This is a genomic window from Pseudomonas sp. PAMC25584 (genome assembly GCF_058135675.1).
Window position 1 is genome coordinate 4644544 of sequence record NZ_CM176870.1, and the last position, 113090, is coordinate 4757633.

Annotated in this window: 108 protein-coding genes, 5 tRNA genes, 1 pseudogene and 1 riboswitch (1 of these 115 running past the window's edge); of the genes and pseudogenes, 28 read left to right on the forward strand and 86 right to left on the reverse strand. The window is 60.3% G+C overall.

The annotated features are described in order from the left end of the window. Nucleotides 1-466: 466 nt before the first annotated feature. From ACS5Q8_RS21530 to ACS5Q8_RS21540, 3 genes and pseudogenes are all read right to left on the reverse strand, one after another. Complete coding sequence (locus tag ACS5Q8_RS21530) at nucleotides 467-1330, reverse strand: methyl-accepting chemotaxis protein (RefSeq protein WP_426100115.1); 864 nt, start codon at nucleotides 1328-1330, stop codon at nucleotides 467-469. Further along, nucleotides 1322-2107, reverse strand: a pseudogene (locus ACS5Q8_RS21535) (MCP four helix bundle domain-containing protein); the annotation flags it as partial. The gene ACS5Q8_RS21530 and the pseudogene ACS5Q8_RS21535, both read right to left, overlap by 9 nt. 428 nt (nucleotides 2108-2535) lie before the next feature. Further along, nucleotides 2536-2625: transfer RNA gene (locus tag ACS5Q8_RS21540), tRNA-Ser, on the reverse strand. Between the two features lie 319 nt (nucleotides 2626-2944). On the opposite strand from ACS5Q8_RS21540, the gene ACS5Q8_RS21545 reads away from it, so the two are divergent. The 3 genes from ACS5Q8_RS21545 to ACS5Q8_RS21555 all read left to right on the forward strand — a co-directional run bounded on the left by ACS5Q8_RS21545 (nucleotide 2945) and on the right by ACS5Q8_RS21555 (nucleotide 5610). Beyond that, nucleotides 2945-3637 carry a crotonase/enoyl-CoA hydratase family protein gene (locus ACS5Q8_RS21545; RefSeq protein ID WP_247405379.1) on the forward strand — a complete coding sequence of 231 codons (693 nt, stop codon included), beginning with the start codon at nucleotides 2945-2947 and terminating at the stop codon, nucleotides 3635-3637. Between the two features lie 212 nt (nucleotides 3638-3849). Then, nucleotides 3850-4596, forward strand: a complete 747-nt coding sequence (locus tag ACS5Q8_RS21550; RefSeq protein ID WP_276194366.1) for a lysophospholipid acyltransferase family protein — start codon at nucleotides 3850-3852, stop codon at nucleotides 4594-4596. 42 nt (nucleotides 4597-4638) lie between these two features. Then, complete coding sequence (locus tag ACS5Q8_RS21555; RefSeq protein WP_276194367.1) at nucleotides 4639-5610, forward strand: magnesium and cobalt transport protein CorA; 972 nt, start codon at nucleotides 4639-4641, stop codon at nucleotides 5608-5610. Here the strand turns inward: ACS5Q8_RS21555 and ACS5Q8_RS21560 are convergent. The 3 genes from ACS5Q8_RS21560 to ACS5Q8_RS21570 form a co-directional block, all read right to left on the reverse strand. Further along, complete coding sequence (locus ACS5Q8_RS21560) at nucleotides 5607-6338, reverse strand: amidotransferase (RefSeq protein WP_276194368.1); 732 nt, start codon at nucleotides 6336-6338, stop codon at nucleotides 5607-5609. The two genes, ACS5Q8_RS21555 and ACS5Q8_RS21560, sit on opposite strands and share 4 nt — an antisense overlap. Nucleotides 6339-6456: 118 nt before the next feature. Further along, complete coding sequence (locus ACS5Q8_RS21565; protein ID WP_465159391.1) at nucleotides 6457-8604, reverse strand: 3-hydroxyacyl-CoA dehydrogenase NAD-binding domain-containing protein; 2148 nt, start codon at nucleotides 8602-8604, stop codon at nucleotides 6457-6459. Nucleotides 8605-8619: 15 nt separating this feature from the next. Beyond that, the gene (locus ACS5Q8_RS21570; RefSeq protein WP_443697155.1) at nucleotides 8620-9825 is read right to left on the reverse strand and encodes an acetyl-CoA C-acetyltransferase; all 1206 of its coding nucleotides are present in this window, start codon (nucleotides 9823-9825) and stop codon (nucleotides 8620-8622) included. A gap of 640 nt (nucleotides 9826-10465) precedes the next feature. Between ACS5Q8_RS21570 and ACS5Q8_RS21575 the strand changes: the two genes are divergently transcribed. Further along, nucleotides 10466-11272 (forward strand): c-type cytochrome, encoded by an 807-nt coding sequence (locus tag ACS5Q8_RS21575; protein WP_443697156.1) that lies wholly within the window; start codon nucleotides 10466-10468, stop codon nucleotides 11270-11272. A gap of 1 nt (nucleotide 11273) precedes the next feature. On the opposite strand, the gene ACS5Q8_RS21580 is transcribed toward ACS5Q8_RS21575, so the two are convergent. The 14 genes from ACS5Q8_RS21580 to ACS5Q8_RS21645 form a co-directional block, all read right to left on the reverse strand. Continuing rightward, on the reverse strand, nucleotides 11274-12077 hold the full coding sequence (locus ACS5Q8_RS21580) for a transglutaminase family protein (RefSeq protein ID WP_276194372.1): 804 nt from the start codon (nucleotides 12075-12077) through the stop codon (nucleotides 11274-11276). After that, entirely contained in the window at nucleotides 12074-13024 is a 951-nt protein-coding gene (locus tag ACS5Q8_RS21585) for an alpha-E domain-containing protein (protein WP_276194373.1), read from the reverse strand. The genes ACS5Q8_RS21580 and ACS5Q8_RS21585 overlap by 4 nt, the downstream gene beginning before the upstream one ends. A gap of 4 nt (nucleotides 13025-13028) precedes the next feature. Next, entirely contained in the window at nucleotides 13029-14438 is a 1410-nt protein-coding gene (locus ACS5Q8_RS21590) for a circularly permuted type 2 ATP-grasp protein (RefSeq protein ID WP_276194374.1), read from the reverse strand. Nucleotides 14439-14887: 449 nt separating this feature from the next. Then, complete coding sequence (locus ACS5Q8_RS21595) at nucleotides 14888-15229, reverse strand: ribonuclease E inhibitor RraB (RefSeq protein WP_003193463.1); 342 nt, start codon at nucleotides 15227-15229, stop codon at nucleotides 14888-14890. A gap of 212 nt (nucleotides 15230-15441) precedes the next feature. After that, nucleotides 15442-15678: a hypothetical protein gene (locus ACS5Q8_RS21600; RefSeq protein ID WP_247402633.1), complete on the reverse strand. Its 237-nt coding sequence runs from the start codon at nucleotides 15676-15678 to the stop codon at nucleotides 15442-15444. Nucleotides 15679-15781: 103 nt separating this feature from the next. After that, a complete protein-coding gene (locus ACS5Q8_RS21605) occupies nucleotides 15782-16387 on the reverse strand; it encodes an START domain-containing protein (protein ID WP_276194375.1) in 606 nt (201 codons plus the stop codon). Between the two features lie 41 nt (nucleotides 16388-16428). Then, entirely contained in the window at nucleotides 16429-16683 is a 255-nt protein-coding gene (locus ACS5Q8_RS21610) for a YkgJ family cysteine cluster protein (RefSeq protein ID WP_276194376.1), read from the reverse strand. Between the two features lie 162 nt (nucleotides 16684-16845). Continuing rightward, complete coding sequence (locus tag ACS5Q8_RS21615; RefSeq protein WP_426100105.1) at nucleotides 16846-17337, reverse strand: translation initiation factor 2; 492 nt, start codon at nucleotides 17335-17337, stop codon at nucleotides 16846-16848. 104 nt (nucleotides 17338-17441) lie between these two features. Further along, complete coding sequence (locus ACS5Q8_RS21620; protein WP_276194378.1) at nucleotides 17442-18881, reverse strand: aminotransferase-like domain-containing protein; 1440 nt, start codon at nucleotides 18879-18881, stop codon at nucleotides 17442-17444. Between the two features lie 203 nt (nucleotides 18882-19084). Beyond that, complete coding sequence (locus ACS5Q8_RS21625; protein ID WP_247402644.1) at nucleotides 19085-19900, reverse strand: OmpA family protein; 816 nt, start codon at nucleotides 19898-19900, stop codon at nucleotides 19085-19087. Further along, entirely contained in the window at nucleotides 19897-20259 is a 363-nt protein-coding gene (locus ACS5Q8_RS21630) for a DUF4398 domain-containing protein (RefSeq protein WP_253398117.1), read from the reverse strand. Before ACS5Q8_RS21630 ends, ACS5Q8_RS21625 begins: the two co-directional genes overlap by 4 nt. Before the next feature lie 9 nt (nucleotides 20260-20268). Continuing rightward, nucleotides 20269-21087: a substrate-binding periplasmic protein gene (locus ACS5Q8_RS21635; RefSeq protein ID WP_465159392.1), complete on the reverse strand. Its 819-nt coding sequence runs from the start codon at nucleotides 21085-21087 to the stop codon at nucleotides 20269-20271. A gap of 68 nt (nucleotides 21088-21155) precedes the next feature. After that, entirely contained in the window at nucleotides 21156-22100 is a 945-nt protein-coding gene (locus tag ACS5Q8_RS21640; protein WP_465159393.1) for an electron transfer flavoprotein subunit alpha/FixB family protein, read from the reverse strand. Nucleotides 22101-22102: 2 nt separating this feature from the next. Further along, a complete protein-coding gene (locus ACS5Q8_RS21645; protein ID WP_253398123.1) occupies nucleotides 22103-22852 on the reverse strand; it encodes an electron transfer flavoprotein subunit beta/FixA family protein in 750 nt (249 codons plus the stop codon). A 530-nt stretch (nucleotides 22853-23382) separates the two neighbouring features. On the opposite strand from ACS5Q8_RS21645, the gene ACS5Q8_RS21650 reads away from it, so the two are divergent. Next, complete coding sequence (locus ACS5Q8_RS21650; RefSeq protein ID WP_247406486.1) at nucleotides 23383-25047, forward strand: electron transfer flavoprotein-ubiquinone oxidoreductase; 1665 nt, start codon at nucleotides 23383-23385, stop codon at nucleotides 25045-25047. 180 nt (nucleotides 25048-25227) lie between these two features. On the opposite strand, the gene ACS5Q8_RS21655 is transcribed toward ACS5Q8_RS21650, so the two are convergent. After that, nucleotides 25228-26121 (reverse strand): AraC family transcriptional regulator, encoded by an 894-nt coding sequence (locus tag ACS5Q8_RS21655; protein WP_276194381.1) that lies wholly within the window; start codon nucleotides 26119-26121, stop codon nucleotides 25228-25230. A gap of 181 nt (nucleotides 26122-26302) precedes the next feature. Between ACS5Q8_RS21655 and ACS5Q8_RS21660 the strand changes: the two genes are divergently transcribed. Then, nucleotides 26303-27355 carry an NAD(P)-dependent alcohol dehydrogenase gene (locus tag ACS5Q8_RS21660; protein WP_276194382.1) on the forward strand — a complete coding sequence of 351 codons (1053 nt, stop codon included), beginning with the start codon at nucleotides 26303-26305 and terminating at the stop codon, nucleotides 27353-27355. On the opposite strand, the gene ACS5Q8_RS21665 is transcribed toward ACS5Q8_RS21660, so the two are convergent. The 6 genes from ACS5Q8_RS21665 to ACS5Q8_RS21690 form a co-directional block, all read right to left on the reverse strand. Then, nucleotides 27356-28159 carry an IclR family transcriptional regulator gene (locus ACS5Q8_RS21665; protein WP_276194383.1) on the reverse strand — a complete coding sequence of 268 codons (804 nt, stop codon included), beginning with the start codon at nucleotides 28157-28159 and terminating at the stop codon, nucleotides 27356-27358. 202 nt (nucleotides 28160-28361) lie between these two features. Continuing rightward, nucleotides 28362-29327 (reverse strand): L-arabinose ABC transporter permease AraH, encoded by a 966-nt coding sequence (gene araH, locus ACS5Q8_RS21670; RefSeq protein WP_465159394.1) that lies wholly within the window; start codon nucleotides 29325-29327, stop codon nucleotides 28362-28364. Between the two features lie 19 nt (nucleotides 29328-29346). After that, nucleotides 29347-30846: an L-arabinose ABC transporter ATP-binding protein AraG gene (gene araG / locus ACS5Q8_RS21675; RefSeq protein WP_465159395.1), complete on the reverse strand. Its 1500-nt coding sequence runs from the start codon at nucleotides 30844-30846 to the stop codon at nucleotides 29347-29349. Continuing rightward, nucleotides 30843-31829 carry a substrate-binding domain-containing protein gene (locus ACS5Q8_RS21680; protein WP_247407380.1) on the reverse strand — a complete coding sequence of 329 codons (987 nt, stop codon included), beginning with the start codon at nucleotides 31827-31829 and terminating at the stop codon, nucleotides 30843-30845. Before ACS5Q8_RS21680 ends, araG begins: the two co-directional genes overlap by 4 nt. A 38-nt stretch (nucleotides 31830-31867) precedes the next feature. After that, nucleotides 31868-32689 carry an SDR family oxidoreductase gene (locus tag ACS5Q8_RS21685; protein WP_247407383.1) on the reverse strand — a complete coding sequence of 274 codons (822 nt, stop codon included), beginning with the start codon at nucleotides 32687-32689 and terminating at the stop codon, nucleotides 31868-31870. A gap of 154 nt (nucleotides 32690-32843) precedes the next feature. Continuing rightward, the gene (locus ACS5Q8_RS21690) at nucleotides 32844-33323 is read right to left on the reverse strand and encodes a GNAT family N-acetyltransferase (protein ID WP_253398135.1); all 480 of its coding nucleotides are present in this window, start codon (nucleotides 33321-33323) and stop codon (nucleotides 32844-32846) included. A gap of 190 nt (nucleotides 33324-33513) precedes the next feature. On the opposite strand from ACS5Q8_RS21690, the gene ACS5Q8_RS21695 reads away from it, so the two are divergent. Then, nucleotides 33514-34710, forward strand: a complete 1197-nt coding sequence (locus ACS5Q8_RS21695) for an MFS transporter (RefSeq protein WP_426102619.1) — start codon at nucleotides 33514-33516, stop codon at nucleotides 34708-34710. 86 nt (nucleotides 34711-34796) lie between these two features. Then, a complete protein-coding gene (locus tag ACS5Q8_RS21700; protein WP_276194387.1) occupies nucleotides 34797-35141 on the forward strand; it encodes a hypothetical protein in 345 nt (114 codons plus the stop codon). A 16-nt stretch (nucleotides 35142-35157) separates the two neighbouring features. Here ACS5Q8_RS21700 and ACS5Q8_RS21705 read toward each other — a convergent pair whose 3' ends face one another. The 20 genes from ACS5Q8_RS21705 to ACS5Q8_RS21800 all read right to left on the reverse strand — a co-directional run bounded on the left by ACS5Q8_RS21705 (nucleotide 35158) and on the right by ACS5Q8_RS21800 (nucleotide 52804). Beyond that, nucleotides 35158-36075, reverse strand: a complete 918-nt coding sequence (locus tag ACS5Q8_RS21705) for a PfkB family carbohydrate kinase (RefSeq protein WP_276194388.1) — start codon at nucleotides 36073-36075, stop codon at nucleotides 35158-35160. Next, nucleotides 36068-37534, reverse strand: a complete 1467-nt coding sequence (locus ACS5Q8_RS21710; RefSeq protein ID WP_276194389.1) for a purine-cytosine permease family protein — start codon at nucleotides 37532-37534, stop codon at nucleotides 36068-36070. The genes ACS5Q8_RS21705 and ACS5Q8_RS21710 overlap by 8 nt, the downstream gene beginning before the upstream one ends. Nucleotides 37535-37602: 68 nt before the next feature. After that, nucleotides 37603-38634: an ADP-ribosylglycohydrolase family protein gene (locus tag ACS5Q8_RS21715; protein ID WP_276194390.1), complete on the reverse strand. Its 1032-nt coding sequence runs from the start codon at nucleotides 38632-38634 to the stop codon at nucleotides 37603-37605. After that, nucleotides 38631-39344, reverse strand: a complete 714-nt coding sequence (locus tag ACS5Q8_RS21720) for a GntR family transcriptional regulator (protein WP_276194391.1) — start codon at nucleotides 39342-39344, stop codon at nucleotides 38631-38633. The genes ACS5Q8_RS21715 and ACS5Q8_RS21720 overlap by 4 nt, the downstream gene beginning before the upstream one ends. Nucleotides 39345-39414: 70 nt before the next feature. After that, entirely contained in the window at nucleotides 39415-39975 is a 561-nt protein-coding gene (locus tag ACS5Q8_RS21725) for a DUF1285 domain-containing protein (RefSeq protein WP_276194392.1), read from the reverse strand. A gap of 16 nt (nucleotides 39976-39991) precedes the next feature. Continuing rightward, nucleotides 39992-40597 carry a DUF4823 domain-containing protein gene (locus ACS5Q8_RS21730; RefSeq protein ID WP_276194393.1) on the reverse strand — a complete coding sequence of 202 codons (606 nt, stop codon included), beginning with the start codon at nucleotides 40595-40597 and terminating at the stop codon, nucleotides 39992-39994. Nucleotides 40598-40803: 206 nt separating this feature from the next. Next, nucleotides 40804-41772: a GTP 3',8-cyclase MoaA gene (locus ACS5Q8_RS21735; protein ID WP_276194394.1), complete on the reverse strand. Its 969-nt coding sequence runs from the start codon at nucleotides 41770-41772 to the stop codon at nucleotides 40804-40806. A gap of 114 nt (nucleotides 41773-41886) precedes the next feature. Further along, nucleotides 41887-42555, reverse strand: coding sequence for a TetR/AcrR family transcriptional regulator (locus ACS5Q8_RS21740; RefSeq protein ID WP_276194395.1), 669 nt, complete (start codon nucleotides 42553-42555; stop codon nucleotides 41887-41889). Nucleotides 42556-43000: 445 nt separating this feature from the next. Beyond that, nucleotides 43001-43786, reverse strand: coding sequence for a TatD family hydrolase (locus tag ACS5Q8_RS21745; RefSeq protein WP_443695873.1), 786 nt, complete (start codon nucleotides 43784-43786; stop codon nucleotides 43001-43003). A gap of 63 nt (nucleotides 43787-43849) precedes the next feature. Continuing rightward, complete coding sequence (locus tag ACS5Q8_RS21750) at nucleotides 43850-44839, reverse strand: DNA polymerase III subunit delta' (RefSeq protein ID WP_253398150.1); 990 nt, start codon at nucleotides 44837-44839, stop codon at nucleotides 43850-43852. Next, nucleotides 44832-45464, reverse strand: coding sequence for a dTMP kinase (gene tmk / locus ACS5Q8_RS21755; RefSeq protein WP_253398153.1), 633 nt, complete (start codon nucleotides 45462-45464; stop codon nucleotides 44832-44834). Before tmk ends, ACS5Q8_RS21750 begins: the two co-directional genes overlap by 8 nt. Before the next feature lie 19 nt (nucleotides 45465-45483). Continuing rightward, nucleotides 45484-46614, reverse strand: a complete 1131-nt coding sequence (gene mltG / locus ACS5Q8_RS21760; protein ID WP_465159396.1) for an endolytic transglycosylase MltG — start codon at nucleotides 46612-46614, stop codon at nucleotides 45484-45486. Between the two features lies 1 nt (nucleotide 46615). Then, nucleotides 46616-47431 (reverse strand): aminodeoxychorismate lyase, encoded by an 816-nt coding sequence (gene pabC, locus ACS5Q8_RS21765; protein WP_247408289.1) that lies wholly within the window; start codon nucleotides 47429-47431, stop codon nucleotides 46616-46618. Continuing rightward, nucleotides 47431-48675 carry a beta-ketoacyl-ACP synthase II gene (gene fabF, locus ACS5Q8_RS21770; RefSeq protein ID WP_276194398.1) on the reverse strand — a complete coding sequence of 415 codons (1245 nt, stop codon included), beginning with the start codon at nucleotides 48673-48675 and terminating at the stop codon, nucleotides 47431-47433. Before fabF ends, pabC begins: the two co-directional genes overlap by 1 nt. Before the next feature lie 125 nt (nucleotides 48676-48800). Next, nucleotides 48801-49037 (reverse strand): acyl carrier protein, encoded by a 237-nt coding sequence (acpP, locus tag ACS5Q8_RS21775; RefSeq protein WP_003442511.1) that lies wholly within the window; start codon nucleotides 49035-49037, stop codon nucleotides 48801-48803. A gap of 192 nt (nucleotides 49038-49229) precedes the next feature. After that, entirely contained in the window at nucleotides 49230-49973 is a 744-nt protein-coding gene (fabG, locus tag ACS5Q8_RS21780) for a 3-oxoacyl-ACP reductase FabG (protein WP_276194401.1), read from the reverse strand. A gap of 24 nt (nucleotides 49974-49997) precedes the next feature. Then, nucleotides 49998-50936, reverse strand: a complete 939-nt coding sequence (gene fabD, locus ACS5Q8_RS21785; protein WP_276194402.1) for an ACP S-malonyltransferase — start codon at nucleotides 50934-50936, stop codon at nucleotides 49998-50000. Between the two features lie 126 nt (nucleotides 50937-51062). Continuing rightward, entirely contained in the window at nucleotides 51063-52073 is a 1011-nt protein-coding gene (gene plsX, locus ACS5Q8_RS21790; protein WP_276194403.1) for a phosphate acyltransferase PlsX, read from the reverse strand. Between the two features lie 4 nt (nucleotides 52074-52077). Then, nucleotides 52078-52260, reverse strand: a complete 183-nt coding sequence (gene rpmF, locus ACS5Q8_RS21795; RefSeq protein WP_008152339.1) for a 50S ribosomal protein L32 — start codon at nucleotides 52258-52260, stop codon at nucleotides 52078-52080. A 13-nt stretch (nucleotides 52261-52273) separates the two neighbouring features. Then, a complete protein-coding gene (locus tag ACS5Q8_RS21800; protein WP_465159397.1) occupies nucleotides 52274-52804 on the reverse strand; it encodes a YceD family protein in 531 nt (176 codons plus the stop codon). A 105-nt stretch (nucleotides 52805-52909) separates the two neighbouring features. On the opposite strand from ACS5Q8_RS21800, the gene ACS5Q8_RS21805 reads away from it, so the two are divergent. After that, nucleotides 52910-53488, forward strand: a complete 579-nt coding sequence (locus ACS5Q8_RS21805; protein ID WP_443698092.1) for a Maf family protein — start codon at nucleotides 52910-52912, stop codon at nucleotides 53486-53488. Nucleotides 53489-53618: 130 nt separating this feature from the next. Here ACS5Q8_RS21805 and ACS5Q8_RS21810 read toward each other — a convergent pair whose 3' ends face one another. The 3 genes from ACS5Q8_RS21810 to rluC are packed head-to-tail and all read right to left on the reverse strand — an operon-like array spanning nucleotide 53619 to nucleotide 56232. Next, nucleotides 53619-54602, reverse strand: coding sequence for a S49 family peptidase (locus ACS5Q8_RS21810; RefSeq protein WP_276194406.1), 984 nt, complete (start codon nucleotides 54600-54602; stop codon nucleotides 53619-53621). Nucleotides 54603-54623: 21 nt separating this feature from the next. Next, nucleotides 54624-55286: an HAD-IA family hydrolase gene (locus ACS5Q8_RS21815; protein WP_276194408.1), complete on the reverse strand. Its 663-nt coding sequence runs from the start codon at nucleotides 55284-55286 to the stop codon at nucleotides 54624-54626. Continuing rightward, a complete protein-coding gene (gene rluC, locus ACS5Q8_RS21820; RefSeq protein ID WP_276194410.1) occupies nucleotides 55273-56232 on the reverse strand; it encodes a 23S rRNA pseudouridine(955/2504/2580) synthase RluC in 960 nt (319 codons plus the stop codon). Before rluC ends, ACS5Q8_RS21815 begins: the two co-directional genes overlap by 14 nt. 768 nt (nucleotides 56233-57000) lie before the next feature. On the opposite strand from rluC, the gene rne reads away from it, so the two are divergent. Next, nucleotides 57001-60219, forward strand: a complete 3219-nt coding sequence (gene rne / locus ACS5Q8_RS21825; RefSeq protein WP_465159398.1) for a ribonuclease E — start codon at nucleotides 57001-57003, stop codon at nucleotides 60217-60219. Between the two features lie 173 nt (nucleotides 60220-60392). Here the strand turns inward: rne and ACS5Q8_RS21830 are convergent, their stop codons facing one another. The 5 genes from ACS5Q8_RS21830 to ACS5Q8_RS21850 form a co-directional block, all read right to left on the reverse strand. Continuing rightward, nucleotides 60393-60977 (reverse strand): nucleotidyltransferase family protein, encoded by a 585-nt coding sequence (locus ACS5Q8_RS21830; RefSeq protein ID WP_443697801.1) that lies wholly within the window; start codon nucleotides 60975-60977, stop codon nucleotides 60393-60395. After that, on the reverse strand, nucleotides 60974-61960 hold the full coding sequence (locus ACS5Q8_RS21835) for an XdhC family protein (protein WP_276194414.1): 987 nt from the start codon (nucleotides 61958-61960) through the stop codon (nucleotides 60974-60976). Before ACS5Q8_RS21835 ends, ACS5Q8_RS21830 begins: the two co-directional genes overlap by 4 nt. Then, complete coding sequence (locus tag ACS5Q8_RS21840) at nucleotides 61960-64281, reverse strand: xanthine dehydrogenase family protein molybdopterin-binding subunit (RefSeq protein WP_276194415.1); 2322 nt, start codon at nucleotides 64279-64281, stop codon at nucleotides 61960-61962. Before ACS5Q8_RS21840 ends, ACS5Q8_RS21835 begins: the two co-directional genes overlap by 1 nt. After that, nucleotides 64278-64748: a (2Fe-2S)-binding protein gene (locus ACS5Q8_RS21845; protein ID WP_247395888.1), complete on the reverse strand. Its 471-nt coding sequence runs from the start codon at nucleotides 64746-64748 to the stop codon at nucleotides 64278-64280. Before ACS5Q8_RS21845 ends, ACS5Q8_RS21840 begins: the two co-directional genes overlap by 4 nt. Before the next feature lie 254 nt (nucleotides 64749-65002). After that, a complete protein-coding gene (locus ACS5Q8_RS21850; protein ID WP_276194416.1) occupies nucleotides 65003-66334 on the reverse strand; it encodes a dicarboxylate/amino acid:cation symporter in 1332 nt (443 codons plus the stop codon). Between the two features lie 339 nt (nucleotides 66335-66673). Here ACS5Q8_RS21850 and ACS5Q8_RS21855 point away from each other — a divergent pair, with 339 nt between their 5' ends. After that, nucleotides 66674-67672 (forward strand): AraC family transcriptional regulator, encoded by a 999-nt coding sequence (locus tag ACS5Q8_RS21855; protein ID WP_276194417.1) that lies wholly within the window; start codon nucleotides 66674-66676, stop codon nucleotides 67670-67672. Nucleotides 67673-67693: 21 nt separating this feature from the next. Here the strand turns inward: ACS5Q8_RS21855 and ACS5Q8_RS21860 are convergent, their stop codons facing one another. Genes ACS5Q8_RS21860 through ACS5Q8_RS21870 form a run of 3 tightly spaced genes read right to left on the reverse strand, consistent with a single transcriptional unit; the run spans nucleotide 67694 to nucleotide 70041 of the window. After that, nucleotides 67694-69040: an ATP-binding protein gene (locus ACS5Q8_RS21860; RefSeq protein WP_276194418.1), complete on the reverse strand. Its 1347-nt coding sequence runs from the start codon at nucleotides 69038-69040 to the stop codon at nucleotides 67694-67696. Next, nucleotides 69037-69714 (reverse strand): response regulator, encoded by a 678-nt coding sequence (locus ACS5Q8_RS21865; protein WP_276194419.1) that lies wholly within the window; start codon nucleotides 69712-69714, stop codon nucleotides 69037-69039. The genes ACS5Q8_RS21860 and ACS5Q8_RS21865 overlap by 4 nt, the downstream gene beginning before the upstream one ends. Nucleotides 69715-69732: 18 nt before the next feature. After that, entirely contained in the window at nucleotides 69733-70041 is a 309-nt protein-coding gene (locus ACS5Q8_RS21870; RefSeq protein WP_276194420.1) for a hypothetical protein, read from the reverse strand. A gap of 136 nt (nucleotides 70042-70177) precedes the next feature. Between ACS5Q8_RS21870 and ACS5Q8_RS21875 the strand changes: the two genes are divergently transcribed. After that, nucleotides 70178-70894, forward strand: coding sequence for a 4'-phosphopantetheinyl transferase family protein (locus tag ACS5Q8_RS21875; RefSeq protein WP_276194421.1), 717 nt, complete (start codon nucleotides 70178-70180; stop codon nucleotides 70892-70894). A gap of 82 nt (nucleotides 70895-70976) precedes the next feature. On the opposite strand, the gene ACS5Q8_RS21880 is transcribed toward ACS5Q8_RS21875, so the two are convergent. Both ACS5Q8_RS21880 and ACS5Q8_RS21885 read right to left on the reverse strand, forming a co-directional pair. Beyond that, nucleotides 70977-72587, reverse strand: a complete 1611-nt coding sequence (locus ACS5Q8_RS21880; RefSeq protein WP_276194422.1) for an ATP-binding protein — start codon at nucleotides 72585-72587, stop codon at nucleotides 70977-70979. Continuing rightward, the gene (locus ACS5Q8_RS21885) at nucleotides 72584-73309 is read right to left on the reverse strand and encodes a response regulator (protein WP_426102607.1); all 726 of its coding nucleotides are present in this window, start codon (nucleotides 73307-73309) and stop codon (nucleotides 72584-72586) included. Before ACS5Q8_RS21885 ends, ACS5Q8_RS21880 begins: the two co-directional genes overlap by 4 nt. Nucleotides 73310-74093: 784 nt before the next feature. Between ACS5Q8_RS21885 and ACS5Q8_RS21890 the strand changes: the two genes are divergently transcribed. Continuing rightward, a complete protein-coding gene (locus tag ACS5Q8_RS21890; protein WP_276194424.1) occupies nucleotides 74094-76988 on the forward strand; it encodes a ribonucleoside-diphosphate reductase subunit alpha in 2895 nt (964 codons plus the stop codon). Between the two features lie 103 nt (nucleotides 76989-77091). On the opposite strand, the gene ACS5Q8_RS21895 is transcribed toward ACS5Q8_RS21890, so the two are convergent. The 7 genes from ACS5Q8_RS21895 to ACS5Q8_RS21925 form a co-directional block, all read right to left on the reverse strand. Beyond that, a complete protein-coding gene (locus ACS5Q8_RS21895; RefSeq protein ID WP_276194425.1) occupies nucleotides 77092-78180 on the reverse strand; it encodes a hypothetical protein in 1089 nt (362 codons plus the stop codon). Between the two features lie 188 nt (nucleotides 78181-78368). Next, nucleotides 78369-79685 (reverse strand): flagellar hook protein FlgE, encoded by a 1317-nt coding sequence (flgE, locus tag ACS5Q8_RS21900; protein WP_276194426.1) that lies wholly within the window; start codon nucleotides 79683-79685, stop codon nucleotides 78369-78371. A gap of 31 nt (nucleotides 79686-79716) precedes the next feature. Then, nucleotides 79717-80442, reverse strand: a complete 726-nt coding sequence (gene flgD / locus ACS5Q8_RS21905) for a flagellar hook assembly protein FlgD (protein ID WP_426102603.1) — start codon at nucleotides 80440-80442, stop codon at nucleotides 79717-79719. A gap of 16 nt (nucleotides 80443-80458) precedes the next feature. Then, a complete protein-coding gene (gene flgC / locus ACS5Q8_RS21910; protein ID WP_016973698.1) occupies nucleotides 80459-80902 on the reverse strand; it encodes a flagellar basal body rod protein FlgC in 444 nt (147 codons plus the stop codon). 3 nt (nucleotides 80903-80905) lie between these two features. After that, nucleotides 80906-81313, reverse strand: a complete 408-nt coding sequence (gene flgB, locus ACS5Q8_RS21915; RefSeq protein WP_003175633.1) for a flagellar basal body rod protein FlgB — start codon at nucleotides 81311-81313, stop codon at nucleotides 80906-80908. Between the two features lie 304 nt (nucleotides 81314-81617). Then, nucleotides 81618-82445: a protein-glutamate O-methyltransferase CheR gene (gene cheR, locus ACS5Q8_RS21920; protein ID WP_276194429.1), complete on the reverse strand. Its 828-nt coding sequence runs from the start codon at nucleotides 82443-82445 to the stop codon at nucleotides 81618-81620. Nucleotides 82446-82487: 42 nt separating this feature from the next. Beyond that, the gene (locus tag ACS5Q8_RS21925; RefSeq protein WP_026140310.1) at nucleotides 82488-83420 is read right to left on the reverse strand and encodes a chemotaxis protein CheV; all 933 of its coding nucleotides are present in this window, start codon (nucleotides 83418-83420) and stop codon (nucleotides 82488-82490) included. A gap of 82 nt (nucleotides 83421-83502) precedes the next feature. Here ACS5Q8_RS21925 and flgA point away from each other — a divergent pair, with 82 nt between their 5' ends. The 4 genes from flgA to ACS5Q8_RS21945 all read left to right on the forward strand — a co-directional run bounded on the left by flgA (nucleotide 83503) and on the right by ACS5Q8_RS21945 (nucleotide 86097). Further along, nucleotides 83503-84267 carry a flagellar basal body P-ring formation chaperone FlgA gene (gene flgA, locus ACS5Q8_RS21930; protein WP_426102601.1) on the forward strand — a complete coding sequence of 255 codons (765 nt, stop codon included), beginning with the start codon at nucleotides 83503-83505 and terminating at the stop codon, nucleotides 84265-84267. 141 nt (nucleotides 84268-84408) lie between these two features. Further along, nucleotides 84409-84732 carry a flagellar biosynthesis anti-sigma factor FlgM gene (flgM, locus tag ACS5Q8_RS21935; protein ID WP_276194432.1) on the forward strand — a complete coding sequence of 108 codons (324 nt, stop codon included), beginning with the start codon at nucleotides 84409-84411 and terminating at the stop codon, nucleotides 84730-84732. A gap of 48 nt (nucleotides 84733-84780) precedes the next feature. Then, entirely contained in the window at nucleotides 84781-85251 is a 471-nt protein-coding gene (locus ACS5Q8_RS21940) for a flagella synthesis protein FlgN (protein WP_276194433.1), read from the forward strand. Between the two features lie 96 nt (nucleotides 85252-85347). Further along, the gene (locus ACS5Q8_RS21945) at nucleotides 85348-86097 is read left to right on the forward strand and encodes a flagellar brake protein (RefSeq protein ID WP_276194434.1); all 750 of its coding nucleotides are present in this window, start codon (nucleotides 85348-85350) and stop codon (nucleotides 86095-86097) included. 59 nt (nucleotides 86098-86156) lie between these two features. Here the strand turns inward: ACS5Q8_RS21945 and ACS5Q8_RS21950 are convergent, their stop codons facing one another. Next, nucleotides 86157-87536: an MFS transporter gene (locus ACS5Q8_RS21950; protein ID WP_276194435.1), complete on the reverse strand. Its 1380-nt coding sequence runs from the start codon at nucleotides 87534-87536 to the stop codon at nucleotides 86157-86159. Nucleotides 87537-88398: 862 nt separating this feature from the next. Between ACS5Q8_RS21950 and ACS5Q8_RS21955 the strand changes: the two genes are divergently transcribed. Continuing rightward, nucleotides 88399-90795, forward strand: coding sequence for a membrane-bound PQQ-dependent dehydrogenase, glucose/quinate/shikimate family (locus ACS5Q8_RS21955; protein ID WP_426102599.1), 2397 nt, complete (start codon nucleotides 88399-88401; stop codon nucleotides 90793-90795). A gap of 140 nt (nucleotides 90796-90935) precedes the next feature. Next, a complete protein-coding gene (locus ACS5Q8_RS21960; RefSeq protein ID WP_276194437.1) occupies nucleotides 90936-92222 on the forward strand; it encodes a carbohydrate porin in 1287 nt (428 codons plus the stop codon). 63 nt (nucleotides 92223-92285) lie between these two features. Here the strand turns inward: ACS5Q8_RS21960 and ACS5Q8_RS21965 are convergent, their stop codons facing one another. After that, entirely contained in the window at nucleotides 92286-93158 is an 873-nt protein-coding gene (locus tag ACS5Q8_RS21965) for a NotI family restriction endonuclease (RefSeq protein WP_017849182.1), read from the reverse strand. After that, nucleotides 93155-94285, reverse strand: coding sequence for a DNA-methyltransferase (locus ACS5Q8_RS21970; RefSeq protein WP_276194438.1), 1131 nt, complete (start codon nucleotides 94283-94285; stop codon nucleotides 93155-93157). The genes ACS5Q8_RS21965 and ACS5Q8_RS21970 overlap by 4 nt, the downstream gene beginning before the upstream one ends. 346 nt (nucleotides 94286-94631) lie before the next feature. Here ACS5Q8_RS21970 and ACS5Q8_RS21975 point away from each other — a divergent pair, with 346 nt between their 5' ends. From ACS5Q8_RS21975 to ACS5Q8_RS21995, 5 genes are all read left to right on the forward strand, one after another. Then, nucleotides 94632-94946 carry an ArsR/SmtB family transcription factor gene (locus tag ACS5Q8_RS21975; RefSeq protein ID WP_276194439.1) on the forward strand — a complete coding sequence of 105 codons (315 nt, stop codon included), beginning with the start codon at nucleotides 94632-94634 and terminating at the stop codon, nucleotides 94944-94946. Continuing rightward, entirely contained in the window at nucleotides 94943-95377 is a 435-nt protein-coding gene (locus ACS5Q8_RS21980) for a YeeE/YedE family protein (RefSeq protein WP_276194441.1), read from the forward strand. The genes ACS5Q8_RS21975 and ACS5Q8_RS21980 overlap by 4 nt, the downstream gene beginning before the upstream one ends. A 2-nt stretch (nucleotides 95378-95379) precedes the next feature. After that, on the forward strand, nucleotides 95380-95799 hold the full coding sequence (locus ACS5Q8_RS21985) for a DUF6691 family protein (RefSeq protein WP_276194442.1): 420 nt from the start codon (nucleotides 95380-95382) through the stop codon (nucleotides 95797-95799). Between the two features lie 13 nt (nucleotides 95800-95812). Then, the gene (locus ACS5Q8_RS21990; RefSeq protein ID WP_276194443.1) at nucleotides 95813-96001 is read left to right on the forward strand and encodes a YgaP family membrane protein; all 189 of its coding nucleotides are present in this window, start codon (nucleotides 95813-95815) and stop codon (nucleotides 95999-96001) included. 199 nt (nucleotides 96002-96200) lie between these two features. After that, nucleotides 96201-96566 carry a YidH family protein gene (locus ACS5Q8_RS21995; protein WP_276194445.1) on the forward strand — a complete coding sequence of 122 codons (366 nt, stop codon included), beginning with the start codon at nucleotides 96201-96203 and terminating at the stop codon, nucleotides 96564-96566. Between the two features lie 358 nt (nucleotides 96567-96924). On the opposite strand, the gene ACS5Q8_RS22000 is transcribed toward ACS5Q8_RS21995, so the two are convergent. Then, nucleotides 96925-97001 (reverse strand) — tRNA-Arg (locus ACS5Q8_RS22000). 324 nt (nucleotides 97002-97325) lie between these two features. Here ACS5Q8_RS22000 and ACS5Q8_RS22005 point away from each other — a divergent pair. After that, on the forward strand, nucleotides 97326-97553 hold the full coding sequence (locus ACS5Q8_RS22005; RefSeq protein WP_276194486.1) for a hypothetical protein: 228 nt from the start codon (nucleotides 97326-97328) through the stop codon (nucleotides 97551-97553). Between the two features lie 11 nt (nucleotides 97554-97564). Next, nucleotides 97565-97744: a PA3371 family protein gene (locus ACS5Q8_RS22010; protein WP_276194488.1), complete on the forward strand. Its 180-nt coding sequence runs from the start codon at nucleotides 97565-97567 to the stop codon at nucleotides 97742-97744. A gap of 66 nt (nucleotides 97745-97810) precedes the next feature. On the opposite strand, the gene ACS5Q8_RS22015 is transcribed toward ACS5Q8_RS22010, so the two are convergent. Next, entirely contained in the window at nucleotides 97811-98101 is a 291-nt protein-coding gene (locus ACS5Q8_RS22015; protein ID WP_276194489.1) for a hypothetical protein, read from the reverse strand. Nucleotides 98102-98132: 31 nt separating this feature from the next. Between ACS5Q8_RS22015 and ACS5Q8_RS22020 the strand changes: the two genes are divergently transcribed. Then, a complete protein-coding gene (locus ACS5Q8_RS22020; protein ID WP_003193592.1) occupies nucleotides 98133-98459 on the forward strand; it encodes an Arc family DNA-binding protein in 327 nt (108 codons plus the stop codon). A 102-nt stretch (nucleotides 98460-98561) separates the two neighbouring features. Here the strand turns inward: ACS5Q8_RS22020 and mgtE are convergent, their stop codons facing one another. The 8 genes from mgtE to ltaE all read right to left on the reverse strand — a co-directional run bounded on the left by mgtE (nucleotide 98562) and on the right by ltaE (nucleotide 106299). Continuing rightward, complete coding sequence (gene mgtE, locus ACS5Q8_RS22025) at nucleotides 98562-100004, reverse strand: magnesium transporter (RefSeq protein ID WP_276194493.1); 1443 nt, start codon at nucleotides 100002-100004, stop codon at nucleotides 98562-98564. A 338-nt stretch (nucleotides 100005-100342) separates the two neighbouring features. Next, a tRNA-Arg gene (locus tag ACS5Q8_RS22030) sits at nucleotides 100343-100419 on the reverse strand. Nucleotides 100420-100491: 72 nt separating this feature from the next. Continuing rightward, nucleotides 100492-100568: transfer RNA gene (locus tag ACS5Q8_RS22035), tRNA-Arg, on the reverse strand. Nucleotides 100569-100676: 108 nt separating this feature from the next. Then, nucleotides 100677-100767, reverse strand: a tRNA-Ser gene (locus ACS5Q8_RS22040). A gap of 62 nt (nucleotides 100768-100829) precedes the next feature. After that, complete coding sequence (gene csrA, locus ACS5Q8_RS22045) at nucleotides 100830-101018, reverse strand: carbon storage regulator CsrA (protein WP_003175645.1); 189 nt, start codon at nucleotides 101016-101018, stop codon at nucleotides 100830-100832. 172 nt (nucleotides 101019-101190) lie between these two features. Then, nucleotides 101191-102432 carry an aspartate kinase gene (locus ACS5Q8_RS22050; protein ID WP_253398261.1) on the reverse strand — a complete coding sequence of 414 codons (1242 nt, stop codon included), beginning with the start codon at nucleotides 102430-102432 and terminating at the stop codon, nucleotides 101191-101193. Between the two features lie 97 nt (nucleotides 102433-102529). Continuing rightward, nucleotides 102530-105148 (reverse strand): alanine--tRNA ligase, encoded by a 2619-nt coding sequence (gene alaS / locus ACS5Q8_RS22055; protein WP_276194496.1) that lies wholly within the window; start codon nucleotides 105146-105148, stop codon nucleotides 102530-102532. Nucleotides 105149-105294: 146 nt separating this feature from the next. Beyond that, nucleotides 105295-106299 (reverse strand): low-specificity L-threonine aldolase, encoded by a 1005-nt coding sequence (ltaE, locus tag ACS5Q8_RS22060; RefSeq protein ID WP_247395946.1) that lies wholly within the window; start codon nucleotides 106297-106299, stop codon nucleotides 105295-105297. Between the two features lie 190 nt (nucleotides 106300-106489). Beyond that, nucleotides 106490-106659: riboswitch (FMN riboswitch) on the forward strand. Between the two features lie 113 nt (nucleotides 106660-106772). Between ltaE and ACS5Q8_RS22065 the strand changes: the two genes are divergently transcribed. Then, on the forward strand, nucleotides 106773-107282 hold the full coding sequence (locus ACS5Q8_RS22065; RefSeq protein ID WP_276194497.1) for a 6,7-dimethyl-8-ribityllumazine synthase: 510 nt from the start codon (nucleotides 106773-106775) through the stop codon (nucleotides 107280-107282). Nucleotides 107283-107413: 131 nt separating this feature from the next. On the opposite strand, the gene astE is transcribed toward ACS5Q8_RS22065, so the two are convergent. From astE to aruF, 6 genes are all read right to left on the reverse strand, one after another. Further along, complete coding sequence (astE, locus tag ACS5Q8_RS22070) at nucleotides 107414-108418, reverse strand: succinylglutamate desuccinylase (RefSeq protein WP_443695562.1); 1005 nt, start codon at nucleotides 108416-108418, stop codon at nucleotides 107414-107416. Between the two features lie 11 nt (nucleotides 108419-108429). Further along, complete coding sequence (locus ACS5Q8_RS22075; protein ID WP_247395951.1) at nucleotides 108430-108720, reverse strand: topoisomerase II; 291 nt, start codon at nucleotides 108718-108720, stop codon at nucleotides 108430-108432. A gap of 23 nt (nucleotides 108721-108743) precedes the next feature. Beyond that, nucleotides 108744-110090: an N-succinylarginine dihydrolase gene (gene astB / locus ACS5Q8_RS22080; RefSeq protein WP_465159399.1), complete on the reverse strand. Its 1347-nt coding sequence runs from the start codon at nucleotides 110088-110090 to the stop codon at nucleotides 108744-108746. Between the two features lie 155 nt (nucleotides 110091-110245). Next, nucleotides 110246-111715, reverse strand: coding sequence for a succinylglutamate-semialdehyde dehydrogenase (gene astD / locus ACS5Q8_RS22085; protein ID WP_276197984.1), 1470 nt, complete (start codon nucleotides 111713-111715; stop codon nucleotides 110246-110248). Next, on the reverse strand, nucleotides 111712-112737 hold the full coding sequence (astA, locus tag ACS5Q8_RS22090; protein ID WP_276194500.1) for an arginine N-succinyltransferase: 1026 nt from the start codon (nucleotides 112735-112737) through the stop codon (nucleotides 111712-111714). The genes astD and astA overlap by 4 nt, the downstream gene beginning before the upstream one ends. Nucleotides 112738-112787: 50 nt before the next feature. Further along, a protein-coding gene (gene aruF, locus ACS5Q8_RS22095) for an arginine/ornithine succinyltransferase subunit alpha (RefSeq protein ID WP_426102589.1) crosses the window boundary here: on the reverse strand, nucleotides 112788-113090 show its 3' portion. It continues 717 nt past the right edge of the window; only the last 303 of its 1020 coding nucleotides appear in the window; its start codon lies beyond the right edge, outside the window; its stop codon occupies nucleotides 112788-112790.

Consider the following 113090-nt stretch of genomic DNA (forward strand, 5'->3'; position numbering starts at 1 on the left):
GAACCCGCCAAACAGTTGTGTCTGAAGGCAGACGGCAAAAAACACCGTCAGTCCCACATTGGGCCTATATGGCCTTTTTCAGCCAAAAAAACCACAAACCCCCGATTTTCTCTAGGAAAATCAGGGGTTTGTGTTTGTAGAATGTGGCGGTAAAGAAGAGACTCGAAACTACCCGCGAGCGCATTTTAGAGACAAGCCCCACGGCTTACAAGGGCCGCAGCCTGGTGGCATGTGTAGAAGTAGTCCCAAGGGTTAAACGCACCGGGTTGCAGAACACGGCCACTCTGGTTTCCGGAGCCCGAAAAAAGGCCCCCGCACCTGGCTTAGATGTGGGGGCCCGTTGAACATAAACGGCGTTATGCGAATTCGGCGTTCGATCTACCGTCAACCGCCGCAATATGCGTTCAGTCCAACGCTGCGGATCACCATCACCGCTGATACCAAGTACGCCCAGCAACCATAGTGCTCAAACTTTGAATCGACTGATCAGTACGCCAAACGACGCCGCCAGTCGCGAAAGTTCGGCGCTCGACGCATTGGTTTGATGTGCGCCCGCCGCTGTTTGCGTGGAAAGATCCTGAATATTGACCAGATTACGATCAACCTCACGAGCAACCTGAGCCTGCTCTTCAGCGGCACTTGCGATCACTAGGTTCTTTTCATTGATGATTGAAACACCCTCGGTGATTCGGTCAAGGGCCTGGCCAGCCTCAATGGACTGCGCCCGCGTATCGACTGCCAGCTCTTTACTCTTATTCATCGCGAGGACGGCTTCTTCAGCTCCCGAACGAACCTGTTGCATCATCGACTCGATGTCCGCCGTCGACGCCTGGGTCCGATGGGCAAGTGCGCGCACTTCATCTGCTACAACAGCGAACCCGCGACCCTGCTCACCCGCCCTGGCTGCTTCGATGGCGGCGTTCAGTGCCAGGAGATTGGTCTGCTCCGCAATGGCCCTGATCACCTCAAGTACTTTTGTGATCTCGCTGACACGGGTTGCAAGCACCTCAACCTTGCCGGTTGAGTTTGAAATCTCATCCGCCATCGCCCCCACAGAGTTAACGGCTCTGCGCACTTGATCACGCCCTTGCACAGCACTAAGGCTGGTTTGCTCAGAGGCTTCAGCGGCGCCTGCCGCATTTCGGGCAACTTCATCCACGGCCGCAGTCATTTCGTTCACTGCCGTTGCCGCTTGCTGAATCTCATCATTCTGCCGCGTCAGGCCGCGTGAGCTTTCCTCCGTGACAGCGTTCAGCTCTTCAGATGCAGAGGCCAGTTGGTCAGCAGCACTGCCAATCTCTTTTACAGTGGTCCGCAGATTTTCCTGCATTTTACCCAGCGCACTCAGCAGTACACTGACGTCGTCTCGCCCACTGATTTCAATATGTTGAGAAAGGTCACCCTCCGCCACTTCCTCAGCGCTGCGTATAGCGATAGAAAGCGGTCGCGTAATCGAGCGTGTGATGATCATTCCCAAAGCGATGGCAGCCAAAAAAGCGACCATTACCCCTACACCCAATATCCAGTAAGCACTCGTAGTGGCGGCCTCTGCCGCGTCTGCAGTCTCACCGCTTTGGCGATAGTTGGATGCAACAATGACTTGAAGGTCATCAATAGCGCCCTTGAAGGTCGGCGAAACCTGCTGCTGGAATAGCTGCGTAGCACCATCAAGGTCGCCCGCCGTCGCCAACGCGATTACTTTATTTGACCCCTGAACATAGGCGGGCCAGTCTTTTTCGAACTGATCACCGGCGACGCGCTCGTCATCGGCAAGAGGCGTTTGGCGGTATTCCTTGAAGAGTCGTTCAACGTCCTTCTGACTCTCGGACATGGATTGCACTGCGGCGTCAAATTTAACCGGATCTGCCTTGGAGTACTTAAATAGCAGAGCAGCATGCACAGCCCTGGAATATGCATAAGCACTCGCGCGCGCATTACCGGTGTTGTAAACAGACACCAGATTGTTGCTTACGATTTCGTTCATTGTTGCTTTTAGTGTTGTGATGCCCGAGCGCCCTAAAAGCCCCACTCCCAATGTGATGATGGCACACACCACAAATGCAGAGATCAATCGTGTGGAAAGCTTGATGCTACGTAATGCGTCCATAGGACCCCCGACGAACTCTTAGTTGGCTGCCCCAAGAAGGCTTGGGCATTAACTATATTCGGCAAGATATCCGCTAACTTTAATCGTGGTCTCATTTTTATGAGCCAATACGTTAGCTAGCTAACTAAAGGCTTTAGCCACAATCGGCCACGTGGTGAGCTAAGCATGACCAGTCTGTGGAATAAGAACGCCGCCTGCGTATCCTGCCAGTGTCATCAGCAGGATCTATGGAACGACAATGGAAGCGCTTTTGGTGTTGTTAAGACATAGACCAGTAGTTTTGGGTCGAACTCAACCACTGACTCTACTTTCCGCACCAGAATAGAACGCCAGTCCCATATTGCTCCCATGACGTTACTTTTTGGACGCCAGAAACCACAAACCCCCGACTTTCACTAGGAAAATCAGGGGTTTGTGTTTGCAGAATGTGGCGGTGAAGGAGAGATTCGAACTCTCGATACAATTTCTTGTATACACACTTTCCAGGCGTGCTCCTTAAGCCACTCGGACACTTCACCGTATCTCGTCAAACCAGTTCAGTCTGTCGAGGCGCGCTAATGTAGTCGAAAGCCTTTCTGATGGCAAAGGTTTTTTTCAGAATTTTCATGCGGTTAGACCGGTATTCCGTGACGGGCCATGTGAGGGCGATGATTCTGCCATTCTCAGGCATAGGCAACACGCGTCTGGGACGGTTGCTGCGCCCTGCCTAGGCGGTTTACCGCCGGGTATCGAGGGAAAGCCTGACCGGCCAGTCAGTCACGGCGCTTTACCAGGGCGGGCGTGGTGGGTAACGTCTGCGCATGCACCTCTATAACAAGTCCTACAAGGAACCGCGTCATGAGTGAGTTGATCTCCTACCACCTGGAAGACGGTATCGCGACCCTGACCTTGAGCAACGGCAAGGTAAATGCCATTTCTCCGGCGGTGGTCAGTGCGTTTAATGAAGCACTGGATCAGGCCGAGAAGGATCGGGCGGTGGTGATCATCACCGGGACGCCGGGGATTCTGTCGGGTGGCTATGATTTGAAAGTGATGACCGCTGGCCCTAAAGAGGCCATCGGCCTGGTGACGTCGGGCTCGACGCTGGCGCGGCGCCTGTTGGCGCATCCGTTCCCGGTGATCGTCGCGTGCCCTGGGCATGCGGTGGCCAAGGGCGCTTTCCTGCTGTTGTCGGCGGATTATCGGATCGGGGTCGAGGGCCCGTTCAGCATTGGCCTGAATGAAGTGGCGATCGGCATGACCATGCACCACGCCGGTATCGAATTGGCGCGGGATCGTCTGCGCAAGTCGGCGTTTCACCGCTCGGTGATCAATGCCGAGATGTTCGACCCGCAAGGCGCCTTGCAAGCCGGCTTCCTCGATAAGGTGGTGGCGCCGGACGCATTGCACACGGCGGCGCTGGAGGCGGCCCGGCAGTTGAAGAAGCTCAATATGAATGCCCACAAGCAGACCAAACTGAAAGTGCGCAAGGCACTGTTGGAAGCCCTGGATGAGGCAATCATCCAGGACCAGGGCCATATCCTTAGCTAAGTCCCCACACCTGTTGCGCCAGAGCCCGACCTTGAGTCGGGCTTTTTCTTACAAATAAATTCGAATCCTCCTTAGCCGCTCTAGTCAGCCTCTGCTGGCAATTGTTGAAACATGTACTTAAACATCGCCTATCTCCTACCTCTACCGGGCAATTGCCGAATACAGTGCACATCCGTACACTGCGCCACCTTTTCTCTCGATGGGCCGCGTCGATGCTGTTTATGTTGCGTATGTTATTGATGGGGCTGCACTTTATGCTCGCCGGTGGATTGGGCGTGTTGCTGGGGATCTGTCGGCCGTTCAACCCGGACAACAGCCGTCTGTGCGCGCGCCTGTATGCACTGCCCGCGATGCGGATACTCGGATTGCGAGTCGAGACCGATGTGGATTCGCTGCGCAACAAGCCCGGCAGTTGCCTGATCATTGCCAACCACCAGTCCAACTATGACCTGTTTGTGCTGGGTACCGTGGTGCCGCACCGCACTGTGTGTATCGCCAAGAAAAGCCTGAAATGGGTGCCTTTGTTCGGCCAGTTGTTCTGGCTGGCTGGCAACGTGCTGATCGACCGCAGCAATGCGCAAAAGGCTCGCAGTGCGATGCTCACCACCACCAAGACGTTGCAGCATAAGGACACGTCGATCTGGGTATTCCCGGAAGGCACGCGTAACTTGGGCAAGGGCCTGCTGCCGTTCAAGAAAGGCGCGTTCCACATGGCGATTGCCGCCGGCGTGCCCATCGTGCAGGTGTGTGTAAGCAATTACGTCACGCATATGCGGCTCAATCGCTGGAACAGTGGTGATGTGCTCATACGCTCGCTGCCGCCGATTCCTACCACCGGCCTGACGGTTGATGACATCCCGGCGTTGATGCAAGCCTGCTACGCGCAGATGGATGAATGCATCCAGGCGATGGACCAGCAATTGCAAAGTGCCGTAACAATAGAACTCGCTTCCAGCTAAGCTGCCCAACATCTGTCCCCCTGATAAGAAGTGATAGGCACCATGGGTAGAGTTGTTGCGGCCGCTGTTTACAACGCGGGAAAGAAAGTTACCGATATCACCCTCGACGAAGGCGCGGCCTGGGCCGCCAAACCTGGGCATTTTGTCTGGATCGGCCTGGAAGAGCCCGACGCCCGCGAGCTGGCCAACCTGCAACGTCAGTTCAACCTGCATGAACTGGCCATCGAAGACGCCCTGGAAAAACACAGCCGCCCCAAGCTGGAAACCTTCGGCGACGCGCTGTTTATCGTCACTTATTCACCGGTGCGCGAAAACGGCAAGCTGGTGTTTATCGAGACCCATATCTTTGCCGGCAACGGCTACATCATCACTGCGCGCAACGGGCACTCAGCGTCCTACGGCTTTGTACGCCAGCGCTGTGAGGCGCGGCCACTGCTGCTAGAGCATGGGGAAGATTTCGTACTCTATGCGCTGCTGGATTTCGTCACCGAAAATTACCAGCCGGTAAGCGAGGCCATCCACGCCGAGATCGATGAACTGGAGCGCAACGTGCTGTGCAGCTCACTCAATGAGCACGATATCCAGAACCTCCACGGCCTGCGCCGTGACGTGCTGCGCCTGCGCCGCTACGTGGCACCGATGGTGGAGATCAGCGAGGAACTGCAGAAACTGAGTTTCCCGTTTATCGACAAGAACATGCGGCCGTATTTTCGTGATGTACAAATCCACGTCACACGACAGATGGAAGACCTGGCCACCCTGCGCGACATCGCCAGCCAGACCATCGAGATCGGTGTGTTGCTGGAGGCCTCGCGCCAGAGTGTGGTGCAGCGCAAGTTCGCCGCGTGGGCGGCGATCCTGGCGTTCCCCACGGCCGTGGCGGGGATTTACGGGATGAACTTCCAGAACATGCCCGAGCTGCAATGGCACTACGGCTATTTTGCCGTGCTGGGGTTCATCGCCGTCGGCTGTAGCGGGTTGTGGGCCAGCTTCAAGCGTTCGGGCTGGCTTTAGGCATTAACCTTGGCTTCGGGCTTATGCGTGACAAAGCGCATCATCCACTCCGCCACGGTCACACCGTGGTGGTCGCGCTCCAGGCTGGCGACGCCATTCTTGTAGACTTTCTCGCCCAAGGTTGTCTGAAGAATCTCCAACAACTCGCGGGAATAGTCGTGAATGAACTCCGGGTGCCCCTGGAAACACAGCACCTGGTCGCCGATATGGTACGCAGCGAACGGGCAAAACTCGCTGGAAGCGATGACCGTGGCATTTTCCGGCAAGGTGGTCACCTGATCCTGATGACTGATCAACAACGTCAGCTCTGGCACCTCAGGGCTCATCCACGGCGCTTTGGCACCGATTTTGTAATCGTGGATGCCCATGCCCCAGCCCTGGCCGGCGCGCTCGGTCTTGCCGCCTAGCAGCAGCGCCAGCAATTGGTGGCCGAAACAGATGCCCAACAACTTGTCGCCGCGCTCATAGCGCTCGAGCAGGTAGGTTTTGAGCGTCTGAATCCAAGGGTCGGTGCCAAACGAGTCGGCCTTGCTGCCGGTCACCAGGTACGCGTCAAACACCTCATCATCCGAGGGGTATTCACCCTGCACCACGTTGTACACGACAAACTCGGCGGGGATCGGCTGCTTGGAGAACAGGCGCTTGAACATCTGCCCGTAACCTTGGTACTGATCAATCAAGCCTGGACGCAGGATATCGGTTTCCAGGATGCAGACGCGTAGCGACATAAAAAATACCTGACACGGCGATGGGAATATTGAACACCCACAGAGCCTGCCTTGAAATACCCCCGCAACGCAAGCCCGCGCACAGTGGATAGCTGTGGTTCAGCGGGCAGGGTTGTGGTCAGGCAAATACTTCACCCTGTGCGGCTTTTCGCAGCAACAACGCCGGCGGCGCGAAGCGTTCGCCATACTGCTCGGCCAGGTAGCGCGCGCGCGCAATAAAGTCATTCAAGCCGTACTGGTTGATAAATTGCAACGCGCCACCCGTCCACGCAGCAAAGCCGATGCCGAAGATCGAGCCGACGTTGGCATCCGCCGTGGACATCAACACGCCCTCCTCCACGCAGCGCACGGTTTCGATGGCCTGGATAAACAACAAACGGTCGCGCACATCCTGTGCTGAAATGCGTTGGTCGGGGCGCTCGAATCGGCTTTTCAGTTCCGGCCACAAATACTTCTGCCCACCTGCGGGGTATTCATAGAAGCCGCCCCCCGCCGCCTTGCCCGTGCGTTTGTACTCGTTGACCAACAGATCAATCACCTGCGTCGCCGGATGGGTCGTCGGCGCTTTACCTTCGGCCTGCAGATCCTTAGCCGTCTGCTGTCGGATATGGCTCATCAGGCTGAGGGACACTTCGTCGGACACCGCCAGCGGCCCCACCGGCATACCGGCCTTGCGCGCTTCGGTCTCGATCATAGGCGCAGCCACGCCTTCGCCGAGCATGGCGATGCCTTCGTTGGTGAACGTGCCGAACACCCGAGAGGTGAAGAAGCCGCGACTGTCGTTGACCACAATCGGGGTTTTGTGGATTTGCAGGACGAAGTCGAAACCACGCGCCAGGGTTTCGTCCGAGGTCTGTGTGCCCTTGATGATTTCCACCAGCGGCATCTTTTCCACCGGGCTGAAGAAGTGCAGGCCAATGAACTTGGTTTGATCCGACACCGCCGTGGCCAGGCCGCTGATGGGCAAGGTGGAGGTGTTGGAAGCGATTACCGCCTCGGTGCCGACCACGTTTTGCGCGGCGGCATTGACCTTGGCTTTGAGCTCACGGTCTTCGAAGACGGCTTCGATGATCAGGTCGCAGCCGGCCAGGTCGGCGTCAGACTGCGTAGGATAAATACGCGCCAAGGTGGCTTCGCGCTGCTCGGCGGTCATTTGCCCACGGCTGACCTTCTTGTCCAACAGCGTAGCCGAGTGCGCCTTGCCTTTCTCGGCGGCCGCAAGGTCGATGTCCTTGAGCACCACCTCAACGCCTGCGCAGGCGCTGACGTAGGCAATCCCCGCGCCCATCATCCCGGCACCGAGCACACCGACTTTACGCGTTACGTAAGGCGCAAAGCCCTGGGGACGCGAACGCCCGGCGTTGATCTCATTGCGCTGGAACCAGAAGGTGCCGATCATGTTTTTCGCCACCTGCCCGGTGACCAATTCGGTGAAGTAGCGGGTTTCGATCAGGTGTGCGGTGTCGAAATCCACCTGGGCGCCTTCCACCGCGGCGCAGAGAATTTTCTCCGGAGCCGGGAAGCAGCCATGGGTTTTGCTGCGCAGGATCGATGGCGCGATGGCGAGCATCTGCGCGACTTTCGGGCTAGACGGCGTGCCTCCGGGGATCTGGTAGGTCTTGTTGTCCCAAGGTTGCGCGGCCTCAGGGTGGGCGAGAATCCAGACGCGGGCCTTGGCCAGCAGTTCGTCGCGATCCGCCGCCAATGCGTCGATCAAGCCGGCTTGCAGGGCCTGCTGCGGTCGGATTTTTTTACCCTCCAGCAAATAGGGCAGGGCTTTTTCCAAGCCCAACAGGCGCACCATCCGCACCACGCCACCGCCGCCCGGCAACAGGCCCAGGGTGACTTCCGGCAGACCGAGCTGTACCGACTGGTCGTCCAGCGCGACCCGGTAATGACACGCCAGGCAAATCTCCCAGCCGCCGCCGAGGGCTGCGCCATTGATTGCGGCAACCACCGGCTTGCCAAGGGTTTCCAGGCTGCGCAGTTGCGCCTTCAATACCCGCACACTGTCGGAGAATGCCTTGGCGTGAGCCTTGTCGACCTTGATCAATTCATTGAGGTCGCCGCCGGCAAAGAACGTCTTCTTCGCCGAGGTGATGACCACGCCGGCGATCCCGTGCTTTTCCGCTTGCAGACGCGTCACGGTGGCCGCCATGGCCTCGCGGTACGCGGCGTTCATGGTGTTGGCGCTCTGGCCAGGCATGTCGAGGGTCAGCACCACGATCTGGTCCTGGCCCTTTTCGTAACGAATGGCTTCGGTCATGACAATTCCTTGGGCTCAGAGGCGTTCGATAATGGTAGCGATGCCCATACCACCGCCGACACACAGGGTGGCCAGGCCGTAGCGTTGTTGGCGCACTTCCAGCTCGTCGAGCAAGGTGCCGAGGATCGCGCAACCCGTGGCACCCAGCGGGTGGCCCATGGCGATCGAGCCGCCGTTGACGTTGACCCGGGCGGCGTCGATGCGCATGTCCTTGATGAACTTGAGTACCACCGAGGCGAAGGCCTCGTTGACCTCGAACAGGTCGATGTCTTCGACGCGCAGCCCAGCCTTGGCCAACGCCTTGCGTGTGGCCGGCGCCGGGCCGGTGAGCATGATCGTAGGGTCGGTGCTGGTGAGCGCCGTGGCGACAATCCGCGCCCGCGGTTGCAGGCCCAACTCGCGGCCCTTGGCCTCCGAGCCGATCAACATCAACGCGGCACCGTCGACGATACCGGAGCTGTTGCCGGGGGTGTGGACATGGTCGATCCGCTCGACATGGCTGTAGACCCGCAGCGCTGTGGCGTCAAAGCCCATCTGCCCGATCATCTCGAAGCTGGGCTTGAGCTTGCCCAGGCCTTCGAGCGTGGAGTCGGCACGGACAAATTCATCGTGGTCCAACAGCACAATGCCGTTCTGGTCCTGCACCGCGATCAGCGACTTATTGAAGGAACCGTCTGAGCGCGCCCTGGCTGCTTTCTGCTGGGAATGCAGGGCAAAGGCGTCAACGTCCTGACGACTGAAGCCTTCCAGGGTTGCGATCAAGTCCGCGCCAATGCCTTGGGGCGTGAAGTGACTGTGCAGGTTGGTTTGTGGGTCGAGCACCCAGGCGCCGCCATCGCTGCCCATGGGTACGCGGGACATCGACTCGACGCCACCGACTACCACCAGGTCCTCGAAGCCGGAGCGCACTTTCATCGCCCCCAGGTTCACCGCCTCAAGGCCCGAGGCGCAGAAGCGGTTGACCTGGAGACCGGCGACGCTGACGTCCCAGTCCGCCACCAGCGCGGCGGTCTTGGCGATGTCGGCGCCCTGGTCTCCCACGGGGGTGACGCAGCCGAGGACGATGTCATCCACCTGGCGGGTGTCGAGGTCGCTGCGCCGGGCCAGCGCGGTCAACAAACCCGCCACCAGGTTTACCGGCTTGACGCTGTACAAGGCACCGTCGGCCTTGCCTTTGCCCCGGGGCGTGCGTATCGCATCAAAGATCAAAGCTTGGGTCATGACGTCCTCGAACCGCTGTGCAGGTGTGCCCTTACCTTAGGCCCGATTGACACGGTTTCAATGACGGATGCGCTCATTGCTTTTGACCCCCTCGCTCGGACGAACGGTAGCGGGCGAGTGCAATCCTTTGATTAATCGTTTTAGCGGTCTAGCCAAGGCATTGGCGCCAAGATGGCGATAGGCCTCATACCTATTTAACTAAAATATACGGCAAGGTGATATGAAATGGATCTAAGCCAGGCAGAACGAGGGCTCTAAGGTTCACTCAGTAGGAAGTTGCTGCCGGGTTTTGCTGGAGCAACTGTAAGAAAAGTGACACGTCACGTTGCGATACTGAAATAAACCGGCACGCATTTGACGCTCAGGAATAACAACAAAAGGCAGTCAGCCATGTTCAAGCATTCGAAAGTACGTCAGGCGGGACTTATTCTGTTCGCCACCACACTGATTCTGATCCTGCCCAACCTGACCAAGGTTCTTGGCTGACGAATCACACACCCCATTCTGTGCATCAGGATTAGCGTTTTTGGCAGCGCCTGCCGGGACATTGCGAATAGCGGTCCTGTTGCAGGGGCTGCCGTTTTGCCTGCGAAATTTCCGCTATCTTAGGCGCCATTCCCTCTCGCACCGGGCCTCCCTCTTGAAATCGATCCTCGCCCTCCTCGCCGTGTTCCTCGCCCTGCCCGCTACCGCCGCGCAGTTGAGCATTGAGTTGGACCACGCCAGCAAGACCTGGCAGACCGCCGACCTGCTCAAGCACCCCGCTGCACAGACGGTGCATATCGTTGATGACGTTTCCTACAAGCGCAACATGACGTATCGCGCAGTCCCGCTGGCGGCACTCTTACCGGGTCTGCAGGCAGAAAACCATCTGCAGGCCGTTGCTCTCGATGGGTTCGCCGCCGAACTGAGCGCCGCGCCTTTGCTGGAAACACACGGCGCCCGCGCCTGGCTGGCGGTGGAAGATCCCACCCAGCCGTGGCCCGCGCTGGCCGAGGGCAAACCGAGTGCCGGGCCGTTCTACCTGGTGTGGACGAACCCTCAGGCCGGGCACATCAGCCCCGAGCAATGGCCGTTCCAGATCGCAGGGATCAAGCAGTTGCAGACGGTCGCCGAGCGCTTTCCGGCGTTGTTGCCCGACCCGAAGCTGAGTGCGGATGATCCGGTCAACCGAGGCTTTGCGCTGTTCCAGAAAAACTGCATGGCCTGTCACCGCCTCAATGGGGCTGGCGATGCACAGGTGGGGCCGGACCTGAACATTCCCTATAACCCCACCGAATACTTCAGCGGCGATTTCCTCAAGCGCTATATCCGCGACCCGCAAAGCCTGCGCCGCTGGCCCCAGGCGAAAATGCCGGCCTTCGCCGCCGGGGTGTTGCCCGACAGCGAGCTAGCGTTGTTGGTGGGGTATTTGAAGCATATGGCCGGACGTAAGCAGCAGCCCTGAGTTATTGCTGCTGCACCAAAACCAGCGGCGTCGGCGCCACAAACACCTTGGCATGCATCTGCTCATGCCCGCCGCCGCGACGCATGCCGCGCACCGGGCAAGCGTCCAGATAATCCAGGCCCACGGCCAGTTTCAGGTGGCGCTCCGGCCGCGCCAGTTGGTTGGTCACGTCAAAGCTGTACCAGGCGTCGTCCAGCCAGGCTTCGGCCCAGGCGTGACTGGCCAGGTGCGTGCTGTCCTCGGTGTACAAATACCCCGACACATACCGCGCTGGAATCCCGAGGCTGCGCGCACAGGCCAGGAACGCGTGGGTGTGGTCCTGGCAGACACCCGCACGCCCCGCGAAGGCCTCGGCGGCGCTGGTGTCGACCTCGGTGGCGCCAGGTGTGTAGACCATCGAATGGTTGAGCGCGTGCATCAGGTCGATCAGGGCGCTGCGGTCGCGGCGCTGATGGCAATGCTGCTCGGCAAAGCGACGCAAGGCTTCGTCAGGCTCGGTCAGGCGCGTGCTGCGCAGAAACGGGAAGGCTGACTGGCTCTCGTGCTCAGCCTCGCGCAACTCGTCGATATCGACCTGGCCACGGGCGCCAATGATGATGGCGTCGTGGGGCTCGTCCATGGTCAGCACATGCAGGATATTGCCGAACGGGTCGACCTGGGCGCGCACCGGACGCGGCAGGTCCAATTGCCAACTGATTACGCGCTGGCGCTCGCTGTCGTGGGGCGTAAGGCGCAGGTACTGGATGCTTGCGCGCACCTGATCGTCGTAGTGGTAGGTGGTTTCGTGGCTGATGGAGAGTCTCATGCCGCCTCCAGGTAGGAACTGTAGATGGCGTCGCCCAACTGGCGGACCAAGGGGATAAAGTCGGTCAGCCAGGCGTGCAGGCCTTCCTCGAGGATTTCGTCGATCGCGGTAAAGCGCAGGCGTGCGTCCATTTCGGCGGCCAGGCGCTGGGCCGGGCGGCCGTTGAGGCCGGGCAGGCTGGCGAGGATCTGGTCGATCTCTTCGCTGCAGGCCCGCAACGAGCGCGGCACATCGGCACGCAACAGCAACAGCTCCGCCACTTGCCGGGCGCCGGGGGCGTCGCGGTAGATCTCGGTGTAGGCCTCGAACGACGACAACGCACGCAACAAGGCACTCCACTGGTAGTACGCGTGGGCCGTGCCATCGCTGACCGCGTCGGCCTGGTCGCCGGCCATTTCGTAGCGCGCGTCCAGCAGGCGCAGGGTGTTGTCGGCGCGCTCGATGAACGTGCCCAGGCGGATAAAGCGGAAGGCATCGTTACGCATGATGGTGCCGTAGGTCGCTCCACGAAACAGGTGCGAACGCTCCTTGACCCACTCACAGAACCGACTCATGCCGTAGCGGCTCAAGCCTTGCTGAGCGATATCGCGGATATCCAGCCAGGTGGCATTGATGTTTTCCCACATGTCGGCGGTGATTCGCCCACGCACCGCATGGGCACTCGCCCGTGCAGCGCCGAGGCAACTGTAGATGCTGGCCGGGTTGGCCGCGTCCAGCGCGAAAAAGTGCAGCAGGCGCTCGGCATGCAGTTCGCCGTGGCGTGCGTGGTAGTCCTCCAGGGTGCCGGTGATCAACAACGGCATGGCCAACTCATGCAAACCGTCGCCGCGTCCGTCCTGGGGCATCAGCGACAGCGAATAGCTGACGTCGAGCATGCGCGCGAGGTTTTCCGCACGTTCCAGGTAGCGCGACATCCAGTACAAATCCGAGGCAGTTCTACTCAACATGGCATCAGTCCTCAACCACCCAAGTGTCTTTGGTGCCGCCGCCCTGGGACGAGTTGACCACCAGCGAGCCTTCGCGCAAGGCCACGCGGGTCAGGCCGCCGGGCACCACACGGGTTTCCTTGCCGGACAGCACGAACGGGCGCAGGTCGATATGGCGCGGGGCGATACCGTTTTCGACAAAGGTCGGGCAGGTGGATAAACACAGGGTCGGCTGTGCGATATAGGCATGGGGCTTGGCCTTGATACGCGCGCGGAAGGCTTCGATTTCCGCCGCGGTGGAGGCCGGACCGACGAGCATGCCGTAGCCGCCGGAGCCTTGGGTTTCCTTGACCACCAGGTGCGGCAGGTTAGCCAGTACGTGGGACAATTCGTCGGGCTTACGGCATTGGAAGGTCGGAACATTCTTCAGGATCGGTTCTTCATCCAGGTAAAAACGGATCATCTCGGTGACAAAGGGATACACCGACTTGTCATCCGCCACCCCGGTGCCGATCGCGTTGGCCAACACCACGTTGCCCGAACGATAGGCGGCAAGCAGGCCGGGGACGCCGAGCATGGAGTCCGGGTTGAAGGCCAACGGGTCGAGAAATGCATCGTCGAGGCGCCGATAAATCACGTCCACAGCCTTGGGACCGTCGGTGGTGCGCATGAAGACGCGGTCATCGCGCACGAACAGGTCGGCGCCCTCCACCAACTCCACGCCCATTTCCCGGGCGAGGAAGGCATGCTCAAAAAACGCACTGTTGAAACGCCCGGGAGTCAGCACCACCACACTTGGGTTATCCAGGGGGCTCGAGCTTTTCAGGGTGTCGAGCAGCAAGTTGGGGTAATGGTCGATCGGCGCGATACGCTGGGCCGCGAACAGCTCGGGGAACAGGCGCATCATCATCTTGCGGTCTTCGAGCATGTAGCTGACGCCGCTCGGGGTCCGCAGGTTGTCCTCCAGCACGTAGTAGGTGCCGTCGCCATCGCGAACGAGATCGACGCCGGAGACGTGGGAATACAGATCGCGGTGCAGATTCAGCCCCTGCATTGCCAACTGATATTGCTCGTTGGCCAGCACCTGTTCGGCGGGGATGATTCCGGCCTTGATGATGCGTTGTTCATGGTAGAGGTCGGCGAGAAACATATTCAGCGCCTTGACCCGCTGAATGCAGCCACGTTCGACAATCCGCCATTCACTGGCCGGAATGCTGCGCGGGATGGTGTCGAAGGGAATCAAGCGCTCGGTGCCCTGTTCATCTCCGTAAAGGGTGAAGGTGATCCCGGCGCGGTGAAACAGCAAATCGGCTTCGCGCCGGCGCTGGGCCAGCAATTCAGCAGGGGTTTCAGCCAACCAGCGGGCGAACTCGCGGTAATGGGGGCGAACCTGCCCTGCCCCATCGTACATTTCGTCGTAATAAGTGCGGATCATGCCGTACTCCTTGTCACCCGGACGCGAGAATCATCGCAAGGCCCGTGCCAGCGGCATAAACACTTAAAAATCAGTGAGTTAAATAATAACGGAGAGCTAAGAGCACCATCCTGGTGCGTAGAATGCCCAGCGTCCGGCCGCACGCTTCATCACAATGCGGGCTTTGACTATCAACAGCATAGCCAGAGTTGATTTCAATGCCCGGCCAGCGTTGCGGATAATCACCACCATCTGCTGAACAGGACCCGTCCTACAGCCCAATCCATCGCGCAATCGGTACCGTGTGCCCTCGTGTACCGACCGACTCCTTCGGTCTTCCCTTTCGGCCACCCTGCTCGGGTGGCTTTTTTTTTGTCTGAAAATACAGCGCAAGTTTCGCCCGCTTTCAGACGCCACAAACAAAATCGGCCGACCCAAAGGTCAGCCGATACGCTGTGTTTCTCATACTGCTACATGGGTAACCCACGCACCTCCTGCTTGACGCCCCATCCTTCGATGATCCCGCCCAGCGGCTCGACCACCGCTTCAAAGTCTTGCTCGAAGTCTCCTATGCCGTCGTAGGTTGCAAACATGATCTTGCTCAGTTCCAAGTACCAGGCGCCATCGTCGCGCGCGCTGACCTGGGCATTCAGGGACTCGCCACGAAATCGACCCGCAGCCCTGCGCGCCCGTTCCTCGTCCGGGAAAATGGCGTAGAACTCGATGGGGTGGAACCGTGAAAAATCGAAGCCGCCCTCTTTCATGCGGCGCAGAACGTTGGTGCTGATGTCTTCTTGATAGGCTGTGCTCATGAAACGTCCTCCTCAAACCGATGGATAGACTTTCCGTGCTTCCCTAGCCGGCGCCGTACTGGCGCGGGGGCTACGACAATGACATCACCGCTGGAAAACAAGCATGTAGCTGACAAGACCAGACCTTAGCGATTCATTCGCTGATCTCACTTGCAGAGTAGCGCGAAGCTATCACCTCCACCAGAGGCGCTTGAATGGCATACAGGGAATGTTCAGGCGGCGGGAGAGATGTCGAGGATCTGGATACTGTTCTGGTCTTTGAGGATCTTGACCGTCGGCTCGGGTTTGCGGCCGTCCAGGTCATTGAGGTCCAGTTCGGCGGCCACCGGCACCAGCTTGTTGCGAATCATATGTGCCGCATCCTCGAGGCTCGGCTTGCGGTCGCAGGCGAACCGCTCCACGGACTGCACGCCGTGATCATCAACGAAGGTAATCTGCCAATTTTGCATCGGTGCCTCCTCGATAAAACCCGTGTGTGGGCTTACTTCTATCTGGACCTTGAGGGTTCGGCAAACGTTCCACTCAAGGTCGCAGGCACCGGATCAACTGCGCTTACTTCTCAGCGCGTTCCTTCAGGGCTTTCAAGGTGTTGAACGGGGCGTCCACCACGAACTTGTTGGCCAACCATGAAGGCACGCTGCCGCCTGGCTCGGTGTGTACCTGGTAGGTCACTTCGGTTTCATTGGCACCTTTAGGCACCAGTTTCCAGTAGCCTTCGACCTGGGCCACGCGCACGTAGCCCTTCACTTCCGGCTGATAGGTCGGCACTTCCAGCAGGGTGCGGGTCACGCTGCCGTCGGCAGCCTTGGACGTGGTGATTTCCAGGATAGAATCGCGGTCGGTCACCGGGAACGGTGCCTTGAACTGGGTGTAGGTCCAGCTCTTGTTGCCTTCCTGCTTGAGCAGTTTTTGCGATTTGCATTCATGAATCCAGGTGCAGGCACCGACAGCGTCCTCCTGCAAGGCCTCGATCTTGGCCACGGGTGCCTTGATCACTGTCACACCGCGATATGCCTTGTACTTGGAACCGGCGACTTCGCTCAGCGACACCTTGATCCCGTCTTCATCCTTGGCGACTTGCCAATCCTCAGCCTGAGCAGTGGCAGCAAATAACACTGTAAAACCGCACAACACAGCCATTCGTTTCAGCGAACCCATTGTTGTATTCCTTATTGTTGAAGTTCCGATAGTAAAGCCCATCAAGCCGCCGTCATCTGCTCCCACCAGCCGATCAACCTGATCGCATCGGCCTGGTCGATGCCGCAGACCTCGATATCCGCCTTGAAAGCACTGCACACCGCAGGCCGTTCCGGTTGCCCGAACAACTGGCATAAGTGTTCGACCGACAGGTGCAGACAGCGTTCGCCCGCAGGTTTGCCCTGGGGCATTCCCGGCAGCGGTGAACTGATGGAGGGGGCGATGCAGCAAGCGCCACAGCCTTCACGGCATTTCATGACCAGCAGGTCCTCGACGGCTCAATAGGGATGGCCGGGCTAGAGTACGCCCTTAAACAGCCGTTTTAAAATGGTCTAACAGGGGTTTTTCGCAGAAAAAAAAAGTGACTGACCAGTCTGCGACAGATGGTCGAGTGTCGACGTCACCTGCGTAGGAAAAGTTTATTGCTTGAATTCGAAATCCAGCGCCGCGCCTTCCACGTCTCGCCGTTCTTCGTTGCGCAGTTGCAGCCTCATCTCATTGCTGAGCAGGCGGCCGTTGATCTGGAATGCACTGTTGTCAGACGGCTTCTCGCCAAACATTGGCGGCAGCAACGGTACGTTTTTGGGCGCGGGCATGCTGCCGATGGGCTGCAAGTGCCTGACCATGTCGGAGGGCAGGGACAAATCCAACTGTGCCGGTGGCAGTTGGGTCTGGGCCACTTCGCGGGCGGACTTGGACTTGCTCGCAACCGGCGCGCGTTTTTTTACCGGCGTGTTTTTTTTGTTCGTGGCCGAGGCTTTTTTGGCCGGGGTCGTTTTTTTTGCGGGCGTTTTCTGCTCGGTGCTCGCGGCGGGGGCTGGGTTGACCACAGGCGTTGCGGCCAGCGTGGCGCCGACATTACTCAGGCCGAACAGGCTAATCACTAAAACAGCGCGAAAAATAGAAGTCATATTGCCAACAGCATTAACGGCAGAGGGCCATATGCTCGCTTGTTGAGGGCAGCATGACAAGCGCGGTGATCAGCCAGCTATCCGCGTTGTCTGCTTGGCGAACCTCAAAAACCGACAGCGGTCTCCTGGCATAACTGACTGGCGAGCATCCCCAAGGTCATCAGCGCCCGCTCTGCTTCGCGGTTCCACGGCGTGCCGCAGTTAAGACGAATACAGTGGTTGAACTGTTCCGTATTACTGAAGATCAACCCCGGTGCGATGCTGATGCCCTGTTGCAATGCACGCACATGCAGTTCCTGGGTATTGACCCGCCCCGGCAAACTGACCCACAGGATAAAACCGCCGGTCGGACGGGTCATCTGGGTGCCTTCGGGGAAATACTGCTGAACCGCCAGTTGGAAAGCACTGAGGTTCTTGCGATATTCCTGGCGGATGTAACGCAGGTGCCGATCGTAACCGCCGTTCTCCAGGTACGCGGCGACGCCCATTTGGGTGACGCTGCACGCCGAATGCGTGCTGAACATCTGCAAGCGCTGGATTTCCTGCTGATACTTACCGGCAATCATCCAGCCAATGCGCACGCCGGGTGACAAGGTTTTGGAAAAGCTCGAGCAATAAATCACGCGATCAAGGCGATCGTAGGCTTTCAGGGCTTTGGTGCGACCCAGCTCGAACATCAGTTCGCCGTAGATGTCGTCTTCGACGATCTGGATATCGAAATCCGACGCCAGGCGCAGCAATTGTTTCTGCCGTTCCTCGGGCATGGTGCCGCCCAAAGGGTTGCTCAGGCGCGTGGTCAGCACCAGGGCCTTGATCGACCACTGATTGGCGGCCAATTGCAGGGCTTCGAGGCTCATGCCGGTGGCGGGGTCACTGGGGATCTCTATGACCTTGAGGCCCAACAGGTCCGCCAACTGCAGTAAGCCGTAATAGGTGGGTGACTCGGCGGCGATCAGGTCGCCCGGCCGCGTCAGCACCCGCAGCGACATCTGCAACGCATCAACGCAGCCGTGGGTGATCACCACTTCGGAAGGGTCCACCACCACGCCGGCATCGCGCATGCGGATCGCCACCTGGCGGCGCAACGGCTCGAAGCCGGGGCTGAACATGTAGCTGAACGCCCGTGGGCTCTGGAAGCGCGTGACCTTGGCCAACTGCTGGTGCAGTGCACGTACCGGCAAGTAATCCACACTCGGCACGGCCGCGCCCAGTGGGAATACGCCTTCACGACGCGACTCCACCAACACTTGCTGAATGATGCTGCTGCGGGTCACCAACCCTGGGCGCTCGACCCGGGCGATATCCGGCGTCGGTGCCGTCAGCGCCGGTGTCTGGTGTACGTAATACCCGGACTGTGGCCGCGCACGAATCAAGCCCTGATCTTCCAGATTGGCGTAGGCCTGCAACACCGTGGCATGGCTGACGTTGAGCTGGGAGCTCATCTTGCGCACCGAGGGCACGCGTTCGCCCGGTTGATAGACACCGCGCCGGATATCCTCAGCCAGTTGCTGGGCGATACGTTGGTAAAGCAACAGATTGGTCATGACGCAGCACTCGATTTCACGGGTATTTTATTTTTGTGTGAAACATACCGGCACAGTTTAGAAGTGTACGGGGACAGTTGCCACAATAGTCGAGCGCGGGCGGCAGTGATAGAAAAAACTGTAAGGGTGGCCTGCGGCGTTTCGGGTACATCCAAAAAAATGTGGGAGCAAGCCACCTCCCACATTTTGCTTGCGCCAGGCTCCTAGCGGGCCGCGCCGAGTTGGCCTTTTGCGTCAGAGAACACGATCTCTACCCGCCGGTTCTGCGCACGGCCGCGCTCGGAGGCGTTGGCCTCCACGGGGTACTGGTCGCCATAGCCTTCGACCTGGATGCGTTTTTCGTCGATCCCCAGGTCCACCAGCACATCGGCCACCGATTGCGCGCGGTCGCGGGACAGTTGGAGGTTTTCCTGCTCGCCGCCGGTGCTGTCGGTGTAACCCTCGATACGCACTATGCGTTTGGGGTTCAGTTGCAGGAACTGGACGATTTTCAGCACGGTGCGGTTGGCCGAGTTTTTCAATTCGGCTTCGCCGGTGTCGAACAACACGTCGCCCAGGGTCATCACCAAGCCGCGATCGGTCTGGGTGGTGGCCAGGCTGGCGATCTGTTCTTCGAGCCATTTGCCTTGCTGCTGCACGCTGATCAGCTTGCTTTCACGCAGGGCCAGTTGCAGTCGCTGGCGTTCCAGTTCGAGTTTGGCACCGTGTTCCTGGTTGAGTGCCTGCTCGGTGTGTTCGCGGGCGATCGCGCTGTAGCGCCGGCTGAGGTAGGCGTAATGCACCACGTCGGCGCCGCTGCCCCAGTAGCTGGACAAGCGATCGGCACGGGCCAGGGACTCTCCGGCGCGGATCACGTCCTTGGGCGCGAAGCGCAGCACATTGGCGTCTTCCTTGACCTTCTGGAAGTCGCTGCCCGCCTGTTGCAGGGCCTGCTCGCCATTCGGATGGCTGGCGCAACCGCCCAGGGCCGCGCTGCCCAGCAGCACGATACAACTCAAACCACGGATCATCGGGCTCATTGGGCTTCTCCCAACTGCAATTGCTTACGCAGGCGGGTGATACGGGTATTGAGCACGTTCAGTTGTTCCTGGCTCTTGCGGGTCAACACTTGGGCTTCGGCGAGACGTGCATCCAGTTCGGCCTGTTCGGCCTGCATGCGCGCGTCCTTGTAGGACCGGTCGGCCATGTCGGCCTGGGCCTGGGTGAGTTTGCCTTCGGCCAGTTTCAGCTCAGGCGATTCATCGGGGTTGGCACCCACGGCATTGGCTTGTTCCAAGGCTTGCTGGGTGAGGCGTATTTGTTCATTCGGCGCAGGATCGGCTGCACATCCCGCCAGAGCAACGACGGCGAGGGCCGCTAAAAGAGGTCGAAAAGTCACTGAAAATCCCTACTTTGTTGGGGTGCCGACAGGTTGTTGCAATTGCGCTTTCCAGCGCTCTAGATTGCGCTGCAGCGCAGCTTGCGCCACACCAGACCCGGACAATTCTGTCATCTTTTTCGCCAGCTGTCCGCGCAGCCATGGATCATTGCACGCGGAGTTGTGGGAAATCGCCAGGTACAGGCCAGGCTGATCGACGGGTATGTCGTGGGCAATCAGGTCTTTGCTCATGCCCAAGGTCTCGGCCATGGCCATGCCGGAGTAACGCCCGGCAAGTACGTAATCCACTTCCCCCAGCAGCAGTTTCTGGAACGCAGGAGTCAAGGCAGGCAGGCGTTGCAGAGTCAATTGCTGGGCGGCGAAGGTTTCAAAGTCGTGGCTCAACCGCGCCCGTTCGGACACCGCGCCCTTGTGGCCGGGCAGGTCAGTGGCCGTGGTATAGGCCAGCGCCGAATCCTTGCGGGTCCAGACCAGATAGTCGATCTGCACCAGCGCCGGGTGGATGTAGTCGAGGGTTTCCAGCTCGCCGAGATTCAACGGCGCATCGGCCAGCAGATCCATGCGCCCGCTGCGCACTTCATCCAAGGCCTGGGAGCGCTTGCCGCCGTAAAGCAGGTCGATTTTCAGCCCAAGGTCCTGGGCCACTTGCTGCAGCATGTCGGCGGTGGCGCCGATCAGGTGCGTGGGGTCCTGGGGGTCGCGCCAGAGCAGAGGCGGAGCATCCGGGCTGCCGGTGACCACCAGGCGCTCGCATTTGCCGGCGGCCAGCGACAAGGTCGGCAGCAACAGTGTGAAACCCAGCAGTACGGCCCAGGGGCGCAATTCCATGGCGAGGTGCTCCGATAAATAAAAAGCCCGGTCACAAGACCGGGCTCTTTATAAGTGAAGCGACTGGATTAGACCAGCTTCTCCAACTCAGGTACGGCTTCGAACAAGTCCGCCACCAGGCCGTAATCAGCCACCTGGAAGATCGGTGCTTCTTCATCCTTGTTGATCGCCACGATCACCTTGGAGTCTTTCATGCCGGCCAAATGCTGGATCGCGCCGGAGATACCGACCGCGATGTACAGCTGTGGCGCAACGATCTTGCCGGTCTGGCCGACCTGCATGTCGTTGGGCACGAAACCGGCGTCGACGGCCGCGCGGGAAGCGCCGACCGCAGCGCCCAGCTTGTCGGCCAGGGCGTACAGGTGCTTGAAGTTGTCACCGTTCTGCATGCCACGCCCGCCCGAAACGACGATCTTGGCAGCGGTCAGCTCAGGACGATCCGACTTGGCCAGCTCTTCGCCAACAAAGCTGGAAAGGCCAGCGTCGTGGGCAGCGGAGACGGCTTCAACGGCAGCCGAACCACCTTCGGCTGCAACCGGGTCGAAACCGGTGGCACGCACGGTGATGACCTTGACCGCAGCGCTCGATTGCACGGTGGCAATGGCGTTACCGGCGTAGATCGGGCGCTTGAAGGTGTCGGCGCTTTCGACCGAGATGATCTCGGAGATCTGGTCAACGTCCAGTTGCGCGGCAACGCGCGGCAGGATGTTTTTGCCGTTGGAGGTGGCGGCGGCCAGGATGTGGCTGTAGCCAGCACCACCCGCCTCTAAACAAAGAGCAGCTACCAGAGGCGCGACGTTTTCCGGCAACTGGTGAGCATAAGCGGCGTTGTCGGCCAGCAGTACTTTGCTCACGCCGGCGATTTTCGCAGCGGCTTCAGCCACGGCGCCAGCGCCCTGACCGGCAACCAGCACGTGGATGTCGCCACCGATTTTCGCAGCGGCAGCCACGGTGTTCAGGGTGGCCGGAGCCAGTACCTTGTTGTCGTGTTCTGCGATTACCAAGATAGTCATGATTAGATTACCTTCGCTTCGTTTTTCAGTTTCTCAACCAGTTCAGCCACCGACTTGACCTTGATGCCCGCGCTGCGTGCAGCCGGCGCTTCAACTTTGACGGTCTTGTTGGTAGAGGCGGTGGAAACGCCCAAAGCGTCCGGGGTCAGCACTTCGAGAGGCTTCTTCTTGGCTTTCATGATGTTTGGCAGGGACGCGTAGCGCGGCTCGTTCAAACGCAGGTCGGTGGTGATGATGGCCGGCAGTTTCAGCGAAACTGTTTGCGCGCCGCCGTCGATTTCGCGGGTCACGGCAACGCTGTCGCCGCTCACTTCGACTTTCGAGGCGAAGGTGCCCTGGCCGTAACCGGTCAGTGCAGCCAGCATCTGGCCAGTCTGGTTGTTGTCGCTGTCGATGGCCTGTTTGCCGAGGATCACCAGCGATGGCTGTTCCTTGTCGACAACGGCTTTGAGCAACTTGGCAACGGCCAGGGAGGTCAGTTCTTCAGCCGACTCAACCAGGATGGCGCGATCAGCGCCCAGTGCCAGGGCGGTACGCAGCTGCTCTTGAGCAGTGGTCGGGCCGATGGAAACCACGACGATTTCAGTCACCACGCCTTTCTCTTTCAGGCGTACAGCTTCTTCCACGGCGATTTCGCAGAAAGGGTTCATCGACATCTTGACGTTAGCGAGGTCGACGCCGGAATTGTCCGCCTTGACGCGAACTTTCACGTTGTAATCGACAACGCGTTTGACAGCTACAAGAACCTTCATGGATTCCTCGTTACTCTCCGGTGAAAAGAAAGTCGCCTAGGCGAACCTGGCGGTTGATGCTCATCGGCACACAAGGGCACCTTCAAAACCTTCGGCAAGTGACGCAGCGATAGAGAGTGATGACCGTTCGTCAGAGGTGACTGGGAGGTCATTCATGATCGCGACGTGTAAACTGCGCGCCAGCATTGGGCACGCGCCAGCCTTTTTCGCCTTCGCCTGTCTTTAAAGGTGCTCTTGAAACCTACAGTCAGCCTACGGCTAGCGCAAAACCGACCGTATATTGACCGGAACGCCTATTCTGGTCAATACGGCAAAATGGCCAGTCATAAGCCCCGTTGCTTTGATTTACCTAGCTTCCAAGCAATTCAAACAAACGTTTGTATTGGACGCTGAGAGTGGTGTAGATATAATGCGCCACCTAGAGAGAAAGGTGGTCATCCGCCTGCCCAGTGAGCGCAGCGATGACGGTGACGACACCCAACCTCCACCCATTAGAAAAAAAGCCTGTGAGCCTGAGTAGGAGATAGCCTGTGGAACGCGAATACATGGAATTCGACGTGGTCATCGTCGGCGCTGGCCCGGCGGGCCTGTCTGCCGCCTGCCGACTGAAGCAGAAGGCCGCCGAAGCCGGTAAGGAAATCAGCGTCTGCGTGGTCGAGAAAGGCTCCGAGGTCGGCGCACATATCCTTTCCGGTGCCGTGTTCGAACCACGCGCCCTGAACGAACTGTTCCCGGACTGGAAAGAACTCGGCGCTCCGCTCAACACCCCCGTGGTGCGCGATGACATCTATGTACTGCGCAGCAGCAACACCGCCACCAAGGTGCCTGACTTCTTTGTGCCCAAGACCATGCACAACGAAGGCAACTACATTATCTCCCTGGGCAACCTGTGCCGCTGGCTGGCCCAGCAGGCCGAGAACCTGGGCGTGGAAATCTACCCAGGCTTCGCCGCCCAGGAAGCGCTGTTCGACGAAAACGGCGTGGTGCGCGGGATCATCACCGGCGACCTCGGCGTCGACCGCGAAGGCAACCCGAAAGAAGGCCTGTACACCCCCGGCATGGAACTGCGTGGCAAGTACACGCTGTTCGCCGAAGGCTGCCGTGGCCATATCGGCAAGCAACTGATCCAGCGCTTCAAGCTGGACAGCGACGCCGACGCCCAGCATTACGGCATCGGCCTGAAGGAAATCTGGGAAATCGACCCAGCCAAGCACCAACCAGGCCTGGTGGTCCACACCGCCGGCTGGCCGCTGGATATCATGAGCAACGAGAACACCGGTGGCTCGTTCCTCTATCACTTGGAAAACAACCAGGTGGTCGTCGGCCTGATCGTCGACTTGTCCTACAGCAACACCTTCCTGTCACCGTTCGATGAGTTTCAGCGCCTCAAGCATCACCCGGTGCTGGCGCAGTACCTGGAAGGCGGCAAGCGCATCAGCTACGGCGCCCGCGCGCTGGCCAAGGGCGGCATCAACTCGTTGCCGAAGATGGTGTTCAAGGGCGGCGCATTGATCGGCTGTGACCTGGGCACCATGAACGTGGCCAAGATCAAGGGCAGCCACACCGCGATGAAATCCGGCATGCTCGCCGCCGAAGCCGTGGCCGAGCGCCTGCTGGCGGACGCCGAAGGCGGCGACGAGCTGACCAACTACGTTGACAGTTTCAAGGCAAGCTGGCTCTACGAAGAACTGTTTGCCACGCGTAACTTCGGCCCGGCGATGCACAAGTTCGGCCCGATCATCGGTGCTGGCTTCAACTGGTTCGACCAAAATATCCTCGGCGGCAAGATGCCGTTGACCCTGCACGACACCAAGCCGGACTATGCCTGCCTCAAGCTGGCCAAGGACTGCCAGAAGATCGACTACCCCAAACCCGACGGCAAGCTGAGCTTTGACAAACTGAGCTCGGTGTTCATCTCCGGCACCAACCACGAAGAAGAACAGCCGTGCCACTTGAAACTCAAAGACCCGAGCATCCCGATCGGCACCAACCTGCCGCTCTACGATGAACCGGCGCAGCGCTATTGCCCGGCCGGCGTGTATGAAGTGGTGACCAAGGAAGACGGCGAGAAGCGCTTCCAGATCAACGCCCAGAACTGCGTACACTGCAAGACCTGTGACATCAAGGACCCTTCGCAGAACATCACCTGGGTGACGCCGGAAGGCGCGGGCGGGCCGACTTACCCGAATATGTAAGAGGGTTGCATGACCCAGGAGGCTCCCAGATCGGGAGCCTTTTTTGTGGCTGGCATCAACTCAATGTGGGAGGGGGCTTGCCCCCGATGACGGTGGTTCAGCCATAGATGTGCTGACTGTTCCACCGCTATCGGGGGCAAGCCCCCTCCCACATTTTTAATCCCGTTGATCCAGGGAGAATCAGGCCGCGCGCTCTTCGCCGGGATTGCGCTCAAAGTAGCGCTTATATTCGCGACTGAACTGCGACGTACTCTGATACCCCACGCTATGCGCCGCCTGCGCCACGCCCATGCCTTCCACCAGCAACAACTGCTGCGCCTTGAGCAACCGCAAACGCTTCAGATACTGCACCGGCGACAACAAAGTGCAGCGCTTGAAGTGTTCATGAAAGGTCGACGCACTCATGTGCGCATAACCTGCCAACGTCTCGATATTCAGCGGCTCGGCGTAATGGGCGTGCAGGTGATTCAACGAGGTGGCGATTCGTGAAAACTGCCCCTGCTGTTCCACCAACGCGCGCAACACATCCGCCTGGGGCCCACGCAACGCGGTGAACAACAATTCACGCACCCGCGCCGGGCCCATGATCCGGCTTTCCAGCGGATCGTGCAGGCATTGCAACAGCCGCTCGACGCAGCCACGCATGGCGTCATCCAATACCACCGAACTCATCGACTCCAAGGTCTGCGCGGTCGGCGGCGGCCCGGCCTGCATGCCCATGGCCATCACCAATTCGCCCAGCACCACCCGATCAATCCCCACCGTTACCCCCAACAGCGGTGCGCCGGGCGCCCGGGCGAACGTCTCGCATTCGAACGGCACCGGCATCGCCTGGATCAGGTAGTGCCCCGCGCCGTACTCCAGGGTACGCGGGCCCAGGTACGCGACTTTGCTGCCTTGGGCGACGAACATCAGGCTCGGCTCATAGATCTGCGGCCCGCGCGCGACGTCGCAACTGGCGCGCAACACTTGCACACCCGGCAGGTGGGTCGGGGAGAAACCGTCGCGGGGCGTCAGCCTCTCGATCAAGGAAACCAGGGTGGCGTTGGCGTCGAGATGGCGGGTCAACAACATGGCAAAAAACTTCGCTAATAAGGGATGAGAGCATCATCGCAGGTCGAGCGCCCCGTGCATCCAAACCAGAGGCACTCCCGGACGAATAGGCATGAGACTCGGAGCAATCGCCATGGTCGCCTGCGGGGTCGGCGCGGAAAATGGCCCACCTCACTTGTCACTGCTTTTGCGAGGTTTGCCCATGTACACCGCTATCGGTTATGCCGCCCAGTCGGCCACCACTCCCCTCGCCCCCCTGTCGTTTGAACGCCGCAGCCCGCGCGCCGATGACGTGGCGATCGAAATTCTGTACTGCGGCGTCTGCCATTCCGACATCCACCAGGCCCGCAACGAATGGGGCATCGCCGTGTACCCGCTGATGCCGGGCCATGAGATTGTCGGCAAAGTCAGCGCCGTCGGCGCCAACGTCACCGCGCATAAAGTCGGCGACCTGGTCGGCGTCGGCTGCATGGTCGACTCGTGCCGCCACTGCGCCGCCTGCCAATCGAACCTGGAGCAATACTGCCTCGAAGGCCCGACCATGACCTACGCCACCCCGGACCGTGTCGATGGCAGCAACACCATGGGCGGCTACTCCGACAGCATCGTGGTCAGCGAACACTTTGTGGTGAAGATCCCGGCCAAGCTCGATCTGGCCAGCGCCGCACCGATCCTCTGTGCAGGCGTCACCACCTACTCGCCGCTCAAGCACTACGGTGTGAAGGCCGGCGATAAAGTCGGGATTCTCGGCATGGGCGGCCTGGGGCATATGGGCATCAAGTTCGCCAAGGCCATGGGCGCCGAAGTCACGCTGTTCACCCGTTCTGCGAGCAAGGCCGAGGAAGGCCGGCGCCAGGGCGCGGATCATGTGATCGTGTCCACCGACGCCGCGCAAATGAAAGCCGCCGCCGGGCACTTCGACTTCCTGCTGGACACCATCCCGGTGCAGCACGACCTGAACCCCTACCTCGATGTGCTGCGCTTTGACGGCGTGCATATCTTGGTCGGTCTAATCGAGCCGGTAGACCCGCCCGTCAACGCCGCCAAGCTGGTGCTCGGCCGTAAAATGCTGGCCGGTTCGCTGATTGGCGGCATCGCAGAAACCCAGGAAGTCCTGGATTTCTGCGCCGAGCATGGCATCACCTGCGACATCGAAATGCTCGACATCCGCCAGATCAACGAGGCTTTCACGCGCATGATCGCCGGCGATGTGAAGTACCGCTTTGTCATCGACATGGCGACCTTGAAGGCCTGATCAGGCCTTCGCGCCCAACTGCGCAGATAGCCGCGCCGCGACCTGTTTGATCACGGGAATCAGCTCGGCCATTTTCTCCAGCGGCATGTAGGGCACGGTACTGGCGATGCTGATGCCGGCGACGATTCGCCGGCTGGCATCGCGCACCGGTGCCGCCACGCAGCGGATCGACGGCTCGTTGTCTTCCAGGTCGAACGCATAACCGCCCACCACATACTCACGCATGCGCTGCTCGAATTGCGCCCAGGATTGCTCCGGGTGTTGCGGCCACTGCAGGTTTTTCCCTGCCGTCGGATGGCTGACTTCGTACAGGCGCTGCCACTCTTCGACGCTGTCATCCAACAGCAACGCCTTGCCGATACCAGTCCGCGCCAGCGGCATGCGATGGCCGACCCGCGAGCGCATTTCCGGACCGTTGCGACCGGGGTTCTTGTGCAGATAGAGCACGTCGTCGTCTTCACGAATCGCCAGGTGGATGGTGTCGCCGGTCAGCGCCGACAACTCGTCCAGATACGGCACCGCCAGGGTCACCAACGGCAACTCTTCGCGCGCCTGAAACCCCAGCTCGATCAGCTTCGGCCCCAGCAGGTAGCCGACTTGCGGCACCACGCGCAGGTAGCGCTCCTCCACCAGGCAACTGGCCAGGCGATGCGTGGTGCTGCGGGTGGTGCCGATGCGCCGGGCGATCTCTTTCAGATCCCGCGCACCGGCCGCCACCGCCTGCACCACGCCCAAGCCACGCAGCAAGGTCTGGGTGCCGGTGGGAGCGGCGTCTTTGACGGGGGTGTGGGCGGTTTCCTGCATATCGGGCCTATGTGGTGGTACGAAAACGAGCAGCATTATGGCAAATACCGAACCTCAATACAGTTGAGATCCAAATGTGGGAGGGGCGGTGCGACGACTCGACTTGCCCCCGATAGCGGCGTGCCAGTCTGCACATCTGTTACTGATAGACCGCTATCGGGGGCAAGCCCCCTCCCACACTTAGATCTTCACATGGCTGAATTCAGCGCTGCTTCAGCCGGTCGATGATGACCGCCAGCAACAGGATCGAACCACGGATCACATACTGGTAGAACGTGTCGATATTCTTCAGGTTCATCGCGTTCTCGATGATCGCCAGAATCAGCACCCCGGCGATCACATGACGGATCATGCCGATGCCGCCGCTGAGCGACACCCCGCCTAGCACGCAGGCGGAAATCACCGTCAGCTCAAAGCCCTGGCCGATCATCGGCTGGCCGGAAGTCATGCGTGACGCGAGGATCACCCCGGCCAATGCGCCGATCAACCCGTGTACGGCAAAGATGATGATCTTGGTGCCGTCGACATTCACCCCGGCGAGCAATGCCGCTTCCTGGTTGCCGCCAATGGCCATGGTGTTGCGCCCGTAGGTGGTGTAGTTGAGCAGCCAGCCGAAGAACACAAAGCACAGCACGGTAATGATGATCGGCACCGGCACGCCCAGCAGTTGGCCGTTGCCGAGCACGAAGAAGCGCTCGTCCATTACGCCGACCGCCTTGCCGTTGGAGAAGATGTAGGCCAGGCCGCGCACGATCTGCATGGTCGCCAAGGTGGCGATCAACGCATTGATGCGCAGCTTGGCGATGACGATGCCGTTGATCAGCCCCACCACCAGGCCCATGGCCAAGGCCGCCGACACGCCGAGCAGCACACTGTCGGTGTCACGAATCACGATCCCGGCCACCACGCCGGCGCAGGCGATCACCGAGCCCACCGACAAGTCGAAGTGCCCCGACGCCAGGCAGAACAGCATGGTGCAGGCCGCAATGCCCACCGTGGAAATCGCCAGGCCCAGCCCGCGCATATTCAGCGGCGAGAGGAAGTTGTCGATAAACAGCGCGCTGAGCACAAAGATGCCCAACGCGGCGAGCAGCATCACCCAGTCATCGAGAAACTTGCGCTGGTTGAAACGCGGCCAGAAGCCTTTTGCAGTTTTTACCTGAGACATACCTGTGCCCTCGAATTCTTCAAGCCCGCATCCGCGGGAGTGCCAGTTGCAGCAGCCGAGCTTCATCCGCTTGTTCGCGGCTCAATTCACCGGTCAGGGCGCCTTCGCACAGCACCAGAATGCGGTCAGAAATCCCCATCACCTCCATCAGGTCGCTGGACACCACAATCACCGCAATACCGCTCGCCGCCAGGTCATGGATGATCTGGTAGATCTCCGACTTGGCGCCGATGTCGATGCCCCGCGTCGGCTCGTCCAGCAGCAGCACCTTCATCGGCATCGACAGCCAGCGGCCAAGAATGGCCTTCTGCTGATTGCCGCCGGACAGGTACATGATTTTCTGCTCGGCGCTTGGGGTCTTGACCTTCATCGCGCTGATTTGCCGGCCGGCGTTGCCCTGCTCCCAGCCCTCGCGCAGCAGCCAGCCAAACCGGGAATGGGCGCCGCGCGCGCTGATGTTGATGTTCTCGGCCACGCTGGACAGCGGGATGATGCCCTCCTTCTTGCGGTCCTCCGGGCACAGCAGCACGCCGGCGGCGATGGCGTCGCGGGGTGAACGCAGGTTCAGGCTTTCGCCGCACAGTTCCAACTGCCCCGCCGTGGCGCGCTGCAAGCCGCTGAGCAGGCGAAACAGCTCGGTGCGCCCGGCGCCGACCAAGCCGAACAGGCCAAGGATCTCGCCCTTGCGCACGTCAAAACTGATCGGCTCGCGCAGGCCGGGGCCGAGCAAACCGTCGACCTTGAGCGCCACGTCGCCGTGCTCGCGCGGGCGGTAGTCGTAGATGTCCTGGATATCGCGGCCGACCATGCAGGTGACCAGTTGGTCGTGGCTCAGCGCGCTCATGTCGTCGAAGGTGCGCACGTAGCGGCCGTCCTTGAACACCGTCACCGCGTCGCAGATGCGGAACACTTCTTCCATGCGGTGGGACACGTACAGCACCACTTTGCCCTCGTCGCGCAGGCGCGTGATGATCGCCATCAGCCGGTCGATCTCGCGGGCCGACAGGCTGCTGGTGGGTTCGTCGAAAGCGATCACATGCGCGCCACGGGACAGCGCCTTGGCGATTTCCACCAGTTGGCGCTGGCCCAGGGACAGCCGCCCGAGCTTCTCCTGCGGGTCGATTTCATCGGCCAGGCCCTTGAGGCAGGCCAGCGCCTGCTCGCGCAGCCGCCGGCGGTTGACCACGCCGAAGCGCGCCGGCAAATGCCCGAGGAACAGGTTTTCGGCGACGCTCATTTCCGGCACCAGATGCAACTCCTGGTGGATCACCGCGACGCCGCTGGCAATGCTGTCGGCCGCGCATTTGAAGGCCATGGTCTGCGCGCCGATCTGCACGCTGCCGCTGCTCGGGATGTAGGCGCCGCCGAGGATTTTCAGCAGCGTCGACTTGCCCGCGCCGTTCTCGCCCATCAGCGCGTGTACCGAGTGCGGCCGCGCTTCAAAGCTGATCTGCGCCAGCGCTTTCACACCGGGAAACTCCTTGCTGATGCCATTGAAACGCAAGGCCGCGCCGCTCATTTCCACAGCCCGATCTTGGTCAGTTCTTCCTGAAAGTTGGCGCGGGTGATCAGGGTCACTTCGTCCATGGCGGTGTACTTCGGCGGTTCCGTGCCTTTGGTGACCCATTCGTACATCATCAGCGCGGTGTTGTAGCCCTCGATGTGCGGGCTCGGCAGCATCGAGCCGAAGAAACCACTGTTGGCTTTCTTCAATTCACCGATGGCGTCGGTGCCATTGATGCCGATGCCGATCACATTCGCGGCGGCAAACCCGGCGCTTTCGGTGGCGCGCACGCCGCCGAGCACGGTGTTGTCGTTCATGCCGCCGATGATCAGGTTTTTCGCGCCGCTGGGCAGCTTGACCAGGGCCGAGTTGGTGGCGTCCATGCTGCCGGGCACGTCGAGGGTCTTGAGCGCGGCGGTGAGGATGTGGTCCTTGGGAATGCCCGCTTCTTCGAGGGATTTGATCGAGCCGTCGGTGCGTTTTTTACCGGTGTCGAGTTCGTTGAAAGTGGTGATCACCGCGTAGGTGTCCTTCCAGTCCCACCCGCGTTTCTTCGCCTCGGCGGCCATCGCCGCACCTTGTTTCTGGCCGACTTCAAAAGCGGCCATGCCCAGGTACGGCACGTCCTCCATGAAATTGCCCTTGGCGTCGACGAAGCGATCATCCACGGCGATCACTTTCAAGCCGTTGGCCTTGGCCTTGGCGACAATCGCCGGGCCGAGGGACACGTCCGGCGGGCAGATCACAAAACCCTTGGCGCCGTTGGCGGCCAGGCTGTCGATCGCCGAGAGGGTTTTCTCGCCGTCGGGCACGGCGATCTTGATCACGGTGAAACCATGTTCCTTGCCGGCTTTTTCGGCGAAGGCCCATTCGGTCTGGAACCAGGGTTCTTCGGCTTGTTTGACCAAAAAGCCGATCTTCACTTCTTCGGCAACGGCCAGACTGCTGAGGCCGCTTAACGCGATAGCGGCGGTGAGTACGCGTAGGGCTTTTTTCATGAACGGCACCTCTTGTTGTTATTGGAGAGTGACAAGTTCTAGTCGTGGTACATCACTGACCGCCCGCCATCGATCATCAGGCAGGTGGCGTTGATAAAGGGCGCCTCATCGGTGGCCAGAAACAGCGCGGTCATCGCCACCTCAACAGGCTGGCCGATGCGCTTGGGCGGGTGCAGGTCGAACGCGCGCTGGCGCTCGGCCTGGGGGTCGGGGAAACCGTTCCAGTAGTCTACGTTGAGCTGGGTTTCGATATAGCCCGGCGCGATGGCATTCACGCGGATACCCTTGGACGCGTATTCGATGCCGAGGGCGCGGGTCAGGCCGAGCAGGCCGTGTTTGGCGACCGGGTAGGGAAAACAGCCGGGAATGATGTGGCTGGAATGGGTCGAGGCGATGTTGATGATGTTGCCGATGCCCTGCTCGATCATGTGCGGCAACACCGTGCGGCAGCCGTACCAGGCACCGTCGAGGTCGATGGCGAAGCAGCGTCGCCAGTCCTCGTCGGTCATCTGCAACGGGTCGCGGAACACATTGACCCCGGCGCAGTTGACCAGCACATCGACGCGGCCGAAGCGCTCGATGGCCAAATTGACCAGCGCCTGCCATTGCGCCTGGGACGTGATGTCGACCGGCTGCGCGTAGATCTCGGCGCCGCGTTCGCGCCAGTGAGCGGCGACTTGCTCGACCTTTTCGGCCTGGATATCGGCGATCACCAACCGTGCCTGCTGGGCCTGGAAGCAGGCAACGATCGCCTCGCCAATGCCTTGGGCGGCGCCGGTGATGATCACCACCTTGTGCTTCAGCCGCTCGCCATAGGTGGGTTCGGGCACGGCGGGGAGTGACAGAGGGTGTGCCTGCATCGCTTCACCTGTTTTATTTTTGGTAGTGAGTGCTGATGCAGCCGACTATAAACCCAGACCTTCAAATATCTCAATATATAAATTTACATCCCACATAGTGAGAGAGCGTGTAAAAAAACCGGCGTCGGGATGCCGGTTTTCATCGGGGTTTTCATCAGCCCTGGGCGAAATCCCGCAGCGCATCGCCTTCCATGCGGTAGCGCACCCACTCTTCCTGGGGCTGGGCGCCGATGGATTTGTAGAAGGCAATCGCCGGCTCGTTCCAATCCAGCACGCTCCACTCGAAACGCCCGCAGCCGTTGTCGCAGGCGATCTTCGCCAGGTGGCGCAGCAACTTCTTGCCGGCCCCGCCACCGCGTTGCTCGGGGTTGATGTAGAGGTCTTCGAGGTACAGGCAGTTGCTGCCCAGCCACGTGGAATAGCTGAAAAAGAACACCGCGAACCCGATCGGCAATCCGTCGCGCAGGCAAATCAGCCCATGGGCAGTCGCGCCCTCGCTGAACAGGCTGCGCTCGATGTCCACCACACTGGCGATCACTTCATGACGAGCCCTCTCAAACTCGGCAAGCTCGGTAATGAAAGTCAGGATCTGCGCAGCATCGCTGGGCACGGCGGGGCGAATCTCGATGGTCATGGGCGCGCCTTGGGTAAATTCAAAGGCCACATACTAAGACGGATTGATGACAGATTGCAGTGCAATTTCGGGGTGGCCAGGGCACCTCACTCCGTTGCGGGCTAATGCAAGCACCACCAACTACAGAACAATCCGCCCTGACGTGCATGGTAGAAAGTCGCCATAACTCCAATGATTCCAAGGCGTGCTCATGAACTCAACATCCCCGGTGGGCGGAAAGTTATTCGCCCTGTTTTGCCTTGCCAGCTTCCTGTTGTCGTTGTCCTACGGCTCGACGTTTCTGCTATCGCTGCTGATTCATTCGCGCGGCGGGAATGAGCATGACGCCGGCAGCGTGATTTCCACGGCGATGCTCAGTACCTTCGTCGCGGTAGTGCTCTCCGGGCATATGGCCGACGCGTTGGGCGCGGCACGAGCGATTGCGGGGATGGGCGTGTTGCTGGTGGTGGCCTGCCTCGGTTTTGCCCTGACGCCGGGGTTTGGCCAAGGCTTGATGCTGTTCGGGCTGGCCCTCGGATTGGGCTGGGGCGTGTTCTACACGCTGGGCCCGATCATCGTGACCTTGCTGGTTGAGCCCAGGCAGCGGGCCAAGTATTTTGCGCTGCTGTCGGGCAGTATGTTGAGTGGGATCGGTGCCGGGCCTCTGCTCGGACGAGCCACCAGTGCGCTGGACCTGCCCCTGACGACCGCCTTCTATATCGCTGGGGTGGCCAGCCTGGCCGGGGTGGTGCTGTTCTGGCGATTGGGCGCACAACTCAAGCGTCACGCGAATGCACCGACGTCGAGGATTTCCCTGGCCGCCATCCGCCGGGTACTGTCTTCCAAGGCGGCGTTCGCCATCTTGATGGTCGGTCTGGGCGGTTGCGTGTTTGGCGGGCTGTCATCGTTCCAGACCAGCTACGCGGCCGCACATGGGTTGGACTATTCGCTGTTCTTCGCGGGGTTCCTGAGTGCCGCGATCACCAGCCGCCTGTTGATCGCCGGCTTCGTGGTCAAGCGTGATGCCTATCGGGCGGCGTGTGTGTTGTCCGGGATCATGCTGGGGTCGATTGCACTGTTTGCGTTTGGTGTGAGCGGCAACCTCAGCTACTTGCTCGCGGCTGCCACGTTAGGGGTCGGGTACGGCCTGACGTATTCGGTGATCAATGGGCTGGTAGCCCACGAATCGCCGTCCGGCACTACGTCCCAAGCGTTGCTGCTGTTCAGCCTGGCGTATTTTGTCGGCGTCTTCGGGTTTCCCTGGCTAGCGGGCAGGATCATCGTCGACTACGGCCTGCCGACATTGATGATGGGCGTACTGGCCATCGCCGCCCTGAACTGGATGATCACCGTGGCACGCCTGATAGCGCGCCACCTCTCGGCACACAAAATCTTACAGGTGTCCTGAGACCGCTCGTCGGCATCCAGGCACGAACAGCAAATGAGGGCTGACCAATAAAGGGTAAGGACATTAATCCTAATGGAGACACCCTCATGAAGCATTCCAAGTGTGCCGCCCTCGCCTTCACCGCGCTGCTGTCCGCTGCCTCGCTGAGCGCCTTCGCCGCGTCCTCGTCTACCGGCAAGACTGATCCGGTCGACACTCCGCCGAGCTCGGCGACCCAGGAATCCCAGGACTCGATGGGCACCGGCCTCGACACCAATGGCGGCGCGATCATCGACAACGGCGCCGACCCGCGCACCCAAGGCAACGACACCCAGCGCCAGGCGCCGGCGGCCGTCGGCAACGGCAAAATGGGCCCAGGTGTCAATCAGCCGAATATCAACAAGGGCGACGACTCGAATATCCCTGGCGCACCGAAACAGCCTGCGCCTTGATGCATCGAATAGGGGGTTAGTCGGCTAATAGCGCATCGACTTCGGCGGTGCCTGGAGAAGTCGCCGGCCCCCAGCGCGTCACCGCCAAAGCGGCTGCCGCATTGGCGCGCCGCGCCGCGTCGAGAGCGTTCAAACCGTTGGCCAAACCGGCGATAAACACGCCCGCGTGCGCATCTCCCGCGCCATTGCTGTCGACCGCCTGCACCTTGAAGCCGGGCACATGCTCGAGCGCATTCGCCCGCCCGACCCAGCAACCCTTCGGTCCATCGCGCACCACCCGTAGCGTTTCGGCGGGCAGGTGCTGGTTGAGCGCCAGCAGCGCCTTGGCAATATCCACCGCGCCAGTGAACGCCACGGCTTCGGGGCCGTTGCTGGTCCAGATGTCGATACGCGGCAGCAGCGCGCGCATCAACGCCGAATCCGGCGCCTTGACCAGCGGGCCAGGGTCGAAGACCACCGCAATCGCCCGTGGCAGCGCCAGTAGCCAGTCGATCAGCGGCTGGGCCTTGCCGTCGAGGAGCAGGCTGTAGCCACTCACGTACACGTAGTCATCGGCACGCGGCACCACGCTGGCCAAGTCCTCGGCACTCAGCTCACCCTCGGCGCCCAGATGGGAGATGAAGGTGCGCTCGGTGCTGGCTTCTGTCAGCGCCACGCACAGGCCGGTGTCCTTGCCGCGGCTGGCAGGCAGCGCCATGTCGATGCCTTCGGCCTGCATCGCCGCGCGGGCCAGATCGCCGAAACGCCCAGTGCCATGGCGCCCCAGGTAGACCGCCGGCAGCCCGTTGCGCCGCGCCGCCGCCATCACATTAAAGCCGCCGCCGGCTTCGAAACTGGCCGATTGCGCCAACACATCGCCGCCGCTCGCTGGCAATTGATCGAGGGCCATGACCAGGTCGACGATGACCTGGCCGGTGTGCAGCAACCTAGGCATTGGCACGCTCGACGAACACCGGACGCCGGTCAGCGGCGCCGCCCAATGCCGCATACATCCCGCCGGCCACCAGGAACGTCACGATCCAGCCCAGGCCGTTGTGGCCCAGCCAGGAATCGGACAACGGCCCGGCGAACCAGATGTTGTCGGCGGTGGTGCCGATGGTGGTGAAACTGAACCCGAGCCCGATCGCCACGGCCCAGGCACCCAACGCACGCCATTCCACCCCGCCGTGGTACCAATAGGCGCTGCTTGGGCTGACGTCCAGCAGGTCCTTGGGGCTGTAGTAATGACGGTGAATCAGGTCGACCACGAAGATCCCCACCCACGCAGTGATCGGCACCGCCAGTAACGAGATGAAGGTGATGAACGGGCCGTAGAAACTGTCGGCGATCAGCATGAAGTAGATGGAGCCGGCGAAGATCGCCACGATATCGACGATCACCGCGTACACGCGCTTGACCTTCAAGCCGAGGGTCAAGGTAGTGAGACCGGCCGAATACACCGACAGGTTATTGGACAGCAACAGCCCGCCAAACGCCGTGATCAAGTACGGCACGGCCATCCAGGTGGGCAGCATGTCGCGGATCGCGACGATCGGGTCAGTCGCCGACGCCAGGTCGTTGTTGCCCACCGACAGCAGGCCCCCGAGGGTGATCAGCAGCACCAACGGAATGCCCGCGCCGAACGCGGCGGATGCCACCAGGCGCACGGCCTTGACGCTGCGGTGCTGGTAGCGCGACATGTCGGCGCCGGCGTTGGCCCAGCCGATACCGGTGCCGGCGGCCATGGTGCCGATACCGATGAGCATCGCGCTCAAGGGCGCCGGGGTGGCGTTGAACACTGCGCTCCAGTCGATGGTGGCGCAGAGGAAGCCGCCGACCAGGAGATTCAAGGCGCCGAACACGTAGGTCGCCCACTTCTGGATCACCAGCAAGGTGGCGTGGCCCAGGCCGGAAACGGCCAGGGTCAGCAGCACGAAAATAGCGATGAACAGCAGGGTCAGCAGCGGCGCACTTTTCGCCGCGACCGGGGTTTGGAACAGGATCGTACACAACGACAGCAACACGAAGGCGGCGGTGGTGGTGTTGACGGTTTCCCAACCCAGGCGCGACATCAGCGACACCAACGTCGGCCCGATATTGCCGCGCACGCCGAAAATGGCGCGGGACAGCGTCAGGCTCGGCGCGTGCCCACGACGCCCGGCAATCGAGATGACACCCACCACCGCGAAGGAGCCAGCGGCGCCGAGAATGGCGACGATGATCGCCTGCCAGATGGCCAGGCCGCGAAACGCAACCAGGGTGGCGCCCAGCGGCAACCCCAGGATGCTGATGTTGGCCGCGAACCACACCCAGAACAGTTGCAGTGGATGGCCGTTGCACTCGCCTTCGGGGACCGGTTCGATGCCGCGTGTTTCCAAGCGCCCGGCGCTTTGGCCGAAAGTGGACGTACTCATGTGCGGGTGCTCCTGGTGCCGGTATTGTTAGGGTTGTGGCAAATTCGCAAAGCGCAATCTTGATGCGGTCAATGTGCGAGCGGGCCGGCCTGTGGCATCTGGCGCAAGGTGAGCAGCCCGTCAACCAACGGCTGCAACGCCAACCCGTTGACCTGCTTGACCTGTTCGATCATCGCCGCAGGCCAGCACTGCATCCCCAGGCACGCCCCCAGCATCGCGCCGAGGATCGCGGCGATGGTGTCGGTGTCGCCGCCCAGGCTGGCGGCCAGGCACAAGGCGTCGAAGGCATTCATCGCGCCCACCGCCACTTGCTGCGCGAGGGCGAACGACACCACCACCGATTCCTGGGAAGCGACGGAGGTGCCGATCAACTCATAGAGCAGGTCGGCGAACAGCGCCTTGTCGCCACTGGCGACGCTCAAGGTCCGCGCCCAACTGATGCGCGTGGAAATACGGCCGCCGGCCACCCAGTGCCCGTGGCGTTCGGCCTGCTGGGCGATCTGGGTGCCGACGTTCAGCGCTTCGCCCAGGTCCGCCCCGTTGATCCCGGCCGACACCACTGCCGCCACCGCCGCAGCGCTTGAGATGCCCAGGCTGGTGTTGTGAGTGACCTGGCACGCCTGGATCACCGCCTGGATGAACGAAGCAGGGTCGCGGACATCGGCGGCAATCCCCACCGGCGTGATGCGCATCGCTGCGCCGTTGGTGGTGCCGTAGCGCCCGGATTCTTCAGGCGTATGCCCGGTGAGGATCATATCGATGGCGCGCTTGGTCGAAGGGCCCAGCAGGTCCTGGGAACCCTTGGCGCGCATCCGCGCTTCCCAGTCGATCAGGCGCTGCGCGAGTACGCTCGGCGCGATCGTGCCCTGGCCTTCCACCAGCAACTCGCCGACGAGGATCGCCTGCTCGGTGTCATCGGTGATGGAGCCGGCGGGCATGTTCGGTGCGATGGGTTGGTCGGCGTCGGCATCTTCCAGGCCGGTGATGGCACCGAAGCGAGCCCTGATTTGTTCGCGGCTCAGGGACTGGGTCGGCATGCCCAGGGCATCGCCCAACGCCAGGCCGTAGAAGGCGCCGAGGGCGCGACTGTGCGCGGTCATTTCGCCGCGCCAAACTGCAGATGCAGACGAAAATGCACAGGGTCGAGCAGACTTTCGACGTACTCCATGAAGCGCTCGCGCCGGTCGTAAGTGGTGCGCGACGCCTTGAGAAACACCGTGCGCGCCGGGCGGCCGAGCAGCTCGGCGTCTTCATCGGTCAGGGGCTCGGCGCCGATCCATTGATCACCTTCGGCGCCGACGTAACCGTAGGCGGCCAGGGTGATGGTCAGGGAGTTATCGATCAGCCCGACGCGGGGCAGGCCTTCCAGGCCACCCGAGGCTGGCATCAGCGAGCGTTCCAGGGACACGGCGCGGCCATCGGCGGTGCGTCGACGGCGGTCGAGGGCAATAAATTGGTCGCAGCCGAAACGGCTGAACAGGTCCGGGCGGGTCACGGCTTCGAAACGCAGGATATCGGTGCTCACCAGGGCGCCGGTGTCGGCCAGTGCCTGAGCCCAGCCGCTGCGTTGGTCGAGCACCATGCCGTCGAAGGTGACGATGGAGCCAACGCCGCTCTGGGTGGCAATGTAGTGGCGGCGCTTGAGCTCGGCCAGGGCTTCGCGCAATGTGCCGCGACTGACTGCAAACTCTTCGGCCAGTTGATACTCACCCGGCAGCAGGAAACCGTCGGCCATCACCCCACCTTCGATACGGCGGATGAGTTCGTCGACGACGCGTTTTTTCTTATCAAATCGGACATGTCTAATCATGTACAAATTGATAACCGAAAGCCGCCGTTTGCAGCAAGCAAATTATTTCAGGGGGAGAAAAAAACCGCCCTCAGGGCTCCAGGCCAATCGGGAAAAACACCCCGTCGCTCCACACGCCGAGCCAGTTCCGACCGTTGATTGGGCGGCTCACCGCCAGCTCGACCAATTGGTAGAACACGTTGCGATGAACCAGCGCTTCGAGGTTGGTGCGCACCCGCAGATAGGGCGAAGGCTCCTCGGTGTCGGGGTCGATCACCACCCGCAGCGGGTGTTCGAGACCAGCCTCAACCTGCTCGTCGACTTGCGTGGTGAAGCGCAACCGTTGGCTTTCGCCCTGCCCTTCGACTTCCAGGGTGACCGCGACAAACGGCGCATCCTCGACGGTGATGCCGACCTTTTCCACGGGGGTGACCAGAAAGTACTCATCGCCATCGCGCCGGATGATGTTGGAGAACAGCTTGACCATCGGTTTACGCCCGATCGGCGTGCCCTGGTAATACCAGGTGCCGTCGCGGGCGATACGCATGTCGATGTGGCCGCAGAAGTCCGGGTTCCACAGATGCACCGGCGCCGGCCCCTTGCCCTTGGGCAGTTGAGCCAATAGATCATTGGCCTTGGCGGAATCGGTCATGGGGTTCTCCTCTGGCTTACTGATCGCTCATGCCCAGCAGGCCTCGGGCGTACTGCGCCAGGGGGCGGGCGATCAGATCTTGGGGCTTATTGTCGTGGAACGTCAGTAAACCGCCACGACTGTGAATCCGTGCAGTATCAATCAAATACTGGGTGCTGGTCTCGATCAACATGATCTGGATAACGCCGCTGTCCAGGCCGACACGGTCGAGCGCCTGCTGGTCAGTCCACTCATCGGCGTTGCCGATGCGGTCATCCGCCTTGGCGAAGCGGCAGTACAGCAAGTAGTGAGCGCCAGCCGCACGGGCTTCGGCCATGGCTTGTTCGAGGCCTTCGGGCTGACGGGCGCGGCGCACCATGGGGAAGTATTCGACGAAACCGTTGAAGGCTTCTTCGGCGACCACGTTCGGTCGCGGATAGGCGCTGCCCGGCGGCACGAAGGCGCCCTGGGCGATGAAGATGAAGGAGTCCGGCTGCACGCGAATCGAGGCGGTGCGCCGGGTGTCGCTGTGGTCCAGCAACCCGGCATCGCTCATCTGATAACGGGTGCCTTCGGCCATATCGCTGACGGTCATGCAACCACTCAGCGCCAACGACGCCAGCAACAAAACCAGACTACGCATCCTAATCCTCCAGAAGCCGGTGACGGAAAACCGGCGAATGGACACGAGATGCAGAATCCGCGCCATTTGGAAACAACGCATCACTAAATGTGGGAGGGGGCTTGCTCCCGATGGCAGTGAGTCAGTCAGCTCATCTGGGACTGACACATTGCAATCGGGAGCAAGCCCCCTCCCACACTGGATGGTGTGAAATCCAGGGGGCAGGGTTAGCCGCCGATGATCTTCATGATGGTCGCACCGCCGGAGAACGCCACTTCCTGTTTATCGCCCAGAGCCTTCATCAACAAGCCCTGCAAGGCAGGCAGCGCCTGGTGGCGCGGTTTATCGAGCAGGTCGCCGACATAGTGACGGTTGCTCGACGACAGGCAGCCATGCAGCCAACCGGTGGACGACAGCCGCAACCGTGAACAGGTACGGCAGAACGGCACGCTTTCGTTGGCGATCACGCCAAAGAAGCCCTTGCCCGGCACTTCGTAGCGCACCGCCGTGGCATCCACGGGAGCGTTGGCTTGCAGGTATTCGTGGTGTTCGCCGATCAGGCTAAGCAGTTGCTGAAGGCTGACGAATTGCTGCAGGAACGCATTGGAGTCCTTGGCCAGGTGGCCCATGCGCATCAGTTCGATAAAGCGCAGCTCGTAGCCCCGCTCCAGGCAATAGTCGAGCAGCGGCATCACCTGGTCGAGGTTCTGACCGCGCAGCGGCACCATATTGACCTTGATCTTGATCCCGGCCGCGCGCGCCTGGTCCATGCCATCGAGCACCGTGGCCAGGTCGCCACCACGGGCGATGCTGCGGAAGGCGTCGGCGTTCAGCGTGTCGAGGGAGACGTTGATCCGCCGAATGCCGGCGTCCACCAGCAGCGGCAGTTTGCGCGCCAGCAGTTGGCCGTTGGTGGTCAGGCTGATGTCACTGAGGCCCATCCCACCCACGGCGCCCATGAAGGCTTCCAGCTTGGGGCTGACCAACGGTTCGCCGCCGGTGATGCGCAGGCGTTCGATACCGGCGGCTTCGATCAGGTAAGCCACGCCACGGGCCATGGCCTCGGCCGAGAGTTCGTCCTGGGCAGCCACCAACCGCTTGCCGTTAGGCACGCAGTAGGTACACGCGTAATTGCAGGCTGAGGTCAGGCTGATCCGCAAATTGCGAAAACGCCTGCCTTGACGATCAACGATCATGGATCACTCCGGCAGAGGATAATTCGGACGCGCTAAAAGCTGACTTATAAATCAGCTTTTAGCAAGCGCCTTACCTGAGTATATTCCTGGGTTACTGCGCCTGGCAGCAAATCATTACGTGGCAGGCGTCTCGGCGGGCGTGGCTTCAACGGGTGGCAGCTCAGCGCTGTGCTTGCGCTTGTTGCCCATGCGCACGCCGATGTCCATCAGGAACTGGAAGAAGCCTTCCTGATCTTCCAGCACATTGCTCCAGAACGGCGAGTGGTACAGCGCCACGGCGCCATGCACCAACGCCCAGGCGGCGCAGTAGTGGAAATACGGCGGCACGTCTTCCAACTTGCCTTCGCTGATGCGGCCCTTGATCAGCAGGGTCAGGCGCTCGAAGTTCGAGGCGCGGATCTTGTGCAACTCCTCGACCATTTCCGGCACCTGGTGGCCCTTGACCACCTTCTCTTCCAGACGGTCGAACAGGCGGTAGCGCTGCGGGTCACGCATGCGGAACTCAAAGTAAGCCCGCGACAGAGCTTCCTTGTCCTTGTCCACATCGGCCGAATGCAGCAGCTCGTTCAGGTCGCGCTCGTAGTCGAGCATCAGGCGCAGGTAGATCTCGGCCTTGGACTTGAAATGCTTGTAGATGGTGCCTTTGCCGATACCTACGGCATCCGCAATCATCTCGACGGTAACGCTGTCTTCACCTTGTTCGAGGAACAACTTGAGGGCGGTATCGAGAATTTCCTGCTCGCGGCGGCGAAACTCACGGACCTTACGGGGTTCTTTTTGCATGAGGAAAAGGTCTGCAGAGGTCGGTAAAGGGAGGGTTGCGCAGGGCCAAGGATACGTGGCGATACGATTTACCCGGTGCGAGAGATTATCCCGACTGAACGGTCGTTGGGCAACGCCTATGTGAACCCGTCACACACATTACTTTCAGCGCGCCAACGAATTCATGGCGTTCAGTCAGAAATAATACATAACGTTTACGCCTGTACATCCGCTCAATGAGAACTCAAGCGAAGCGCGCGTATTCCAAATCTGTTTAAAAAACGACCAGACGCGACTGGACTGAATCGGATACTGATCAATACTTCAACTGTCGGCGCGACATCTCCCCCAAGTGACGCGTCGATCTGGGTACCGACGGACTGTGTGCCCTTGTTTTACTCCTAATGGTCTTAACCCGGATTCCCCCCCCAGAACCCGGGTTTTTTTTGCCTGCGCTTTGGCCGCGTTAAACGGCGACGTGAGCCAGCGGAAACAGGCGCTTGAAGTTCTCGGTGGTCTGCTCGGCAAAGCGCTCGTAGGATTCACCGCGCAGCATCGCCAGATAATCCGCCACATCGCGCACATACTCCGGCAGGTTCGGCTTGCCGCGATGGGGAATCGGCGCCAGGTACGGCGAGTCGGTTTCCACCAGCAGCCGGTCGGCCGGCACTTGTCGCGCCAAGTCACGCAGGGCGTCGGCATTGCGGAAGGTGACGATGCCCGACAGGGAAATGTAGAACCCCAAGTCGAGGGCCGCCTTGGCCATGTCCCAGTCTTCGGTGAAGCAATGCAGCACCCCGGCCTGGGGCAATGCAGCTTCGCGCAGCAGGCTCAGGGTGTCGGCGCGAGCGCCTCGGGTGTGGACGATGACCGGTTTGCCGGTCTGCTCGGCGGCTTGCAGGTGCAGGCGGAACGACGCCTGCTGCAATTGCGCGGCTTCGGGCTCGTAGTGATAGTCCAGGCCGGTTTCACCAATCGCCACCACCCGTGGGTGGTTGAGTTCGCCGAGCAACCAGTCGAGAGCCGGGGCTTCGCCGGGCTTGAGGTCCAGCGGATGGATACCCACCGAACAATCCACGTCGGCATAGCGATCTGCGAGGGCTTTGACGTCGGCCGCATTGTCGGCGCTGACGCCGATGCACAGGAAGTGCCCGACCCCACGCTGGCGGGCCGCTTCCAGGGCGGCGTCGAGGGAACCGCCGTGTTGGGCGAGGTCGAGGCGATCAAGGTGGCAATGGGAATCTACGAGCATAAGAAATGACAACTTCAATCACGGGAAGGGTCTGGCCGACGATACACCCGTCGGCCACGGAAATTAACGCCGGCCGAGCAAGCCGACCCACTGCACCAGCAGCGCTTCGAGCAACAGCACGCGGTTGAGGTTGGCCTTGCCGAGCACCTTCTGGCGCTGGGCGAGAATCCAGTCCTGGATATTCAGCACCTTGTCCTGCGCGCTTTTCTGCGCGAGGTATTGCACGACCTTGCGCATGTCCGGCAGGCCCAGGCCATTTTCATCCTGGGTCAACTGGTAGCGCAGGATCAGGCTCGACCAGTCGCAGAACCAGTCGAACAGCAGCAGTAAGGGGATGTCCTTCCAGGCAGCTTCGGCCAACTGGCTGGCAGACAGCTCTTGCTTGAGCAGCTTTTTCACCCCGTCCACCACCAGCGCACGTTGCTCGCGCACACCCTGGGCTTGCAGCTTCACGGCGGCCAGGGGTGAGCCGGCGGCCAGGGTCAGCAGCTCGACGCGCTCGGCGGCGGAGCAGTCCGGCAGCGCCTGCTCCAGCCACTGCAGGCTCATCGCTTCGCTGGGCAACGGGCACGCCTGCTGCACGCAACGGCTACGAATGGTCGGCAACAAGCGGCTGGACTGGTGGCTGACCAGCAACAGCACGGTATCGCCGGAAGGCTCTTCGAGACTTTTGAGCAAGGCGTTGGCGGCGTTGATGTTCATCGCCTCCACGGGTTCGATCAGTATGACCTTGCGCCCGCCCATCTGCGCGGTCTGCACCACGAAGCTGACGAGATCACGCACCTGGTCGACCTTGATCGCCTTGTCTGCCTCCTCGGGTTCCAGCAGGTAGTTGTCCGGGTGGCTGCCGGCCTTGAGTAGCAGGCAGGATTTGCACGCGCCGCAGGCTTCCAGGTTGACCGGGCGTTGGCACAGCAGGCTGGCCATCAGGCGTTCGGCGAGTGCGCGCTTACCGATACCCGCCGGGCCGTGCAACAAGTAGGCGTGGGCGTGCTGGGCACGGCCGGCCAGTTGCTGCCAGAGACTGTCCTGCCAGGGGTAGGCTTCAGCCACGGGCGCGCTCCAGCAATGTCGGTAGCAGGGCATCGATGGCGTGCTGCACCTGGGCCAGCGGCTGGGCGGCGTCCAGCAGGTAGTAACGCGCCGGCTCGGCCTTGGCCCGGGCGAGGAACGCGCTGCGCACGGCGTTGAAAAACGCCTGGCCTTCCAGTTCGAAGCGGTCCAGGCGGCCACGCGCACTGGCGCGGGCCAGGCCGACTTCCACCGGCAGGTCGAACACCAGGGTCAGGTCAGGGCGCAAATCGCCTTGGACGAAGGTTTCCAGGGTGGCAATGCGCGCCTGGGACAGGCCGCGGCCGCCGCCTTGGTAGGCATAGGTGGAATCGGTGAAACGGTCACAAATCACCACGGCACCACGGGCCAGTGCCGGGCGAATCACTTCGGCCAGATGCTGGGCGCGGGCGGCGAACACCAGCAGCAGCTCGGCGTCCGGATTCATCTGTTCTTCACCCGGAGCCAGCAGCACTTCACGAATGCGCTCGGCCAACGGCGTACCGCCGGGCTCGCGGGTCAGCACCACCTCAATACCCTCGGTGCGCAAACGCTCGGCCAGGTAATCGCGGTTGGTACTTTTGCCGGCGCCTTCCGGGCCTTCCAGGGTAATAAACAAGCCAGTCACAGGCAGTCCTTAGTCAGAGTCATTGCGGGCTTTGCGGTGCGACGGCGTCCGGCGCAAGCTCGGCGGAGGCGGCAGGTGCGTCGTTCGTCGGCGTGGCGTCTTCCAACGGTTTCACCTGCGGCGCCGGGCTGGAACGGTAATCGGCGCGACGCTTGAGCTGGAACTCACGCACGGCGGCATTATGCGCATCCAAGTCATCCGAGAAAATATGGCTGCCATCGCCCCGTGCGACGAAATACAGGCTGCTGCCCGATACCGGGTTCAACGCCGCATGAATCGCCTCGCGGCCGACCATCGCGATGGGTGTCGGTGGGAGCCCCGCAATCATGTAGGTGTTGTACGGATTGGCTTCCTTGAGATGGGCGCGCGTCAGCTTGCCGTTGTAGCGTTCGCCCAGGCCGTAGATCACCGTGGGATCGGTCTGCAGCAGCATGCCGATCTTCATGCGACGCACGAATACCCCGGCGATCTGCCCCCGCTCCTCCGGCACACCGGTCTCTTTCTCCACCAGGGAGGCCATGATCAGGGCTTGGTACGGGTCGGTGTACGGCGCGTCGGCGGCGCGCTTGCTCCACTCCTGGGCGAGTACGTCATCCAGGCGGTTATAGGCCTTCTTGAGGAACTCGACATCCGTCATGCCGCGCACAAAGCGATAGGTATCGGGAAAGAATCGCCCCTCGGGGAACACCCCAGGGTGGCCGAGTTTGTCCATCACTTCACTGTCACTCAGCCCGGCAAGGCTCTGCACGATCTTTTCATGCTTGGCCAACTCCGAGCGCACTTGGCGAAAATTCCAACCCTCCACCAGCGTCAGGCTGTATTGCACCACTTCGCCACGCTGCCACAAACCGATCAAGCCTTGGGCGGTGAGCCCGGGTGTCAGGCGGTATTCACCGCTGTGCAATGGCTGGCCTTCGAGGTTGAAACGCCAGTAAAGACGCAACCAGAACGCGCCGTCGAGCACCCCGTCGGCTTCCAGGCGATTGAAGGTGCCGGTCGGCGTGGAACCTGCCGGCACGTCGAGCAGTTGCTCCTCGGTCAGGTGCAAGGGCTGCTTCAGGGCTGAGTTGAGCTTCCAGGCCGACACCCCCAACAGCAATGCCGCCGAGAACAGACCGATCAGCAGCAGTAACAACAGTTTTCGTATCAACTCAAATATCCAATAGCGTGCGAACAATGCCCTGCAGTTTACGGGTGAGCGGCCCAACCGGCCAGCTCATCGCAGCGCAGTCGCGCACCGGCCAAATGCCATAAACGCTGTTGCAGACAAAAACCTCGTCGGCCGACTGCAACTGCTCAAGGCTGATATCGGCCACGACCACCGGGGTGCCGAGCGCCTGCGCCTGGGCCAGGATCTCGGCACGCATGACCCCGGCCACGCCGCAACGATTCAGATCGGCGGTCAGCAACACGCCGTTGCGCACCAGGAACAGGTTGCTGAACACGCCTTCGATGACGCGCCCGGACATATCCAGCATCAAACCTTCGGCATGCTCGGCATCTTGCCACTCGGCGCGAGCGATCACTTGTTCGAGGCGATTGAGATGTTTAAGACCGGCCAGCAGCGGCTGCTCGGACAAACGGGTGACGCACGGAAACAGGCGGATACCGTCGGCGCCATGAGCCTGGGAATAAGCAGCAGGCGGACTGCCCTGCAGGATACGGCGCACCGGGGCGCCGGGGTTGATGCCATAACCGCGCAGGCTGTCGCCACGGGTGAGGATCAACTTGAGTACGCCGTCGCCGAGGGCGGTGGCGTAAGCGAGCACTTCGCTGCGGACCAATGCGTGGTCCGCAACCAATGCCAACCGCCTGCAACCTTCAGCCAGGCGTTGCAGGTGGCGGTCGAGCAACACGGGTTGCCCGGCCTTGACGGCGATGGTTTCGAACAGGCCATCGCCATACGCCAGGCCGCGATCTTTCAGGGGCACGCTGTCCGCTGGCTGACCGTCGACCCAGCTATGCATTACTCAGCGAACCGGCGGAACACCAGGGAACCGTTGGTACCACCGAAACCGAACGAGTTGGACAACACCACGTCGATCGGCATTTTCTGCGCTTCGTGAGGCACGAAGTTCAGGTCGCAGCCTTCATCCGGCTCATCGAGGTTGATGGTCGGCGGAGCGACCTGATCCTTGATGGCCAGTACGCTGAAGATCGCTTCGACCGCGCCCGCCGCACCCAACAGGTGGCCGGTCATGGACTTGGTGGAGCTGACCGCCAGCTTGTAGGCGTGCTCGCCGAATACCGACTTGACCGCTTCGGCTTCCGCCAGGTCGCCGGTCGCCGTCGAAGTACCGTGGGCGTTGATGTACTGCACCCGGTCCGGGCTGATCTTCGCATCGCGCAGGGCGTTGGTAATGCAACGTGCGGCGCCGGCACCGTCGGACGGTGGCGAAGTCATGTGGTAGGCGTCGCCACTCATGCCAAAACCGATCAGCTCGGCGTAGATCGTCGCACCACGCGCCTTAGCGTGTTCCAGCTCTTCCAGCACCAGGGCACCGGCGCCGTCGGCCAGGACGAAACCGTCACGACCTTTGTCCCACGGACGGCTGGCGCGAGCGGGCTCGTCGTTGCGGGTCGACAGCGCACGTGACGCGCCGAAACCGCCCATGCCCAGGCCGCACGCCGCCATTTCGGCGCCACCGGCGATCATCACGTCCGCTTCGTCATAGGCAATGTTGCGCGCGGCCATGCCGATGCAATGAGTACCTGTGGTGCAAGCGGTAGCAATCGCGTAGTTAGGTCCCTGTGCGCCCAGATGGATGGACAGGAAACCGGAAATCATATTGATGATCGAACCCGGCACGAAGAACGGTGAAATTCGACGGGGGCCGGACTCGTGCAACGTGCGGCTGGTCTCTTCGATATTGGTCAAACCACCAATACCCGACCCCATGGCCACGCCGATGCGCTCACGGTTGGCGTCGGTGACTTCCAGGCCAGCGTCACGCACTGCCTGAAAACCCGCTGCCAGGCCGTATTGAATGAACAGGTCGAGTTTGCGGGACTCTTTGATCGAGAGGTATTCCTCGACATTGAACCCCTTTACCGAGCCGCCAAAACGGGTGGAATAGGCAGAAAGGTCCGTGTGTTCGATCAGACCGATACCACTGCGGCCAGCCAGAATGCCCTGCCAACTGCTCGACACATCCGTGCCCAGTGGCGACAACATACCCATACCGGTGACTACGACGCGTCTACGCGACACAGCACTCTCCTTTTTCTAATGACGACACTTTGCTTCAGAATCACTTTTCATCAGAGCTAAAGAAAAAACCGCACGCCTTTACAGCAGTGCGGTTTTCCCTGACAGCAAGCGACGACTACAAACTATTACGCCTGGTGGTTAGTAACGTAGTCGATTGCAGCTTGAACAGTAGTGATTTTTTCAGCTTCTTCGTCCGGGATTTCGGTCTCGAATTCCTCTTCCAGAGCCATCACCAGCTCAACGGTGTCAAGGGAGTCGGCACCCAGGTCTTCAACGAAGGAAGCAGTGTTGACCACTTCTTCTTCTTTAACGCCCAGTTGCTCGGCAACGATTTTCTTGACGCGCTCTTCGATGGTGCTCATACCTTGTTTTCACTCCTAATGGACAAATTCAGGCAGCTGGCCAGTGGGTAAGTGTATAGAAAGCCATTTCAGCTTTTCAACTGAAAGGTTCACCCAGTACCCGGTCGGCCACCCGCCTATAAATTAAGTTGCAGCTTTATAACGGATTTTAGACAGCTCGTATGACATTTTTTTGAAGCGATCCGTCACAATTTAACTCATGTACATCCCGCCGTTAACCGGGATTGTAGCCCCAGTCACGTATGCCGCACCGTCGGATGCCAGGAAAGTGACCACATTCGCGATCTCTTGAGCCTGGCCAAGACGGCCCAGCGGAATCTGCGTCAGCAAGGCTTCACGCTGTGCTTCCGGCAGTTCGCGGGTCATATCGGTGTCGATGAACCCTGGGGCCACCGAGTTGACCGTAATCGACCGCGAGCCGACTTCACGCGCCAATGCGCGGCTGAAACCTTCCAGACCGGCCTTCGCCGCGGCGTAGTTTACTTGGCCTGCGTTGCCCATGGCACCCACTACGGAGCCAATATTGATAATTCGGCCCCAACGCGCCTTGGTCATGCCGCGCAAAACGCCCTTGGACAGGCGAAACAGACTGTTCAGGTTGGTGTCGACCACGTCATGCCACTCGTCGTCTTTCATCCGCATCATCAGGTTATCGCGGGTGATACCGGCGTTATTCACCAGAATCGCAGGCGCGCCGAACTGTGCGCTGATCTCGGCCAGTACGGCAGCCACGGACTCATCGCTGGTCACATTCAGCTCAAGGCCGGTGCCTTGCACGCCGTTTTCCTTCAGGGTCGCGGCGATACGCTCGGCGCCCGCAGCGGAAGTGGCAGTGCCGATCACGATGGCGCCCTGACGGCCCAGCTCCAGGGCAATCGCCTGGCCAATGCCACGGCTTGCGCCGGTAACCAGTGCAACTTTACCTTGCAGACTCATGCAGGCTTCTCCTAAGTTTGGGGATCAGGCCAGTGCCGCGCGAGCGGCAGCGAAGGCATCCGGGGTATTGAGGTTGGCGGTCGACACGCCGTCGGCGCAGCGCTTGTTCAGGCCGGCCAGGACTTTGCCCGGGCCGCACTCGACCAGCTCGGTGGCGCCGTTGGCGGCCAGGGTCTGCACCGATTCAACCCAGCGCACCGGCTTGTAGAGCTGCTCCAGCAGGTCGCGCTTGAGGGTGTCGAGATCCGCTGCAACTGCCGCGCTGACGTTCTGCACCAGCGGGATCTGCGGCGCCTGCCAGTTGATGGCCGCGATGGACTCGGCAAAACGCTCGGCCGCCGGGCGCATCAGTTCGCAATGCGACGGCACACTCACCGGCAACGGCAAGGCACGCTTGGCGCCAAGGGCCTTGCAGCCTTCCATGGCGCGCTCAACGGCGGCCTTGGCACCGGCAATCACCACCTGGCCCGGAGAGTTGAAGTTCACCGCGCTGACCACTTCACCCTGGGCCGCTTCGGCACAGGCCTCGATCACCACAGCATCATCCAGGCCGAGAATGGCGGCCATACCGCCCTGCCCGGCCGGAACCGCTTCCTGCATCAACTGGCCACGACGTTCGACCAGCTTGACCGCTTCAGCGAGGGTCAGGCTGCCCGCAGCGACCAGGGCGCTGTATTCGCCCAGGCTGTGACCGGCCACGAACGCCGGACGCGCACCACCTTCCGCCAGCCACAAGCGCCACAGGGCGATCGAAGCGGTGAGGATGGCCGGCTGGGTTTTATCGGTTTGATTGAGTTGCTCTTCCGGCCCCTGCTGGGTCAGCGCCCACAGGTCGTAACCCAGGGCATCGGAAGCTTCCTTGAAGGTTTCCAGGATCAGCGGATAGTGCGCGCCCAGCTCGGCCAACATGCCGAGGGACTGCGAACCCTGCCCTGGAAAGACGAATGCGAGGGATGTAGACATGTAACAAGCCCCTAATGATCTGGTCGTCGGATATGGGCGCTCCTACGATGGGAGCGCACGAAACTGACAGATTGGATGGTCAATTGAACCGGCCGGTCACATTTAAGCATTTCCAGGCCGATTCGCCTAAGGCAACAGGTCCTCCAGGCGGCCGTGCAAGCGTTGCGGCAGGTTTTCCTGGATCTCGATCAAGGCCCGTGCAATCGCGCTCTGAAAGCCTTCCACCCCCGCTGAACCATGGCTTTTCACCACGATCCCCTGCAAGCCGAGAAAGCTCGCGCCATTATGCCGCGCCGGGGCCAGGTCCGCCTGCAGGCGGCGCATCAGCGGCAGCGCCAAGGCGCCGACCAGGCGTGTGGCCAGGTTGCGCTTGAACAAAGTCTCAATCCGCGAGGCAATCATGGTGGCCAGGCCTTCGCTGGATTTAAGCAGGATATTGCCGACAAATCCGTCACACACCACCACATCCGCCTCGCCGCGATACAAACCGTCACCTTCGACAAAGCCGATGTAGTTCAAACCCCGCGCACCTTGCAGCAAAGCGGCGGCGAGCTTGACCTGTTGGTTGCCCTTGATGTCTTCGGTGCCGATATTTAGCAAGGCCACCCGCGGACGGGCCACACCCAGCGCTTCGGCAGCCACCGAGCCCATCACAGCGAACTGGAACAGGTGCTCGGCGCTGCAATCGACATTCGCGCCCAGGTCCAGCAACTGGCAATAGCCTGCCTGCGTCGGTATCGCCGCGACCATCGCCGGTCGGTCGATCCCCGGCAAGGTCTTGAGCACATGCCGTGACAACGCCATCAGCGCGCCCGTATTGCCGGCGCTGACACAGGCTTGCACCTTGCCATCACGCAACAACTCAAGGGCGATCCGCATTGAAGAATCAGGCTTGCCACGCAAGGCGACCGCCGGCTTTTCATCCATGCCGATGGCTTCGCTGGCTGGCGTAATCGTCAGGCGCGCGCAATCCACCGCCGGATGGCTGGCAATCAGTTCTTCAAGAAGGGAAGGTTGACCGACGAGGGTCAGGTGCAGCGAGGGCGTGGCAGACAGGCTGGCAATGCAGGCCTGAACAATGCTGCGGGGACCGAAGTCCCCGCCCATTGCGTCAATCGCGATGACTTGAGCAGACAAGTGATTACTCGTCAGCGCCCTTGTCGATCACTTTACGGCCACGGTATACGCCTTCTGGCGATACGTGGTGACGCAGGTGAATTTCACCGGTGGTTTTTTCTACAGACAGAGTGCTCGCCGTCAGGGCGTCGTGCGAACGACGCATGTCACGGGCAGAGCGGGATTTTTTGTTCTGCTGAACAGCCATAATTGATTAACTCCTAAACGTTTGGGTCACGCTTTAACTGCGCCAATACACTGAACGGGTTGGACCGCGTTACCTCGTCCTCGCTCGGTTCGGTCTCGTCATCGAGGCCCGCCGGCTGCTGGCATTCTTCCGGATGATGAGCAGGCACAATGGGCAAGGCGAGCAAAAGCTCCTCCTCGATCAGTGCATGCAGATCCAAAGGATCTTCGCCCAGTTCCAGCACGTCATAACCTTTCGGCAACGACTGGGTATTCGCACCCTCCTTTACCACAGCATAACTGCACTCGCTGTGGATCGGCAGGGTGACCAGCTCAAGACAACGCTGGCAAACCATTTTGACCTCGGTGTCGATAAAGCTGTGAATAACCACAGATTTACGTTCATCTCGTTCAAAAACGAATTTAGCCTGCACCGTACCGACAGTGTCGGAAAGCGGGTCGCAGAGTCTCTTCAAATCGGCCAGCAGCAATTCACCTTGAAGGGAAGTGCCACGATCAGCCAATTTGCGCGGGTCAACGTGAGGTGGAATCGGGTCATTCAACATAGGCGCAGCATTATAGGGATGCACCCAGCCATGTCAAAGGAAATTCAGCCCTGGGCGTCAGCCGGTCGCCCCGCTAGAATCCCCAGCCGCCCCGAGGAGACGCCCATGCTGCCTTTATTACTCGCATCCAGCTCGATTTATCGCCGGGAATTGCTGGACCGCCTGCACCTGCCATTCATCTGCAGCTCGCCGGATATCGATGAAAGCCGCCGTGCAAATGAGTCAGCCGTCGAACTCGTCAAGCGCCTAGCCGAAGAGAAAGCCCGCGCCCTCGCCGCCAGTCATCCAGGCCATCTGATCATCGGCTCTGACCAGGTGGCCGCACTGGAAGGCCGGATCATCGGCAAGCCCCACACCTTCGAGAACGCTCGCGAGCAACTGCTGGCCGCCAGCGGCAAGCGTGTCAGCTTCCTCACCGGGCTGGCGCTGCTGAACAGCGAGACCGGGCACTGTCAGGTGGACTGCGTGCCGTTTACCGTCCACATGCGCATACTGGACGCGGAGCAGGTTGAACGCTACCTGCGGATCGAGCAGCCGTATGACTGCGCGGGCAGCTTCAAGGCCGAAGGGCTGGGTGTGAGCCTGTTTCAAAGCACCGAAGGCCCGGACGCGACCAGCCTTGTCGGCTTGCCGCTGATCCGCCTGGTGGACATGCTGCTGGCCGAAGGCATACAGATCCCTTAAAACCACCACAAAACCAATGTGGGAGGGGGCTTGCTCCCGATAGCAGTGGATCAGCCAGCTTATCTGTAGCTGACCCACCGCAATCGGGGGCAAGCCCCCTCCCACATTTATCTACACAGACCTTGAGATTTCAGCGCAGGGCCGGGCCCTGGAAGCCCATGTACAGGGCCAACTTCTCAGCCACGCTGGCGCCGAGCTTTTTGGAGAAACGGTCAAACGGCGATTCCTCAACGGTGAAGTCCACCAGTTCCTTCTCACCAATCACGTCCCGCGCCACCGAGCTGGCACTGCCCAGGCCATCGATCAAGCCCAGCGGCAAGGCCTGCTCCCCAGACCAAACCAGCCCAGAGAACAGTTCTGGATGATCTTTATCCTTCAGACGATCCCCACGCCCCTGCTTGACGCTGGCGATGAACTGGCGATGGGTGGTGTCGAGCACACTCTGCCAGAACTGGGTTTCATCGGCCTTTTGCGGCTGGAACGGGTCGAGAAACGACTTATGCTCGCCCGAGGTGTAGGTGCGACGCTCCACGCCCAGCTTCTCCATGGTGCCGACAAAGCCGTAACCGGCCGCCGTCACACCAATGGAACCGACCAGGCTGGCCTTGTCGGCGTAGATTTGGTCAGCAGCACTGGCGATGTAATACGCGCCCGAGGCGCCCAGGTCGGAAATCACCGCGTACAGCTTCGTCTGAGGGTGCAGCGCGCGCAGGCGGCGAATCTCGTCATACACGTAGCCCGACTGCACCGGACTGCCGCCTGGGCTGTTGATGCGCAGGATCACGCCCTTGACCTTGGGGTCTTCAAACGCGGTGCGCAGACTGCTGACGATATTGTCGGCACTGGCGGACTCCTTGTCGGCAATCACCCCGCGCACTTCGATCAGGGCGGTGTAGTTGGGGCCACGGGTCGCGCTTTTTTCCATGTCCATCAGCGGACTGAACAGCGCCAGCATGCCGAGCAGGTAAACAAAGGTCAGCAGCTTGAAGAAAATCCCCCAACGCCGCGAACGACGCTGCTCCTGCACGCTGGCCAGGAGGGTCTTCTCCAGCAGCTTCCAGCTCTTGTCATCACCGCTGTCGGCCTTTTCGGGCGCTTTCCACTCATCACTCATGCCATCTACCCCAGCAAAGACTTAGTGAGCCCGGCTGAGCCAGGCCTGCAATTCAGAAAAATGATCGATCGTCAGCCTGGGCTCGTATTGCTGCAACGCCTCGGCAGCCTGGGCGCCATAGCTGACCGCCACGCTGTCGATGCCAGCGTTGCGAGCCATCATCAGGTCGAAGGAAGCGTCGCCCACCATCAGCGCCTGGCGTGGCGACACGCCACAATGGGCGAGTATCTGCTCAAGCATCAGCGGATGGGGCTTGCTGGCGGTTTCATCCGCTGCGCGGGTGATGTCGAAATAGCCTTCCCAGCCGTGAGCCCTGAGCACCCGATCCAGGCCGCGACGGGCCTTGCCGGTGGCGACCGCCAGGTGATAACCCTCGGCACGGAATGCTTCCAGGGACTGCACCACACCGTCAAACAGCGGCGAAGGCTCGGCCTCCAGCGCGATGTAGTGATCGGCGTAATGCTCGCGGAACGCGACCAATTCATCGTCAGCGATTTCCGGGTACAAGGTGCGAATCGCCTCGGGCAACCCCAGACCGATAATGCCCTTGACTGCCAGGTCGCTGCACAGCTCATAGCCCGAACGGGTCGACGCCACGTGCATCGACTCGACAATCCGGCCAATGGAATCACACAGCGTGCCGTCCCAATCGAAAATCAGCAGCTTGTAGTCAAGGTGCGACACTCAAGCGCTCCACGGTCTTGGCCCACATGTCATCGACCGGCGCCTGCAACTTCAATTCGCCACCATCGGGCAGCGGCACGGTGAGCATGTAGGCGTGCAGGAACAGGCGCTTGCCGCCCAGGTCGCGAATCTCCTTGGAGAACGCCTCGTCGCCGTACTTGGTGTCGCCGGCAATGCAGTGGCCCGCATGCAGGGTGTGGACGCGAATCTGGTGAGTGCGCCCGGTGACTGGCTTGGCCTCGACCAAGGTGGCGAAGTCGCCGAAGCGGCGCAGCACCTTGAACAGGGTCAGGGCCTCTTTGCCCTCCTCGTCCACTTCGACCATGCGCTCGCCGGAGCGCAGGTTGCTCTTCTGCAACGGCGCGCGGACGCTCTTGATCGAGCTGGCCCAGTTGCCGCGCACCAGCGCCATGTAGCGCTTGTCCACGCCATCACCGCGCAGGGCGGCGTGCAGATGGCGCAACATGCTGCGTTTCTTGGCGATCATGAGCAGGCCGGAGGTGTCGCGATCAAGGCGGTGAACCAGTTCCAGTTCCTTGGCATCCGGACGCAACTGACGAAAGGCTTCGATCACACCGAAACTCAGGCCGCTGCCACCGTGAACCGCAATGCCACAGGGCTTGTTGATCACGATCAGCTTGCTGTCTTCAAAGACAATCGACGCCTCAAGGCGCTGCAGCAGGCCCTGGGCCAGTGGCACAGGCTCATCACGCTCCGGCACGCGCACCGGCGGCACGCGGATGATATCGCCCGCCTGCAGCTTGTACTCGGGCTTGATGCGGCCTTTGTTCACGCGCACTTCGCCTTTACGCAAAATGCGGTAGATCAAGGTCTTGGGCACGCCTTTGAGCCTGGCCAGGAGAAAATTGTCGATGCGTTGGCCGGCATATTCCGGCGAGACCTCGAGCAGCTGGACGCTGGGGGTCTGGGGGGCGGTAGTCGTCATGTCGGCGATGATAACAATTTTTTATGGAATTGAAGCACTTAATCATTACTGCTATAGTCGCGAACGCCGCCAAAAGCGGCCTGGACAGAGGACTTGCGGCAAACTGCCGGCCCTGACCATCGCAATTCATCAGGACGCGAGGCCGTCCTACGGGGCTTTCGTCACCGTGGAAAGCTCGAGATTGTAACAAGCGCAGGTGACATGAGGCCTGAAGCGAGTGCAGAAAGCAGAGTAAATACTCGCATTTTGCGCCGATATTTACGGCCAGTTCACAAAGTGCAGTCAGTCTTGGGACACACCATGGCGAATGCTTCGGAAACAAAGCCTGTTAAGAGCTGAGTGAGAGCGCAGTCGCCCACACTTGGTCTTGTTTAGCCATGAGCGTGTACTCCCCATTGGAGCACACGGTAAATGCCAACCCGCTGCGGATTCTGCGCGCGGCAGCACCCGAATTATCAGGGATACGTGTAGGGTGGAGATGCACAACCGTCGGACCGTGTAGCACTAGGCTTATATATAGACGCTTCATCTCGTCCACAGTCGCCGGTTGATTCCTCCTCCTGACCTTAGCTTTTGTTGAAGTGGTGCTTTTGTCACCACCGCTAACAAGCAGGACGCGTCCGTCGCGATACCAGCCCAATTGGCCGGTTATTGCTGGACACTGGAGTGGCCAACCACTCTTGACGCACCTGACACCGACCGTGAGAAGTCGTGTGTGCCGAACGCCGTTTCCGGCAGCCCGGAAACCGACGGTACAACATGAAAAGAATGCTGATTAACGCAACTCAACCCGAAGAGTTGCGTGTTGCGCTGGTAGATGGCCAACGCCTCTACGACCTGGACATCGAATCCGGTGCACGCGAGCAGAAGAAGGCCAACATCTATAAAGGCCGTATTACTCGCATCGAACCAAGCCTTGAGGCTGCCTTTGTCGATTTCGGCTCCGAGCGCCATGGCTTCCTGCCACTCAAAGAAATCTCCCGCGAATACTTCAAGAAAGCCCCCGAAGGCCGCGTGAACATCAAGGACGTCCTGAGCGAAGGCCAGGAAGTCATCGTTCAGGTAGAAAAAGAAGAACGTGGCAACAAGGGCGCCGCCCTGACCACCTTCATCAGCCTGGCCGGTCGTTACCTGGTGCTGATGCCGAACAACCCACGTGCCGGCGGCATTTCCCGTCGCATCGAAGGTGAAGAGCGCAACGAACTGCGTGAAGCGCTGAACGGCCTGGTCGCTCCAGCCGACATGGGCCTGATCGTGCGCACTGCCGGCCTGGGCCGCAGCAGCGAAGAAATGCAGTGGGACCTCGACTACCTGCTGCAACTGTGGACCGCTATCAAAGAAGCGTCCCTGGATCGTTCCGCGCCGTTCCTGATCTACCAGGAAAGCAACGTGATCATCCGCGCCATCCGCGATTATCTGCGCCAGGACATCGGCGAAGTGCTGATCGACAGCGTCGAAGCCCAGGACGAAGCCCTGACCTTCATCCGCCAGGTGATGCCGCAGTACGCCAGCAAGATCAAGCTGTACGAAGACAGCGTTCCGCTGTTCAACCGTTTCCAGATCGAAAGCCAGATCGAGACCGCCTTCCAGCGCGTGGTCGAACTGCCTTCCGGCGGCTCCATCGTGATCGACCCGACCGAAGCCCTGGTGTCCATCGACATCAACTCGGCGCGCGCCACGAAAGGTAGCGACATCGAAGAAACCGCCCTGCAGACCAACCTGGAAGCGGCTGAAGAAATCGCCCGCCAGTTGCGCCTGCGTGATATCGGCGGCCTGATCGTGATCGACTTCATCGACATGACCCCCGCCAAGAACCAGCGCGCCGTGGAAGAAAAAGTCCGCGAATGCCTGGAAGCAGACCGTGCCCGCGTGCAAGTCGGCCGCATCTCGCGCTTCGGCCTGTTGGAAATGTCCCGTCAGCGCCTGCGTCCGTCCCTGGGCGAGAGCAGCGGCATTGTTTGCCCGCGCTGCAACGGCACCGGCATCATTCGTGACGTTGAATCGCTGTCCCTGGCGATCCTGCGCCTGATCGAAGAAGAAGCCCTGAAAGACCGCACCGCCGAAGTCCGCGCGCAAGTGCCGATCCCGGTTGCCGCGTTCCTGCTCAACGAAAAACGCAACTCGATCACCAAGATCGAACTGCGTACCCGTGCCCGTATCGTCATCCTGCCGAACGATCATCTCGAAACGCCGCACTTCGAAGTGCAGCGCCTGCGTGATGACAGCCCGGAAGCCCACAGCGGCCAGTCCAGCTACGAAATCGCCGCTGCCGCTGCCGAAGTGGAAGAAGTCCAGCCAGCCGCCGCGACCCGCACCCTGGTTCGCCAGGAAGCTGCTGTGAAGACTGCTCCGGCGCGTGCCAACGCACCAGTTCCGGTTGAAGTCGCGGCCCCAGTTGCCGCCCCGGCCGCGCTGCCTGAGCCAAGCCTGTTCAAAGGCTTGGTGAAGTCGCTGGTCAGCCTGTTCGCCAGCAAGGAAGAACCTGCGGCACCGGTTGTGGTTGAAAAACCTGCCACCGAGCGCCCAGCGCGTAACGAAGAGCGTCGCAACGGTCGTCAGCAGAGCCGTAACCGCAACGGTCGCCGTGACGAAGAGCGCAAGCCGCGCGAAGAACGTGCCCCGCGTGAAGAGCGCGCACCCCGTGAAGAGCGTGCGCCTCGCGAAGCCCGCGAAGAGACCCCGGCCGTGGTAGCCCGTGAAGAACGTGCACCGCGTGAAGAGCGCGCACCGCGCCCACCCCGCGCCCCACGTGAAGATCGCAAGCCACGTGGCGAGCGCGAAGAACGTGTGCGTGAACTGCGCGAGCCGCTGGACGCCGCGCCTGCCGTTGCCGCCGCGACTGCTGCTGCTGCTGCCGCCACCCCAGAAGAACGCCCGGCTCGCCCGCCGCGTGAAGAGCGTGCGCCACGTGAAGAGCGCCAACCACGCGCACCGCGTGAAGAACGTCAACCACGCACCGAGCAGGCGGCTAGCGCCAGCGAAGAAGACGACGACGAAGTGCTGACCGGCGAAGAGCAACTGCTGGAAGACGGCCAGGACAACGCCGAAGGCGATCGTCCACGCCGCCGCTCCCGCGGTCAGCGTCGTCGCAGCAACCGTCGTGAGCGTCAACGTGATGCCAACGGCAACGTGATCGAAGGTTCGGAAGAAGCCGGCGAGAACGCAGAAGCCGCCAACAGCGAACCGACTGGCGCCGAACTGGCTGCCGGCCTGGCCGTTACCGCTGCCGTTGCCAGCTCGGTCATCAGCGCACCTGCTGAAGCCCAGGCTCACGAGCAGGCTGAACGCGCCACTGCCGCCGTCGAAGAAACCGTTGCGGTAGAGGCACCAGTCGCCGAGACCCCAGTGGTTGAAGCACCGGTCGTAGAAGCAACCACCCCGATCGAAGCCCCAGTGGTTGCGGAAGTGGAAGTTGCGCCGGTTCGCGAAGCCCAACCAGAAACCGAAGTAGTTGCTGCGGAGCCTGCCCCGGTGGTTGAGCCACAGCCAGTGGTTGAAGCCGTTGTAGAAGCACCGGTTGTCGAAGAAGCCGCCCCGGCCGTGCGTGAAGTTCGCGAAGAACAGACCGCCTTCCAGTGGACAGCCGAACCTGCCGCACCGGTTGAAGCGCCCGCCCCTGCCCCTGTGGTAGAAGCAGCGCCAACCCCGGTTGTCGAAGTGGTTGAAGCCGCTCCGGTAGCGGTTGCCGAGCCTGCGCCAGTGGTTGAAGCGCCCGTCGTTGCCGAAGCCGCCGCCCCGGTGGTTGAAGCCGCACCGGCCATTACCCTGACCGAAAACGGCCGTGCGCCGAACGACCCACGTGAAGTGCGCCGTCGCCGCAAGGAAGCCGAAGCTGCCGCCGCTGCTGCCGCTGCCGCACCGGCTGCCGCCGAAGTGGTCGAACACACTGCCCCAATCGTCGACGAGACCCCGAGTTCCGTTGAAGAAGTGGCAGAGCACCACCCAAAGGCCCTGGAAGAAGAGCACGAGCCTAAACCTCTCGTCTGATTCCATCCGCCACTAAAAAGCCCCGTCTGATCACTCAGGCGGGGCTTTTTTATGCCAATTGTCAAAACGCTGAAAAACCAATGTGGGAGGGGGCTTGCTCCCGATTGCGATGTATCAGTCACCAGATATGTTGGCTGGCCCACCGCAATCGGGGGCAAGCCCCCTCCGACATTTCAGAGCGGTTTGAAATCCAACAGATGCGGAAGATCCACATCCCAGAGTACGCCAGGATCACTTACCTGGATCTCGCGCACTTGCCCCTGGGCAAATAGTGGCTTGGCCCCGCAATCACCCGTCAACGCCATCAACGCCGGCCCGAACGCCCGTCCAAACGCAACCGGATGCCCATACTGGCCGGCATGCACCGGCACACTGATACCGTCTATGCGCTCCAACACCCGTTCAATGCTGGACGGCAGAATGAACGGCATATCACCCAGCACCACCAGCCAGCCATCGCTGGAACCACTGGCCGCGACCGCTGCGGCAATGCTGTCGCCCATTCCGCCTGAGCACAGCTGCACTACCTCGCAGCCATGGGCCTGCGCCAGACGAATGACTTCAAGCCGATCGGGCGAGGTCACCACCACGCGTTTTACAGCGCACGCCGGCAAATTCACCAGCACCTGCTCGATCACCGGCCGCACTACGGCGTCCCGGCCCACGCAATCAGCCAGCAACTTATCCTGATCAGCCGCGGCTGCAGCGCGAAAACGACTGCCCTGCCCCGCCGCCAGCACAATCACCGTGACGCTCATTCAACCTGCACCGGCATCGGCTTTTTCTGCAGCAGTGCCACGCCGTTCTTGATCGCGACAATTTCCGCCAGCAACGACAGGGCAATCTCCGCCGGTGTATGGCTGCCGATATGCAAACCGATCGGCCCATGCAGCCGCGCAATCGCCTGCGCAGACATCCCCAGCGCCGCCAGGTTTTCCCGGCGTTTACGGGTGTTGACCCGCGAACCCAGCGCGCCGATATAGAACGCGCTGGAGTTCAATGCCGTCAGCAACGCCATATCGTCCAGGCGCGGATCGTGGGTCAGGCAGACGATAGCCGTGCGTTCGTCGGTCTGGATGTTCAGCACCGCTTCATCAGGCATGCCGGGCACAAAGCGGCCATGCTGTTCTTCCCAGCCATACACGAACTCTTCACGCGGGTCGCAGATCAGCACTTCGAAATCCAGCAACCGCGCCATTTGCGCCACATAGCGTGACAGCTGCCCGGCGCCGATCAACAGCAGGCGCCAGCGCGGGCCATAAATGGCGCGCAAGCGCTCGCCGTCGAAGGTCACCACGTCGGTCTTGCTTGCAGCGCTCAAGCGCACATTGCCGGTGGCCAGGTCCAACTCGCGAGCGACGATTTCATGGGCTTCACAGCGCGCCAGCAACTCGGCCACCCACTGCCACTCCATCACGCGCTCTTCGGTCAGGCGCAGGGTGCCGCCACACGGCAGGCCAAACCGCGCCGCTTCATCGCGCGTCACGCCGTAGGTCACCAACTGCACCGGTGGCCCGTCATCCGCCAACCGACCATCCTGCAAACGCGCAATCAAGTCATCTTCAATGCAGCCGCCGGACACCGAGCCAATCACCACCCCGTCACCGCGCAAGGCCAGCATGGCCCCGGGCGGACGCGGCGCGCTGCCCCAGGTCTGGACCACGCTGTACAACACCACCCGCTGCCCCGCGCGGCGCCATTCGAGCACGCTGCGCAGGACATTCAGATCCACACTGTCCATCAGGCCTTCGTCTCCTGCCAACCCTGCAGTTGGTAGCGCACGGGCAGGCTACGAATGCGCTTGCCGGTGGCGGCAAAGATCGCATTACACAACGCCGGCGCAATCGGCGGCACGCCGGGCTCACCGACACCACCCAACGGCACCTCGCCCTGTGGCGTGACCAGGTGTACCGCAACGACCTTGGGCGCCAGGGACATACGCGCCACTTCATACATATGGAAGTTATCCTGCTGGACCTTGCCGTCCTTGAAGCTGATTTCGCCCAATACCGCGTTGCCCAGGCCCATCACGCAGGCGCCTTCGAATTGCGAGCGAATGCGTTCCGGATTGATCTGCGGGCCGCAGTCCACGGCGATATCCGCCTTGTGTACGATCAGCGTGCCGTCGTCTTTGACTTCGACCTCGATCACCGCCGCCACATAGGTGACGAAACTGTAATGCACCGCCAGCCCCAGTCCTCGGCCCTTGGGCAGCGTGCGCCCCCAGCCGGCGGCCTTGGCGGCGGTTTCCAGCACCCCGCGCAGGCGGGCGGTATCGATCGGGTAGCGCTCCGGGGATTCGCCGTAGTTCCACTCATCGCTCAGGGTTTTAGGATCGATCTGACGATCCGGCCCGAGTAACTTGAGTTGGTACTGCAACGGGTCCTGACCGGCCTTATGCGCCAGTTCATCGACAAAGCTCTGAATCGCAAAGCCGTGGGGGATGTTCGACACCGAGCGATACCAGCCAACCCGGGTGTGAGCCGCAGCTTCGGGGTTTTCCAGGCGCACGTTGGGAATCGCGTAGGCCATGTTGGTAAAGCCCATGCCCAGCTCGAACGCCGCCTCATGGTTCATGCCCGGCGCAAACAGTGCGGTGATGCTCGGCGCGACGGTGCGGTGCAGCCAGGCAGAAGGCAGGCCGTCCTTGTTCAGGCCAGCCTTGAGGTACTCGGCGGAAACCGTGTGGAAGTAGGAGTTGTGGATATCATCTTCACGGGTCCACTGCACGCGCACGGCCTTGCCGGGGAATTCCTTGGCGAGGATGGCCGCCTCGACCACGAAGTCCGGCTTGGACTTGCGACCGAAGCCACCGCCCAGCAGCGTGACATTGATGGTCACGTTATCGAAAGGCAGGCCCAGGCGCTCGGCAACGCGCTCGCGAGTCACCTGAGGCGCCTGGCTTGGCGCCCAGGCTTCGCACTGACCCTTGTCGAAACGGGCGATGGCAACCATCGGCTCCATCGGCGACTGGGCCAGATGCGGCAGGTAATAAGCGGCTTCGAGGGTGCTGTCGGCAGCGCTCATGGCCTGGTCGAGGGTGCCGGTATTGCGCACCACTTTACCCGGTTGCTGCGCGGCCGCTTCCAGAGCCTTGCGGTAATCGATGGAGTTGTAGCCGGCGTTGACGCCGTCATCCCAGACAATGCTCAGCGCTTCACGGCCCTTGATCGCCGCCCAGGTGTTGCTCGCCACCACGGCCACGCCGCCCAGCGGCTGGAACTCCGAAGGCAGAGGGCGGCTTTCGATTTCGACGACCTTGATCACCCCCGGCACCTTCAACGCCGCACTGGCATCGAAGGATTTGACCTTGCCGCCATAGACCTGCGGCCGTGCAATGGTGGCGTAGAGCATGCCGTCGAAATGCACGTCCGCGCCGTAGACTGCGCGACCGTTAACGATGTCGACACCATCGATGGCCTTGACACCCTCTTTGCCGATGTAGCGGAACTCCGACGGCTGCTTGAGGCGCAGCGTGTCCCGCGCCGGCACCGCCAATGCACCGGCAGCGGCGGCCAATTCGCCATAGCCCAGGGCGCGACCGCTGGGCTGGTGGATGACCTTATGCAACTGCGCACGGCACTCGCCCAACGGGACTTTCCACTGGTCGGCAGCCGCCTGTTCCAGCATCGCGCGCGCACTCGCGCCGCAACGCCGCATCGGTTCGAACCAGTGGCGCATGCTGCGCGAGCCATCGGTGTCCTGGTTGCCGTAACGCACTTCGTCGCCCGGCGCCTGCTGGACCCGCACATGGGCCCAATCGGCGTCCAACTCATCGGCCACCACCAGGCTCAGACTGGTACGCACGCCCTGGCCCATTTCCGAACGGTTGCAAATCACCGTCACGGTACCGTCGGTGGCGATGCTGACGTAGACCTTGGGGTCATCGATCAGCCCATGGGGCATGGCAGCGCCGCCATATTTCTTGACGGCATCAGCGGCAAACGCCTCGGGCAAGCCCCAACTGGCGGCGATCACCAGCGCGCCGGTGGCGCCGACGCCCTGCAGGAAACCACGGCGACTGAGGTTATTGAGGACGAAATCAGCGGGTAAGCGGCTCATGCCTTGGCCCCCTGCAGATGCGTCGACGCCTGGCGGATCGCGGTCTTGATGCGGTTGTAAGTGCCGCACCGACAGATATTGCCGACCATCGCCTCTTCGATCTGCTCGTCACTGGGGTTGGGGTTGGTTTTCAGCAGCGCGGTGGCCGACATGATTTGCCCGCCCTGGCAGTAGCCGCACTGGGCCACGGCGCTGTCCAGCCAGGCTTGCTGCACGACCTGGCCGATCGGGTCGGTGTGCAGGTTGTCGATGGTGCTGACGGCTTGGCCCTTGACCGCGCCGATCGGGGTGATGCAACTGCGCGCCGGCGCGCCGTCGATATGAATGGTGCATGCGCCGCACAGGCCCATGCCGCAGCCGAATTTGGTGCCGTTGTAGCCCGCCACATCGCGGATCGCCCACAACAGTGGCATCTCCTCGGTGACGTCCAGTTGATGGTCTTGGCCGTTGAGTTTCAGGGTAATCATTGGGCACGCCCGCCTATTTGCTGCATTTAGGGGCGAGCCATCTGTCGCGAAAGGTATCGCTGGTTCGGGTACGCGCAGATTGGCTCAGGCTGAGGAGGCTCTCTTGTGAAGACGAATCTTCACCGGGCCTTTGATGGAACATGGGCTTAATGTAAACCAAAAATCCGCAAAGTGACCGGGCAGAAACGCAAACGCCCCGAACCAGTCGGGGCGTTTGCGGATTGCTGTGGACGTCAGTTCACGCCATCAGCGTCTTACTTGATCACCGGCGCCGGGCCTTCGGCCACGCCCAGGTCATCTTCTTCACGGGTGTCGGAGATACCACGACCACCGGAAGCCAGCTCGACGTGCAGCTTGTCTTCGTCCAGTTCGTTGACCCACTTGGCTACCACCAGGGTCGCCACGGCGTTACCGACCAGGTTGGTCAGCGCACGGGCTTCGGACATGAAGCGGTCGATACCCAGGATTAGCGCCAGACCGGCAACCGGCAGGTGGCCTACGGCCGACAGCGTCGCGGCGAGTACGATGAAACCACTGCCGGTCACGCCTGCAGCGCCTTTGGAGGACAGCAGCAGCACCAGCAACAGCGTGATCTGGTGGGTAATGTCCATGTGCGTGTCAGTCGCCTGGGCGATGAACACGGCAGCCATGGTCAGGTAGATCGACGTACCGTCGAGGTTGAACGAGTAGCCGGTCGGGATCACCAGGCCAACCACGGATTTCTTCGCGCCCAGACGCTCCATCTTGATCAGCATGCGTGGCAGTGCCGATTCAGACGAGGACGTACCCAGAACGATCAGCAGCTCTTCACGGATGTAGCGGATCAGTTTCAGCACGCTGAAACCGTGCGCGCGGCAGATGGCGCCGAGCACCACGACCACGAACAGGACGCAGGTGATGTAGAAGCAGATCATCAACTGGCCCAGTTGCACCAGCGAGCCGACACCGTAGGCACCGATGGTGAACGCCATGGCGCCGAGGGCCCCGATTGGCGCGAGCTTCATGATCATGTTGATGATGTTGAACATCACGTGGGCGAAGCGATCGATGAAGTCCAGCACCGGCTTGCCGTAGGCACCCAGGCGATGCAGGGCGAAACCGAAGATCACCGAGAACATCAGGACTTGCAGGATGTCGCCGTTGGCGAAGGCACCGACGATGGTGTTCGGGATCACGTTAAGCAGGAAGCCAACGATGCTCTGGTCCGCACCAGCCGTCACGTAGGCCGCGACTTTCGAAGCGTCCAGGGTGGCCACGTCGATGTGCATGCCGGCGCCCGGCTGCACAACGTTCACCACGAACAGGCCGATCAGCAGGGCGATGGAGGACACGACTTCGAAGTACAGCAGCGCGTAGCCGCCGGTTTTGCCGACCGATTTCATGCTCTGCATGCCGGCGATGCCGCTGACAACGGTGCAGAAGATGATCGGGGCGATGACCATTTTGATCAGTTTGATAAACCCGTCACCCAGCGGCTTGAGGGCCACGCCGGTCTGCGGGTAAAAGTGGCCGAGCAAAATACCGATAACGATGGCAACGATCACCTGGAAATACAGGGATTTGTACAGTGGCTGACGAGTCGTCATTGTAAAGTTCCTCAATCGTCCCGTGTGGCAAATATCCGCCATTGCCCACGGCACTTGAATTGCGAACCCTCCTGCACTGGAGGGATTTGTTGTTTGCGAGACTTGTAGGACAAGGCCTGCGCTGTAATCCTTATCGCAAACGCCGTGCCACTTTGCTGAAACTGTCTGAAGCCCCTTAGACATAAGGGTGGGAGGGATTAAGCCGTGCCGCAACGCGGCCCGTCAGGCGGCGGTTTTCCGCCAACTCATCGAGTCTCGTCCTACAATTTGGCGGATATCCGCCTTGTCGTGGTACTGGGGGGTGGCTACCATCCGCCACTCCATGGACGAGGCCCTTGCATGCGTGAACGTACCATCGCCAGTCACTACGCCCGAGCCGCCCTCGGCGGTGCGCGCCGGGCCGGCTACGACTACTCGGGCCTGTTGCAGCAGGTGGGCATCACCCCAGAACTGCTGACCGAACCCCGCGCCCGCATCGCGCCGGAACAATTTACCCGGCTGCTGCAAATGCTCTGGCTCGCGCTGGACGACGAGTACCTGGGATTTGCCGAGGGTCCGAGCAAGCGCGGCACGTTCGCCATGATGTGCCACGCGCTGATCCATTGCCGCACCCTGGAGAAGGCACTCGAACGCGGCTTATTGTTTTATAGCCTATTCCCACAAGGTCCGCGCTGGCATCTGACACGGGAAGGCGAAATGGCCCGCTTGAGCCTGGACGACTCACAGCTAGGCGACCCGGATCATTTTCTCAGTGAATGCCTGTTGGTGATCTGGCATCGCCTCGGCAGTTGGTTGATCGGCCAGCGCATCCGTCTGCACCAGGCCACGTTCAGCTACCCGATGCCGGCCCACGCCAGCGAATACGACCTGTTGTTTCCCTGCCCACAGGTGTTCGGCGCACCGAACAGCAGCCTGGTGTTTCCTGCCCGTTACTTGAGCCTGCCGCTGCTGCAGGACGAGCGCACCCTCAAGCATTTCCTGCAGCGCTTCCCCGCCGACGTGTTGTCGCGGCCCGATGAGGGCGACAGTTTGAGCAGCCAGATCCGCCGCTTGCTCAGCCGTGACCGCACGCCCTGGCCGGACCTGGATGCCGTTGCCCAGCACCTGCACATCAGCCCGCAGACCCTGCGCCGGCATCTGCGTGAAGAAGGCAGCAGTTTTCAAGCGCTCAAGGATGAGTTGCGCCGGGACATCGCCATTTACCATCTGGGACGCGCGAACTTGTCTTTGCAGGAAATTGCCGAGCAGCTCGGGTTTTCCGAGCCGTCGGCGTTTCATCGGGCGTTCAAGAAGTGGACGGGATTGACGCCGGGGGCCTACCGCGCGCAGGAAACCTGATGAGTCAGATCACCCGCTGGGTCACAGGGCCGGGAAGTGAATCTTGAATGCCGCGCCCCCCAACGGTGAGTCCCCCAGAGTCAGGCGCGCGCCGTAGCTTTCAATGATGTCCTTGACCACCGCCAGGCCGATCCCCTGCCCCGGGTGCTGGCGATCCAGCCGCTCGCCGCGTTGCAGAATCCGCGCGCGCTGGTCGGGCGGTACACCGGGGCCGTCATCTTCGATGCACAGCTCAATGCCTTCCTGGCTTTCCACCAGGCTGATGCGCACTTCGCTCAGGCACAGGCGGTAGGCGTTTTCCAGCAGGTTGCCGAGCAGTTCCAGCAAGGCGCCTTTTTCGATGGGCACATCGCACTCGTCCGGCAACTCGAAGGACACCTTGACGCGCTTGTCGCGGTAGACCTTGTCCAGCGTGTCACACAGGCTTTGCAGCACCGGCTGCAGGCGCACCTGATGGCGTACCAAACCGCTTTTACGCAGGCTGGCGCGCTGCAATTGGTAGCTGATCTGCTGGCTCATGCGTTCGATCTGCGATTGCAGCACCCAGGCCTGGTCGCGGTCTTCGGGGCGCTGGGCCATGTCTTCGCTCACGCCTTGCAACACCGCCAGCGGGGTTTTCAGGCTGTGGGCTAAGTCGTCGAGGGAATCGCGGTAGCGAGTACGCTGCTCGCGCTCACTGTGCAACAAACGGTTGAGGGACCCGGTGAGGCGCAGCAGTTCGCGGGGGTGCTCTTCACTGAGGCTTTCGCGGGTGCCGCCTTCGATCTGGTCCAGCTCCTGGCTCAGGCGCCGCAACGCCTGCAGGCCCCAGGTCAGGCCCAGCCAGAGTAAGGTCAGCAATACCAGCAACGCCGCGCCGAAGCCCAGGTAGAGGTTTTCGCGCAGGCCTTCGAGGGTCAACTGGTATTCGCGCACCGGTTGCAGCGCGACGATGCTGAACGCCGCGCTCTTGCCGCCGAGCAGCTTGACCTCGACGTCATACACGAAGAATTCCTGGCCATCGCTCTCGCGAATCCGCGCAAATTCATTCCCACGCCCGTCATAGCGCGGCTTGTAGTTGATCTTTTCTTCCTGGGTCGCCCGCGAGCGCCATACCAGGTGGCCTTCGCGGTCGTAGATATAACCGAGCAACCGGCTATCGGTGAGGTTGAAGCGTTCGTCCGGCAACTGCGCCGGCATCTGCAGGCGGTTGTTTTCGACCCGCGCCGCCGAAATCAAGGTCGTAACGTCCGACGCCAGGCGCTGCTCGATCGAGTCCTGCAAGGCCAGGCTGAACGCGCCCTGCATGGCCGGCAACAACCCCAGCATAAACAGCACGGCCAGGGTGGCGGCCGCCAGCATCAAGCGCACACGTAACGAGCGAATCAACGGCAGCGCTCATTGAACAGATAGCCCAGGCCGCGCACGGTGTCGATCGGTTTGAACCCGGCCGGGCCTTCCAGTTTACGGCGCAGGCGGCCGACCAGCACTTCGATGACATTCGGGTCGCGCTCGTCGTCATCGGGGTAGAGCTGCTCCATCAAGCGGTCCTTGGGCACCACCTGCTGATGGTGACGCATCAGGTACTCGAGAATCCGGTACTCGTAGGCGGTCAGCGCCAGTGGCTGCTCATCCAGCGAGGCTTGCTTGCGATTGAGGTCCAGCAGCAAGGGGCCGGCGACGATGGTCGACTGGGTAAAGCCGCTGGAACGGCGCAGCAACGCATTCATCCGCGCCTCCAGCTCTTCGAACTGGAACGGCTTGACCACATAGTCGTCGGCGCCAGCGGCCAGGCCTTCGACCTTGTCCTGCCAGTTGCCGCGAGCGGTGAGGATCAGGATCGGGAAGGTCTTGTCCTGGGTGCGCAGTTGGCGGATCAGGTCAAGGCCACCCATGCCGGGCAGGCCGAGGTCGATGATCGCCAGGTCATGGTTGAATTGGCCGGTCTGGTACAAGGCCTCTTCCGCGTTGGCCACGGCTTCGACCACATGCCCGCTGTCGGTCAGGCGGGTATACAGGTGATGACGCAACAGCGCCTCATCTTCCACCACCAGCAATTTCATAAGGCTCTCCAAGGCAAATCAACTGTCCGACAGAGGGATATCATAGCGGCCCTGCAGGTCTTGCGGGCGCAGTTTAATGCCATTGTATTGGCCACTCAGGTGCTCATAACCGGCGCGGTAAGCCGCCTGCGGGGTGCTCAGGCCCAGCGACTGGCCCCACGGCGCGACCTGGCTGCGCACCTCGTCGAAGCTCACACGCTGCATCAGCGTGCTGGATTTCTTGGTTTTCTCGCGACCGAATCCCGCAAAGGCACCATCGCTGGCCTGCGCCCCGGCGGTGGCACTGAGCATGGTCAATGCCAACATAAGCTTCTTGATCGCAGTCATGGTGCCTACCTCTACGCGTTTTGGCTGTGGACCCACACTACGCAAGCGCCCCTGAACTCCCCCTGAACAGGCTCTGAACCTGGCCTGAACCGCTGCGGGCTATCCACTGGCGCGTCAACTCGGCAAAATACCGCGCATGACGCCCCTACCCGCTTGCTGCACCCCGCTCGACGCCCATTGGCCGTTGCCCGATCCCTTGCCGGGCACGGTGCTGCTCAGTACGCGCTTTGATCCGGCCTTGTTGATCGCCGATGATTTCCAACGCAGCGCCGTGCCGCCGCCGGCGAGCATCCAACGCTCGGTGGCCAAGCGCCAGGCGGAATTTCTCGCCGGCCGGTTATGCGCCCGCGCCGCCTTGCAACAGCTCGATAACCTGGACTGCGTGCCGGCAATCGGCGAAGACCGTGCGCCGGTGTGGCCGCACCATATCTGCGGCTCCATCACCCACAGCAGCGGGCACGCGGCGGCGATTGTCGGTCACAAGGCGCAATGGCGTGGGCTGGGGATGGACCTGGAAAATGTCCTGAGCCTGGAGCGCGCCGAACGCCTGGCCGGGGAAATTCTCAGCGCCGCTGAGTTGCAGCGCATGGCCCTGTTGCCGCGTGAGCAACATGCGCTGCTGGTGACACTGACGTTTTCGGCCAAGGAGAGTTTGTTCAAGGCGCTTTACCCGATCGTGCAGAAGCGCTTTTATTTTGAGCATGCCGAGGTGCTGGAATGGTCAGAGAACGGGCAGGTGCGGTTGCGGCTGCTGACAGACTTGTCCGAAGAGTGGCGTCACGGTAAGGAATTGGTTGGGCAATTTGCGGTGGAGGGGGAGCAGTTGTTGAGCCTTGTAGCAATCAGCGTCTGATCCATCGCTATCGGGGGCAAGCCCCCTCCCACAGGGGAATGCATTCCACTGTGGGAGGGGGCTTGCCCCCGATAGCGATGGATCAGGATTTATCTTGGTCCCTAGGCCAACTCAGGCTGAAGCATGCCCCTCCCAGGTTGTTGCTCTTGCTGATCAACGCCCGCCCGCCATGCCAATAAATTATCCGCCGCACAATCGACAAGCCTAGGCCATGCCCGCCCGAGGCGCGGGTGCGGCTATCGTCCAGGCGCAGGAAAGGCGTGAAGATGCGCTCCCAGGCGCTTTCCGGTACGCCGGGGCCATCGTCTTCCACATCGATGCGGCAGCGCAGTTGGCCGACCTGGTAGCTGATCAGTACCTGACCCTGGGCATGGCGCATGGCGTTGCTCACCAGGTTTTGCAGGGCACGGTGCAGGTAGCGCGGCTCGGCATCGACCCAGGCATCGTCCCAATGCGCCGATGACAGGCAAATACCACGGGCCACGTTGACCTGCGGACGCAGTGGCGATAATTCGCCGATCACCTGGTCGAGCAACGCATTGAGGTCGACCCGCTGGAAATTCAGCGCCGGCGCGCCCTGCTCCAGGCGCGCGTAGGTGAGCATTTCGTCGACCAGGCCGTCGAGGTCCTGGATATCGCTGTCCATGCCTTCGAGGTATTTGCGCCGGGCCTGCGGGGTGGCGGCGTCGCCGATCATCTCCAGGCCGAAACGCAGGCGTGCCACCGGGGTGCGCAGTTCGTGGGACACGGCGCGCACCAGTTCGCGCTGGATCGCCAGCAACTGCTGCAGGTGCTCGGCCATGCCATTGAAGGCGGCGGCCAGGCGCCCTACCGAGTCGGCGCCACGCGCCGGCACGCGCACTTCCAGGTTGCCTTTGGCAATACGCGTGGCGGCCGCTTCCAGGCCTTTGAGGCGGCGCTCAAGCTGACGCACCAATAGATAGACGATCAGGCCAATCAGGGTCAGGCCGATCAACGCAATCAGGATCAACCATTGCGCCGGGTAAGGGTTCATTTGATACAACGGGCCGATTTCAAGCACCCAGGGGGTGCCGACCATGCCGGCAAACACCCGAATCGAATCGCCACCCTTGCCCAGCGCCATCACCGTATCGCCCTCCGCCACGCGGCGGCGCTGGTCGTCATCCATATCGGCCTGGTCGAGGGCCATCAGGTGCATCTCGAAGCCAAAACCCTTGGCTTCTTTTATAGCGGCCAGCCGCTGCGGCTGCTCGGCCACCGGGAAACGCACCAGTTCGTCGGCCAACAGGTAAATGGTCGCGCGCGCCAATTGCTCGCTGATCTGCTGCACTTCACCTTCCAGCACCAATTGATCCGTCTCGCTGACCAACCGCAGCACCCGTGCCGCATGGGGGCCGGTCTGTTGCACCAGCACCTGGCCGTGCTGCAGGCGGGTGCGCTGGCCGAGGTCCAATTGAGCATCGGTGTAGGTGCGCAGCGTCAGAGGAATACCCAGCAGGCGTTCCCACACCGCCAGCGCGCGCTGGCGCTCAATCGCGCTCATGGGTTGCAGGTTATCGCCCATCAAGGCAAACGTGCCGTGGGCCAGGCGCTCACGGTACTGCCCGCTGCGCACGTCATTGAGCAGGTGCAACGCCAGCACGCCCAACAGCGCCACCAGGATCAGCGCCGCACACATGCCGCCGTAGATGCGCAGGAAGATCGAGTTCACAGCGGCATGTCGGCGGCGGCTTCGGGGACGAACAAATAGCCTTTGCTGCGCACGGTCTTGATCAGGCGCGGGTGGATCGGGTCGTCGCCGATCTTCGGACGGATACGCGAGATGCGCACGTCAATCGAGCGGTCCTGGCCGTCGTAACCGATGCCGCGCAGGGCGATGAAGATTTCTTCGCGGGACAGGATGCGCCCGGCATTCGCCACCAGCAGCCACAGCAGGTCGAACTCGGCGCTGGTCAGTTCGATGCCCTCGCCCTGCAGCCAGGCTTCGCGCAGGGCGTTATCCACCAGCAGCGGGCCGAATTGCAGGCGGCGCTGGTTTTCCACCACGACGGGTTCCGCCGGCTCGCTGCGGCGCAACAGCGCCTGGATACGTGCCAGCAACAGGCGCGGACGCACGGGTTTACACACGTAGTCGTCGGCGCCCATGTCCAGGCCCAGTACCTGGTCCATGTCGTCGGTACGTGCGGTGAGCATGAGGATCACTCCGTCGTAGCGCTCGCGCACCTTGCGGCAGATGCTCAGGCCGTCTTCGCCGGGCAGCATCAGGTCGAGGATCACCAGGTCCGGCTGCTCGGCGATGATCCGCGCGGCAGCCTGGGCGCCATCGCCTTCCACCGACACGCACAGGCCGTTGCTCTCCAGGTACTCGCGGGTCAACTCGGCCAATCGCTCGTCATCCTCGACGATCAGAATTTGCCAGGCTTCATGCTCCACAGGTAATCCTCGTTGTTATTAAGGAATTGATTGGCCTGCTCGATCTAAAGGTGGGAGGGAGCAAGCCCCCTCCCACCTTTAGATCTTCGCCAGCCATACCCTATTTGTAATGTTGTAAGGGCATAAAAAAGATCGATTGTAGCCATGCCCCAACCCTCAAACACAAGCCAGGAAATGCATTCGGTGATCACGTTTTTTTGTGATAGGGTTCGCGCCCTCAAAAATCCAATGGGCCGTTTTTTCCTTGGAATATTCAGTGACAAACGGCGCGGTCCAGCAGTACTGCGGCCTACACGGGCATTCTAGGTTTCATACACATTTTACCCACAGCGTTATCCACAGACCTTGGATTGCTAAGCCTCCAAAAACGCATTATCTTGTACCTCGGCGCAAAAAAAACCCTACATGTAGGGTTTTGAGCGAAAAGACCAAACACAAATCAGACAAGAAACTCAAGTCCTTTCTTGCTCCTGTTTGGTCCAACTCCAGCATTTTTTAAAGCCCAAACCGCTCAAGCGGATGGCAACCGTTTTAGCGCGCCAACAGCGCAAAACGGTACGGGTGTTGCAGTGCTTGAACTTGGCAACTGTCACCCACCAGGAATACGGCGAGGAGCTTTTGAGCTCTAAACCGAAGACTTCGGCATGGAAGCGGCGCGATGAGCTCCCTTCCTCCTGTCTCGAAGTTGTTATGCCAGGCCCAGGCCTGCTGTAAGTGCTTCAGGACGGAACGGTGGGCGCCGTGATGGTGCCCAAATAAATATAGAATGTGGAGACAACACCCCATGCAAACCGACACAACTCGCGAGAACCCGCAGGGCTCCGTGCCGCAGGCCGCTGATTCGAATATGGATCTGTCCGCCACTGCACCAGGCCAATTGCGCGTGATCAAGCGTAACGGCACTGTCGTTCCTTACACCGATGACAAAATCACCGTCGCCATCACCAAAGCGTTTCTTGCAGTTGAAGGCGGCACCGCTGCCGCCTCGTCGCGCATCCACGACACCGTTGCCCGCCTGACCGAACAAGTCAGCGCGACCTTCAAGCGTCGTATGCCTTCGGGCGGCACCATCCACATCGAAGAAATCCAGGACCAGGTCGAACTGGCCCTGATGCGTGCCGGCGAGCAGAAAGTCGCCCGCGACTACGTGATCTACCGTGACGCCCGCTCCAAAGAGCGCGCCGTTCGCTCCCCAGTCGACGAAGCCGCCGTACAAGCGCACCCATCGATCCGCATCACCCTGGCCGACGGCACATTCGCGCCGCTGGACCTGGGCCGCCTGAACACCATCATCACCGAGGCCTGCGAAGGCCTGGAAGAAGTCGACGGTGACCTGATCCAGCGCGAAACCCTGAAGAACCTGTACGACGGCGTAGCCCTGACCGACGTCAACACCGCCCTGGTGATGACCGCCCGTACCCTGGTTGAACGTGAGCCGAACTACTCGTTCGTGACCGCGCGCCTGCTGATGGACACCCTGCGCGCCGAAGGCCTGGGCTTCCTCGGCGTAGCCCCCAGCGCCACCCACCACGAGATGGCCGACCTGTACGCCAAGGCCTTGCCGGCGTACATCACCAAGGGTATCGAATACGAATTGCTGAACCCGGTCCTGGCCACCTTCGACCTGGAAAAACTCGGCAAGGCGATCAACCACGAGCGCGACCAGCAGTTCACCTACCTGGGCCTGCAAACCCTGTACGACCGTTACTTCATCCACAAGGACGGTATCCGCTTCGAACTGCCGCAAGTGTTCTTCATGCGCGTGGCCATGGGCCTGGCGATTGAAGAGAAGCACAAAGAAGACCGCGCCATCGAGTTCTACAACCTGCTGTCGTCCTTCGACTACATGTCGTCGACGCCGACCCTGTTCAACGCCGGCACCCTGCGTCCACAGCTGTCGAGCTGCTACCTGACCACCGTGCCGGATGACCTGTCGGGCATCTACCACGCGATCCACGACAACGCCATGCTGTCCAAATTCGCTGGCGGCCTGGGTAACGACTGGACCCCGGTGCGCGCGCTGGGTTCGTACATCAAGGGCACCAACGGCAAGTCCCAGGGCGTTGTACCGTTCCTGAAAGTCGTCAACGACACCGCCGTAGCGGTCAACCAGGGTGGCAAGCGCAAAGGCGCTGTCTGTGCCTACCTGGAAACCTGGCACATGGACATTGAAGAGTTCATCGAGCTGCGCAAGAACACCGGTGATGACCGTCGTCGTACCCACGACATGAACACCGCCAACTGGATTCCTGACCTGTTCATGAAGCGCGTCTTCGACGACGGCAAATGGACCCTGTTCTCGCCATCCGAAGTGCCGGACCTGCATGACCTGACCGGCAAGGCTTTCGAAGAGCGTTACGAGTACTACGAAGCCCTCACCGAGTACCCAGGCAAGGTCAAGCTGTTCAAGACCATCCAGGCCAAAGACCTGTGGCGCAAAATGCTGTCCATGCTCTTCGAAACCGGCCACCCATGGCTGACCTTCAAAGACCCGTGCAACCTGCGCAGCCCTCAGCAGCACGTGGGCGTGGTCCACAGCTCGAACCTGTGCACAGAGATCACCTTGAACACCAACAAGGATGAGATCGCCGTTTGCAACCTGGGCTCGATCAACCTGCCGAACCACATCGTCAACGGCAAGCTAGACACCGTGAAGCTTGCACGCACCGTGAACACCGCCGTGCGTATGCTCGATAACGTCATCGACATCAACTACTACTCGGTGCCACAGGCGCAGAACTCCAACTTCAAGCACCGTCCAGTCGGCCTCGGCATCATGGGCTTCCAGGACGCTTTGTACCTGCAGCACATTCCTTACGGTTCGGATGCAGCGGTCGAATTCGCCGACAAGTCCATGGAAGCGGTCAGCTACTACGCGATCCAGGCTTCCTGCGACTTGGCCGACGAGCGCGGTGCCTACGAGACGTTCCAGGGTTCGTTGTGGTCCAAAGGCATCCTGCCGCTGGATTCGCAACAGATCCTGATCGCGCAACGTGGCCAGAAGTACATCGACGTTGACCTGAACGAATCCCTGGACTGGGCGCCGGTACGTGCCCGTGTACAGAAAGGTATTCGTAACTCCAACATCATGGCCATCGCGCCGACCGCAACCATCGCCAACATCACCGGCGTATCGCAGTCGATCGAACCGACCTACCAGAACCTGTATGTGAAATCGAACCTGTCGGGCGAATTCACCGTGATCAACCCGTACCTGGTTCGCGACCTGAAAGCCCGCGACCTGTGGGACTCGGTCATGATCAACGACCTGAAGTACTACGACGGTTCGGTGCAGCAGATCGAACGCATCCCGCAAGAACTCAAAGAGCTCTACGCGACCGCGTTCGAAGTGGACACCAAGTGGATCGTTGACGCCGCCAGCCGTCGTCAGAAGTGGATCGACCAGGCGCAGTCCCTGAACCTGTACATCGCCGGCGCTTCGGGCAAGAAGCTGGACGTGACCTACCGCATGGCTTGGTACCGTGGCTTGAAAACCACTTACTACCTCCGTGCCCTGGCCGCGACCAGCACCGAGAAGTCGACCATCAACACCGGCAAGCTGAACGCGGTTTCCAGCGGCAACCACGGTGATGACTCGGTGCTCGCCGCACCTGCCGGCCCGGCGCCAGTGCCGAAAGCCTGTGCGATCGACGAGCCGGATTGCGAAGCGTGCCAATAAGCTGAGTCGGTTCCGGGCTTGATTGCCCGTGATTGAAAAAACCTCGATAGACCCTAGCTGCAGTTGGGTTTATCGGGGTTTTCTTTTGCCCAGGCAAAGCCCGTCAGTTGCCGAACAATATGGTCGCAATCCCTGTCTTGGGCACCCCGCCCCGCTTGCCCCACAGTTCAATCCGGCCGTCGATCACCGCCATCGAATGACCGCCGTACTCCACCGTCCCCGACTTGCTGTTTCGCAAGTCGGCATCCGTGGACTGCCGGTAATTGTTGCGCAGCCCCAGGCGGTCCAGACCTTCCCGACTGTACTCACCATCGTTGAGCGTGCGTATGCCATCCAGAAAGCTGCGCCCGGCAGTGCCATCGTTGTTTTCCATTTGCGCCCGTTTTGCACTCACGGCAAACATGAAGTTGGCGTTGGTCATCATTTTTGGATCATCCCCCTGGAAACGTGCATGAGTGGCAGCTAGCCGCACTTCATCCTTGGTCAGATCAACCTTGACACCATCGCGCATGGTCACCGAGTAGCCATTACCCGTTTCCTTGACCTCCTTGAAGACATCGGTGGGTTTCTCGCCAAAGTGCATCATGGCGGATTTGATCGCTGAAACCGTCACGCAATTGCCGTCCGGCCCCTGCTTGAAGCCGCTCCAGATATTCTCCGGTTTTTTTCCCGGCTCACTGTTATCGGGTTTGTAGTCGAAATGCTTCGCGCCTTCGGTAATCGCCTTGTTGCTCATGGCCTCGCTGGGGCCAAAACCACCGCCGCCGCCTCCACCGCCGCCCCCTCCACCTCCACCTCCTCCCGGCGAGGGGGAAGGAGAGGGAGAGGGTGAAGGGGGTTTATCCGGAGACGGGCCATCAGGAAACGCCTCCGGAAAGGCTCTCTTCATGAAATCGAGAAAACCCTCGGACGCATCTTTCTTCAGATCATCGAGAATCTCCTTGAATTTCTCTTCACCAAGCTCCTTTCGCTTTTCATTCAGCTTGTCCCGCAACTCCTGGGCCGTCTGGTTCTTCGAGGTTTTTTCGGCGTCTTCAAGCTCTTTGATCAGCTTTGTGACGCTTTCCTTGACGGCGCCCGTGTCTTGCTGGGTGCCATCAGACTGGCTGGCGGCCTTCAGGTGTTGCCCTGCCCCCCCACTTTCGTAACGCACACCCCCGACCCCTTGGCCAGATACCGATGAACTCCACATATCGCCTCTCCCCAACAATGAGAGAACCCAACGCCTCTCGGCTGGATAGGTGGAAAGACAGGTGTGGCGCGTTCCAACAAAGGCGTGTCATCTCGTAACCGCATCGGTAGTGGGAAAAGGTCTTAATGCCAAATAAAACGCAAAAAAAAGCCCCTCGATCGAGGGGCTTCTTGTGCAGCGCTAACGCATCAGGCCATCTGGATGATGGTCTGCATGATGGTGCTCTGCGTGGAGATGGTCTTGGCGTTCGCCTGGTAGTTGCTCTGGGCCTTGATCAGGTCCACCAGCTCGTTGGTCAGGTTGACGTTGGAGTTCTCCAGGGAGTTGGCCACGATCGAACCGAGGGTACCGGCTTGAGGGGCGTCATAGCCCGGCTGGCCCGAAGCGTAGGTCTCCTTCCAAGTGGTGCTGCCCGCTGGCTGCAGACCTTGCTCATTGTTGAAGCTGGCCAGGGAGATCTGGCCAATGGCCTTACTCTGCTGGTTACTGAAGGTGGCGAACAGTACGCCGCTGCCGTCGATTTTCAGCCCGGTGATCTGGCCGGTGGCATAACCATCGGTGACCGGCGGGTTGCGGTAGCTGGCCGAATTGTACTGGGTGATACTCGCCATGTTGACCGCAATACCACTCGTGTTGGCCGCAGCGCCGTTAGCTGTCCATACACCATTGGTAACGGTACCCGGTTTCCAGTCGGAAATGGTCAGGGTGGTGTTGGAGGTCGTGCTAGGCGGCGTAACCACGCCAGTGAGCTTACCGGAGGTGTCGAACGATAAGGTCGACGCTACAGGTGCCACTGCGCCTGTGCCACTGATCGGTGTGCCATTAGGGTTAACCCCGTCGATCAAGGTGTAGGAGTTCCATTGGTTGGAACCCGTCTTCACCAGGTACTGCACCATCGGGTGGGAGTTGCCTTGGGTGTCGTACAAGGTGGTGCTGTACTGGGTGGTGAAGGTACTGGTGTCGCTTGGGTTGAATGGCTTGGCCACCTGGTCGATCACCGCCTCCGAGGAGTTCAGGTTACTGGTGGAGTCCACGGTGCTGGAGGCTTTAGGCGGCAGGTTCGACAGGCTCACTTGCAGGTCGACCAAGCCGCCCTTGACGATCTTGCCGTTGGCATCCGCCGCGTAGCCCTGCAGGCGCGAAGTACCGGTGTTGTTGGTGATATAGCCGTCTTTGTCCGAACGGAAGGCACCACTACGGGTGTATTCCAGCGACCCGTCGCTGCCCTTCTGTACGAAGAAGCCGCCGCCCTGGATCGCCATGTCCAGGATGCCACCCGTGTTGTTGACGTCACCCTGGGTAAATTGCTGGGACACCGCCGCCAGGTTCACACCGTTACCGACGCTGTTCTGGCCGGTGCCCAGTTTGGACGCCGCGTAGATATCCGCGAACTCCGCGCGGGACGCTTTGAAGCCAGTGGTCGCGACGTTGGCGATGTTGTTGCCGGTCACGTCCAGTTGTTTGTTGGCCGCATAGAGGCCGCTAAGGCCGATGTTAAAAGACATGTTTCTCTCCCTCTGCCGTATTTAGCCGGCTCTATGTACCGATAGTCTGAATTTGCGACAGCTTGACGCTGCCCATGCCGCCAGCAAGGTTAAGCAGCATTTCGCCGCCGGTCTGGCTGAGGGTCACGCTGGTGACCGTCGCCGGCAGAGAAGTCGCCAGTGCCACCGAGTCGCCTGTGTCGTTCTTGGTGGTGGCCGCAAAGGTGTAAGTCCCGGCAGCCGCGACCTCACCATTGGCGTTCTTGCCATCCCAGATGAAGTCGGAACTACCTGCGCTCTGTGCGCCCAGATCGAGGGTGCGCACCACGACGCCGTCTTTGTCGGTGATCTTGACCGAGACGTTGCCCGTTGCCGCCGTCACCGCGACCGAGCCGGTCATGCTCTTGCTGGTATCCACCAGCGCCGTGTCGGTCTGGGTAATGATCGAGCGGCCTACCAGCGACGAAGCCTGCAACGCCTGCGACGAGCTGTAGTTGCTGGAGATGTTGTTTACCGAATCATTCAGGGTGTTGATGCCCTCCAGACTGCTGAACTGCGCCAACTGAGACACGAACGCACCGTTGTCCTGGGGCGACAGCGGGTTCTGGTTTTTCAGTTGGGTCACCAACAGTTGCAAGAACGCATCCTTACCCAGCGACTGGTTGCCCGTTGCCGCCTTGGTGGCGGAGGTGAGGCTGCTGTTGGTCGTCGCAGTACTGACCTTGCTATTGAACAGGTTCTGGACTGCCGTGTTGTTCGTCGTATCAACAATGGCCATTGTTTGGCACCCCTTATCACTGACCCAGGGTCAGGACCTTCTGCATCATGGTTTTGGCGGTATTCATCATTTCCGCGTTGGTCTGGAACGAGCGGCTGGCGGAAATCATGTCAGCCATTTCCTCGACCACGTTGACGTTCGGGTAGTACACGTAGCCTTTTTCGTTCGCCGCAGGGTGATTCGGCTCGTAGCGCGCTTCCAGATTGCTCTGGTCTTCCACCACGCCGAGTACCTGCACGCCTTGTCCGGCAGCATCCTGGTTCTGGAACAGCGAATCGCTGCCGCCGCTCTGGCCGCCCTGGAACATGGTGGCGAACACCGGGTGACGCGCGCGATACGTCTGGTCAATGCTCGAAGACACGGTCTCGGCGTTGGCGATGTTACTGGCGACGGTGTTCAAACGCGTGGTCTGCGCGCTCATGCCACTGCCGGCAATATTGAAAACACTGGCTAGGGACATGGCTTACTCTCCACGCAGGGCTGACATCAGCCCTTTGAATTTGCTGTTAAGCAGGGTGAAGCTGGCCTGAAAGTTCACCGAGTTCTCGGCGTAGGCCGATTGCTCCAACTGCGCGTCGACGGTGTTCTGGTCGATCGATGGCTGCATCGGGGTGCGATACAGAAGCGACTCGTCACCACTGCTCAGGCCTTGCGCTTCGATATGACGGCTATTGGTCATGTTCAAGGCGAAGGTGCCGTTCTTGGTCTTGTCCTGCTGTGCGGCGAGCACGGCGGAGAAGTCCAGGTCCCGAGCCTTGTAGTTCGGGGTGTCGGCGTTGGCAATGTTGTTGGCCAGAACCTCCGCACGCTGGGCGCGAAAGCCCAGGGCTTGTTCATGGATACCGAGCGCTTTATCGAAGCTGATGCTCATGGCGGAAACCTTTAGGCTGACCTGCTGTTCGTTAACAGGGTTATAGCAAGGTACATGCCAATCTGATGGGAGCCCATATATCAAGGGGTTGCGGGGAGATTGCCGGCGGCAATGCCAGAAAAGCGGCAACCGGTTTCCGCGTGGCGCCAGTAAAGCGGCAATCGCGGTTGCCGCTATTGGGAAGTTTGCAGCGCAAACAAATGTGGGAGGGGGCTTGCTCCCGACGGCGGTGTGTCAGTGATAGTTACATCAACTGAACCGCTATCGGGGGCAAGCCCCCTCCCACACGTTGACTGCGTGCGACTTACTTGGCCTGGTAAATGATCCCTGGACTGCACTGCACCATCTGGAAATGATCCGGCAGGCCGTTCAGCGCCTCGGATGCACCGAGGAACAGATAACCACCGCGCTTGAGCGTGCCGTGGATGCGCAGCAGGATGTCTTTCTTCACTTCGGCCGAGAAGTAGATCAGCACGTTGCGGCAGAACACCATGTCGAACTTGCCCAGGCTGGCGTAGCTGTCGAGCAGGTTGAACGAGCGAAACTCCACCCGGCTCTTGATCGGCGCCTTGACCGCCCAACGCCCCGCGCCTTTCGGATCGAAGAAACGCTGCAGGCGTTCCGGGGACAAACCGCGGCCCAGGGCCAGGCTGTCATACTCGCCGGTCTTGCAGTTGGTGAGCATGGTGCCGGACAAATCGGTCGCGACAATTTGCGCACCGGCCTTCAACTGGCCCATGTTGGTCCGCTCGAACTCGTCGATGGACATCGAAATCGAGTACGGTTCCTGCCCCGAGGAACAGGCTGCCGACCAGATCCGCAAACGCTGACCCGGGCTGGCCTTGATGGCCTCGGGCAGCACTTTGCTCTTGAGTACTTCAAAGGGATAGGTGTCGCGAAACCACAGGGTTTCGTTGGTGGTCATGGCATCGACCACCATTTCCTTGAGCCCGCTGCGCGGCTGGCTCTGAATCCGCTGGACCAACTCACCGAGGGACTTGATACCCTGCTGTTCCATCAGTTTGTTGAGACGGCTGGATACCAGATATTGCTTGTTTTCACCGAGCAATATGCCACAGGCTTTTTCCAGGAAGACCCGGAACTGTTCGAAATCCAAATTACCCGTAGACAATGATACCGCCTCTTAAATCGTGTGACCGCCAGGGAAATCCCCCTAGCCGTGATCTGCTGCCTTGATCCGGTCGACTACCCGGGATGCCAGGTCATCAGGGCGGAACTTAGCCAGGAAGTCGTCAGCACCGACCTTCTTGACCATCGCCTGATTGAATACGCCCGACAACGAAGTATGCAGGATGATATGCAATTTTTGCATGCGTGGATCGTTACGTATCTCAGCCGTAAGGGTGTAACCATCCATTTCCGGCATCTCGATGTCGGAAATCATCATCAAAAACTCTTCTTCCGGCTTCTTGCCTTCATCCACCAGCTTGCGCAAGTAATCCAGCGCCTGGCGGCCATCATTGAGCGCCACCACCTCAACGCCGATGGTTTGCAGGCAACGGGTCACCTGTTTACGCGCCACCGAGGAGTCGTCCACCGTCAACACCCGCAGCGAAACCGCCTTGTGCGCCGTTTCGGCATCGACGACGCCAACCGAGATCGCTTCGGAAGTCGGTGCGACTTCGGCGAGGATTTTCTCCACGTCGATGATTTCCACCAACTGGTTGTCCACCCGCGTCACCGCCGTGAGGTAGTGATCGCGACCGGTGCCCTTGGGCGGTGGATGGATCTCTTCCCAGTTCATGTTGACGATACGTTCCACCGAGCGCACCAGGAAACCCTGGGTCTTGGTGTTGTATTCGGTAATGATCACAAACGGGTTCTCGCGGTCTTGCAGGCCGGCCGAACTCGTGGCCAACGCCAGGTCGAGAATCGGAATGGTCGCGCCACGGATGTTGGCTACGCCACACACCACCGGGCTCGACTTGGGCATGATCGTCAGCTTGGGACACTGCAGCACTTCCCGCACCTTGAACACGTTGATGCCATATAGCTGCTTGCCGTCCAGGCGAAAAAGCAACAGTTCGAGGCGATTCTGCCCTACCAGCTGTGTGCGCTGGTTTACTGAATCCATTACACCTGCCATGCCCAGACTCCTACGCTAAAACCTTTGGGGGTACGACGCGCACCCAACACTAAACGGCACGAGCTTTGCTTTTTATTTGGTCATGGATATGAAAACGACAGTTTCCCGACGCACCAGCCGCCCACGGTACCGCAGATTACTCTGCGCCTGGATGGCGTTGTTTACCGTGGGCGCAAGCGCCACTACCCGCGCCGACAACGTCACATTGCCTGATCTACTTATCGGCGTCACCCAAGGCTTTCTTGAGTTCACTGTAGAAGATTATCTGGCAACCACTCAGACGCCAGGACGTTATGAAATCCAGGTCAACCAACTGGACCCGCGCCTGCGCATGCCGATGTGCGACAAGGAATTGACAGCCACCCTGGAAAGCCCGGCCCAACCCATTGGCCGCGTGACGGTCAAGGTCCGCTGTGAAGGTGCCTCGCCCTGGACCGTGTTCGTGCCCGCCCAGGTCAAACTGTTCCGCGATGTAGTCGTGGTATCGCGGCCGCTTAAACGCGGCGGAATCATCGGCGATGAGGATGTCATCTTGCGTGAGCGGGACATCAGCCTGATCAATCAGGGCTACCTGACGTCAGTGGACCAGGCTGTTGGGCAACGATTAACCCGACCAATGGTCAGCGATCAGGTCATCACCCTGGTCAATCTTGAACAGGCCGAGGTCATTCGCAAGGGCGACCAGGTCGTCATTTCCGCGAGCAGCGGCGGGCTGAACGTGAAGATGCCGGGCGAAGCGCTGTCCAACGGCGGCATGAGCGAACAGATCCGGGTCAAGAACCTCAACTCCAACCGCGTCATCAGGGCACGGGTCACAGCGCCCGGCCAAGTCGAGGTCGCTTTATAGATAGCTGGAATAGGACGCCAGCTTTTCCTACACTGTACGCCTGACGTTCGTGCATGCAGGTTTATTGTCAATCGCGCCTAAAGTTTGTACGGGTATGGCCGAAAACATGGCAAGCGTCCAAATACCCAGAGGTTTTTTATCATGGTCATCGATTTCAGCCGTTTGAATAACGCCCCGGCTTTGCCAGGCACTACGCGCACCAGCGGCACCAAGGACAGCGTAGAAGCCAAGGCCCAGCCTCTGCCCGCCAAGGCAGAACAGGCCGGCGCCAGCCAAAGCGGGGAATCCGTACACCTGAGCAATGAGGCTCAACAGTTGCAGAAGGTCACTAACTCGCTGCGCGATCAACCCGTCGTCAATCAAGCCCGCGTGGCCGAATTGAAACAGGCGATCGCCGATGGCAGCTATAAAGTCGACAGCAACCGTGTAGCCAGCAAGCTGCTTAACTTCGAAGCCGAGCGCTAGGCAAAGGCCTGCGCCAGGCTTTTGGACGCTTAAAACCCAAGGCCAGCCATGCACCACGACGAAAATCTGCTTCAACTGATCATTGATGATCTGGCGCCGACGCAACAATTGCTCGAGCTGCTCAAAGAAGAATCCCTGGCCCTCTACGGCCGGGATATGCCGCTGCTGGAAGAAATCCTGGCGCGCAAACAATCGCTGATTGTCCTGCTGGAACAGCACGGCAAGAAGCGTAGCCAGATTCTCGTCAGCCTCGGCCTGCCGGCTGATCAAGACGGCCTTGCGCAGTTGGCCAGTCACTCCTCGGTCGGCGATCAGTTGCTGGCCCAGAGCAAAGAACTCAATCAATTACTCACCCAGTGTCAGGAAGCCAACCTGCTCAACGGTCAGTCGATCCAGCTTCAGCAAACCACGACGGCCAATCAGTTGCGCATACTCCACGGCGGCGAACCTCCGGCCCTGTATAACGCCCAAGGTTCTACCTCACGCCTGGTTAAGCCAAGCACCCGCAGCCAAGCCTGACGCCGGTTTAAAGCGTGCCCTATCCAAGGCGCGCGACATACTGGCAAAATGACGGTTATTGCGTGTAGTCGTATTTTGTCTGGAGATGGAAGAACCGTGTTCAACGCCCTTAATGCGGAAGATGCTCCGCAGCCACCCAAGGTGCTCACCACGCCTCTGGAAATCGCCGGCACCTTGCGAATGCTGCAAGAAAGCCATGACCCGCTGATCATCACCTTCCATGAGCGCAGCCAGCGCTTTCAAAGCTACCTGGTCGACGTCAACCGGGACAGCAAGACCCTGGCCCTGGACGAAATGATTCCACGCGATGGCGAACGCCACCTTGAGAATGGCGAGCCTTTCCGCATCGAAGGCTTTCACGACGGTGTACGCATCGCCTGGGAAAGCAACGGCACCCTGAGCATCAGCGAAAAAGGCGGCCACCGTATCTACACCGGCAGCATGCCGGACGAGGTGGTCTACCATCAGCGCCGCAATGCGTTCCGTGCCGCGCTGAAGCTGGCACAACTGGTGAACATCGAGCTGGGCGGCGAGAAACTCAAGGCCGCGCCCACCGGCAAACTGTTGGACATCTCCGCCACCGGCTGCAAATTGCGCTTTGAAGGCGATATTTCCGATCGACTGCAGTTGGGCGAGGTCTACGACCGCTTCATCGCCGCCCTGCCCTTCGGCAGCATGACCACCTCGGTCGAACTGCGGTACCTGCACTTCGAAGAGAAGATCAACACCACCTTCGCCGGCGTGCGCTTCCACAACATGAGCGGCCTGGTGCAGCGCCAGGTCGAGCGTTTCGTGTACCAATTGCAACGCGAAGCACGGCGCTTCGACAAAGACGACGATTTTTAAGCACTGAGATCGCGACAAAAAAACGGGCAGACCCTTTCGGGATCTGCCCGTTTTTGCATTCAGGGGCGCGCCCTGCTCAGGTCATGGGGGTGCTCATCCGGGCCCAGTGGTTCCGGCGGCCCTTCGAAAGGCGGCTCATCGGTCGGTGGTTCGGAGTCGGTTTCAGGCTCCGCAACAGGCGTCTGCATCTGCTCCTGCACCATCTGCTCATCAACCCGCGGATCAAGTGCAGCCACCAGCGGCGAGCTGGACATGCTGTCAGGCATCGCCACGTGGTGCAGCGGTGCGTCATCGACCTGATGCAGGTTGGTCACCGCTTTAGGACGGATACGCCACACCAGGATCAGCGCGCACAGGCTGAAAAACGCGTAAAGCATCTGGCTACCAAACAGCTTCATCACCACACCAGCCAGCAACGGCCCGATACTGGCGCCAACGCCGTAGGTCACCAACAACATGGCCGTCAGCGATACCCGCCGATCACCTTCAACGTGGTCATTGGAAAACGCCACGGCCAGCGGGTACAGGCAGAACTGCACCAGCGAACACAGGAACCCGGCCACGAACAGCACTTCCAACGGCACCTTGCTCAGGATGGCCAACGGCAATGCCGCCACCGCCAGGCACAGGGCGAAGCAGCGAATCAACAGCGCACGATCGTAACGATCGGACAGCCAGCCCAACGGCCACTGCACTAGCAACCCGGCAAAAATGCAGCTACCCATGAAGAGACCGACCTGCTCGGTGGTCAGCCCCTGCTGGGACGCATAGAGCGGCGCCAAACCGTAGAACGAGCCGACGATCAACCCCGCCCCCAGCACCGTACTCAACGACTGCGGCACCCGCTGGATAAAGAAGCGCGGCTCCATCGGCGCCGGACGCAGGGGCGCCGGGTGAATGCGCCGGGTCATGGCCACCGGCACCAGGCACAGGGCGAAGCACAGCGCCACCACCATCAGCAACTCGAGGCCGAGCTGGGGATGCATCACCAGGATCAACTGCCCCAGCACCAGGCCAAGGTAGGACGCGATCATATAGCCGCTGAACACCACACCACGCTGCCGGGCATCCGCCTGCTCGTTAAGCCAGCTTTCGATGACCATGTACTGGCACATCATCCCCAGGCCCACAATGACCCGCAGCACGATCCAGGCCGGCAGCCAATCGATCAGGCCATGGCCCAACACCGCCGCGCCGACGATCCCGGCACAGGTGGCATACGCCCGAATATGCCCGACCCGGGCGATCAGGCGGTGGCCGATCTTGCCGCCCAGGACCAGGCCAGAATAGTTGGCCGCCATCAGCGCGCCGACCCATAGGCTGTCCACGTTGTCAGCCGCCAGGCGCAAGGCCAGGTAAGTACTGAGCAGGCCGGAGCCGATCAGCATCATCAAGGAGGCGAAATAAAGGGCTCGAAAAGATTTCCAGATCTGGCGCATCGGCGTTCCGAGCGGCTCCTTGCAGTGAGGGTCAGGGCTACCGGCATGATAGTCCCGGGGGGTCGGGTCCGGACAGGCACCAGGTGCTGTTTCCGGGGATTATTTTGCTTTAAAGCGATTGACTACAGCTCAGACGCTACCGGGTGACGTACAAGGTACAAGGTTGCGCAAAATACACGCCGCACCTCCTGTGAACGTCGCCAACGCGCAAGGTTCGACCGGGTGTTGAAAAGACCGAGCGCGCCCAAAAAAGCCCCCCTGTACATAATTGCCCGGACACCCGCATCGACAATGCGTATCGGCGCGCATTGTTGCTGTTTCATCAACAATGTTTTCCAGTCTTATGGATTTATCCAAAAAACCAGCGCTATAAACTGGTCCGCGCGTTAATCCACCGCGATTAACCAGCGAATCAGTCGGAGCAAAGCATGCAACCCGATCAAGGCCGACAGATCCTTCGGGCCTACTCATTACCGACTGAACACATGGATAGTCATTAAGCGGGCGTAATGCTGCCGCCAACGTTTTCTTTGCCCCTCCTGCCGACACTCCATCAGCCCCCGGTTAAGCATCTAGTTCGTTATCGAACGGAGCTTTTAGCGTGAAGGGGTTGAGCTGAAAGAGTGCCGGTATGCAGGCCAAGAACATGCGGATGGCAAGTTATTACGCTGATTTTCAATGCTTGCTTGCCGTCAGCAAGACAGCGCAGCGGGACCATGGACAAACCACACCGGGCCAACTAATGGCCGGACTCAACATTCGGCCAAGTTGCTCATACACCGTGGGCGCAGTTACGTATTTCCCCAACTGAGCATATACAAATATGACAGACGATCATCGATCTCACTCTGGAAGATCCTCAATGAGTACTATTGCAAGGGGACTGTTTTCCCTGCTTGTTTTTGCCGTGGCACTGGCGTTGATTTATGGCGGGTTCAAACTGGTAGCACTCGACGGATCGAGTTACTACCTGCTGGCCGGCTTCGCCTATCTGCTGTTGGCAGCACTGTTTGTCTTGCGTAAACCTATCAGCATTGCCCTCTCCGTCGTCATCTTCCTCGCCACGTGTGCGTGGGCGTTCTACGAAGTGGGCCAGTTCAGCTACTGGCAACTGCTGCCACGCCTGGTGGTGCCGGCGATCATCCTGACCCTCAGCTTGTGGGTCGGTGCTGCGTTCCCGGAAACGTCCTTGGCCACCCGGCGCACCTCCAACCGATTCGGCTTTGCCGTGTTCCTGGCCCTGATCGCCACCTTTATTGCGGCGTTCTACCCACACGGCGGGATATCGAACCCTGTCGCCGCGACTGACTTGCCCAAGGCCACGGAGCCCGCCAGCGGGCCTGCAAACTGGGAATTCTTCGGGCGCAATGCGTCAGGCACGCGGTTTGCGCCTTACACGCAAATCACGCCGGGAAACGTCAAGGACCTGCAAGTAGCCTGGACCTACCAGACCGGACGCAGGACCACCGGCGCCGGCGCTGGCGTTGACGAAAACACCCCGTTGCAGATCGGCAACGTGCTGTATTCGTGCACCCCGGAAAACCTGATCACCGCGTTGGATGGCGATACGGGCAAGCCGATCTGGAAGTTCGATCCTCACGCCAAAAGCGAAGAGCATGTGACGTGCCGTGGCGTGGGCTATTACGACGTTGATAAAGACGACAGCCTGAGCGCAGCGGTCAAAGCCTCGTATAACGATCAGCAGCAATGCCGCCAGCGTATTCTGGTGTCGTCGGTAGATGCCCGTCTGTTTGCACTTGACGCGCATACAGGCGCCCTTTGCCAGAGTTTCGGTGACAACGGTTACGTCGATCTCAAGAAAGGCATGGGCCCGACCGAAAACAGCAAGCGCTATCACCCGACCTCACTGCCAGTGGTCATGGGCCACCTCACGGTGGTGGGCGGCTGGGTACGCGACATTGTGGCTGGCGAACCCTCCGGCGCTGTCCGCGCCTTCGATGTGCTGACCGGTGCGCTGGTGTGGGCATGGGACGTCGGCGCGCCCGAGGGCACGGACCCAACCAAGGCCGATCACCCGTTCACGCTGGAAACGCCTAACGTATGGACGATCCCGACCTACGATAAAGAGCTGAACCTGGTCTACTTGCCGACCGGCAACGGCCCGCCCGACTATTGGGGCGGTGATCGCAACGCCGTCAAAGAAAAATTTGGCTCGGCCGTCGTGGCCGTCGATGCATCGACCGGTAAAGCCAAATGGATCTACCAGCTCATTCACCACGATGTATGGGATTACGATCTGCCATCGCAGCCGGTTCTCTATGACATCAAGAATGCCCAAGGCGTAAAAACCCCGGTCTTGATCCAGACCACCAAGACCGGCCAAATCTTTGTGCTGGATCGTCGCACTGGCCAGCCGGTGACAGAAGTACAGGAACGTCCGGTTCCAACCTCGCCGGCAGCAGAAGGCGAACACCTATCGCCGACACAACCGTACTCGGCCGGCATGCCGGTGATTGGGGCCGACCCACTGACTGAAAAGTCGATGTGGGGGGTGTCGACATTCGACCAACTGTATTGCCGGATCATGTTCAAAGATTCGGTTTACGCGGGGCCATTTACGCCGCCAACCGAAAAGCCATACATCGAATGGCCTGGCTTGCTGGGCGGGATGAACTGGGGTGGCATCTCCATCGATGAGAACACCGGCACGCTGTTCGTCAACGACATGCGCATGCCGCTGCGGATGTCATTGGTGACCAAGGAAGAAACCAAGAAATTCAAGGTCTCGACCGACGAAGTGCCGGGTTTCATGGGCACCATTCGCCCGCAAGTCGCCGGTATTTATGGTGGCGTGAAAATCGACATTCTCCAGTCGCCACTGGGCGTGCCGTGCAACTCCCCGCCCTTCGGCAGCATGAGTGCGATTGATCTCAATACGCAGAAACTGGTCTGGCAGGTTCCCATGGGCACCGTCCAGGATACCGGCCCGCTGGGGATCAAGACCCACCTGCAGATTCCGCTGGGCATGCCGACGCTTGGCGGTCCGACGTCGACAGCCTCTGGCCTGGTGTTCTTTGCCGGCACCCAGGACTACTACCTGCGCGCACTCGATTCGGCCACCGGCAAAGAAGTCTGGAAAGCCCGTTTGCCGGTTGGTGCGGTTGCGGCCCCGCTGATCTATCAGTCACCCACCACCGGGAAGCAGTACGTGGTCATCTCCGCCGGTGGCATGAGCCATTCGCCTGACGTCGGCGATTACATCATTGCTTATGCATTGCCGGACAACATCAAGCCGTAATGCGTTAGTTGCCACTGCATGAAAATAACCCCCGTTTACGGGGGTTATTTTTCCAAGTCACAAAAGCACAGCGCAAACCGATAAATAACGCGGAGCGTTGAGCTACTCCCTCACTTTCTCTGTAACGGAGCACATCCAAAATGCTTTTTTCTTTCCGCGCCATGCTGACCAGCAGCCTGTGCAGCGGTTTGTCGCTATGCCTCTTCGCCCCGTCCCCGGCACTGGCCGACGACCTGATGAACCGCTCCACACTCACTGGCGGCTGGGGTGGTGAACGCCAAAAGATGGTCGACGAGGGCATCAAACTAACCGGTGACTACAGTTCCGAAACGATTTCCAACCTGCATGGCGGGATCAAGCGCGGCACCCGCTATTCGCAACAAATACGTATAGGCGCCCAGTTTGATCTGAGTAAGTTGCTCGACAGCCCCGATGCGGGACGCGTGCAACTGCTGGTTAACGACCGTCGCGGCCACAGCGCCACGGAAGACTTGCTTGGAAACCGCCTGTCGTCCCAAGAAAACTACGGCGGCGAATACACCCGGCTGACCGAGTTCAGCTATCAACGCAACCTGTTTTCGCCGGCCCTGTCCACCAAAGTCGGCTTCATGGTGATGGGCACCGATTTTGGTGGTATGCCCATCTTGGCCAACTTTGTGAGCGCCGGCTTTTGTGCGCATCCGCTGACCATGTCGAGCGGCAGTGGCTGGGGCAACTACCCGACAGCGCATTGGGGTGGCGAGTTGCGTTACGACGTCAACCCGTCGCTGACGCTGCAAACCGCCGTGTTCCAGGTCAACCCGGAATACAACACGCGCTCTTCCAAAGCGTTCTCCATGCCCAGCAACGGCACCACGGGGGCGATTTTGCCACTGGAGGCGATCTTCAATAACGACGCCTTCCTGAACGGCCAATACAAAGTCGGTTGGTACTACGACACCTCCAACGTCCCCGAGATCGGCAGTACGCAAAAGAGCAGCAACCGTACCGGCGCCTATGTGCTGATGGACCAAGCCATCTGGCGCAATGAGCAAGACCCGCAAAGCGTGCTGCGCCTCTTCGGCCAGGCAGCCAGCAGCAACGCGGCGACCTCGCCGATGCGCCGCTGGTACTCGGTGGGCCTTGTCAAACAGAAGCCTTTCGCGAGCCGCCCGAACGACTCCATCTCTTTTGGCTATGGCCGCGCCGTGCTCAACTCGCGCACACGGGATGTGCAAGAAGCCAAGGCGACCAACCTCGAAGACGCCGAGATGATCGCCAACCTCGACAACGGCGAGCAAATGCTTGAGCTCAACTACGGCGCACAGGTCACACCTTGGCTGCTGCTGCGCCCAGACCTGCAGTACTACATCGAGCCCGGCGCGTTTTCCGGCAAAAAACGCGACAACGCGCTGGCCGCGGGTTTACAGGTCAAGGCAACGTTTTAAAAGCCTCGTTTGCACGGGGGGCATCCACTCGATGCCCTCTTGCAATCGCGCACTCAGGCGGCATCACACCAAACTGTCGGGCGTCCCCACTGCTTGGAACAACGTGCGGTCGGATAGCTTGGTCTGCAGCCCAATCAATATTTGCTCAAGCTCCACCCGGGCCTCTGCCTGGAGCCCCAGGCACATACCGATTCCGTCCGCATCCGTACTGAGTCGGGATGACATCGAGATCTTATAGTCGCCGGCACCTGCATTATCCATTTTATAGGCATGAAGATGCATTGAGTCGCCAATCAAGGCCGGTGTTTCAAGATGGTCGAATTTAAATTCCTTGGTCATGTAGCTCAGCAGTTTGTCCTGGACCACCAACACCAGCTTCTTGTTGAGGTGTTCAAATGTCTGCACTTTGTGGTGCATTTGAACCAAGATGGTTTTTGCGGTCATTTTCCAGTTCATTCCGAAGGTTTTATTGGACTCTTCAGCACTGTCCGACCTGGAAATCCCTAGCGTTTCCAGCATTCTCTGGCGCTCTGGCCAGACCGTTCCGGTCGTATCAAGGGTCTGCAGCTCGATGCCAACAAAGTCCTTCACCTTTCCATCTTTTACCGACACCAAGAAATAATCGACACTTCCCCCCGGGATCGACACTTCGGGGATGATGTGAAGCTCGTTCCCCGGTTCATGGGTCGTCAATAGATGAAAACAGTCGGTAAAAATCTGCCGGCGCTCGATTAGCCGGACAGGACAGATGATTACCGGTTCCGGCACTTTTCCGTACAGCACGCTGCACGTACCGATAGAAATGTCGGGGTTGGACTTCCTGACTTTGTAGCAACGCTTGTTGGTATAGGCGCAGCGTTGAGCGCCAATCACGCCTTGCCAGTCGACGGAGCGATTATGCGTACCCTTCCCGAACAACTCTATTATTTTGCTCATAACAGCGTATTGCACCTGTCTTTGGTCATCTCAAGATACTGCTCGGAGATATCTATCCCGATCGACTTCAAGCCTAAGCGTTGCGCCGCGACCATCGTTGTTCCCGTACCGCAGAAAGGGTCGATTGCCATACCGCCTGGTGGGCAGGTCGCCAATAAAGGTATACGGCACAGGTCGACCGGATAGGGGGCAAAGTGGGTTTCCCGGCCCTGCGAATCTTCCGGGAGAATGTCCCAGACGTCAGACGGTTTACTCCCCTTAGGGTGGTATTTAAGAAAGTAATAACCTTTATCCCTGAGTTCCTTCGCTCGCCCCGAAACTTTTTCACTGTCGGAGTGTGTCGCTCTTTGCTGCCCACGAATGATCATCCGGAAGTCTGACACTTTACCGGAAGACAAATCTGCAAGGATGCTGGCCAGGGCAGCATGCGCGGCTGATTTTTCTGCGTCGCTCAACGAGGTCGACAGCTCGATCTGGCGCTTGTAACGCACGCCGGAAACGCCCGTGGCTGAGACTATCGAGCCATTCACCACTTTGGACTCTCTAGGCTTGGACCTGACGGCATCAGCATTGTAATAATAGTTTTTTGACTGTTTCACGAAGTGAAACAAATTTTCATGGACATTTCCAAGACGGTCCTTGGTGTTGTCCATGCCGCCTTTCAGCTTGTTCCATATAATGCTATTTCGAAGTATCCAGCCTTGATTGTCGGTAAGCTCGAACACCACTCGCCACGGAATCCCGAGCAGCCCCTTGCCGCTATAAGAATCACCGAGATTGAGCCAGAACGATCCCGTCGACTTCAGCACGCGTTTGAGTTCCAAAAACACAGCGCAAAGATCTGCGACGAAATCCCGATAGTCTTTCTCCAGGCCTATCCCACCGTTTTGATATTCCCGCTTCCCCCAGTACGGCGGTGACGTCATTGCAAAATCAACCGACTCGTCAGGCAGAGACCTCAATACAGCGAGGCAATCCCCGTTCAGAAGCAGGGGGCGTGTAGAAGATGACCGGCCGTATTTCAGAAGCGCAGAAGAAAAATCTTTCTGGACGATGGTCGAAGGTTCAAACGCGTCTTTCTCCTGCGCAGAAAATAGTGCTGGATCGTTAAGTTCTGTGTAGGTCATGAGGTGTCCAAACGGGAACGGCGGCAATGGCTACAGGATGGCCTTCTAACGCTGTCCTGATCAGACCCGGATGGTACAGAGCCTGAGGAAAGCCGGGCAAGCCAAACCGTACTGAAGGGACAGACGTTGAGCCACGGGGTGTCGACTCCCAGGGCTCGGTCAATTCGATCGCCTTGCGATGGCGCAGAGCGACCTCATTGGATCACCAAAGCTGAACCACTCACTTTCGCTTCGCCTTTAGCCCCCGACCTTCTCCTGCCAGCGACGAACGCAGATCGGTGCTGACATACACTTATTGTTTTTATATAATATTATTTAACAAACTGACCAGTTAGTGATCAATCGTATGCCCGAATCAGATCTCCAGCGGCTACACGCCAACGCCGATGCCGCCAGCAAGTTCCTTAAGGCTCTGGCCAATCCGGATCGTTTGATCCTGCTCTGCCAACTATCCCAAGGCGAGCGTAATGTCAGCGATCTGGAGTCACTGCTAGGGATACAGCAACCGACGCTTTCTCAACAACTGGCGGTGCTGCGCCGCGAAGCACTGGTGGATACCCGTCGAGACGGAAAGCAGGTGTTCTATCGCATCAGCAGTCCTGCGGCATTGGCCGTCATCCAAACCTTGTATCAACAATTTTGCGGAGCAGACGCGTCATGAATGTCGATTGGCTCAACTTCACTCCCTGGTCATCCCTTGCAGGCGGTGCATTGATTGGCCTGGCGGCCAGTCTTTTCGTCGTCGCCAACGGGCGCATCGCCGGCATCAGCGGTCTGATCGGCAGTCTTTTACAGCGGGGGAGCGAGGGGGCGGGTGAGAAGGCGCTTTTTCTCCTGGGCCTGCTCATCGCGCCGCTTCTATGGGGCTTGTTCGCCGCGCTGCCGCAGATTGAATTCCAAAGTGGCGGGTTCGGACTGATCGCCGCCGGTGTATTGGTGGGTATCGGCACACGATACGGCTCAGGTTGCACCAGCGGCCATGGCGTGTGCGGCATATCACGCCTTTCGCCGCGATCGATGGTCGCCACTGCCTGCTTCATGTTCAGCGGTTTCACCACTGTGTTTGTCCTGCGTCATCTGCTGGGAGGTTGAATATGAACAAACTGACGGCATTCATTGCTGGCCTGCTGTTCGGCTTGGGGCTACTGCTGGCAGGCATGGCCAACCCGAGCAAAGTCCTGGCGTTCCTGGATTTAGCCGGTGCTTGGGACCCTTCCCTCGCGCTGGTCATGGTCGGGGCCATTGGCATAGCCATTGGCCCGCTGACCTGGGCGCGCCAACAATCCCGCTCGCTGCTGGGAAGGCCAATGCAACTGCCGACCAAGCGTGAATTGGACCCGCGCTTGATCGGCGGCAGCCTGCTGTTCGGCATCGGTTGGGGAATAGCAGGCATCTGTCCTGGCCCTGCGGTGGCAATTCTGCTGACAGGACGCTGGCAAGCAATCGTGTTCATGTTGGCCATGCTGGCCGGCATGTTGTTGTTTACTGCGCTGGAGACCCGGCGCAACCACTGATCGGGAGATCGTCATGAAAGCGAACCTTGGAACCATTGACCGTAGCCTGCGCATTGTCGCCGGCCTGGTTCTCATTGGCCTCAGTCTGATGGGCGTGATCGGCTGGTGGGGTTGGATCGGCTTAGTGCCACTGGCTACTGGTCTTTTCCGCTTTTGCCCTATGTACAGGTTGCTGGGCATCAAAACCTGTAACCGTTGCTGAGCAAAAACCCATAGCGTTCACGTGCATGAGGCCATTGGCGCAGCCGATTTCGTGGCTATGCGCCAAGCACGGGACGCTGCGTTGGGCATGTGCGCGTTGACGCCAACAGCTGGATCTATAAACGTACAAGTCGAGTGTTTTTGTTCAAAACTATTCTGTGTGGAGTAGCTTCAAAAGCTGTTTGAACAAGGAAATTTCAATGTCCGACCTGAACGATCCGCGCGTATTCTTTGCCGCCGAGCGAACGTTGCTGGCATGGAACCGAACCAGCCTTTCGCTGATGGCATTTGGCTTTGTGATTGAACGATCCGGACTACTGCTGCAAATGCTGAAACCGGACGTTCCGAATTCTCCAGGAAAACACTTTTCGTTCTGGATCGGGCTGGCTTTTCTGATGCTGGGCTCATGGATTGCCTGCTGGTCATCCTGGCAATACAAAAAGGTGGTCAAGACCCTCAGGCCCGTTGAGATCCCCCTTGGCTACAGCGTTAATACCGGCCCTGGCGTTAATGTCATTACTGCAATCCTGGGCGTTTTGCTCATGGTCTATTTGTTCATTATGTGAGCAAGGCGGACCTGCCTGAGCTCACTTGGCTTCCCTGCGGGCCGAAAGCCGCGCAGCGTTCAACACTCGTTGAAGTTCACTTGGACGCGGCTTGCAGGGTGTCTAGAGAACACAGGGCGATTCACTATCCCTGTTCGGAGCAACCATCCGAGAACAACAAGTAAAACAGCGCTGCCCCCCCCGCTGTGGCAAGGATATTCAGTGCGAAATTCGTCAGCGTATCCATACCTTTCTCTGAGTTACAAAAAAGCCCCATCAGGAAACCTGAACGGGGCTAATTTTTCTGCGTCTTGCTGTCACCCTGCCGTCACTGCAAAATCAAGCATTACGCAGAAAAGGCTGAAAGCCTTTAAATAGATGGTGTCCCAGGGCCGGTTCGAACGGCCAACCTTCCCCTTAGGAGGGGGATGCTCTATCCAATTGAGCTACTGGGACAAATGACAGTCATCAGGCTAAGGGCACTGCGACGGACGGCGTGCATGTTAACGGCCAAGGTGGTTTTTGTCATGTCGTCCGTAGGCTTTTTGAGTGTAAGCCAATACTTGCGCCACTGATCACGGTTTCGCCCCGCAAATCCGGGCACCTGAGGCTATCGTGCAAAATGCATTACGCCAAAATGCCAGCATTGCAAATTGCAACCCAACCGACCTTTAGATTAAACTCAAGCCATTGATTTTATTGAAATAAAACATTGGCACGGCATCTGCAATAATTCTCCCACAAAACCATTCGGCTGAACCCGCTGCGGAGAAGATGACGATGAACAGCACCCTTCTGTTAGCCCTCAATACCGTAGCCCTGGCCGCACTGGTGATGTTTCATTTTCAGTCGAGCTCCAGCGATGACACCGCGCAAATCCGCCAGCCCGTGCCGCATCATCTGCAACAACGCCCGCAATTGGCGGTGATGACGGCCAACCCGCAATCACCTGTGCGCCTTACCCAAAGCACTCAGCCCGCGCCCGCCACTGAACACTGGGTTTTCTGAGGAAGCCTTCCATGTCCAAATTCGCCTGGCTGTTTTTGTGCCTGACCGTCGTGACTGCCGTGCTGGGTATGTCTACCTCGTCCCACGACGCTCACGCCACCACCCTCATCGCCAGCGCCGTCTTCGGCAGCCTCCTGTTGTTGACGCTTATCGTCGGCCGCCGAATCAAATTCGACCCCGTGTTGCGCTGATTCTCCGTAGCCCTGCACCGACCTTATGTCGCCTCGCGCTAGTAAATCGGCAAATTGCCACTAGTCTTAAAAACAAGGGCAAAAGGCCATATTGCGATACGATATGCACCCCAACGCCTTTAGCAGCAATGGCTTGCGGGATGATGGACTGTGGCGATCGCCCGCAAAAAAGTTTTCCAACCAGTCCGCAAAAATGCAAATCAGTACTGGCATAAAGCCTTTAGGCAGTTCAATATTTGTCACAGAATTGACGCCAAGGAACCGGCAAAATTGAGGCATGATGCGGCCTCTTTGCAATTCAGGTTGAACTTTGGTCGTGAGCCTTGTCTTAACACTCATCTTGCGGCCAATTCCCATAACCGCTCCCCTGAACTAACCGGTTAAATATATGCGCCCATTGAAACAGGCAATTTATTCCAGCCGCACGGCTGACAAGTTCGTCGTACGTCTGCCAGACGGAATGCGGGAACGCATTGCCGAGGTGGCTCGCAATCATCACCGCAGCATGAACTCCGAAATCATCGCGCGCCTTGAGCAGAGCCTCATTCAGGAAGGCGCGTTGGGTGAAGAGTTAAGCATGCGCCTGGACAGCCCTGAGCTGTCACTGCACGAACGCGAACTGCTGCAGCGTTTTCGTCAGCTCTCCCACCGCCAGCAAAATGCCCTCGTTTCGCTTATTGCACATGACGTTGAGGCGGCCGCAGAAGCCAATTGATCTGCCCCTGAAAGCCGAAGCCAGCCACGTGCTGGCTTTTTTTTGCGCGCAATTCGGGAAGGCAATACTGGGCGGGGGCTGGGTTGCCCCCGCCGCGAGGGGTCAGAGCAGGAAGATCGTCGCCAGGCCAAGGAAGATGAAGAAGCCGCCACTGTCGGTCATGGCGGTAATCATCACACTGGCACCCATGGCCGGGTCGCGCCCGAGGCGCGCCAGGGTCATGGGGATCAGCACCCCCATCAAGGCCGCCAACAGCAGGTTAAGCGTCATGGCGGCGGTCATGACCACCCCCAGCGACCAGCTGCCGTACAGTAAGTAGGCTACGATCCCGATCACCCCGCCCCACACCACGCCATTGATCAGCCCCACCGCCAACTCCTTGCGCATCAGGCGCGAGGTGTTGCCGGTATTGACCTGGTCGAGCGCCATGGCGCGCACGATCATGGTAATGGTCTGGTTGCCGGAGTTACCGCCGATCCCGGCGACAATTGGCATCAACGCCGCCAGCGCCACCAGCTTCTCGATCGAGCCTTCGAACAGCCCGATCACCCGCGAAGCGATAAACGCGGTGATCAGGTTTACGGCCAACCACGCCCAGCGGTTACGCAGGGAGCGCCAGACCGACGCAAAAATATCTTCCTCTTCACGCAGACCCGCCATGTTGAGGACTTCGGTTTCACTTTCTTCACGGATCAGGTCGACCATTTCATCGATGGTCAGACGACCGATCAACTTGCCGTTCTTGTCGACCACCGGGGCCGAGATCAAGTCGTAACGCTCAAATGCCTGGGCGGCATCGTAGGCGTCTTCATCCGGGTGGAAACTCACCGGATCGTTGGCCATCACGTCCACAACCTTCTTCTCGGGGTCGTTGACCAGCAGGCGCGTGATCGGCAACACGCCCTTGAGAATCCCTTCGTAGTCGACCACGAACAATTTGTCGGTATGCCCTGGCAGCTCTTTCAGGCGACGCAGGTAACGCAGTACCACTTCCAGGCTGACGTCTTCGCGGATGGTGACCATCTCGAAGTCCATCAGCGCGCCGACCTGGTCCTCGTCATACGACAGCGCGGAGCGCACACGCTCACGCTGCTGGCCATCGAGGGTTTCCATCAGCTCATGGACAACATCACGGGGCAGCTCGGGGGCCAGGTCAGCCAGTTCGTCGGCATCCATCTCCCGGGCCGCAGCCAGGAGCTCGTGATCATCCATGTCGGCGATCAGGGTTTCACGGACGGAGTCGGATACTTCGAGCAGGATGTCGCCGTCGCGGTCGGCCTTGACCAACTGCCAGAGGGTCAGTCGATCATCCAGCGGCAAGGCTTCAAGGATATAAGCGACGTCGGCGGAGTGCAGGTCATCGAGCTTGCGTTGCAACTCGACGAGGTTTTGCCGATGAACCAGGTTTTCGACGCGGTCGTGGTGCGGACCTTCCTGGCGGTGCGTGAGGTCTTCGACCAAACGCTGGCGCTGCAGCAGCTCGATAACTTGAGCCAGACGATCCTGCAGGCTTTCTTGTGTTTTTTTTACTTCTACTTCGGTCATAGGCGAACTCCACTCCCAGCAGCGGGGCACGCCGGAAGGATCAATCAGTCAATTCATGATTGGTAAAACGGGGTACTGAGTAACTACTGGGTAAGTCCATGGAGGTATTCCACAAGCCCCGGCGGGGCTGACGGGCGCAATGATACACCGCCCGCCGCTTTTAACGTCAAAAAACTGGTAAGAACAAGCGCTTGCGAGCCAAAGCTGAGGACTGGCCGCATCTATGAACTGCGACGCCGCCGCGCGAAAGGAAAACACATGAGGTGGGAGAAAAAGGCTAAATCCTACATAACCCCCAGACGGCAAAAAGCCCGCACTAGGCGGGCTTTTTGTTTGTATGGTGCACTCGACAGGATTCGAACCTGTGACCGCTCGGTTCGTAGCCGAGTACTCTATCCAGCTGAGCTACGAGTGCAGATTGTGTTTTTAGACCAGATCACAACTGGTTGTAACCAAATCACCTGCATTACTGCAACTGACTCTTAAATGGTGCACTCGACAGGATTCGAACCTGTGACCGCTCGGTTCGTAGCCGAGTACTCTATCCAGCTGAGCTACGAGTGCATTTGTTGCCGCGCATTATAGGCCGTTCAATCTCTATGTAAAGCGATTTTTTCGAGTAATTTCAACAACTTACCGATAAATCCAGATTGCAACGTACTAAGCAAATAATGGCGGAGAACGGGGGATTCGAACCCCCGACACCCTTTTGAGGTGTACTCCCTTAGCAGGGGAGCGCCTTCGGCCACTCGGCCAGCTCTCCGCAACACGGGGCGTATATTAACCACGTTCTTCCCCGTTTGCAAACATAAAAAACGATAAAAATTAAAGGCTTGGTTCTTCGTCCTTCTCTTTCTTGATCCGCAGATAGATTTCCTCGCGATGGACCGCTACCTCTTTAGGAGCGTTAACCCCAATACGCACTTGATTGCCTTTGACGCCGAGCACGGTCACGGTGATTTCGCCATCACCAATAATCAGGCTTTCTGCGCAACGACGGGTCAGAATCAACATACCTTTCACCTCACGCACTTCAGTTCAGGAACAACAGTCTGCAAAAAAAGGCCTTCGACCTACGGCTCATCGGCCATAGCCCTACCGGCTAAGTATTGTCGAGCCCGTGCAAAACACACGCACCCTACAAAAAAATGAAAGGCGCGGTAAACCGCGCCTTCCTGGCATTGCGTCACTCGCCCTGTCGGGCCGGAGCGTCCAGCTCAAAAGCGGTATGCAGCGCGCGTACAGCCAGTTCCAGGTACTTCTCTTCGATCACTACCGAGACTTTGATTTCCGACGTGGAGATCATCTGGATATTGATGCTTTCCTTGGCGAGAGCCTCGAACATGCGGCTGGCAACGCCAGCATGGGAACGCATGCCCACACCCACGATCGACACCTTCGCAATCTTGGTATCGCCGACCACTTCACGGGCGCCAATCCCGCTCGCGGTGTTCTGCAGGATACGTTCGGCCGCTTCGTACTCATTGCGATGAACGGTGAAGGTGAAATCGGTGGTGTTATCGTGCGAAACGTTCTGCACGATCATGTCGACTTCAATGTTCGCGCCGCTGATCGGGCCGAGGATCTTGAACGCAACGCCCGGGGTGTCTGGCACGCCACGGATCGTCAGCTTGGCTTCATCGCGGTTGAAAGCGATGCCGGAAATGATCGGCTGTTCCATGGATTCCTCTTCATCAATAGTAATGAGGGTGCCCGGACCCTCCTTGAAGCTGTGCAATACGCGCAGCGGAACGTTGTACTTGCCGGCGAATTCCACCGCACGGATCTGCAACACCTTGGAACCGAGGCTGGCCATTTCCAGCATCTCTTCGAAGGTGATCTTGTCCAGGCGCTGGGCCACGGACACCACGCGCGGATCAGTGGTGTAGACGCCGTCCACATCGGTATAGATCTGGCATTCGTCAGCCTTGAGCGCGGCCGCCAGGGCCACACCGGTGGTGTCCGAACCGCCACGCCCGAGGGTGGTGATATTGCCGTGCTCGTCAACGCCCTGGAAACCGGCGACAACTACCACACGACCGGCCTTCAGATCAGCGCGAATCTTCTGATCATCGATTTGCAGGATTCGCGCCTTGGTGTGCGCGCTGTCGGTGAGGATACGCACCTGACTGCCAGTGTAGGACACCGCCGGCACACCGCGCTTGTTCAGCGCCATGGCCAGCAGGCCAATGGTCACCTGCTCGCCGGTGGACACGATCACATCCAGCTCACGCGCCAACGGTTGTTGATCGCCGCTGATGGCCTTGGCCAGTTCGATCAGGCGATTGGTCTCGCCGCTCATGGCCGACAGCACCACCACCAGGTCATCGCCGGCGTCGCGGAATTTCTTAACCTTGTCGGCGACCTGCTCGATTCTTTCGACAGAGCCGACCGAGGTGCCTCCAAATTTCTGTACGATCAAAGCCATTTCTAAGCCGCCTCAGCCCGTAAAGGGGCGCCCAATAAACCAATCTTCCAGCAACCGAGCGAGCCCGTGACTAGACCACGGGCTCATTCACAGCGCCTTAAATACCTGCCTCGACAAACGGCACGGTCAGGGCCAGGGCCGCGTCCAGGGCACCGGCATCAACACCACCGCCTTGTGCCATGTCCGGACGACCACCGCCCTTCCCGCCCACTGCCGCAGCGGCTTGCTTCATCAAATCACCGGCCTTGAGTTGGCCAGTCAGGTCTTTGGTTACACCGGCAACCAGAACGACCTTATCCTCATGGACACTGCCGAGCAGGATCACTGCGCGGCCGAGCTTGTTCTTCAACTGATCGACCAAGGCCAACAACGCCTTGCCGTCCTGGCCGTCCAGACGTACCGCCAGGACTTTCACGCCCTTGACGTCCTGGGCAGAAGCCGACAGGTCATCACCTGCCGCGCTGGCCGCCTTGGCTTGCAACTGTTCCAGCTGTTTCTCCAGGGCACGGTTGCGCTCCAGCACGGCGGACAGCTTGTCGATCAGATTGTCACGGCTGCCCTTGACCAGGCTGGCCGCTTCCTTGAGTTGCTCTTCGCCCGCATTGAGGTAGGCCAGGGCCGCAGCGCCGGTCACCGCTTCAATACGACGCACACCGGACGCAACACCGCCTTCGCTGATGATTTTCAGCAGGCCGATGTCGCCGGTACGGTTGGCGTGGATACCGCCGCACAGTTCCACCGAGAAGTTGCCGCCCATGCTCAGGACACGCACGTTGTCGCCGTACTTCTCGCCGAACAGCGCCATGGCGCCTTTGGCCTTGGCGGTCTCGATGTCGGTTTCCTCGGTTTCCACCGGGGTGTTCTTACGCACTTGGGCGTTGACGATATCTTCCAAGGCCTTGATCTGCGCAGGCTTGATCGCTTCGAAGTGGCTGAAGTCGAAACGCAGGCGCTGGCTGTCGACCAACGAACCCTTCTGCTGGACGTGCTCGCCCAACACCTGGCGCAGTGCAGCGTGCAGCAAGTGGGTGGCCGAGTGGTTCAGCGCAGTGGCGTGGCGCACGTCGGCGTCCACTTGGGTTTCCACCGGCGAACCGACGGTCAGGCTGCCCGACGCCAGCACGCCGTGGTGCAGGAACGCACCGCCGGTCTTGGTGGTATCGCGTACATCAAAACGACCGGAAGCAGCCTTGAGGAAACCACAGTCGCCAATCTGCCCACCGGATTCGGCGTAGAACGGCGTCTGGTCCAGGACCACCACGCCGTCATCGCCTTCGCTCAGGACGTCGACCGACTGGCCGTCTTTATACAGGGCGATCACTTTGGCCGAACCGTGGGTGGCCTTGTAGCCGGTGAACTCGGTGGCCACGTCAACCTTGACCAGGCTGTTGTAGTCCATACCGAAGGAACTGGCGGAACGTGCGCGTACACGCTGGGCTTCCATCTCGCGTTCGAAACCTTCCTCGTCGAGGGTCAGGTTGCGCTCACGGGCGATGTCGCCGGTCAGGTCCATCGGGAAACCGTAGGTATCGTAGAGTTTGAACACCACGTCGCCCGGCACCACGCTGCCCTGCAGGCCGGCAAGGTCTTGCTCGAGGATCTTCAGGCCCTGTTCCAGGGTCTTGGCGAACTGCTCTTCTTCAGCCTTGAGCACGCGCTCGATGTGTGCCTGGTTCTGGGTGAGTTCCGGGAAGGCCTCGCCCATTTCGGCGACCAGCGCCGCGACGATCTGGTAGAAGAAGCTGCCGTTGGCGCCCAGCTTGTTACCGTGGCGGCAGGCGCGACGGATGATACGGCGCAGCACGTAGCCACGGCCTTCATTCGACGGCAGCACGCCGTCGGCAATCAGGAAACCGCAGGAACGGATGTGGTCAGCCACCACTTTGAGCGATGCCTGCTCTTCATTGGCGCAACCGATGGCCTTGGCGGCAGCGGCCAGCAGGCTCTGGAACAGGTCGATTTCGTAGTTGGAGTGAACGTGCTGCATCACCGCACTGATCCGCTCCAAGCCCATGCCGGTGTCCACCGACGGCGCCGGCAGCGGATGCAGCACGCCATCGGCGGTGCGGTTGAACTGCATGAACACGTTGTTCCAGATCTCGATGTAACGGTCGCCGTCTTCTTCTGGCGAACCCGGTGGGCCGCCCCAGATATCGGCGCCGTGATCGTAGAAAATCTCGGTACAAGGGCCGCACGGGCCGGTATCGCCCATGGTCCAGAAGTTGTCGGAGGCGTAAGGCGCGCCCTTGTTGTCGCCGATACGCACCATGCGCTCAGGCGGCACACCGACTTGCTGGGTCCAGATGTCGTAGGCCTCGTCATCGCTGGCGTAGACGGTGACCCAGAGCTTTTCCTTCGGCAGTTTCAGCACGCCAGTGAGGAAGGTCCAGGCGAAGGTGATCGCATCTTGCTTGAAATAGTCGCCAAAGCTGAAGTTGCCGAGCATTTCGAAAAACGTGTGGTGACGGGCGGTGTAGCCGACGTTTTCCAGGTCGTTGTGCTTGCCACCGGCGCGCACGCATTTCTGGCTGCTGACCGCGCGGGTGTAGGCGCGCTTTTCCTGGCCCAGGAAACAGTCCTTGAACTGGTTCATCCCCGCGTTAGTGAACAGCAGGGTAGGGTCATTGCCTGGGATCAAGGAGCTGGAGGCGACACGGGTGTGACCTTGCTCTTCGAAGAAGCGAAGGAAGGCTTCACGGATTTCTGCGCTTTTCATTAGGTTCTTCCACGGAGTCTGAGGCCAAAGGCCAGTGCGCAACATCATCAGACGGAGCGACGGCAAAGGGCCGCATTATATCGGCCCTTTGCCGGTGGTACAGCGTGTTTATGTGATAGAAACAGTCAATTAGACAGTCTGCACTGTCATTTCCGAGAAAACTCGACGAATGCCTGCACCACGTGCTCGATCTGCGCCCGGCTCACGTCCAGGTGCGTGACCATTCGCAGACGCGGCGCAGCGCTCAACTTGATGCCGCGCTCGGCGGCAAATACCTTCAAGGCCTGCGCCTGGTCGCCGAGCTGTACATAGACCATGTTGGTCTGCACCGGCTCCACCGTATAACCGGCTTTGCGCAGTTCATCCCCCAGCCATTGGGCGTTGGCGTGGTCGTCGGCCAGGCGCTGCACTTGATGGTCCAGGGCATACAGCCCGGCCGCCGCCAGGGAACCGGCCTGGCGCATACCGCCGCCGACCATCTTGCGCAGGCGCCGCGCCTTGGCGATCAACGCCGTGGAACCGCACAACACCGAACCAATCGGCGCGCCCAGGCCCTTGGACAGGCACACCGACACCGAATCGAAATGCCGGGTAATCTCCCGCGCGTCCACGTCGAGCTTGACCGCCGCGTTGTAGAGCCGTGCGCCGTCAAGATGCAGGGCCAGCCCATGCTCACGGGTAAACGCACGCGCCTTGGCCAGGTATTCCAGCGGCAATACCTTGCCCTGCATGGTGTTCTCCAACGCCAGCAGGCGGGTGCGGGCGAAGTGGAAATCATCGGGTTTGATCGCTTCGAGCACTTGATCCAAATCGAGGCAACCGTCCGCCTGCACCTCCAACGGTTGCGGCTGGATCGAACCCAGCACGGCCGCGCCGCCGCCTTCGTACTTATAAGTGTGGGCCTGCTGACCGACGATGTATTCCTCGCCACGCTCACAGTGGGCCATCAACGCCAGCAGGTTGCTCATGGTGCCGGTGGGCACGAACAACGCCGCAGCGAACCCCAGGCGCTTGGCCAGTTCGGCCTCCAGGCGGTTGACGCTGGGGTCTTCGCCATACACGTCATCGCCGCTGACGGCGCAGGCCATCGCATCGAGCATGCCGGGGGTGGGTTGGGTCACGGTGTCGCTGCGCAGGTCTATCACGGTCATCAAACTGGCCTCTGACGGGTTGGGCTTTTTTTCGTACTGACGATTACTGCGGGTAAAGCGACGGAATATCAAGTCCCATGCAGCGTCAATCGAATATCGATCGAACAAACCGATATAGGCTATCGATACGGCAATCGTGCAGTTTCTGAAAAACCATGTTAAAAACTCTCCGCCGCCAGGGTTCTGGCGGCAACGTTCTCAGGGCGGGGTGCAATTCCCCACCGGCGGTAATTGCGCGCAATGTGCATAGCCCGCGAGCGCTTGGCGCCTCGAACTGCTCCGGCAGGACGGCGACAAGGTCAGCAGACCCGGTGTGATCCCGGGGCCGACGGTCATAGTCCGGATGAAGAGAGAACGGGATTGGCACCAAAGGGCCGCGCGCGGAGTTCATGCTTGCATGACCCAGCGGGTCGTACCCTTAAATCCCATTCGATTCATAACGCCCTGTTTTTTTCTTAAACAGGAGTCAGAACATGCAACCCACCGCAATCGACAGCAAAAGCAAAAACCACCACGGCGAGCGCGTCGCGTTTATCCAGGCCTGCTGGCACAAGGACATTGTCGACCAATCGCGCAAAGGCTTCCTCAGCGAAATGATCGCCCTGGGTTACCAGGAATCGGACATCGATTTCTTCGAAGTCGGTGGCGCCTTTGAAATGCCCCTGCACGCCAAGCTGCTGGCCAAGACCGGCCGTTACGCCGGCATCGTTGCCGCGGCCCTGGTGGTGGACGGCGGCATCTACCGTCACGAGTTCGTGGCCCAATCGGTGGTCAGCGGCCTGATGCAGGTTCAGCTGGAAACCGAAGTGCCGGTGTTCTCGGTGTCCCTGACCCCGCACCACTTCCACGCGGGCAGCGAGCACCACACCTTTTTCCATGATCATTTCGTGCACAAGGGCCAGGAAGCTGCGCGCACGTGCGCCGACACCTTGCACAAGGTGCGTGCAATCCGCCGCAGCGAGCCACGGGCTGTAGCGGTTTAAGCAACACTGCAAAACAAAATGTGGGAGGGGGCTTGCCCCCGATTGCAGTGTAACAGTCAGAAATTTTTTAACTGAGACCGCTATCGGGGGCAAGCCCCCTCCCACATTTGAATCCGGTTACGTCTTGAGACCTATGCCAAGCCCGCGTCCGTGGTCGGCACGATCAATATCCCTGCCCGCAAGCCATTCTTAACCTTCGGGTTGGGGAAGATGATGCGCGCACCCTCCTCCTCGATCACCCAGCGGGTCTTGGCGACGTCTTCGGCGAGCAGATAACCCTTTTCCAATTCCGAAAAGTTTTCTACATCCGCCGGCAAGTGCAGCAGGAAAGCATCGCTGTGCTTGATGACTTCCCGCGACACGGCGAACAGTTTCAACCCCTCCAGACTGTCAGTCTCAGGCTCGGTGCCTTCGATGATCTGCTTGAGGCGCAGCTCCAGGCGGGAAACATTCACGCCCTGGTTCTGCCCGAACGGCCGCGCCTTGCCCAGTTCCAGGGTGAAGGCCTCGGCCTCCAACTGCTCGTAGGTAAACGCGGTGAAAGTGATCGAGCTCTTGTTCTGCAGCAACACTGCTTCCATGCCGGCAGCGTTCAGGCGGGCCAGTTCGTGGCGTGAATGCTGGCGCCCGGCCTTCCACGGGTAGAGCGCAAACTGCTCGACCTTCGAGCCACGAATGGCGGTGTGCAGGTCGTAATGCAGGCGCGCACGGCCAGGCAGGCTGAAGAAGCTGCGAGCCAATTGTTCCAGCTCGGCGGCGCGCATGGCTTCAGGGCCGATGTTTTTTTCGTGACGACCGTTGAACAGCCGGTTGACGTCCAGTTCGAGGAAACGCTCGCCGCGACGCATGGCCTCGGGGTTGCCGAACAGGAACAGAATACGGGTGCGGGGCTTGATCTCCCCACGGGCGATGCCATGCAACAGGCGGTCGAGCAGTTCGATCGGCGCGGTTTCGTTGCCATGGATGCCGGACGACAGCAGCACGTCGCTGCCGTTGTCCCGCGCTTGCGGCGGGCGCACTTCGAGCGCGCCTTCGCTGAGCCAGCGCATCTGCACGCCGTCGACAGTCAGTTGAATTTTTTGCGCCGGTTCACGACCGGCGAGCGTCAGTTCAAGGAGTTTGCCGAGGGCGAGCATAAGCAGCTTCCTTAGTGGTTGCAGCCTGGGCCGTGGACGTGATCGTCGTCGTCACCCTCAACCTCGGCCGGTTCCATTTCGAGTTGCAGGCTCATCAGGTTGGTGGCCAGTGGGCGCATCAGCAGGTTGGCGTACTCGGCGTCGCCTTCTTCCACATCCACACCGATCAGCAGTTGGCCACGGCCGTCGTGCTGAATCCAGACTTCCTTGCCCTGCCAGATCACGGCAACGCGGGTGCAGGAGGTTTCCAGTTGGGTGCCGTCGGTGTCTTCAAGGATCAGTTGCAGGGTATCGGTGCTCATAAATAGCTCTCAGCCGTGTGGCATTAATTGATCTGAAAAGGATATACCGCGCCCAGTTTAAGGATTTGCGTCAGTTCATCCAATGCCGTCCGGCACTCAACCAGCAATTGCGGGTCAGCCAGATCGCTTTCGCGCAGGCTGTCGCGGTAGTGCTTGTCGACCCACTGGGTCAGCGTCTCATACAACGGCGCGGTCATGATAACCCCAGGGTTCACCGCCGCCAGCTCGGTTTCGTTCAACGCCACGCGCAAACGCAGGCACGCCGGGCCACCGCCGTTCTGCATGCTTTGCTTGAGGTCGAAGACCTTGACTTCGCGGATCAAACCACCGGCACCGGTGAGGCCCTGCAGATACTGCCAGACGCGCGTGTTGGCGCGGCACTCTTCCGGCACGATCAGCAGCATCGAGCCGTCGGCGCGAGTCAGCAATTGGCTGTTGAACAGGTAGGAACGCACGGCGTCTTCGACGCTGACCTGGGCACGCGGCACACACACCGACTGGAAGTTACCGCCCAACTTGCCCAACTTGGCCTGCAGCTCGCCAAGCATCTGCTCGGTGTTGAGGAACGCGTCCTCGTGATAGAACAGCACTTCGCCATTGCCCACCGCGATCACATCGTTATGGAACACGCCCGCATCGATCACCGCCGGGTTCTGCTGGGCGAAGACCACGCCGCCATCGTTCAGGCCGTGCAGGCGGGCGACGGCTTGGGACGCTTCGAGGGTCTGGCGCGCCGGGTACTTCTGCGGCGCCGGGTAACGGGTGTCGAACGCGCTGCGGCCGAACACGAAAAACTCGACGCCCGCCTCGCCATAGTCACGGCAGAAACGTGTGTGGTTGGCCGCACCTTCGTCGCCGAACTGCGCCACCGCCGGCAACGCGGCGTGGTGGGCGAAGTGTTTCGCATCGGCAAACATCGCCCCCAGCACGCGGCTGGTAGTCGGGTGTTCGATGCTGCGGTGGTATTTGCAGTTGAGGTTGGCGGCGGTGAAATGCACGCGGCCATCCGCCGTGTCGGCGCTCGGGCTGACGGTGGCGGCGTTGGCCACCCACATGCTCGACGCGGAGCAACTGGCGACCAGCAGCGGCATGGCCTGCTTGGCCGCTTGCTCGATGACCTGGGCATCGCTGCCGCTGAAGCCGAGGTTGCGCAAGGTGGCCACGTCCGGACGTTCCTGCGGTGCGAGCACGCCTTGCACAAAGCCCATGTCCATCAGCGCTTTCATTTTTTGCAGGCCCTGCAACGCCGCTTCCTTCGGGTTGGAAGCCTGCTGGCTGTTGCTCTGGGACGCGACGTTGCCGTAGGACAAACCGCCGTAGTTATGGGTCGGCCCCACTAGACCGTCAAAATTGACTTCATAGGATTTCATCGGCGAGGCTCCACGAACATCTGTTTTTATAGGCATCTAATGACTTGAATACACCACCAACCAAATGTGGGAGGGGGCTTGCCCCCGATAGCAGTCTGCCAGTTGATGAATCAGGTGACTGATCCACCGCTATCGGGGCAAGCCTCCTCCCACATTTAGATCAGTGTAATGCCGGGGGTGAGTGTGGCTGGAACCACCAGGCTCGGGGTCTCCAGCGACGCCACCGGGTACGCACAATAATCCGCCGCGTAATAGGCGCTGGCGCGATGGTTGCCCGATGCCCCGACACCGCCGAACGGCGCGGTACTCGCGGCGCCGGTCAATTGTTTGTTCCAGTTGACGATCCCGGCGCGGCTTTCCAGCCAGAACTGCTGGTAACGCGCTTCGGAATCCGACAACAAGCCAGCGGCCAGGCCGTACTGGGTGTTGTTGGCTTCGGCAATCGCCGCTGCGAAATCAGCGTAGCGGATCACCTGCAACAGCGGGCCGAACAGCTCTTCGTCGGCACGTTCGCTCACCTCGGTGACGTCAATGATGCCCGGCGTCAGCAACGCAGCCTGATCCTGCGGCTGGGTCATTTCCAGCAGCGCCACGGCGCCGTTGGCCAACAGCAGTTCCTGGGCGTACATCAAGGCTTTCGCCGCTGCCAGGGAAATCACCGAGCCCATGAACGGCGCCGGTTGCTGGTCGAACGCGCCGACGGCAATCGTCGCGCTGACCGCCACCAGCCGCGCCAGCAACGCATCGCCCCAGGCGCCTTCGGGCACCAGCAAGCGACGGGCACAGGTGCAGCGCTGGCCGGCCGAGATAAACGCCGATTGAATGATGGTGTACACCGCCGCATCCACGTCGGCCACTTCATCCACCACCAGCGGGTTGTTGCCGCCCATTTCCAGGGCGAGGATCTTGTCCGGACGCCCGGAGAACTGCTGGTGCAAGTGGTTGCCGGTGCGGCTGGAGCCGGTGAAGAACAACCCGTCGATACCCGGGTTGGCCGCCAGGGCGATCCCGGTTTCCCGCGCACCTTGCAGCAGGTTCAACACGCCCGCCGGCAGGCCCGCTTCGATCCAGCATTGCACGGTCAACTCGGCGACTTTCGGGGTCAGCTCGCTTGGCTTGAACAACACGGTATTGCCCGCCAGCAACGCCGGGACGATATGGCCGTTAGGCAGGTGACCGGGGAAGTTGTAAGGGCCAAACACCGCCACCACACCGTGGGGCTTGTGGCGCAACACCGCGGTGGCGTCGCCCAGCGGGCTGCTCTTCTCGCCGGTACGCTCGCGGTAGCTTTGCACCGAGATCGCGATCTTGTTGGCCATGCTGGTGACTTCGGTGGCCGATTCCCACAGTGGCTTGCCGGTTTCCTCACCGATGCAGCGGGCGATTTCATCGGCGCGTTTTTTCAAGGTAGTGGCGAAGGCTTCGAGCACGGCGATGCGCTCTTCCAGCGAACGCCGGGCCCACGCCGGAAACGCCTGGCGCGCGGCCTGCACGGCGGATTCGACCTGCTCGGCGCTGGCGCCCTTACCGGCCCACAGCACGTGCTGGGTCACCGGGTTGCGCGACTCGAACAGTTCACCCTGGCCAGCCAGCCAGCTACCTGCGATATACAGCGAATTCATTATTTCGACTCCCGAGCAGCGGACAACGGTACGGCACGCACTTGATCGCCCACCACCAGTTGCAGGCGTTTGGCGGTCAATGGATCGACCACCAGCGTGCCTGCCGCCAGGCGAGCCGGTGCGGCGGTGATGCGGCACTCTTCGCGCTTGCGGTTATGGATCAGGAACGGCGTGGCGTCGTCCCCCGGCGTGCCGATGGCGAGCACCAGCGACTGACTGTCGCGCACCGCACGAATCTTGCTGGTCTCGCATTCCACCGCCGGGCCGGCATCGAAGATGTCGACATAGCCCTGGTAGCTGAACCCTTCGCTCTTGAGCATGCTCAGCGCCGGCTCGGTGTCCGGGTGGACCTTGCCGATCACGTTGCGCGCATCCTCGGAGAGGAAGCAGCTGTACAGCGGAAATTTCGGCATCAGCTCGGCGATAAAGGCTTTGTTGCCCACGCCAGTGAGGTAGTCGGCCTGGCTGAATTCCATCTTGAAGAAGTGCCGGCCCAGGCTTTCCCAGAACGGCGAGCGCCCGGCTTCGTTAGACACGCCGCGCATCTCGGCGATGATCTTGTTGCCGAACAGCTGCGGGAACTCCGCGATAAACAGCAAGCGCGCCTTGGCCAGCATGCGGCCGTTGAGGCCGTTGCGGTAATCGGCGTGCAGGAACAACGAGCACAGTTCGGAGTTGCCGGTGAGGTCGTTGGCCAGGAACAGCGTCGGGATCTCGCGGTAGATATTCAGCTCCTGGGAGGCGCTGACGGTCAGGCCGACCCGGAAGTTGTACCAGGGCTCGCGCAGGCCGACGGCGCCAGCGATGGCGGAAATGCCCACCACGCGGCCTTCGTCGTTTTCCAGCACGAACAGGTAGTCGGCATCCCCGCGCCCGGCTTCGCCACGGAAGGTTTTTTCCGCCCAGCCAACCCGGTGGGCCAGGCGTTCTTCGTTGGCCGGCAAGGTGGTCAGGCCGGTGCCGGTGCTGCGCGCCAGATCAATCAGGGCTGGTAAATCGCTGCTGCGTACAGGACGAACGATCATGCTATCTCCTCAGACGGGCCGCCCGTTCAGGCCACCCGCAAAACTCTGCTTTAAACCGCAACCAAACGCACGCTGGCGCCTTCACCGACGCCCAGGGCTTCGGCCGCTTCCAGGTCCAGGGTCACCGGTTTGCCGGGCGCGTAGTCCAGTTCCAGCATCACCGCGCGGTAATCCTGCAACTGCGCGTTACTCACCAGGTACTGGCGACCGACACCCTTGACCCGCTCGCCGATCTTCACTGGCACCACGCGGCTCTGGGCGATCGAGCGAATGCCCGAGATCCGTGCGTGCAGCGTCGGGCCGCCGTCGAAGATGTCGATGTAGTGGTCGGTCTCGAAGCCTTCGCGCATGAG

Excerpts from the sequence above, each read along its gene's own strand:
- ACS5Q8_RS21530 (WP_426100115.1), bottom strand. The coding sequence starts at position 1,330 with ATGCAGGAAAATCTGCGGACCACTGTAAAAGAGATTGGCAGTGCTGCT.
- ACS5Q8_RS21655 (WP_276194381.1), bottom strand. The coding sequence starts at position 26,121 with ATGTTGTTGACCCGCCATCTCGACGCCAACGCCACCCTGGTTTCCTTG.
- ACS5Q8_RS21690 (WP_253398135.1), bottom strand. The coding sequence starts at position 33,323 with ATGACCATCGAGATTCGCCCCGCCGTGCCCAGCGATGCTGCGCAGATC.
- ACS5Q8_RS21995 (WP_276194445.1), top strand. The coding sequence starts at position 96,201 with ATGTCCGACCTGAACGATCCGCGCGTATTCTTTGCCGCCGAGCGAACG.
- ACS5Q8_RS21685 (WP_247407383.1), bottom strand. The coding sequence starts at position 32,689 with ATGCAGGCACACCCTCTGTCACTCCCCGCCGTGCCCGAACCCACCTAT.
- ACS5Q8_RS21625 (WP_247402644.1), bottom strand. The coding sequence starts at position 19,900 with ATGAGCCCGATGATCCGTGGTTTGAGTTGTATCGTGCTGCTGGGCAGC.
- ACS5Q8_RS21590 (WP_276194374.1), bottom strand. The coding sequence starts at position 14,438 with ATGATCCGCACTTATTACGACGAAATGTACGATGGGGCAGGGCAGGTT.
- flgD (WP_426102603.1), bottom strand. The coding sequence starts at position 80,442 with ATGGCCATTGTTGATACGACGAACAACACGGCAGTCCAGAACCTGTTC.
- ACS5Q8_RS21850 (WP_276194416.1), bottom strand. The coding sequence starts at position 66,334 with ATGACGACTCGTCAGCCACTGTACAAATCCCTGTATTTCCAGGTGATC.
- ACS5Q8_RS21720 (WP_276194391.1), bottom strand. The coding sequence starts at position 39,344 with ATGATTAGACATGTCCGATTTGATAAGAAAAAACGCGTCGTCGACGAA.
- flgE (WP_276194426.1), bottom strand. The coding sequence starts at position 79,685 with ATGTCTTTTAACATCGGCCTTAGCGGCCTCTATGCGGCCAACAAACAA.
- ACS5Q8_RS21725 (WP_276194392.1), bottom strand. The coding sequence starts at position 39,975 with ATGACCGATTCCGCCAAGGCCAATGATCTATTGGCTCAACTGCCCAAG.
- ACS5Q8_RS21970 (WP_276194438.1), bottom strand. The coding sequence starts at position 94,285 with ATGACCTACACAGAACTTAACGATCCAGCACTATTTTCTGCGCAGGAG.
- ACS5Q8_RS21550 (WP_276194366.1), top strand. The coding sequence starts at position 3,850 with ATGCTGTTTATGTTGCGTATGTTATTGATGGGGCTGCACTTTATGCTC.
- flgB (WP_003175633.1), bottom strand. The coding sequence starts at position 81,313 with ATGAGCATCAGCTTCGATAAAGCGCTCGGTATCCATGAACAAGCCCTG.
- ACS5Q8_RS21960 (WP_276194437.1), top strand. The coding sequence starts at position 90,936 with ATGCTTTTTTCTTTCCGCGCCATGCTGACCAGCAGCCTGTGCAGCGGT.
- alaS (WP_276194496.1), bottom strand. The coding sequence starts at position 105,148 with ATGAAAAGCGCAGAAATCCGTGAAGCCTTCCTTCGCTTCTTCGAAGAG.
- ACS5Q8_RS21855 (WP_276194417.1), top strand. The coding sequence starts at position 66,674 with ATGCGTGAACGTACCATCGCCAGTCACTACGCCCGAGCCGCCCTCGGC.
- fabD (WP_276194402.1), bottom strand. The coding sequence starts at position 50,936 with ATGTCTACATCCCTCGCATTCGTCTTTCCAGGGCAGGGTTCGCAGTCC.
- ACS5Q8_RS21830 (WP_443697801.1), bottom strand. The coding sequence starts at position 60,977 with ATGAGCGTCACGGTGATTGTGCTGGCGGCGGGGCAGGGCAGTCGTTTT.
- ACS5Q8_RS21680 (WP_247407380.1), bottom strand. The coding sequence starts at position 31,829 with ATGAAAAAAGCCCTACGCGTACTCACCGCCGCTATCGCGTTAAGCGGC.
- ACS5Q8_RS22065 (WP_276194497.1), top strand. The coding sequence starts at position 106,773 with ATGCAACCCACCGCAATCGACAGCAAAAGCAAAAACCACCACGGCGAG.
- ACS5Q8_RS21865 (WP_276194419.1), bottom strand. The coding sequence starts at position 69,714 with ATGAAATTGCTGGTGGTGGAAGATGAGGCGCTGTTGCGTCATCACCTG.
- astE (WP_443695562.1), bottom strand. The coding sequence starts at position 108,418 with ATGCTCGCCCTCGGCAAACTCCTTGAACTGACGCTCGCCGGTCGTGAA.
- ACS5Q8_RS21645 (WP_253398123.1), bottom strand. The coding sequence starts at position 22,852 with ATGAAGGTTCTTGTAGCTGTCAAACGCGTTGTCGATTACAACGTGAAA.
- ACS5Q8_RS21555 (WP_276194367.1), top strand. The coding sequence starts at position 4,639 with ATGGGTAGAGTTGTTGCGGCCGCTGTTTACAACGCGGGAAAGAAAGTT.
- ACS5Q8_RS21875 (WP_276194421.1), top strand. The coding sequence starts at position 70,178 with ATGACGCCCCTACCCGCTTGCTGCACCCCGCTCGACGCCCATTGGCCG.
- ACS5Q8_RS21955 (WP_426102599.1), top strand. The coding sequence starts at position 88,399 with ATGAGTACTATTGCAAGGGGACTGTTTTCCCTGCTTGTTTTTGCCGTG.
- ACS5Q8_RS21845 (WP_247395888.1), bottom strand. The coding sequence starts at position 64,748 with ATGATTACCCTGAAACTCAACGGCCAAGACCATCAACTGGACGTCACC.
- csrA (WP_003175645.1), bottom strand. The coding sequence starts at position 101,018 with ATGTTGATTCTGACCCGTCGTTGCGCAGAAAGCCTGATTATTGGTGAT.
- ACS5Q8_RS21605 (WP_276194375.1), bottom strand. The coding sequence starts at position 16,387 with ATGGGTTCGCTGAAACGAATGGCTGTGTTGTGCGGTTTTACAGTGTTA.
- araG (WP_465159395.1), bottom strand. The coding sequence starts at position 30,846 with ATGAGCGGCGCGGCCTTGCGTTTCAATGGCATCAGCAAGGAGTTTCCC.
- ACS5Q8_RS21890 (WP_276194424.1), top strand. The coding sequence starts at position 74,094 with ATGCAAACCGACACAACTCGCGAGAACCCGCAGGGCTCCGTGCCGCAG.
- ACS5Q8_RS21730 (WP_276194393.1), bottom strand. The coding sequence starts at position 40,597 with ATGCGTAGTCTGGTTTTGTTGCTGGCGTCGTTGGCGCTGAGTGGTTGC.
- rne (WP_465159398.1), top strand. The coding sequence starts at position 57,001 with ATGCTGATTAACGCAACTCAACCCGAAGAGTTGCGTGTTGCGCTGGTA.
- ACS5Q8_RS21925 (WP_026140310.1), bottom strand. The coding sequence starts at position 83,420 with ATGGCAGGTGTAATGGATTCAGTAAACCAGCGCACACAGCTGGTAGGG.
- ACS5Q8_RS21640 (WP_465159393.1), bottom strand. The coding sequence starts at position 22,100 with ATGACTATCTTGGTAATCGCAGAACACGACAACAAGGTACTGGCTCCG.
- ACS5Q8_RS22020 (WP_003193592.1), top strand. The coding sequence starts at position 98,133 with ATGCGCCCATTGAAACAGGCAATTTATTCCAGCCGCACGGCTGACAAG.
- ACS5Q8_RS21710 (WP_276194389.1), bottom strand. The coding sequence starts at position 37,534 with ATGAGTACGTCCACTTTCGGCCAAAGCGCCGGGCGCTTGGAAACACGC.
- ACS5Q8_RS21620 (WP_276194378.1), bottom strand. The coding sequence starts at position 18,881 with ATGACCAATCTGTTGCTTTACCAACGTATCGCCCAGCAACTGGCTGAG.
- ACS5Q8_RS21835 (WP_276194414.1), bottom strand. The coding sequence starts at position 61,960 with ATGGACAGTGTGGATCTGAATGTCCTGCGCAGCGTGCTCGAATGGCGC.
- ACS5Q8_RS22005 (WP_276194486.1), top strand. The coding sequence starts at position 97,326 with ATGAACAGCACCCTTCTGTTAGCCCTCAATACCGTAGCCCTGGCCGCA.
- araH (WP_465159394.1), bottom strand. The coding sequence starts at position 29,327 with ATGTCTCAGGTAAAAACTGCAAAAGGCTTCTGGCCGCGTTTCAACCAG.
- ACS5Q8_RS21950 (WP_276194435.1), bottom strand. The coding sequence starts at position 87,536 with ATGCGCCAGATCTGGAAATCTTTTCGAGCCCTTTATTTCGCCTCCTTG.
- ACS5Q8_RS21840 (WP_276194415.1), bottom strand. The coding sequence starts at position 64,281 with ATGAGCCGCTTACCCGCTGATTTCGTCCTCAATAACCTCAGTCGCCGT.
- ACS5Q8_RS21610 (WP_276194376.1), bottom strand. The coding sequence starts at position 16,683 with ATGAAATGCCGTGAAGGCTGTGGCGCTTGCTGCATCGCCCCCTCCATC.
- ACS5Q8_RS21985 (WP_276194442.1), top strand. The coding sequence starts at position 95,380 with ATGAACAAACTGACGGCATTCATTGCTGGCCTGCTGTTCGGCTTGGGG.
- ACS5Q8_RS21975 (WP_276194439.1), top strand. The coding sequence starts at position 94,632 with ATGCCCGAATCAGATCTCCAGCGGCTACACGCCAACGCCGATGCCGCC.
- flgC (WP_016973698.1), bottom strand. The coding sequence starts at position 80,902 with ATGTCCCTAGCCAGTGTTTTCAATATTGCCGGCAGTGGCATGAGCGCG.
- ACS5Q8_RS21810 (WP_276194406.1), bottom strand. The coding sequence starts at position 54,602 with ATGAGTGATGAGTGGAAAGCGCCCGAAAAGGCCGACAGCGGTGATGAC.
- flgA (WP_426102601.1), top strand. The coding sequence starts at position 83,503 with ATGGATATGAAAACGACAGTTTCCCGACGCACCAGCCGCCCACGGTAC.
- ACS5Q8_RS21560 (WP_276194368.1), bottom strand. The coding sequence starts at position 6,338 with ATGTCGCTACGCGTCTGCATCCTGGAAACCGATATCCTGCGTCCAGGC.
- ACS5Q8_RS21895 (WP_276194425.1), bottom strand. The coding sequence starts at position 78,180 with ATGTGGAGTTCATCGGTATCTGGCCAAGGGGTCGGGGGTGTGCGTTAC.
- acpP (WP_003442511.1), bottom strand. The coding sequence starts at position 49,037 with ATGAGCACCATCGAAGAGCGCGTCAAGAAAATCGTTGCCGAGCAACTG.
- ACS5Q8_RS22015 (WP_276194489.1), bottom strand. The coding sequence starts at position 98,101 with ATGGGAATTGGCCGCAAGATGAGTGTTAAGACAAGGCTCACGACCAAA.
- ACS5Q8_RS21700 (WP_276194387.1), top strand. The coding sequence starts at position 34,797 with ATGAAGCATTCCAAGTGTGCCGCCCTCGCCTTCACCGCGCTGCTGTCC.
- ACS5Q8_RS22050 (WP_253398261.1), bottom strand. The coding sequence starts at position 102,432 with ATGGCTTTGATCGTACAGAAATTTGGAGGCACCTCGGTCGGCTCTGTC.
- ACS5Q8_RS21735 (WP_276194394.1), bottom strand. The coding sequence starts at position 41,772 with ATGATCGTTGATCGTCAAGGCAGGCGTTTTCGCAATTTGCGGATCAGC.
- ACS5Q8_RS21595 (WP_003193463.1), bottom strand. The coding sequence starts at position 15,229 with ATGAGCACAGCCTATCAAGAAGACATCAGCACCAACGTTCTGCGCCGC.
- astB (WP_465159399.1), bottom strand. The coding sequence starts at position 110,090 with ATGAAATCCTATGAAGTCAATTTTGACGGTCTAGTGGGGCCGACCCAT.
- ACS5Q8_RS21585 (WP_276194373.1), bottom strand. The coding sequence starts at position 13,024 with ATGTTGAGTAGAACTGCCTCGGATTTGTACTGGATGTCGCGCTACCTG.
- mgtE (WP_276194493.1), bottom strand. The coding sequence starts at position 100,004 with ATGACCGAAGTAGAAGTAAAAAAAACACAAGAAAGCCTGCAGGATCGT.
- ACS5Q8_RS21660 (WP_276194382.1), top strand. The coding sequence starts at position 26,303 with ATGTACACCGCTATCGGTTATGCCGCCCAGTCGGCCACCACTCCCCTC.
- ACS5Q8_RS21740 (WP_276194395.1), bottom strand. The coding sequence starts at position 42,555 with ATGCAAAAAGAACCCCGTAAGGTCCGTGAGTTTCGCCGCCGCGAGCAG.
- ACS5Q8_RS22075 (WP_247395951.1), bottom strand. The coding sequence starts at position 108,720 with ATGAGCACCGATACCCTGCAACTGATCCTTGAAGACACCGACGGCACC.
- ACS5Q8_RS21635 (WP_465159392.1), bottom strand. The coding sequence starts at position 21,087 with ATGGAATTGCGCCCCTGGGCCGTACTGCTGGGTTTCACACTGTTGCTG.
- ACS5Q8_RS21570 (WP_443697155.1), bottom strand. The coding sequence starts at position 9,825 with ATGACCCAAGCTTTGATCTTTGATGCGATACGCACGCCCCGGGGCAAA.
- fabG (WP_276194401.1), bottom strand. The coding sequence starts at position 49,973 with ATGAGTCTGCAAGGTAAAGTTGCACTGGTTACCGGCGCAAGCCGTGGC.
- ACS5Q8_RS22010 (WP_276194488.1), top strand. The coding sequence starts at position 97,565 with ATGTCCAAATTCGCCTGGCTGTTTTTGTGCCTGACCGTCGTGACTGCC.
- ACS5Q8_RS21745 (WP_443695873.1), bottom strand. The coding sequence starts at position 43,786 with ATGCTCGTAGATTCCCATTGCCACCTTGATCGCCTCGACCTCGCCCAA.
- ACS5Q8_RS21800 (WP_465159397.1), bottom strand. The coding sequence starts at position 52,804 with ATGTTGAATGACCCGATTCCACCTCACGTTGACCCGCGCAAATTGGCT.
- ACS5Q8_RS21600 (WP_247402633.1), bottom strand. The coding sequence starts at position 15,678 with ATGCAAAATTGGCAGATTACCTTCGTTGATGATCACGGCGTGCAGTCC.
- ACS5Q8_RS21965 (WP_017849182.1), bottom strand. The coding sequence starts at position 93,158 with ATGAGCAAAATAATAGAGTTGTTCGGGAAGGGTACGCATAATCGCTCC.
- ACS5Q8_RS21665 (WP_276194383.1), bottom strand. The coding sequence starts at position 28,159 with ATGCAGGAAACCGCCCACACCCCCGTCAAAGACGCCGCTCCCACCGGC.
- ACS5Q8_RS21695 (WP_426102619.1), top strand. The coding sequence starts at position 33,514 with ATGAACTCAACATCCCCGGTGGGCGGAAAGTTATTCGCCCTGTTTTGC.
- ACS5Q8_RS21980 (WP_276194441.1), top strand. The coding sequence starts at position 94,943 with ATGAATGTCGATTGGCTCAACTTCACTCCCTGGTCATCCCTTGCAGGC.
- ACS5Q8_RS21615 (WP_426100105.1), bottom strand. The coding sequence starts at position 17,337 with ATGACTTCTATTTTTCGCGCTGTTTTAGTGATTAGCCTGTTCGGCCTG.
- rpmF (WP_008152339.1), bottom strand. The coding sequence starts at position 52,260 with ATGGCTGTTCAGCAGAACAAAAAATCCCGCTCTGCCCGTGACATGCGT.
- astA (WP_276194500.1), bottom strand. The coding sequence starts at position 112,737 with ATGATCGTTCGTCCTGTACGCAGCAGCGATTTACCAGCCCTGATTGAT.
- rluC (WP_276194410.1), bottom strand. The coding sequence starts at position 56,232 with ATGACGACTACCGCCCCCCAGACCCCCAGCGTCCAGCTGCTCGAGGTC.
- ltaE (WP_247395946.1), bottom strand. The coding sequence starts at position 106,299 with ATGACCGTGATAGACCTGCGCAGCGACACCGTGACCCAACCCACCCCC.
- ACS5Q8_RS21805 (WP_443698092.1), top strand. The coding sequence starts at position 52,910 with ATGCTGCCTTTATTACTCGCATCCAGCTCGATTTATCGCCGGGAATTG.
- ACS5Q8_RS21715 (WP_276194390.1), bottom strand. The coding sequence starts at position 38,634 with ATGACCGCGCACAGTCGCGCCCTCGGCGCCTTCTACGGCCTGGCGTTG.
- ACS5Q8_RS21545 (WP_247405379.1), top strand. The coding sequence starts at position 2,945 with ATGAGTGAGTTGATCTCCTACCACCTGGAAGACGGTATCGCGACCCTG.
- ACS5Q8_RS21990 (WP_276194443.1), top strand. The coding sequence starts at position 95,813 with ATGAAAGCGAACCTTGGAACCATTGACCGTAGCCTGCGCATTGTCGCC.
- ACS5Q8_RS21870 (WP_276194420.1), bottom strand. The coding sequence starts at position 70,041 with ATGACTGCGATCAAGAAGCTTATGTTGGCATTGACCATGCTCAGTGCC.
- pabC (WP_247408289.1), bottom strand. The coding sequence starts at position 47,431 with ATGCATAGCTGGGTCGACGGTCAGCCAGCGGACAGCGTGCCCCTGAAA.
- ACS5Q8_RS21705 (WP_276194388.1), bottom strand. The coding sequence starts at position 36,075 with ATGCCTAGGTTGCTGCACACCGGCCAGGTCATCGTCGACCTGGTCATG.
- flgM (WP_276194432.1), top strand. The coding sequence starts at position 84,409 with ATGGTCATCGATTTCAGCCGTTTGAATAACGCCCCGGCTTTGCCAGGC.
- ACS5Q8_RS21940 (WP_276194433.1), top strand. The coding sequence starts at position 84,781 with ATGCACCACGACGAAAATCTGCTTCAACTGATCATTGATGATCTGGCG.
- ACS5Q8_RS21580 (WP_276194372.1), bottom strand. The coding sequence starts at position 12,077 with ATGAGACTCTCCATCAGCCACGAAACCACCTACCACTACGACGATCAG.
- ACS5Q8_RS21565 (WP_465159391.1), bottom strand. The coding sequence starts at position 8,604 with ATGACCGAAGCCATTCGTTACGAAAAGGGCCAGGACCAGATCGTGGTG.